This is a genomic window from Geothrix terrae (assembly GCF_022808775.1).
Lineage (GTDB): Bacteria > Acidobacteriota > Holophagae > Holophagales > Holophagaceae > Geothrix > Geothrix terrae.
On sequence record NZ_JAKZLA010000004.1, the window covers coordinates 277,385 to 376,014 of the forward strand.

Genomic DNA, 98,630 nt, shown 5'->3' on the forward strand with positions numbered 1-98,630 from the left:
GAGATCTACGCCGACGACGTCAAGTGCAGCCACGGCGCCGCCGTGGGCCAGCTCGATCCCGAGGAGCTGTTCTACCTCCAGAGCCGCGGCATGAACGCCGACGACGCCCGCAACCTCCTCACCTACGGCTTCGCGGCGGACGTGCTCACCCATGTCCCCGTGGCCAGCCTGCGCCGGAGCCTCCGCCAGCTTGTCATGGCCCGCACCCAGGCTGGTTCGCTGGGAGACCTGGCATGAGCACCCCCTCGAACACCGCCCTCCAGCCCCTCGATGTCCTCGCCATCCGCAAGGACTTCCCCCTGCTCTCCCGCGTGCTGCACGGCAAGCCTGTGATCTACCTGGACAGCGCCGTGAGCGGCCAGATGCCCGTCCCGGTCATCGAGCGCATGGCGAAGTACGAGCGCCAGGAGCACACCAACGTCCACCGCGGCGTCAGCACCCTCAGCCAGGAAGCCACCGACTTCTACGAGGCCGCCCGCGAGAAGGTGCGGAAGTTCATCGGAGCCGCCTCTGCCCGGGAGATCGTCTGGACGCGCGGGGCCACCGAGGGCATCAACCTCGTGGCCCAGACCTTCGGCCGGATGGCTGTGAAGGAGGGCGACGAGATCCTCCTGTCGGCCATGGAGCACCACGCCAACATCGTGCCCTGGCAGATGCTGGCCCAGGAGAAGGGCGCCACGATCAAGGTCATCCCCATGACCGACGCCGGCGAGCTCATCCTGGAGTCCCTTGACGAGCTCCTCACGGAGCGGACGAAGCTGGTGGGCGTGGTGCACGTCAGCAACGTGCTGGGCACCGTGAACCCCGTGAAGGAGATCATCGCCCGGGCCCACGCCAAGGGCATCCCCGTGCTCGTGGACGGCGCCCAGGCCGTGCCCCACCTGAAGGTGGACGTGCAGGACCTCGACGCCGACTTCTACGTGTTCAGCGGCCACAAGCTCTCCGGTCCCACCGGCATCGGCGTCCTCTACGGCAAGCTGGCCCACCTGGAGGCCATGCCCCCCTGGCACGGCGGCGGCAACATGATCCGCTCCGTCAGCTGGGAGAAGACCACGTACATGGCCGCCCCCGGCAAGTTCGAGGCGGGCACGCCCCCCATCGCCGCAGCCATCGGCCTCGGCGCGGCCATCGACTACGTGACGACCCTGGGCCTGGACCGCATCGCCGCCCACGAGCATGAGCTCCTGGCCTACGCCACGGAGCGGCTCTCCGCCATCCCCGGTCTCCGCATTCTGGGGACCGCCAGGAACAAGGCCAGCGTCCTCTCCTTCGTGGTGGACGGCATCCATCCCCACGACGTGGGCAGCCTGCTGGACGGCGAAGGCGTCGTGGTCCGGGCCGGCCACCACTGCGCCCAGCCCATCATGACCCGCTTCAACGTCCCCGCCACCACCCGCGCCTCCTTCGCCTACTTCAACACCCGCGAGGACGTGGACGTGCTCGTATCGGCCGTCCAGAAAGCCATCGAGCTGTTCAAATGACCGACCCGCGCGAGCTCTACCAGCAGGTGATCCTGGAGCACAACAAGAAGCCCCGGAACTTCGGGAAGCTGGCGCCCTGCACGCACCACGCGGAAGGCCACAACCCCCTCTGCGGGGACCAGCTGGACCTGACGCTGGTGGTCGAGGACGGCGTGGTGAGGGACGTGAAGTTCGAGGGCAGCGGCTGCGCCATCGACGTGGCCAGCGCCAGCCTCATGACCGGTGCCATCAAAGGCCGGCCCGTGGCCGAGGCCGAGGCCATGATCGAGCAGTTCCGCGGCATGGTTCGTGGCGAGCTGGATCCCGCCACCCAGACGCCCCTGCTGGGCAAGCTCACCCTCTTCAGCGGCGTCAGGGACCTGCCCAGCCGCGTGAAGTGCGCCATCCTTCCCTGGGCCACCCTCCACGCCGCGCTGAAAGGCGAGGAAGAAGCGAGCACCGAATGAAATTAACCACGAAGACCACCAAGACCACGAAGGGGAGCTTCAGCGCATCCCCTTTTGACTCGGGTATTTCTTCGTGGTCTTCCTGTCTTCGTGGTGAGAGTCTCTGATGCCAAAAATCGCCGAAATCGAATACACCCCCAACCCCAATGCCGTGAAGTTCGTGCTGAAGGAGCCCGTGGCCCTGGGCTTCCCCAAGTCCTTCCCCAACGCGGAGACGGCCGAGCAGGACGAGCTGGCCAAGAACCTCTTCGCCGTGGGGAACGTCACCTCGGTGTTCATGCAGGACAAGTTCCTCACCGTCACCAAGACCGACGACAAGGGCTGGCCCGAGATGTTGCCCCTGCTGGCCGCGCCCATCCGGGCGGCGGCCAGTGCGGGCGGCGGCCAGGCTCCGCCTCCGGGAGGCCCCAGGGTCTTCAGCAAGGTGGATGACGAGAACGACCCCATGCTGAAGGACATCCGCCTGGTGCTGGAGAGCGCCATCCTGCCCGCCCTGGCGGCGGACGGCGGCGGCCTGGAGCTCATCGGCCGGCATGAAAAGCAGGTGATGATCCGGTACATGGGCGCCTGCGGCTCCTGCCCCGCCAGCCTCACGGGCACCCTGGTGGCCATCGAGGGCATGCTCCAGAAGGAAGTGGATCCGGAGATCGTGGTCATCAGCGTCTGAGGGCTGCCCAGCCCTTTTTCCTGGCCCGTCAAGGCATTCCCCGGTAACCTGGGCGTTCTGCCGGACTTCGTGTGCCGGGATTCCAGCGCACCGCCAGAGAGCGGGCGCAACCAAACGAGGTGGACTTCATGTCCAAGCTAGAAGCAATCATCAAGGGCCAGGCCCGCAAGCAGGTGGGCCGCATCAGCGTGCTCGACGCGGCGTTCGAAGAGGACAGCCCTGAGAACCAGGAGTTCCTGGCCGCGCTGCAGGGTGAGACCCGGGGCCTCCGCGAGGAGGAGGTCGTCCGTGGCGTCGTCGTGGAGATCCGCGGCAAGGACGTCATCGTCGACATCGGCTACAAGGGGTCGGGCACCGTCAATCTCGACGAGTTCAACAACCCCGACGGCACCCAGGGCGTCCAGGTGGGCGACGTGGTCGAAGTGCTGCTCGAGATGCTCGAGGACGCCCACGGCAACGTGCGCCTCAGCCGCGAGCGCGCCGAGAAGATGAAGATCTGGGACGAGGTCGAGAAGGCCTTCCGTTCCAACATGACCGTGCACGGCACCGTGCTCGAGAAGGTCAAGGGCGGCCTGGCCGTGGACATCGGCATCCGCGCCTTCCTGCCCGGCAGCCAGGTGGACATGAAGCCCGTCCGCAACCTGGACCCCTACCTCGGCAAGTCCTTCGACATGAAGGTCATCAAGGTCAACCGCCGCCGGGGCAACATCGTCCTGTCCCGCAAGCTGTTCCTCGAGACCATCAACGCGAGCCTGAAGGAAGAGACCCTGGCGGGCCTCGAGGAAGGCAAGCTGGTCGAGGGCACCATCAAGAACATCACCGAGTACGGCGCCTTCGTCGACCTCGGCGGCGTGGACGGCCTGCTGCACATCACCGACATGTCCTGGGGCCGGCTCAACCACCCCAGCGAGATGTTCCAGGTGGGCGACAAGGTCGAAGTGGCCGTGCTCAAGTACGACAAGGACACCGAGCGCGTCAGCCTCGGCTACAAGCAGAAGTTCCCGGATCCCTGGCTCTCCGTCGAGGAGCGCTATCCCATCCAGGCCACCGTCAAGGGCAAGGTCGTCTCCATCACCGACTACGGCGCATTCGTGGAGCTGGAGCCCGGCATCGAGGGCCTGGTCCATGTCTCCGAGATGAGCTGGACCAAGAAGGTCAAGTCCGCCAAGGGCATGGTCAACCTGGGCGACCAGGTCGAAGCCCTGATCCTGCAGGTGGACAGCGAGAACCGCCGCATCAGCCTCGGCATGAAGCAGATCACCCCGAACCCCTGGATGGCCATCGCCGAGAAGTACCAGCCCGGCATGATCGTCACGGGCACCGTGCGCAACATCACGGAGTTCGGCGCCTTCGTGGAGCTGGAAGAGGGCATCGACGGCCTCATCCACGTCTCCGACTTCAGCTGGACCAAGAAGATCAAGCACCCCGGCGAGATCGTGAAGAAGGGCGACAGCGTCACCGCCAAGGTCCTCAACCTGGACCCCCTGGCCCAGCGCATGAGCCTCGGCGTGAAGCAGATGGAGCCCAACGTCTGGGAGATCTTCTTCGAAGGCCACCACGTGGGTGACGTCCTCACCGGCAAGATCGCCCGCCTGACCGACTTCGGCGCCTTCGTCGACCTCGGCGACGGCATCGAGGGCCTGGTCCACGTCTCCGAGCTCTCCCGCAAGCGGGTGGAGGACATCCAGAAGGAGTTCGCCGCCGGCCAGGATCTCACCATGAAGATCGTGAAGCTCGATCCCACCGAGCGCCGCATCGGCCTCTCCGTCAAGCAGCTGGAGCAGGATCAGGAGCGCGGTGACATGGAAGCCGCCAAGGCCCGCCAGCCCGAATTCAAAAAGGCGACGCTGGCCGACGCCTTCAACAAGGCCGAGCGCGAGTAGCGTTCCTTCGACTCACCACGACGAGGCCCCCGCAAGGGGGCTTCGTCGTGATGGGATGCGATACTCGGAGCCACGCCTTCCTCCGGACCCCCATGCGCTTCCTCCACACCTCCGACTGGCACCTCGGCAAGACCCTCTGCAACGCGAACCTCCTGGAGGACCAGGCCCACGCCCTGGACCAGGTGGCGGCCATGGCGAAGGAGACCCGCGCCGAGGCCCTGGTGGTGGCCGGGGACCTCTACGACCGCGCGGTGCCCCCCAAGGAGGCTGTGGCCCTGCTGGACGACGCCCTCGACCGCCTCGTGCGGGGCCTGGGCGTGCCCGTGCTCATCATCGCGGGGAACCACGACAGCCCGGAGCGCCTGGGCTTCGCCTCCGGCTTCCTGGGGGCCCAGGGCCTCCACATGGCCGGGCCCCTGGGGGCGGCGCAGCCTGTCCTCATCGGCCACGCCGCCTTCCACCTCCTGCCCTACACGGACCCCGTCATGGCCCGCCATGCCTTCCAGGACGAGGGCATCCGCACCCACCAGGACGCCCTGGCGGCCCAGCTGGCCCGGGCCCGCGCCGCCCACCCGGCGGGCCGCCGCTTCGTCGCCGTGGCCCATGCCTTCGTGGCCGGGGGTGAAGGCTCGGACTCGGAGCTGGGCCTGGCCGTGGGCGGCACCGGCGAGGTGGACGCGGCGCTCTTCGGGGATTGCGATTACGCGGCCCTGGGGCACCTCCACCGCCCCCAGGTGGCCGGCTTCCCCCACGTGCGCTACGCCGGCAGCCTGCTCAAATACAGCGCCTCCGAGGCCACCCACACCAAGGCCGTGACCCTGGTGGAGCTGCCGGAGCGCGGCCCCGCCCACACGGAGTCCCTGCCCCTCACGCCCCGCCGCGACCTGCGGCGCCTGCGCGGGCACTTCGACGACTTGATGCGCGGCCCCCAGGGGAATCCCGACGACTACCTGTTCCTGGACCTGCTGGACGAGGGTCCGGTGCTGGACGCCATGGCCCGCCTGCGCCAGGTCTATCCGAACATCCTCGGCATCCAGCCCGCTCCGCCGGCGGCAGCCCCCCGGGAGGCCGTGCGCGCTGCGGACCGCGACCTGGATCCCGCCCTCCTCTTCGAGGCCTTCTTCCAGGACACCACCGGCCGCGGGATGGATGACGAGGAACGGGCCCTCTTCCAGGACGTGGCCGGAAGGCTGCTCGCCGGGGAGGCCGAATGAAGCCCCTGCGCCTCACCCTGGAAGCCTTCGGCCCCTACGCCGGACGGCAGGAGCTCGACTTCGCGGACCTGGGGGACCAGTCCTTCTTCCTCATCCACGGCCCCACGGGCGCCGGCAAGACCAGCATCCTGGACGGCATCAGCTACGCCCTCTACGGCCAGACCAGCGGCGGCCAGCGGGAGACCCGCGACCTGCGCAGCCACTTCGCCGCCGCGGACACCCCCACCCGCGTGACCTTCGACTTCGCCCTGAGCGGGAAGGCCTACCGGGTGGAGCGCACGCCGGAGCAGCAGGTGCCGAAGCAGCGCGGCGGCGGCACCAAGAAGCAGCTCTACGCGGCGCACCTGTGGGAGCTGGTGGACGGCGCCGAAGTGCCCCTGGCCACGGAGAAGCCCACGGTGGTGGATGCGGCAGTGGCGGACCTGCTGGGCTTCAGGGCCAGCCAGTTCCGGCAGGTGGTCCTGCTGCCCCAGGGCCGATTCCAGGAGTTCATGCTGGCGGGCTCCGCCGAGCGCCAGGCCATCCTCCAGACCCTCTTCCAGACCACCCGCTACGCCGCCCTCGCCGAGGCCCTGGCGGAGCGCGAGAAGGCCCTGCGGGAGGCTCTGCTCTCGGCCCAGGCCGAGGAACGCCAGCTCCTCGCCCAGGCCGGCGTGGCCACCGCCCAGGAGCTGCCCAACCTCCTGGAGGCCACGGCCCTGCGCGTGAGGGAAAAAAGCCGCGAGCAGACGGAAGCCCGGGTCGCCTTCGATCAGGCGGAGACGGTCCTTCGCGAGGGGAAACATCTGGATGAGGCCCTCGCCCGGATCCACACGCTGAAACAGGAGGCCATCCGGCTGGCGGAGGCCACTGAATCGCGGGCCCTGGCCCTCACCAAGGCCGAAGGTGCCCTGGCCGAGGCGGAACGCGAGGAGCCCCGCCGCGAGGAGCTGCGCCGCGCCATCGACCGGCTGAAGGACCTTGAACCCAAGCTGGCAGCCCTCGAGCAGGCCAGGAAGGAAGCTGCGGAGGCCGCCCAGCAGGGGAAGCACCTCAAGAAACTGGCCGAGGAGCAGTCCCAGCGCCACAATGCCGCCGGCCTGGAGGCCACGCGCCAGAAAGCCCTCCTGCAGGAGCTGCGGACCGAAGCCTCCCAGTTGAAAGGCCGTGAGGGCCTGCTCCGCCTGGCCCGCCAGAAGCGGACCCAGCGCGAGCAGTTCGACCAGGCGGAGCAGCTGGTCGAGCACGCTTCGGCCGACCATGACTCTGCCCAGGCCCGGTTGAAGGCCGCCGAACAATCGGTCCAGGCGGCCCGCGGCCATCTCCGGAACCTCCAAGGACGGCTCCTCGCCGCCCAGGCGGCCCATCTGGCCCAGAACCTGAACCCCGGCGAGCCGTGTCCCGTCTGCGGCAGCGAGGCCCATCCCCGGCTGGCGGCGCCTTCTGCGGACCATCCGGATGAGCAGGCCCTCCAGCGGGCCCAGGCCCAGCAGGACGAGGCCGAGGCGGCCCTGGGCCAGGCCCAGAAGACCGCCGCCGCGCGCTTCTCGGATCTGGAGACGGCCCGGGCCCGCCGCGAGGATCTCGCCCACCACCTGGGCGAGGACGCGCACGCAGATCCCGCCACCCTGGCAGCCGAGGAGACGCGGCACCTGGAGGCCCTGGAACGCAGCCGCCAGGCCGAGGGCAGCCTGACCCGGGCCGAGCGGATCCTGGCCGAGGCGGAAGAGGCCCAGCGGCAGGCGGAGGCCCAGCTCGCCGCCACCGCCCAGCGCCAATCGGAGGTGGCGCTCCTGGAGGCCGGCGCCCAGGCGGGGGTGAAGATCCACGAGGAGGCCCTGGCGGAGGACCTGCGGGTTCCCGGGGCACTCACGGCCCAGCGGCGGAAGGCAGAGGAGGAGCTGGCCCGATCTGAAGCCGGGCTGAAGGCGGCCCGCGCAACCCGGGGCACGGCTCAGACGGCAGCCATCGAGGCGGAGGCTGCCCTCCAATCACACGGAAACCGCCTGGAGGCCGCCCAAATGGAGGTTCAGAAAACCGGAGCCGAGTTCGCGGCGGCCCTGGCGGCGGCCGGTGGCGAGCCTCCGCCCGAAGACACGCCCCTCCCGGATCTGCCTGCCCTGCAAAGCTCCCGGGACAGCGCCCAGACCCGGTTCTCCCAGGCCGGCGAGGCCCTGGGCCGCGCCCGATCCGAACAGGCCGCCCTCCAGCGCCTGGAGGCGTCCCTGGCGGAGCTGGAGGCCCGGCAGGGCGCGGAGGAGCGCCGCCACCGCGCCGCGTCCAGCCTGGCCCGCGTGGCCCGGGGCGAGGACGGCGCCCGGATCTCCTTCGAGCGCTATGTGCAGGGCGCCCTCCTGGACGAGGTGCTGGTCTCCGCCTCGGAGCGCCTGCGCCGCATGAGCAAGCAGCGCTACGCCCTGCGGCGGGCCACCACCGGCGGCGATCTGCGCCGGGCCGGCGGTCTGGAGCTGGAGATCACGGACGCGCACACGGGCCGCGCCCGGGCCGTGAGCTCGCTCTCGGGCGGCGAGGGGTTCCAGGCCAGCCTGGCCCTGGCCCTGGGCCTCTCGGACGTGGTGCAGCGCCATGCCGGCGGAATCCGCCTGGACACCGTTTTCATCGACGAAGGCTTCGGCAGCCTCGACTCCGAGGCCCTGGACCTGGCCCTCCGCACCCTGGAGGAGCTGAACCAGGGCGGCCGCCTCGTGGGCCTCATCAGCCACCTGGACGACGTGAAGGCCCGCATCCCGGCCCGCCTGGAGGTGACGCCCGGGCCCGGCGGCAGCCACGCCCGGTTCCGGGTCGATTGAGGGTTTACCTCGCAAGAAGTGGTATGCTCCTGGACATCCTCCCGGAGTTCCCATGCGGCGCGCCTTCGCTCCCTTCCTGTGCCTGGCGCTCGCCGCCCAGCCCACGTCCTACCAGAAGGCGCCCAAGGCCATCGAGCGGGTGCTGGATGCGCCGGGCACGCCCTCCCTGCTGGCCAGCCCCACGGGCGACCGCTTCCTGCTGGCGGAGTTCGAGCGCCACCCGCCAATCAAGGCCCTGGCCCAGCCCATGGCGCGGCTGGCGGGCCTGCGGCTGAATCCCCGCACCCGCGGCCCCCACAACCCGCCACGGCTGAAGGCCCTGGCCCTCCAGGACGTGAAGGGCGGCCCCGCCCGGCCCCTCGCGTTGCCGGCGGACGCAGCCCTGGGCCAGCCCCGCTGGTCCCCGGACGGCGCGCGGTTCGCGCTGACGGGAACCACCGCCGGGGCCACGGAGCTGTGGATCGGGGAGGCCGCCACCGGGAAGCTCCGCCGCGTGCCGGGCCTGAAGCTCAACGCCGTGCTGGGGGATCCCTTCGACTGGCTGCCGGACGGCAGCCTGATCGCCAAGGCCGTGACCGCGAACCAGGGGCCGGAACCCAAAGCACCGGAGGTGCCCATCGGCCCCCGCATCCAGGAGACCGAAGGCAAGGCCGCCCCCGCACCCACCTACCAGGACCTGCTCAAGGACGCCTTCGACGAGCGCCTGTTCGAGTTCCTGGGCCAGGCCCAGGTGGTGCGCGTGGACCTCGCCGCTGGGGCATTGAGGCCCATCGGCAGGCCCGGCCTCTACGCCGACCTCCAGCCCTCGCCCGACGGGAAGCTGCTCCTGGTGGCCCGCCTCCAGCGCCCCTTCTCCTACCTGGTGCCGGCCTTCCAGTTCCCCGTCCGCGAGGAGGTCTGGGATCGCGCCGGCAAGCTCGTCCACACGGCGGCGGACCTGCCCCTGGCCGAAGGCATCCCCATCGAGGGCGTGCGCACGGGCCCGCGCCGCCTGCACTGGCGGCCCACGGAGCCGGCGACCCTGGCCTGGGCCGAGGCCCTGGACGGCGGCGACCCCAGGCAGAAGGCCGATTTCCGCGACCGTGTGCTGACCCAGGCCGCACCCTTCAAGGCCGCGCCTGTTGAGCTGATCCGCCTCAGGGCCCGCCTCATGGGCCTGGAGTGGGGCGAGCGCGGCGACCTGGCCGTGGTGCGCGAGTACGAGCGCGACCGCCGCTGGACCCGCACCTGGCTGGTGGACCCCGCGAAGCCCGCGGACGCCCGCATGGCCTTCGACCTCAGCGCCAACGACCGCTACAAAGCCCCGGGCACCTTCCTGACCGGCCTGCTGCCCAACGGCCACACGGCTCTGCGCGAGGAGGACGGGAGGCTCTTCCTCACCGGGTCCGGCGCCACGCCCGCCGGCGACCGCCCCTTCCTGGCCCGCTTCGATCCCGCCACCCTCGAGACCGTGCGCCTCTTCCGCTGCGGCGAGGGCGTCTACGAGGCTCCCGTGGCGCTGCTGCGGGACGGCACCTTCATCACGCGGCGCGAGAGCCCCACCGAGGCGCCCAACTACATCCTGCATGCCTCGGCCCCAAAAGCTCTCACCGCGTTCACCGACCCCCTGCCCGAGCTGCGGAAGATCCAGAAGAAGCTCGTAACCTACACGCGGCCCGACGGCGTGGCCCTCAGCTTCACCCTCTACCTGCCGCCGGACTACCAGCCCGGCGAGCGGCGCCCCGCCGTGGTGTGGGCCTACCCGCTGGAGTTCACCGATGCCGGCACCGCCGGCCAGGTGAGCGGCTCCACGAACCGCTTCACCACCATCAACGGCATGTCCCACCTGTTCTTCCTGCTGTCGGGCTACGTGGTGCTGGACAACGCCACCATGCCCGTGGTGGGCGATCCCAAGACCGTGAACGACACCTACCTGGAGCAGGTCGTGGCCAGCGCCAAGGCCGCCATCGACAAGGCCGACGAGCTGGGCGTCATCGATCCGAAACGCGTGGGCGTGGGCGGCCACAGCTACGGCGCCTTCATGACCGCCAACCTGCTGGCCCACTCCGACCTCTTCAAGGCCGGCATCGCCCGCAGCGGCGCCTACAACCGAACGCTGACGCCCTTCGGCTTCCAGAGCGAGCGGCGCACGCTGTGGGAGGCGCCGGACATGTACCTGAAGGTGTCGCCCTTCATGTCCGCCAATAAGTTCAACGCGCCGATCCTGCTCATCCACGGCGAGGCGGACAACAACCAGGGCACCTTCCCCATCCAGAGCGAGCGCCTCTACGCCGCCCTCAAGGGCAACGGCCAGACCGCCCGCTACGTCACCCTGCCCCTGGAGAGCCACGGCTACATCGCCCGCGAGTCCGTCGAGCACACCCTCTGGGAGATGCTCCACTGGTTCGACAAACACCTGAAGTAGGGCCCGGGAATCCCATCGGTTGATTCACCTCGGAATGACCTATTCCCCCACCGCGCCGCTATCGGACCAGCGCAGGGTGTCGGCGGCGCCTTCGGCCTGGCCGTGGCGCACCAGGATCACCTGGGCGCAGCCCTGCTTCGGGACGTCCTTGAGGGCATGGCCCATCTTCTTCAGGGCCTCCTGGGTGGCTGCGGGGAGGGTGGCCTCGACCTGGATGCGGTCCGGCAACCACTGGTGGTGGATGCGCGGGGCGTCCACGGCGGCTCGGGCATCCATGCCGAAGTCCACCACGTTGAGCACGGTGGCCAGGACGGTGGCGGGGATGGTGCGGCCGCCGGGGCTGCCGCTCACCATGAGCACGGAACCGTCCTTCACGAGGATCACGGGGCACATGCTGGAGAGTGGCCGCTGGCCGGGCCGGGCCAGGTTTGGCGGCGTGCCGATGCGGCCCGTGGCGTCTGTGAGGCCGGGCACGGCGTTGAAGTCGCCGAGCTCGTTGTTCAGCAGGAAGCCCGCGCCGGGGACGATGCGCTTGAGGCCGTAGCTCTCCTCCAGCGTGTAGGTGAGGCTCACGGCGCTGCCCTCACGGTCGAGGACGGACAGGTGGGTGGTGTGCGGGCGATCCAGCTCCCAGGAGAACCGGGCCGGATCCGAGACCGAGGCCCGGTCGGGCTGGATGGTGGCGCGCAGCTCGGCGGCATGGGCCTTGGACAGCAGGCGGTCGAGGGGGATGCCGGGGTTGAAGGCGGGATCGCCCAGGAACTGCGCCCGGTCCGCGAAGGCGCGGCGCAGGGCTTCCGCCGCCAGGTGGACCGCCGCGGGCGAACCGGGCCCCGCCGCCTTCAAATCGAAACCTTCAAGGAGGTTCAGGGACTCGATCAGCACCTGGCCACCGGAGCTGGGGGGCGGCGCGGCCAGCAGCTCGAAGCCGCGGTAGGTCCCGCCCAGGGGTTCCCGCCGCACGGGCCGATAGCCGCGCAGGTCTGCCGCCGTGATCGGGCCGCCGTTCGCCGCCATGTCTCGGGCAATCAGGGCCGCGGTCCGGCCGCGGTAGAAGTCGGTCCAGTCCTTCGCCAGCCGCCGCAGGGTGCGGGCCAGGTCCCGCTGCACCAGGCGGTCCCCGGCGCGGAGGGGCGAGCCCTTCCGGCTGAACTGGGCCAGGGTCGGCGCGTGGCGGGCGAAGGCGGGCAGCTGTTCCGCGAGGCTCGCGGCCTGGTTCTCCGAGAGCACGAAGCCCTCGCGCGCGAGCCGGATGGCGGGCTCCACCAGACGGGCCCAGGGCAGGCGCCCTTCGCGCCTCCAGGCCTCGCGCAATCCTGCGACGGTGCCCGGCACGCCCACGCTGGCCAGGCTGTCGTGATGCTTCGCCTCGTCGTAGGTGCCATCCGCCTTGAGCCACATGCGGGGGTGGGCGGAGGCCGGCGCGACCTCGCGGAAGTCGATGAACGAGGCCTGACCCCGGGTAGGCCGTGACAGCAGGAAGCCGCCCCCGCCCAGGTTGCCGGCGGCGGGATGGACGACCGCCAGGGCGAAGGCCGTGGCCACGGCGGCATCCACGGCGCTGCCGCCCTCGCGCAGCACCTCGGCGCCGGCCTCGGAGGCCAGGCGCTCCTGGCTCACCACCATGCCGCGGGGAGGCTGGGCGCCCAATGTCAGCGCGAGGGTCAGGGCGAGGACGAGGGCGAGAAAAGGGCGGAAGGACACGGGAGCTCCGGGCGGGGGATGCCTCGAGTCTGTCATCCTTGGGGCATGTCCCAAAGCGCCGTCATTCCCGGCTCGACGCCGCAGACTCCCCACGAGGAACTGGCCAACAGCCTCACTCACGGGCTGGGCGCGGCCCTCGCCATCGCAGGCCTCGTGCTCATGGTGGTGGAGGCGGCCCTCCACGGCACGGCCCGGGACGTGGTGGGCGCGGCCATCTTCGGCTCGGCCCTCATCCTGCTCTACGTCATGTCCACCCTCTACCACGCCTTCCGCGGCCCCCGGGTGAAGCTGGTCTTCAAGGTCTTCGACCACTCGGCCATTTTCGTGCTCATCGCCGGCACCTACACGCCCTTCTGCCTGTCGGCCCTGGGCCGCGTCAGCCCGGGCTGGGGCTGGACCGTCTTCGGCCTGGTGTGGGGCCTCGCCGTGGCGGGCATCACCTTCAAGGGCATCTTCTACGGCCGCATCGCCAAGGCCGCCCTACGTCCACCGCCGGTGGACCACCTGCACACCCCGCTGGTCACGCCCGTGGATCCCGCCTTCGTGAAACGCATGGGCTGGATCTCCACGGGCATCTACCTGCTCATGGGCTGGATCATCCTCATCGCCGCGGCGCCCCTGGGCCGCTCGCTCTCCGCCCACGGCCTCTACTGGCTCTTCGGCGGCGGTGTCTTCTACAGCGTGGGCGCGGCCATCTACAGCCTGAAGAAGCTGCCCTACCACCACGCGCTCTGGCATCTGTTCGTGGTGGCGGGGAGCGCCTGCCACGTCTTCGCCGTGCTCTTCCACGTGATCCCGGGCTAGGACCGGCGCGCCACCACCACCAGGTCCGCCGACGTGGGGCTCCAGGCCTCGCCGGTCATGGTGCCGAGGGCCTCGCGCACCTCGAAGCCCGCGGCAGCGAGCAGGGCCTCCACCTCGGCGCGCCGCCAGGCGCGCAGCTGGACCTCCTCGGCGGACACCACCTCCACGGGCGGCTCGGCGCCCGGGCACCAGCGCAGGCGCACGGGCGTGAAGGTCAGGCGGCCGCCGGGCCGGGCGGTCATCAGGCGCAGGAAGACCGTCTCCGCGCCGTCCTCCCCGGGCAGGACCACCGCGGGCAGGGCGCGCTCGCCGCGGTCCAGGATCCGATCGTAGTTCAAGGTCTGGAGCAGGAAGAGCCCGCCCGGCAGGAGCCGCGACGCCAGCCCCTCGAAGCAGCGGCGCAGGTCCGTGTCCTCCGTGAGGTGGGGCAGCGTGTTGCCCACGCAGAGGGCCCCGCCCTGGCCCGGATCCACCAGGCCCGCCAGATCCGTCAGGCTGCCCTGCACGTAGCGGCCGGCCGGATCGGCCTCGCGGGCCGCCGCGAGCTGGGCGGGCGAGGCGTCCACGCCCGTGGGCTCGAAGCCCAGCGAGGCCAGCAGACGGGCGTGCTCGCCCGTGCCGCAGCCCAGGTCCAGCACCCGTTGCGAGGGCGCCCCGGCCAGCACGCGCTGGAGGAGGGGCGCCTCGCGCTTCAGGCGCTGGGGCCAGTCGATGAGGCTCCGGTAGTCGATGCGGCCGTAGCGGTCGGGCTTGGGCTCCACGGCGTCAGATCCTCGGCCAGAGCCATCCGAAGACGCCGGCGCTCAGCAGGCCGTAGATGAGGCCGTCGAGCAGGTCCTTGAGCACGCTGCCGCAGGGCTTGCCCATCCAGATCCCCGCCTGGACGCTGCCGCCCGCATAGGTGAGGAAGGACACCGTGCCCACGACGCGGAACACCTGGAGGTAGTGGGTGCCGGCGCCCAGGGTGTGGCCCGCCACGTAGGCCGCCATGAAGGCCACGGCCGCGGCGAAGAGGAACCACTGGATCATGGCTTTGCCCATCCTGGGCACGCCGTTGGGAACCAGCACCAGGAAGCCCACGGGGCCTTCCTTGTATTTCTGCTGGACCTCGGGCTTGCCCATGTCCTTCATGTCTCCGCAGCGCGGGATCACGTACTGGCCGGGGGTGGGCGAGTCCTTGCGGATGGCGGCGCGGACCTCATCCTCGTTGGGCAGGGCGCGGTAGTCCGAGTTGTGCCACTTGAGGACCATGTGGATGAGGCTGCTGGCCACGAAGACGACGACCGCGGACAGCACGATGGGCAGCCAGAGATGGGAGAGCGGGACCATGGGGTGGGCTCCTGTGAGAGGTTGGGGTGCCCGTAGGGTGGCCCTGCGCGCCCGGGCGCGTCAAGCCTTCGGCCGTCGCGGCTTCCGGGGCCCCGGCGCGGAGCGGTGCCCCGAATCCGCGTCCACGGCGTCGATCCACCCGGCGCGGGCTTTCGGAAAGGCGTCGGCATAGGGCACGTAGGGCTTCAGGTCCAGCACCGGCGTGCCGTCCAGCAGGTCCACGCCCCGCAGGCGCAGGGTGCGGCCCTCCACGGCCACCAGCTCCACGCAGGACAGGCCGATGGGGTTGGGCCGGTGGGGCGAGCGCGTGGCCAGCACGCCGCGCTTGGCCCGGGGTCCCCGAGGCGGCTGCACCAGCGGTGCCCAGCCTTCGCTCAGGTGGAAGGCGAAGAGGATCCACACGCGCTCGAAGCCCTCCAGGTCGCGCAATACCGTTTCCGGCAGCGAGGGATCCAGCTCCAGCGTGGCCTCGGCGGGCGCGCCCGTCTCCGTGCCCTCGACCACCGTGGGCTGGTGGGGTGCGTCGATGCGCGTCATGTAGGGCGAGCGCAGGATTCCGATGGGATGGAAGGTGAAGGATGCCATGCCCGAAGGGTAGCGTCCCGGCGGCTATCCTGGGGCCATGGACGCCCTGAACTCCGCGCGCCGACCTGAGCCCATCGTGCGCCGACCTGAGCCCATGACGGGGGCCCTGACGCACCTCACGGTCGCCGGCCTGCGCCTCGAAATCCGCGACTTCCCCGCCGCCGCCGAAGGGCGGCCCACCCTCCTGCTGCTGCACGAAGGCCTCGGCTGCGCGGCCCTGTGGCGGGACTTCCCGCGGAAGCTGGCGGAGGCCACGGGATGCCGGGTGGTGGCGGGATCCCGCGCGGGCTACGGCAGCTCCGACCCCTACCCGGAGCCGCGCACGCCCCGGTACCTGCACCGCGAGGCGGAGGAGGCCCTGCCCGCCTTCCTCGCGGCCCTGGACATCGAACACCCGGTGCTCATCGGCCACAGCGACGGCGGCAGCATCGCCCTGATCTTCGCCAGCGCCTTTCCGGACGCGCCTCTGGGTGTGGCCGTCCTGGCCCCCCACGAATTCGTCGAGGAGGAGACCCTGGCGGGCCTGCGGGCGGCCCGGAAGGCCTGGGCCACCACGCACTGGCCCCGGAGGCTGACCCACTACCATGCCGACGCGCCCCGGGTCTTCCGCGAGTGGAACGACACCTGGCTGTCGCCGGCCTTCCGCGACTGGAGCATCGAGGCCTGCCTGCGCGACATCCGCTGCCCGGTCCTGGCCATCCAGGGCGAGGACGACGAGTACGCCACCCTGCGGCAGATCGACGTCATCGCCGAGCAGGTGAAGGGGACGCGGCTGCTCAAGCTGCCCCGGTGCGGGCATGCCCCCCACCAGGACCAGGAAGCCCAGGTGCTCGCGGCGCTGGCGGACTTCGTCGGCCAGCTGCCCCGGCGCTGAGGGCGGCTCACAGCCGGGACGTGGCGCCGCCGCTGGCGGCCAGCGCCTTCAGGATCTCCACCACCTCGGCGGCCGACTGGGGCCGGTCCTCCGGGCGCTTGGCCATGAGCCGGGCCACCAGGAGGCCCAGGTCCGGAGGAAGGTCCGGCACGGCCTCGGCCAGGGCCGGCGGCGCCGCGTCCAGGTGCAGGGCCAGCAGATCTTCGATGCGGGGGCTCTCGAAGGGCGGGCTTCCCGAACACAGCTCGAAGAGCATGATCCCCAGCGCGTAGAGATCGGCCCGGGCATCCACCCGTTCGCCGCGGATCTGTTCGGGGGACATGTACCGCGGCGAGCCGATGAGGTTCTCGGCGTCTCCCGGCGTGGCGCCGGCGGCCGGCGCGGCGAGGCCGAAATCCATGATCTTGGCGTCGCCCCGGGTGTCGAACAGCACGTTCGCCGGCTTGATGTCCCGGTGGACCACGCCCACGAGGTGGGCCGCCTCCAGGCCCTCCGAGACCTGGCGGGCGATGCGCAACACGAGCGGCAGCGGGAGGCGCCCCCGCCCTTCCAGCAGCTCCCGGAGGGTGGTGCCACGCAGGTATTCCATCGTCACGAAGGGGATGCCATCGCTCTCGCCGAAGTCATGGATGCGGAGCACGTAGCGGTGGGTGATCCGCCGGGCCAGCCGGATCTCCTGCTTGAGCCGGTCGAGGAAGGCCGGGACCGAGGCCAGGGCGGGCCGGACCACCTTCAGGGCCACCTCCTCGTCGAGCTGCAGGTCGCGCACCTGGAGGACCACGCCCATCCCGCCCCGGCCCAGCAGCCGTTCCACCCGGTAGCGGCCGGCGAAGGTCGCCCCGATCCGGAGCGGGCCGGGCAGCGGCTCGTCCGCCGGCATGGCCGCGGGCGGCGCCAGGCGCAGGGTGGCCTCATCGTCGCGGACCGGAGGAGAAGACGCGGAAGGCCGCCGGGTCGCGGCCAGCAAGGCCAGGAGTTCATCCTTGGCCTTCAGCTCCGCCACCATCGACTTGAAGGTCCGGGTCAGCACGCCCACCTCGTCCTGGCTGGGCGTCAGGGCCAGGGGCCCGGGATGCTCCCCGGCCGCCAGGGCCTCCGTGGCCGTGGCGAGTTCCTTCAGCGGGGCCGTCACCTTCCGGGCCGAGCGCAGGCTGAGGCCCAGCGTCACGAGAAGCCCCGCGGCCCCGGCGGCGAGGATGGCCCGCTGGAGGTTGCGGAACGGCGCCAGCAGGGGATCCACGGGCATCAGCAGGACATCGGCCATCTCCAGGTCGAGGGCGTTCACGCCCCGGATGGGGGAGACCAGCCCCAGGTAGCTCAGCCCGCCCACCCGGAAGCGCAGCACGCCGGAGCCCTGGCCATCGAGGACCCGGCCCCGCACCGCCAGGAGGGACGGCTCCCGGGCGAGGAGACGGTCGAGCTCGCCGGAGCCCGGGAGGGTCGCGCCCAGGGTCTGGAAGCGGCTGAGCAGGACCAGGTGGGGCGCGGGGTCGCCCCGCTGCGGCCCGGCCACGGCCATGCGGCGCAGGTCCAGGGCGATCCGGTCATCCACCCGCACGCCCACCAGCATGGCCCCGAGCGCGCGGCCCCCGGGGGACCGCAGCGGCCGCGCCACCGCGTGGTAGACCCCGGGGCGGTTCCCCCAGTCCACGCGCAGGAAGCCCCGGTAGGAGGGTCCGGGATGACCGGCCGCCTCGGCCTCCTCGGGGGCCAGGGCCATCTGCAGGATCCCCGCCTCCGGGAAGTCCGTGCGCCCGCCGGGGCCGGTGGTGGCCAGCAGGGTGCCGTCGGGCTTCACCACCAGGGCGAGGTCGGCCCCGAGGCGCGGCAGGTTGTCCGCCAGCGTATCCGCCAGGCTCGCGGAGGCGCCCGATTCCAGCGCCTGCTCCACCAGGGCGACGTTGCCCGAGTACTCGGTGAAGACCTCCAGGCCCGCGTCCAGCGACCGCCCCTGCTGTTCGAAGGCGCGCTCCACGACGTACCGCCCGGCGGAGAGGCTCGCGGCCGCCGTGGCCCGCGCCCCGCGCTCCGCCTCACTGTAGGCCACCCAGAGGATGAGCGCGATGAGGGCGGCGATGGCCGCCGCCTGCCGGAGGAAGAAGGTCCACGCCAGCGTTCGGTACCAGCTCATGGGCTGCGGCATCGGCCTTCCTCGGTCGGTGGCTATACTGGCTCGAATCTACCCCGGATGCCCAGCATGATTCGAGTCCCCGTGAACGGCCTGCCGACCTTGGCCTTGGCCTTGGCCCTGGCCGTCCCCCTGCCGGCGGGCGGACTGGAGGGCCCCGTGCGGCTGCACGAGAAGGACGGCCGGATCCGCGCCTCCCTGAAGGACTGCGTGGCCATCCTGGAGCCCATCGACGCGCCGGTGCCGCCGCCCGGGCCCTCGCGGCCCGTGACCATCCGCACCCTGGGCAAGCAGTTCCACCCGCGGGTCTCCCTGGCCACGCCCGGAACCGAGGTGGCCTTCCCCAACCTCGATCACATCCTCCACAACGTGTTCAGCGTCACCCAGGGCAACCGCTTCGACACGGGCCAGTACCGGCCCGGGGACGCGCCGAAGGTGACGGTGGCCCGGCCGGGCCTGGTGAAGCTCTACTGCAATGTCCACCACCAGATGAACGCCTTCCTCTGGGTGGTGACGACGCCCTACGCCCAGGTGCTGGACGGCCGTGCCGGGGTGGCCTTCGACCGGGTCCCGCCGGGGACCTACCGGCTGCGCCTCTGGCATCCCGAATCCGGCGAGAAGGCCTGGACCGTGCGGATCGGCGCCGAGGTGGCCCATGGCAGCTGGGACCTGGACCTGTCCCTGCCCGCCCTGGAGCCCCACAAGAACAAGTTCGGGCAGGACTACCCGCCCCTGGCGGACGACCGGGCCTACTGATCAGAACCGCTTCTGCACCACCAGCATCGTCCGGGTGACGGACTCATCCGTGCCGTCCGTCCGCTGCCGGAGGACCACGAGCGAGGCGATCCAGCGGTGGGGCAGCGGCAGGGACAGGTCGGCCCGGGGCCCGCGCACCCGGCGGTAGTACCACCACTCGTCGCCGTTCACGGGATAGAGGGTGCCCGTGGAGGACAGCCGCTGCCAGGTGAGGGTGAGCTGGGGCCAGTAGACCCGCTCGCGGCTGCCCAGGGCGACCTGGGCCTCCTCCGACGTCTCGCCGGTCTCGCGGTTCCGGGCCCCGGACCACCCGGCTTCCAGGGGCAGGATCGCGTGCCAGGTGCCCGAGGCCCCGGCCGCGTCCACCACCAGGCGCTGGCGGGCCGCGGGATCATGGCCCGGCAACCGGCGGAGCCGCTCGTCGCCGGGATCCCAGGCCAGGTCCCAGCGCCCGGCATGGGCCGTCCAGGACCAGGGCCCGGTGTCGACCCGGAGGACCAGCTGTCCGGCGGCGAGGTCCACGCGTCCGCCCAGGAGGTCGCGGACCCGGCCCGCCGCCACGCGGAGGCCCGCCTCCTCGAGCGTGCCCCCGGCGCCGCGCAGCCCGAACCGCCCGCCGGCGCCCAGGAAGCGGAGGTCCGGATCCCACAGGGCCTGGGGAGCCAGGAGGCCGCTGCCCTGGAGCCCCAGGCTCAGGGAACCGAAGGCCCGCTCGGACACCCACGACGCGATCCCCCGCGCCACGTCCATCTGCGTCCCGTTGGAAGGCTGCTGGTCCCAGCGGGCCGCATTGAAGCGGTTGCCGTCGGAGCCCACCGCGGAGCGCGTGCCGGCCTCGACGCGCAGCGGGCCGGACTCCCAGGCCCAGCGGAGGCGCAGCTGTGCGTCCACGCGGCTGAAGGCCTCCTCCGGCGAGTCCGGAGCCGAGAGCCGGTCCCCCCGGAGGGTCAGCTCCCAGGCGGGCACCCAGGGGTCGGCAGCCTCCGGAGCGAAGGGACTGGACTCCTGGGCCCCGAGGACCAGGGCCACCAGGGGGAGGATCCAGCAGAGCGGTCTCATCAGCCTCCGAAGGAAGCGGTCCTGGCGATGGTAGCCCACCCTGATCGCCCCCGAGGCACCGGAGGGTCTCCCATCTCCAGACCGGATCTGGAGGGAATCCGCCCCCGCCCCACGCTGGACCCATTCGACCCCGGGCCCCGACTCAGGGACCCGCCCGCGAACGGGAGGCACCCATGCCCATGCACCCAGCCAATCCCACCTTGCGTTCCCTCTCGACCGGCCTCCTCGGCGCGGCCCTGCTTGGCTTGGCGGCCTGCGGCGGAGGAGGCGGCGGCGGCACCAGCGCCCCGCCCCCACCTCCGCCCACCTACCAGGTCACCAGCCTCGTGACGGACCAGGCCACGACCGGCGCCACCACCGACACCCACCTGGTGAACCCCTGGGGGCTGGCTTACGGCCCCACCACGCGGTTCTGGGTGGCCGACCAGGGCACCGCCACCGCCACGGTGTATGACGGGCTCGGCCAGATGCTGGCGACCCCCCTCGTGGTCTCCGATCCTCCCGCGGCGGGCCGCGCCGTGGGCGGCCCCACAGGCATGGTGTTCAACGCCAGCACCGGCTTCCAGGGGGACATCTTCATCATGGCCTCCCTGGACGGATGCATCTCCGGCTGGAGCGCGGGCACCGCGGTCACGCGCCGGGTGGACCACTCCGCCTCGGGCGCCATCTACACCGGGCTGGCCCAGGGCATCTCGGCCAGCGCGACCTACCTGTACGCCGCCAACCTGGCCGGGGGGACCATCGACGTCTTCGACGCCGCCTATGCCCCCGTGACCCTGGCGGCGGGCGCCCTCGTGGATCCGGCCCTCCCGGCCGGCTACTCGCCGTACAACGTCCAGGTGCTGGCCGGAAAGCTCTACGTGACCTACGCCCAGTACACCGCCGGGAACCCTCGGGAGACCACCGGTGCGGGGCTCGGCATCGTGAGCGTCTTCAACCTCGACGGCACCTTCGTCCAGCGCCTCGCCACGGGCGGCTCGCTCAACGCGCCCTGGGGCCTGGCCCTGGCGCCCGCGAGCTTCGGCCCCTTCGGTGGCGCGCTGCTGGTGGGCAACTTCGGGGACGGGCGCATCACCGCCTACAACGCCGCCACCGGGGCCCTGATGGGACAGCTCATGGGACCGGCGGGCACGCCCATCTCCGTCAGCGGCCTCTGGGGCCTGGCCTTCGGGAACGACGCCTCGGCCGGAAAGTCCACCCAGCTCTACCTCGCGGCGGGCCCGCAGGGCCAGACCCACGGCCTCTTCGCCACCATCAGCTACGGCGCCACCGGAACGGGCGGTGGCACGGGCGGCGGCCCATACGGCTACTGACCTTGACGGGGATAACTCCGAACCGGATGCTGGTCGTGACAGGGAGCCGGATGGGCAGCTGGGACCTCGCCATCGCGCTGGACCGATCCAATGCCGAACCTCTGTACCTCCAGCTGGTGAAGGCCATCGAGGAGGGCATCCGCCACGGGCGCTTCAAGCCCGGGGATGCCCTCCCGGGGACCCGGGCCATGGCCGAGCTCCTCGGCGTGAACCGCAACACCACCCTGGCCGCCTATCGCGAGCTCGAGGCCGAGGGCTGGATCGAGGCCTCCCCCGATCGCGGCACCTTCATCGCCCGGAACCAGCCCGTGGTCCTCGACGCCCCCGCGGGCATCGCCGCCCAGGACTCGGCCTCCTGGAAGCGGACCACGCCCCGGGAGGGTCCCTTCTTCCAGCCCGGGATGCCCGCGCCCGAGTCTTTCCAGCTCCTCCCGGACACCACGGATCTGCGGCTCACGCCCACGGAGGCCATCCACCGCGCCTACGGCCGGGTGCTGCGCCTGCATCCGGAGCGCCTGCTCCAGCCGGGCTGGGATCCCCGGGGCCTGCTGGACCTGCGGAACTCGCTCTGCAAGATGCTGCGCGACCTGCGCGGCCTCTCGGTGGAAGCGGGCAACCTCCTGCTCACCCGCGGCCTGATGAGCACCCTCAACCTGGTGTCGCGGGTGCTCTTCGCGCCCGGGGACGCGGTGGCGGTGGAGAACCCCGGGCAGTTCCGCGTGGCCGAGGCCTTCCGGGCCGCCGGCGCCCGGCTCTTCGCCGTCCCCGTGGACGCCCACGGCCTGGATGTGGAGGCCCTCGAGCACCTCCTGCGCCGGGAGCCCATCCGCCTCCTCTACCTCACCACGGCGCCCCAGCAGCCTACCCAGGTGAGCCTGGATCCGGCCCGGCGCCAGCGGCTGCTCCAGCTCTCGGAGGCCCACGGCTTCCGCATCCTGGAAGGCGACCCGGCCCTGGGCTTCCACCGGGAGCGCAACCCGCGCCTCCCCCTCGCCAGCGAAGATCCCAAGGGCCGCGTGCTCTACTTCAGCAGCTTCGAGCAGATCCTCGCGCCGGGCATGCAGGTGGGCTTCCTGGCGGGCGAGGCGAGCCTCATCAAAGCGCTGGCCCAACAGCGCCAGCTGGTGGACTGGCCCGGCAACCTCGTGCAGGAGGCCACCATCGAGGAGACCCTGCGCGACGGCGAGATCGTCCGGCACCTGCGCCGCGTGCGGAAGCTCACGGACGAGCGGCGGGAGACCATGGTGGACCGCCTGCTGCTGCACCTCCATCCGGCCATCTCCGTGAAGAACCCCCGGGAAGGCCTCTCGCTGTGGGTCCGCGTGGCCGAAGGCGTGCCCCTCGAGGCCTGGACCGAGCGCTGCCTCGCCCACGGCGTAGTGGTCTACCCGGGGAGCCTGTACGACCTCCACCACCAGCCCGTGCCCTACCTGAGCCTGGGCTTCGCCGCCCACGACCTGGATGAGCAGAACGAGGCCTGCCGCCGCATGGCCCTGGCCCTGACCGAGGCCAGAGCCAGCTGACGGCTACCATGGCTTCATGAACGATCAGGATCCGCGGCCCCCGCGCCGACCCCGCTACAAGGGCACCCACCCCCGGCGCTTCGATGAGAAGTACAAGGAGCTGGCGCCGGAGCGCTACGCCGAAGAGCAGGCCAAGGTGGCGGCCCGGGGGCACACGCCCGCCGGCACCCACCGGTCGATCATGGTGGACGAGATCCTCCGGGTGCTCGATCCCAAGCCGGGTGACGTGGCCCTGGACGCCACCCTGGGCTACGGCGGCCACGCCCGGGAGCTCCTGACGCGACTTCAGCCCGGCGGGCGGCTCGTGGGCCTGGACGTGGATCCCCTCGAGCTGCCCCGCACCGAGGCGCGGCTGCGGGCGCTGGGCTTCGACGAGGCCGCGCTGATCGTGCGCCGCACCAACTTCGCCAGCCTCGCCAAGGTGGCGGCGGAGCTCGGTCCCTTCGACCTGGTGCTGGCCGACCTGGGCGTGTCCTCCATGCAGATCGACAACCCGGCCCGGGGCTTCACCTGGAAGGCCGACGGCCCGCTGGACCTGCGCCTCAACCCCCAGAAGGGCCGTTCCGCCGCGGACCTGCTGGCCACGCTGGACGCGCCCGCCCTGGCGGAACTGCTGGTGGAGAACGCCGATGAGCCCCACGCGGAGGTCCTCGCACCGGCGATCGCGGGCCTGCGGATCCGCACCACGCGGGAGCTGGCGGACCGCGTGCGTGCGGCCCTGCCCGGCCTGGAGGTCGACGAGCTCAAGAAGGTCCTCCAGCGCACCTTCCAGGCCCTGCGCATCGCCGTGAACGACGAGTTCGGCGCCCTGGACCGCTTCCTGGCCCAACTGCCCGGCGCCCTGCGCCCGGCCGGCCGCGTGGCCATCCTCACCTTCCATTCCGGCGAGGACCGCCGCGTGAAGAAGGCCTTCCAGCAGGGGCTCCGGGAAGGCCTCTACGCGGAGGTCGCGCCCGAGCCCATCCGCGCCTCGCCCGAGGAGCGCCGCGCCAATCCCCGCTCCACCAGCGCCAAGCTCCGCTGGGCGGTGCGGGGTCTCTGACATGAAGGGGGGACCGCCCGCTCGCCGAAGCTCGCTCTGCGTCCCCCCTTTGACCCCCACGCGATGTCCGGGCCGAGCCCGGCCACCGCGTTTGATCCCTCAGCGCTCGGTCCCAGCCAGCCGGCCCAGCTCCAGCGCGAAGCGCACCTGCTGCATCAGGCCCGCCAGGTTCCAGGCGGGGTCATAGCGGTCCGAAGGGCGGTGGTAGTGGTTCAGGAAGTCCGAGGCCTTCGCCTGGGCCGCGGCCTTATCGCCCAGGTAGTCCCAGCCGCCGTCCAGCGAGAAGCCCGGCGACAGGGCGGGCACGCCCGCCTTCATGAAGGGGAAGTGGTCCGAGCGGAAGCAGAGGCCCGCGGGGTCCGCCTTCGGCGGCGTGATCACCAGGCCCGACGCGGCTGCCGCCCGGGCGCAGAGGGCGCGGGTGGCCGGATCATCCGACCCCAGCAGACCGATGTCGCGGGTGGGCCCCACCACGTTCAGGCTTTCGAGGTTGATGACAAGCCGGGTCTTCGCCAGCGGCCGCAGGGGCGAGGCCACGTAAGCCGAGGAGCCCAGCAGTCCCTGCTCCTCCCCGCACGGGAAGAGGAACAGCACGCTCCGCGGGAGGGGCTGGGTCGCCAGTGCCTTCGCCAGGGCCAGCACTGCGGCGCAGCCCGTGGCGTTGTCCACGGCGCCGCTGTAGATGGCCCCGTCCGGCGCCTTGCCGAAGTGGTCCCAGTGGGCCGAGTAGATCACGCACTCGTCGCGGAGGGCGGGGTCTGTGCCCGGCAGGAGGCCAGCCACATTCCACTGGTCCAAGGACCGGACAACGGAGCGCAGCGTCCCCTCGGCGCGAAGGGTCAGCGGCACGGGACGGAAGCCCTGGGCATCGGCGCTGGCGGCCAGGGCCCGGAAATCCTGGCCTGCCGCGGCGAAGAGACGGGTGGCGAAGGCTTCGGTGATCCACCCTTGCAGGGCGCCGGACTGGCCTGAACCCTGCTGCTGGAAGCGCTCGCCGGCCCAACCGTTCCGGACCACGGTCCAGCCATAGCCGGCGGAGGCGTCCGTGTGCACCAGCAGCGCGCCTGCGGCGCCTCGGCGGCGGGCCTCCTCGAACTTGTAGGTCCACCGGCCCTCGTAGTTCTCGGGCTGGCAGCAGAGGGGCCTGGGCTGGCCCCCCTTGCGGTCGCCCACGAGCATGACCAGGATCTTGCCGCGCACATCCGTTCCCTTGTAGTCATCCCGGCGACCATCGGGGGCGGCGATGCCATGGCCCACGAAGACCAGGGAGGCGTCCACAGCGAGGCTGGGCTCGGCCCCGGCCGCGCCCACCACGAGATCAGCCCCTAGTACGGCCGCTGTGCCACCCTTCGGCGTCTCGAAGCTGAGACTGCTGGCAGCCGCGTCCAGGCGGACGCCCGCTAGCCGTACGGTCTGGCGGTAGCTGGTGCCATTGGCAGGCTGGAGACCCATCACCTGCAGCTGGGTTTCCAGATACCGCACGGCCAATTCCCCGCCGCGCTGGCCGGTGCCGCGGCCCTCCAGCACATCATCCGCCAGGAAGGCCAGGTGGGCGCGCAGGGCGCCTTCCTCCACCGGGGAGCGCTGGGCCAGCAGGCTCGAGCAGGCGAGGGCGAGGCAGAGGATGGTTCGCATGGCGGACTCCGGGACCACCTTAGCGCGTCCAACGAGCCGGTGTTGTCCAAGGCAACCGTCCATCCACCCTCAACCTTCCGGCCTCCTCCTGCGTATGCTGCCTGGACCCCTCAGGAACCCGGAGAGACGTATGCGCCTGTTGCCCTTCTTCGCCACCGCCCTCGTCGTGGCGGCTTCCGTCAGCGCCTCGGCGCAGATCGACGCCCGCCTGATGCGCTATCCCGACGTGTCGGCGACGCAGATCGTCTTCACCTACGCCAACGACCTGTGGATCGTTCCCAAGGCCGGCGGCACGGCCCAGCGGCTGTCCACCCCCAAGGGCGAGGAGTCCTTCGCCCGCTTCTCACCGGACGGCCGGGAGGTGGCATTCAGCGGCAACTACGACGGGAACCTGGATGTCTACACGCTGCCCGTGGCTGGCGGCATCCCTGCACGGGTCACCCACCACCCCATGGCCGATCGCATGGTGGACTGGACCCCCGATGGCAAGTCCCTGCTCTTCGCCTCGGGCATGGAGTCCGGCAAGGACCGCTTCAACAAGCTCTTCACGGTGGCGAAGGAGGGTGGCCTGCCGAAGGCCCTGCCCCTGCCCTACGCGGAATTCGGCGCCCTGTCCCCGGACGGCAAGGTCCTGGCCTACCAGCCCATCAGCACGGACTTCCGCACCTGGAAGCGCTACCGCGGCGGCATGGCTTCGGAGATATGGTTCTACGACCTGGAGAAGAAGACCGCCAGCCGCCTGCCCAGCGAGGGCGGTTCCAACGACTCCCAGCCCATGTGGTACGGCGGGAAGCTCTACTTCCTGTCGGATCGCGATGCCGTGAAGCGGGCCAACATCTGGTCCTACGATCTGGCCACGAAGGCCTTCAAGCAGATCACCTTCTTCAAGGACTACGACGCCCACTTCCCCGCCATCGGCCCCTCGGACATCGTGCTCGAGGCCGGCGGACTGCTCTACCGGATCGAGCTGCCTTCCGAGCACCTCGTGGAGGTGAAGGTCGAGGTAGTGACGGACCAGGCCACCCTGAAGCCCCGGGAAGAGAACGCCAGCAAGCTCCTGAAGAATCCCACGCTGTCTCCCCAGGGCAAGCGCGCGGTCTTCGAGGCCCGCGGCGAGGCTTTCTCCGTGCCTGCGGACAAGGGCTACGTGATCAACCTCACGCGCACGCCCGGCGCCGCGGAACGCTACCCCGCGCTGTCCCCGGATGGGAAGCAGGTGGCCTATTTCAGTGACCGCAGCGGCGAGTACGAGCTGTGCGTACGGCCCGCGGATGGATCCGGCCAGGAACGCCAGGTCACGCACCTGGGCCCCGGCTTCCGCTACCGCATCTCCTGGTCCCCGGATGGCAAGCACGTCGCCTTCGCGGACCAGGCCATGCACATCAACCTCTGCGACCTGGCCACTGGCAAGGTGCAGACGATGGACAAGGGCCTCTTCCTGTCCGATGGCCCCCTGGAGGCCTTCCGCGCCAGCTGGTCCCCGGACAGCCGCTGGGTCGCCTTCCCCCTCGACACCCCCAACCGCAACAGCGTGATCGCTATCTACGACACGAAGACTGGACAGCGGCACCAGGTGACGGCGCCCTTCTACAACGCCGGCGACCCCGCCTTCGATCCCGAAGGCAAGTACCTCTTCCTCAGTACCGGCCAGCAGTTCGCGCCCACCTACAGCGACCTGGACGGCACCTGGGTTTATGCCGCCACCACCCGCCTGGCGGCCCTGCCCCTGCGCAAGGACGTACCCTCACCCCTGGCCCCCCGCAACGACGCGGACGCGACAAAGGATGAGAAGGCGAAAGACGAAAAGAAGGAAGCCGGCAATGGAGACGCCAAGAAGGACGCCGACAAGCCCGAAGCTCCCAAGGCCGTGGAGATCGACTTTGACGGCCTGGAGTCCCGCATGGTGCTGCTGCCTCCTGTGGCCGGCTACTACACGGACCTGGCCGCCACCAAGGGCAAGCTGGTCTACCGTCGCGCCGCGCAGCTCAACCCCATGGCCGAGACCTTCACGGGCACGCTCTACACCTACAACCTGGAGGAGCGCGAGGAGAAGGCAGTGCTGGCGGACGTGGACGGCGCCCTTCTCAGCGGGGACGGCAAGAAGGTCCTGGTGAATCGGAAGCAGGAGTACGCCCTCCTGGATCTGAAGCCCGACCAGAAGTTCGAGAAGAAGCTGCCCACGGGCGAGCTGATGATGACCGTGGAGCCCCGCGCCGAATGGCAGCAGATCTTCAACGACGCCTGGCGCCTCGAGCGCGACATGTTCTACGACCCCGGCATGCACGGCGTGGACTGGAAGGCCCAGAAGGCGCGCTACGGCAAGCTGCTGCAGGACTGCGTCACCCGCGAGGACGTGAACTTCGTCATCGGCGAGCTCATCTCCGAGCTGAACGCCTCCCACGCCTACCGGGGCGGCGGTGATCAGGAGATGCCGGCCCGGCTCGGTGTCGGCCTCCTGGGCGCGGACTTCGCTCTGGAGCACGGCGCCTACCGCATCAAGACCATCCTGCGCGGCGCGGACTGGGACGCCGGCGTCCGCGGTCCCCTGGCCCAGCCTGGCCTCCAGGTGAAGGAGGGCGACTACCTCCTGGCCGTGAACCGCATTCCCCTCGATCCCCGCGTGGACCCCTGGGCGGCCTTCCAGGGCCTGGCCGGCAAGACCGTGCTCCTCACTGTCAATGACAAGCCCACCCTGGACGGCGCCCGCGACGTGGCGGTGGCGACCGTGGCCAACGACTACCCTCAGCGCTACTGGGCCTGGATCGAGGCCAACCGGCGGTACGTGGAGAAGGCCTCCGGCGGCCGCATCGGCTACGTCTACGTGCCCGACACGGGCCTTGGCGGCCAGACGGACCTGGTGCGCCAATTCCGCGGCCAGTGGGATAAAGAGGGCCTGATCATCGACGAGCGCTTCAACAGCGGCGGCCAGATCCCCGACCGCTTCATCGAGATGCTGGGGCGGAAGACACTCAACTACTGGGGCGTGCGCGACGGCAAGGACTGGCAGTGGCCCCAGATCGCCCACAACGGCCCCATGGCCATGCTCATCAACGGCTGGAGCGGCTCCGGCGGCGACCTCTTCCCCCACTACTTCCGCCAGGCTGGCCTCGGCCCCCTCATCGGCCGGCGCACCTGGGGCGGCCTCATCGGCATCAGCGGCGCCCCCGCTCTCATCGACGGTGGCAGCGTGACCGTGCCCACCTTCGGCATCTACTCCAAGGAGGGCCAGTGGATCGTCGAGGGCCACGGCGTGGACCCCGACATCGAGGTGATGGACGATCCCGCGCTGCTGGCCCAGGGCAAGGATCCCCAGCTCGACCGGGCCATCCAGGAGGTGGAAGCGGCAATCAAGAAACAGCCTGCCGCCACCCGCAAGCCGGCCTATCCTGACCGCTCCGGAAGGTGACATGCGCCCGATCCGTTCTGCCCTCCTGCTCCTGGCGACCCTGGCCGCCAGCCTGCTCCCGGCCCAGGCACCCACAGAGGGCGACGCCCAGCTCCGCGACTTCCGGTTCCAGTCCGGCGAGACGCTGTCCGAGCTGCGTATCCACTACCGCACCTACGGCACGCCGCGGAAGGACGCCTCGGGCGTGGTCCGCAACGCCGTGCTCATCCTGCACGGCACCACCGGAAGCGGGGCCCAGTTCATGGGCCCCGCCTTCGCGGGCCAGCTCTTCGGCCCCGGGCAACCCCTGGATGCCGCGACGTATTTCATCGTGCTGCCCGACGGCATCGGCCACGGGAAATCCAGCAAGCCCAGCGACGGGCTCCACGCCCGCTTCCCCCGCTACGGCTACCTGGACATGGTGGAGGCCCAGCGGCGCCTGCTGGCCGAGGCCCTGGGCGTGACGCACCTGCGGCTCGTCATGGGCACCTCCATGGGCGGCATGCACACCTGGCTGTGGGGCCAGCTCCACCCGGACGGCATGGATGCCCTCATGCCCCTGGCCAGCCTGCCCACGCAGATCGCGGGCCGCAACCGCGCCTGGCGGCGCACGGCCATCGACGCCATCCGTCAGGATCCGCAGTGGCTGGGCGGCGACTATAAGACCCAGCCGGGCTCCCTGCGCCTCGCGGCCCAGATGCTGTGGTTCATGAGCAGCAACTCCGTGCTGCGGCAGGCGGAGACGCCAACCCTGGTCCAGACCGACGCGGCCCTGGACGCCTTCGTGGCGCGCTACACGAAGACCGCCGACGCCAACGATGTGCTCTACGCCCTGGAGGCCTCGAAGGACTACGACCCGGGACCGGGCCTGGAAAAGATCAAGGCGCCGCTCCTGGCCGTGAACTCCGCCGACGACCTCATCAACCCGCCGGAGCTGGGCATCCTGGAGCGCGAGGTCAGGCGAGTGCCCAAAGGCCGCGCCGTGGTGCTGCCGCTGAGCCCTGAAACGCGGGGCCACGGCAGCCACACGGTGGCGGCGCTGTGGAAGGACCTGCTGGTGGACCTGCTGAAGCGGTCGGAACGCCCGTAGGGCGCCATCCCGCTCAGGGCACCTTGAAGGTGAACCGCGTGTGGCAGGGCAGGCAGAGGTTCTCGCTGGCCTTGTGCTCGTGATGGCAGCGGGTGCAGTCCGTCTGGGTGCCGTAGTGCCGGTTCAGGTGGGGGTTCGTGGGCTTCGCCTGAGCTGTGCGGGCGGCCAGGTCCGCCGGGTCGTGGCAGCCCTGGCACTGGCGGAAGGGCACGGCCGTGGGCTTGCCGCTCTTGCCGTGGCACTGGACGCAGGTGACGCCGCGCGCCGCGTGCTTCGAGGTCCACGCCGCGGGAGCGGCGCCCAGGGAGGCTGCCAGCAGGCCGGCGAGGCCGAATCCCAGGATCCGGGAGGGAGTGAGGATGGTCATGTCGTCTCCGTTCGGGCGTCGTCCAGGGGTCAAAGGCGCGCGACGTGGCGGCCCGTCAGGTAGCCGAAGGTGTAGCAGCGCCCCAGGGAGAGGCCGAACACCGTGAGCGGGTAGTCCACGCCGCCGTAGAAGCCGCCGCCGAGGTTGCCGACGAGGAAGAGGCCCTTGATGGGCTTGCCGTCCGCGTTCAGGGCCTGGTGGTGCTCGTCCACCAGCATGCCGGAGCAGATGGCGGACACGCGCACGCGGCGATGGATGCCGTAGAAGGGGGCCTTCAGGATGGGCGCGAGGAAGCTCGCGGGCTTGCCGAAGTCGCTGTCCTTGCCGGAGGCCACCACCTCGTTGTACCGCCTCACCGTGGCCACCAAGGTGGCGGGATCCACCTCGAGCTTGCGGGCCAGCTCCTCCAGGGTGCCGGCCTTGTGGGTGTTGACCTGGGACTCGAACACCCCCTTCTTGGGGCCGGGCTCGTCGGGCATGTAGTTCTTCAGCCCCTCGGGTGGCACCAGCTTGCCCGGCCAGGTGGCCGCCTGGGTCATGTAGTCGGCGTCGAAGACCTGCGAATAGTGCCCGGCGTTCTCCGCGTCTTTCAGGTAGTTGTTCAGCAAGGACATCTCCACCGTCTCGTTGACGAAGCGGCGGCCCTTGCGGTCCACGGCCAGGAAGGGCATGTCGCACATGGAGGCCGGCCCCGCGTCGAAGTCGTGGAGCATCTTGGTGTGCCCGATGGGCTCGAAGACGCCGCCCGCCCAGTAGGCCAGCGCGAAGCCGTCCCCGGTCCTGTCCATCTGCTTGCGCTCCAGGTACTTCACGTCGGGGATGAAGTAGTCCGACATGGCCCTGTTGTTCTGGTAGTCGCCGGTGGCGAGGATGACGCCCTTCTTCGCCAGGAACTTGCGGTACTTGCCGTCGTGGCCCCGGGCGATGACGCCCTGCACCTCGCCCGAGCGGCCCTGCACCAGCTGCACGGCGGGCATCTGGAAGAAGAACTTCACGCCCGCCTTCTCGGCCGTCTTGGCCAGGGCCCGCATGCCGTCGCCGGTGGTGTAGGGCTTCGGGCCGAAGAAGGAGGTGACGTAGCCCATGCTGTAGCCGTTCACCTTGAGAATGGCGCGCTGGGCCGGGCTGCCCTGGTCCACCACCGTCGCGCCGCCCTGCTTCGCGCGGTCGATGACCCAGCGCACGGCCTCGCCGGAGTGGTAGGCCCACTGGCGGATCAGCTTGGGGTCGCAGCGGTGGTTGCTGTCGGCGATGAGGCGCGCCACCAGGGCTTCCACGCCGGCCTTCTCGCTGGCGGCCAGGTCGATGCCGGAACCCGTGTTGCCCTGGGACAGGGCGAAGGGCGCCTTCTGCACCACGGCCACCTTGGCGCCGTGCTCCGCGGCGGACAGGGCCGCGGGCACGCCCGAGGCGCCGGCACCCACCACCACCACGTCGAAGGTCAGGGTTTCTGAGATCTCGCGGTCGCGGATGGGCTTCGGCTTGGGCAGGAAGGTCAGCGTGGCGCCGCCGTCCGTGCTGGTGGCGAAGCCCTCCGCCTTGGGTTCCTTGACGGCCGCGGCCAGGGCCGGGGAAGCCCCCATGCCGAAGAGCCCCACGGCGGCGGCGCCTCCCGCCGCCCGGCCCAAGAAGCTCCGGCGTGACAGGCCCTGCTCCAGCACCCGGCGCGTGTAGGCGTCCGGCCCCTGCCCTTCCTCTCTCGGTTCATCGCTCATGTGTCGTCTCCTTGTCACTCGGATGCGGGGATCGCCGCGCCCTCAGCTCACTCGGCGCGGTCCGTGGCCTCGGCGGTCAGCGCCCGCCCGGCCTTCTTGAATTCGTGGATGCTCTGGCCCAGCGACTTGCCCAGGCTGGGCAGGCGCGACGGCCCGAAGAAGATCAGCAGCGCGCAGCCGATCGTCAGGATCTCGGTCATGCCCAGGTTGCCCATGGCTTGCTCCTCGGATGGAAGCGGCCCCGCGGGAATGCCGGGCGGGAGGGGCCGGGCCGCTTCCAGGGGCCCATCCCGCCCGTTCCCCCCAGGGTCAGAAGGTGTAGAGGATGCCCAGGCCGAAGCCCGTGGTGGAGGCGCCCGGAGCCACGGTGCCCACGGGCGGGAACAGCGCGTAGCTCGCGGACCGCTCGTTGGTCATGCCATAGACCGAGGCGTAGAGGTCCGCGGACTTGGCGAGGCTGTAGCTGTAGCCCGCGCTCCACTGCGCGCCGCCCAGCCCGTTGGTGGTGGCGGGGCCACCGCCCACCACGGTGACGCTGCCGGCGGCCGCCTTGCCGTAGGCGCCGAAGAGCTGGTGCTTCGCCCAGCGCTGCTGGACCAGGACGTACCAGGCGCCGCGCTCGTAGTGGTTGACCTTCCCGTCAACGGTGTCATCCGTGTCGTAGGCCAGGCGCTCCACGATGGCGGAGATCTTGGTACCCGTGGGGAAGGCGTAGCTGCCCACCAGCTCGTGGGCCACGTCCCTGGACGAGGCGTTCGTGGGCGTCGCGCCCGCGGAGCCGCCGAGCTGGGCCAGGCCGAAGTAGTCCTTGTGCTGTTCGTAGCCGTAGCTGAGGGTGAAGGCGCCGCGCTTGTAGGACAGCAGGGCGGAATACAGCTCGGGGCTGATGGAGGGCACGGTGGCGGAGGCGGTGGTCTTGCCCTCGTTCACCGAGTAGGCCACGCGGCCCGAGAAGCCGTTCACCTCGGGGCTCCAGTACTGGATGCTGTTGCCCTGCCGCCGGTTGAAGGCGGCGTCGGCCTTGCCGCTGACGCGGCCGTTCTGGGTGGTGGTACCGGGCACGTTGAAGCCGGGGTTCGCGGTGAGCGCGTTGTCGAAGGGGTTCAGGCCGCGCAGGGCGCCCACGAAGAGGATCGGGTACTTGTAGGGCGTGTCCCAGTTGCCGTAGAACACGCGGCCCCAGGGACCTTCCAGGCCCAGGCAGCTGTTGCGGCTGGTGAGGGAGTTGGGCGCGTCGCCGTCGGGACTCACGGCGCTCTCGATCTGCCAGATGATCTTCAGGTCGTCGCTGACCTTGAAGCTCCCGCGGAAGCCCAGGTTCGACGTGCCCGAGGTCATGCGGTTCCGGGCGGCCAGGTTGCCCGCGTCGCCGGTATAGGCGGAGGCGACCACCTGCGTGGCCCCGCCCGTGGCGGGGGACAGGCCCGGCGCCGTGGCACCGCTGGTCCTGATGTGGTCCACGAAGGGCAGGAAGGTGCCGTAGATCTGCGCCTCGCTCGCCTGGGCGGCGAGGAGCGCGGGCCAGGCACAGGCCAGGGCGGCGGTGAGGGTTCGGAGCTTCAAGACAGACCTCCTCTGTGTTGCCTAGTCGCAACATTTCAACGGTTGAATCCATATATTGACCTCTAGGTTTTCAATTCCCGAGGCAAGGCAAGCTTAGACCTCCCGCGTCCGTCCGGCCTGGTACGGAACGGACAATTTCTGGTGAATCCCGTCCTGGACTCGCCTTCAGGTCGCGCTCTCCAGCTGCCGGGTGCGTCGGAAGGCCGAAGGCGTCTCGCCCGTGGCCTTGCGGAAGGCCTTGGTGAAGTTCGAGTGCTCTTCGCAGCCCAGCAGGGACGCGATCTGCTGCACGCTCATGTCGGTATGCAGGAGCAGCCGCTTGGCCTCCAGCATCACGCGCTCGATGATCAGGGTCTGCGGCGTCTTGCCCAGTACGGCCTTGCAGGCGGTGCCCAGGCGGCGAGGGGTGCAGCGGAGCTTCCGTGCGTAGAACTCCACCTCCTTCTCCTCCTGGAAGCTCTTGTCCAGCTGGTGGAGGAAGGCCTGGAAGAGCTTGAAGTCAGCACCGCTCTGGGTCTGGGCCCGGGCCGCCTGTTCCCGGATGCGGGCCTGGAAGAGGTGCAGGAAGGCCGCCAGCAAGTGCCGGATGGCCGGCCGCGTCTCCTCCCGCGCCACCTGGCCCAGGTCCCAGAGGAGCCGGGCCAGGGCCGACGCCTGGCGCACCAGCGCGTCATCGTGCAGGGGCAGGTTCGGCGCCGCCAGGAAGTCCGAGAAGACCCAGGAGGCGTCGTCGTCCAGGAAGTCCTCGCCGAAGTCGAACATCCAGCCCTCCGCGGGCACGTCCGGCAGGAAGAGGTGTTTCTTCCCCTTGGCGATGAGCATGACCCAGGGCGCCTCCAAGCGCGTCTCGATGCCGTCCACCCAGTGGCTGCCCGTGCCCTTCGTCAGGAAGAACACCTGGTGGAAGGGATGGCTGTGCGGCACCGGCTGGCCCATGAGCCAGTTGAGGTTGCTCCGCTCGTCGAGGGGCCAGACCGTGAACAGCGACTTCATGGGACAACCCTGTGGCTCGAAAGGTCCCGAGGCGGACCATTGTTGACCACAGGGTTATCTTGAGCAAGGTCCCAGGAGCTACTTGCCGAAGATTTCCTTGAAGAAATCCTTCATGTGCTGCCAGCTCCGGCGGTGGGCGGCCTCGTTGTAGGCAGCGCCCTTCGAGTTATCGCTGCCCGCCTCCTTCTGCGTGAAGGCGTGGACGGCACCCGCGTAGGCCACGAACACGTAGTCGGCTTTCGAGGCCCGCATCTCGTCCTGGAAGGCGGCCACGTCCTTGGCGGGCACGAAGGGATCGTCCGCGCCGTGGCACACCAGCACCTTGGCCGTGATGGGGCCGGGCTTGAAGTCCGCGGGCACGTCCAGACCGCCGTGGAAGGACACGACGCCCTTCACGGGAAGGCCGGCGCGCGCCGCTTCCAGGGCCCCCGTGCCGCCGAAGCAGAAGCCGATGACGGCGACGCGGGTCCCGTCCACGCCCTTCTGGGCCTTCAGGGCCTCGAGGGCCGCGGCGATGCGGCGCCGGTAGAGGGCCCGGTCGCCCTTGTACTGGCCCGCCAGCTTGCCGGCCTCGGCGTTGTTCGCCGGGCGCACGCCCTCGCCGTAGATGTCCGCGGCCAATGCCACGTAGCCCAGCTTCGCCAGGTCGTCCGAGACCTTGCGCTCATGGTCCGTGAGGCCCATCCACTGATGGATGATCACCACGCCGGGCACCTTTCCCTTGGCGGGAGTGGGCTTCGCCAGGTAGCCCGAGAGCTTCGTGGCGCCGTCGGCGTAGGTCAGCGGCTGGCCGGCGAGCAGCGGGAGGGTGGCGAGGGAGAGGGCGAGGGCGGCAGATCGCATGGAGCCTCCGGGGTGGAGGGTGATCCTATAGCTGTTCAAACCAGAATTCCAGGGCGGGGGATCCGGACCCGATAAGGGAGGATGAGCCGCTGCGGTCCCGATCCCCGAGCCGGCCCCTCAGGAACCTGGTCATGTCGATCCACCTCCATCCGGACGTCGAGGCTGAAGCCCAGCGTCGGATGACCGCCCAGATGTTCAAGAACGCGCCCTTCACCTGGGGTGCGCACCTGGCCAGCGCCGCCCTGCTGGCCTGGGTGAATGTGACCCAGACCGCCCCAGCGAGGATGGCCTTGGCCTGGTGGGGACTCGTCGCGGCGGCGGCGACGGTCCGCTACGCGCTGGCTCGCGGGTTCGCCGCGGTGGATCCGGATGCCGGTCAGGCCATGATCTGGCGGCGCCGGTACGTGCTGGCCACGGCCTTGGTCTCCGCGGCCTGGGGCCTCGGCGCCGTACCCTTCGTGTGGTACGGCAGCGAGGAGGCGCGGATGTTCACCGGGCTCGTGCTGGCCGGAATCGTGGCTGGCGCCGTGCCCATCCTGGTGGCCGTCCCGGCCGCCCTCCGCGTCTTCGTGGCGCTGGCGGGCGTGCCCATGGCGGTGGCGATCCTGCTCCGGGCCCATTCCGGCCTCCAGTGGGCCTTCGGGTTCATGTGCCTCCTCCTCCTGGGCTACATCCTCGCGGGAACCAAACACCTGCACGAGATGCTCGGCGTCTCGATCCGGCTGGGCCTGCAGCAGGGTCGACTCGCCGAGACCCTCGAACGGGCCCATGCCGCGACGGAGCAGGCCCTCGCCCAGCGGAAGGAGCTGGAGGAGGCGATGCGCCGGGAGCGCGACTTCGCGGAAGGGCTGATCGACACGGCCCAGGCCATCGTCATCGTCCTCGACCCGGAGGGGCGGATCCTCCGCTTCAACCGCTTCATGGAGGAGCTCTCGGGCTACGCCCAGTCGGAGCTCCAGAATGCCGACTGGTTCGCCATCTTCCCGCCGGAGGCGGAGCGGAACGAGGCGCGGGAGCGCTTCCTGAAGGCGGTGGCCGGAGGCCGGGGCACCGCGAACACCAGCGAGATCATCGCCCGGGACGGTCGCCGGATCCTGGTGGAGTGGCACGACAAGCCCCTGAGGGGTGCCGATGGCACCATCATCGGCCTGCTGGCCCTCGGCCAGGATGTCACCGAGCGGGAGAGGCTGGCCGAGTCCCAGCGCCTCCTTTCCGCCGCGGTCGAACAGAGCATCGCCTCCATCGTCATCACCGACGCCCACGCGGACATCCAGTTCGTCAACGCGGGCTTCACCCGGTCCACGGGCTACACGCTGGCGGAAGCGATCGGCCAGAACCCCCGCATCCTCAAGTCCGGCCACACCCCCCGGAAGACCTTCGAGGACATGTGGGCCGCCCTCGAGCGGGGACTCCCGTGGGAGGGGGAGCTGGTCAACCGGAAGAAGAACGGCGAGGAGTACTGGGAGCTGGCCCGCATCTCCCCCGTCGTGGATGCCAGCGGCCGGACGACGCACTACCTCGCCGTCAAGGAGGACATCACCCAGCGCAAGGCCATGGAGGCGGAGCTGCAGCGCCTGGCCACCACGGATCCCCTCACGGGCGTGGCCAACCGCCGCCGCTTCCTCCAGGAGATGGACCTGGAGCTGGCCCGCCACAAGCGCTTCCACAAGCCCGCGGCCTTCCTGCTGCTGGATCTCGACCACTTCAAGCAGGTGAACGACACCTACGGCCACGCCGCCGGGGACCTCGCGCTCAAGCACCTCGCAGAGCTGGCCCGGATGCGGCTGCGGCGGCTGGATCTCTTCGGCCGCCTGGGAGGGGAGGAGTTCGGCATCCTGCTCCCGGGCACAGACCAGGCGGGCGCCATGGCCTTGGCGGAGCACTTCCGGAACCAGGTGGCGCAGGCGCCGGTGCAGTCCAGCGCGGGTCCCATCGCGCTGACGGTAAGCATCGGCCTGACCACCTTCGATCCAGGCGATGCCGCTCCAGACGCCATCCTGGCCAGGGCCGACGCCGCCCTCTATGACGCCAAGGAGGGCGGGCGGAACCGGGTGGTGTCGAATCCGGCTGTTCAGCGCCCCGTGCTGCCGTAGCCGCCGTCGCCGCGCCCGGTGTTGCCCAGGGCCTCGACGCTGGGCTCGGGGAGCCAGGTCCAGCTCTCCACCGGGGCCACCAGGAGCTGGGCGACGCGCTCGCCACGGCGCAGCTCGAAGGGGGCGTCTCCATGGTTGATGAGCAGCACCTGCACCTCGCCCCGGTAGTCGGCGTCGATGGTGCCGGGCGCGTTCAGCACCGTGAGGCCGTGGCGCAGGGCCAACCCCGAGCGGGGCCGCACCTGGCCCTCGAAGCCCTGGGGGATGGCCAACACCAGGCCCGTGGGCACCAGCCGCCGATGGCCTGGCGCGATCGTCCACGCCTCGCCCTCGGGGATCGCCGCCCGCAGGTCCATGCCCGCGGCGTGCGCCGTGGCGGCGGCGGGCAGGTCGAGGCCGTGGCCATGGGGGAGCTGGTGGACCGGGATGCGCATGGAACCAGGGTCCCAGGGGGAAAGGCCGGGACGCAATCCCGGGTTGCGCCTCCAGGCAGCGGTTCCCTTCCTTGGCCCGGGCCCGCGGCTTGATAGACTTGACCTTTGGCCCGGATATCCCGCGCCGTCCTTTTCGGGAGGGTCATGGCCCACAGTGGCCGCCGATGGATCGCGCCGATCCTCGCGGGGCTCGCGCTGGCCGCCCTCGTGGCCTGCCAGCGCGAGGATCCGCAGATCCGTGCGCTGACCGAGCAGGCGGCCCAGGCGGATGAGGCCGCCCAGCAGCTCCGGCAGGCCTGGAGCGCGCAGTTCCGGAGGCTGGCCCTGGTCGGGGTCCGGGATCTCCGCCTGGACGCCAGCCCCATGCTGCTGACGCCGGAGCAGAAACGGGCCCTGGAGGCGCGGATCCGGGTCGAGCGGGACAGCTCCCGGCGCGGCCTCCTCCAGGAGATCCTGGACAAGGAAGCGGGGCTCCGGGCGCTGAGCGATCGGGTCATGGACCTCAAGGCGGCGCTGCCCCCGCCGGAGATCGCGCAGGCGAACGACAGCCACTACGGCCTGGCCCTGCGCTTCCTCAAGGGCCGGGGCCTCTCGGAGGAGGCGGCCCGGAAGACGCTCAGCCACGTGCCCCTGTCCGCGCGCATGGCCCCGGGCTTCGAGGTCTACCACTTCTACGTCCGCGGCGAGTACGGCACCTGGGTGTCCCAGGGCGGGGCCGCGGTATCGCCCCGGGAACTGGACCGCCGGGAGCCCGATCCCCTGCCCGGCCAGCGCGATGCGGCGGTGGCCGCCAGCCGGCGGCTGCAGAAGCAGCTCGGAGTCCTGGAGAACCAGAAACGCGAGATCGAGCGCGAGATCTCCACCCTCCAGGCGGAGCAGCTCAGCTTCCTCGAAGGCCAGGCCCGGCTCCAGTGGGAGAACGCCGACCAGCTGGCCCGGCTGAATTCACTGCACTACCTGGTCGGCGTCCGGGCGGCGCTGGAGAAGGAAGGGATCATCCAGGTCCCCCTGTTCGGCCTGGACCACTCGGGCCCGACCTGGCGGGATGCGGCCTTCACCCGCCACCTGGACCTCCGCACCGGCACCACCCTCGTCATCCGGGCCCAGGAGCTGGGCCTGACGCGCATCGGCAGGGTGATCGTCGTCCCCGGCTCCTACACCGCCGGTGAGCACTACCGCCTGTCCCTCAGCACCGACCGGCAGGCGGCCACGGTGGAACTCCTCGCCCTGCCCCGCTTCAAGAACGACAAGGTGGTGTTCGCCGTCGAGGAGTGACCGCTGCTGGCTGGGCCGGGAGGAACCGGATACCCTGGAGATCCGCGCTTCCTGCCGCGGACAGGCACCCGAAGCGGGTCCGGCCAGGCGCCTTCCGAACGGACTCCAGCCCGCTCCCCACCTCCCGGATCCCCCCATGTCCTCCGTCTTCGGCCACGCCTTGGCCGGTCTCACGATCAGCGCCGCCCTCCACCAGGGCCGGCCCCCGCGCCGGGTCCTGGCCTTCGCGACCGCCTGCGCCGTGGCCCCGGATGTGGACTGGTTCACGACTTTCCTCGGGCTGGACGGCACGAGCCTCGCCCACCGCGGCATGAGCCACTCCCTCCTCGCCCTGCTGCTCCTGGCCGCCACGGCCATGCTGCTCGGGTTCCGCCATCAGCTCCGGAGCCTGCGCCTCTGGGCCTGCCTGCTCTCGGCCGCCCTCTCCCACAGCCTGCTGGACGCCTGCACCTTCGGGGGGACCGGCGTGGCCTTCCTGCTGCCCTTTTCCGAGGCGCGGTTCGTCTGCCTCTGGCAGCCCATCTTCGTGTCGCCGATCCCCCTCTCGGGGAAGCTGCTCGACTGGCTGCTGTTCTCCCTGGGCACCGAGGTCGTGTGGATCGGCATCCCCGCCCTGCTGGTGCTCAGCGTGCCCCGGGCCTTCCAGTGGCTCCGGCTGCGCAGGCGATCCGAGGAGACTCCCTGACCCGGCGGATCAGCGGCCCTTCACCAGCTGCCCGCAGGCGCCCTGCACGTCCCGGCCCCGGCTGCGGCGGACGGTGACGAAGCAGCCCCGGGCCTTCAGCCACTCGGCGAACTGCTGAACGCGGTCCTCGCCGGGCTCGCGGAAGGCGCTGGCGGCGTGTTCGTTCATGGGGATGAGGTTCAGGTTGTGGCCGCTCCGCAGGTCGCCCAGCCAGTCCGCCAGACGCTGGGCGTCGGCCTCGGTGTCGTTCTCGCCGGCGATGAGCACGTACTCGAAGCAGAACTTCTCGCCGCGCTTGGGGCCCCAGTCGTCCAGGGCCTTCCGCAGCCGCGCCAGGTTCCACACGCGGTTCACGGGCATGGTGCGGCTGCGCGCCTCGTCCGTGGTGGCGTTGAGGCTCAGCGCCAGCAGCGGCCGGGGCTCCAGCTTGGCCAGCTTCTCGATGCCGCTCACCAGGCCCGAGGTGCTCACGGTGATGCGGTTCTTCCCCAGGCCCAGGCCCGCGGGGTGGCACATGAGCCGGATGGCGCGGTGCAGGTGGTCCAGGTTGTGCAGGGGTTCGCCCATGCCCATGAACACCAGCGTCAGCTCGTGGCCGCGGTCCGGTCCCAGCTCCGCCATGAGCGCCAGCACCTGGCCCAGGATCTCGCCGGGCTGGAGGTTGCGCAGGATGCCCATGCTGCCCGTGGCGCAGAAGGTGCACCCCATGGCGCAGCCCACTTGACTGGAGATGCAGTAGGTCACCCGCGGATTCCGCACCTTGCGCGGCATGTGGACGGATTCGATGCGCTTGCCGTCTGCCAGCTCCAGGGCCAGCTTGGTGGAGCCGTCACCGGAGGCCTGGCGATCGACGATGGACGGCAGGCGCAGGTCCGCCACGCCCTCCAGCCAGCGGCGGATGCCCGAGCCCAGGTCCGGCGCGCCGTCCTTCCAGGTCCAGGGCCGGTGCAGGCGCTTGAACGTCTCCAGGGCGCTGCCGGGGCAGCCGAGCGCCGCCAGGTCCTCCGGGAACAGCGACCAGGCCGACGGCAGGCCCGCCCGCTCGGGGGCGGGGCGATCCCAGGGCATCAAGGAGACATCGGACACCCGGCCATTGTACCGGCCAGGTCGGAAATCGTTTTTCAGAGGGGACCGATGGAATAAGATGATGGCTTCCTCTCTAATCCAGCTGCCCTCCGGAGCGATCCCATGTCCGCCTTGTCCGTTTTGCGGCGCCTCCTGCCGGTTCTCCTTCTGGGGACCTTCACACCCCTCTGTTCCGCCGACACCCAGGCGGCCCCTTCGAACCTCAGCCGCCAAGTCGAGGCCTACACCGCCCAGCCCACGCTGGGGCCCGCGGTGTCGGTCAAGAACTGGACCCTGCCGGTGGGCCGCATGACCTTCCTCATGGCCTCCGGAACCGTGGCTCCCATGACCTCGGGGGGGCGCACCCTCGGATTCTTCTTCAAGGGCAAGGGGGCCTTCCAATACCGGTCCGAAGATCCCCTGGAGCGTGCGTCGCTCGAATCGAACTACAAGAAGAACCTCCTGGTGCCCAACACCAAGGCCATCCTGTCTGAGGCCAAGGACCAGCGGATCCTGACCGAGGACATTCGGAGCCTCACCCTGTGGACCGCGGGGATGGAGCTTTCGATTCCCCTCGGCACCGTCGCCGAGTCCCCTGAGGCCTCCTTCCAGACCGACTGGAAATTCTTCCAGCGTGACGGGCTCGGCGACCGCGGCCAGGCCTTCGCCCGGCACCTCGCCAATACGCCCACGAAAACCCTGATCCGCGCGGAGATCCGGGGTGAGGACCGGCCGTTCATCTACGGACTCGATCAGGGCGGAGGCCTCAGGGAATCCCTCGGATCCATTGCAGATCCCGCCCAACCTGCGACCTATGACGGATTGCGCCTGGTGCCCCTCTCCGAGCAGCCCATCGGATGGGACTGGAAGGCTCCCCTCTCCCCGCTGCTCAGCCTGACGGCCGTGGACATCGACTTCCACGGGAACAAGGGATACGCCCAGTTGAAGGTCAAGGAGACCCTGGTGGCCGGAGACGAGGGGCTCCGGGTGCTCGAGCTCAACCTCTACAACGTGGAGGACCGGGTCTACAACCTGGGGATCTACAAGGTCTCCAGAGTCCTGGACGCAGAAGGGAAGGCCCTTCCGTTCCACCACCGCAACGACAAGCTCCTGGTGGAACTGGACCAGCCCATGCCTCCCGGGCAGCCCTTCACCCTGACTTTCGAATACGGCGGGCCGATCCTGCTGCGTCCGGGAGGGGATAACTACTGGGAGCTCGGGGTGGCCCCGTGGTTCCCCCAGCCGGACATGGACGGGCAGGCCTACACAGTGCATGCCGTGATCCGGACGCCCAAGGACGATGTGCCCGTCGCCCCGGGCCGGACCATCCGACGTGTCCAGAGCGGTGCCGAGAACCTCCTGGAAGTCAGCATCGACAAACCTGTGCAGTTCTTCTCCATGTTCGCGGGCGCCTACAGCTTCACCGAGGAGACCAAGGATGGCCTGACCATCCGTGTGGCGGCCTATGCGAACCGGGGCGGCAGCATGCAGAAGCGGCTCATCGACATCGCCAGGCAGACCATCGGCTTCTATGAAGGCCTGTTCGAGGCCTTCCCCTTCAGTGAATTCAACATCATCCAGGTGAATGCCTATGGCTTCGGCCAGGCCCCTCCCGGGATGATGATCATCACCAACGAAGCCTTCGACGGGAAGATGGACGAGATCAGTCAATTCTTCACGAAGGGGATCAACCAGCGGTTCGCCCACGAGATCGCACATCAGTACTGGGGCCACCTGGTGAAGATGTCTTCACCGGAAGAGCAGTGGGTCACCGAGTCCTTCGCCAACTACGCCTCCGCCCTGGCCATGCGCGGCATGAAGAATCAAGGCACGAGCGCCTATGAGGGCATGCTCAACCGCTGGCGCAACCATGCGTCTGCCTATGCGAGCTCGGGCACCATCCCCTTCGCCAATCGCCTTCGCTGGATCAACGATCCGCGTGCCACGTTCCTCGCGCGGACCTCGCTCCTGTACGAAAAGGGAGCCCTGATCCTGGCCTCTCTCCACAAGGAGATGGGCGACAAGGCCTTCGCCATCTTCATGAAGTCCCTCATCGCCAACTTCCGATGGAAGGCCGTTCCCACCACCTCCATCGAGCAGATCGCCAGCATGGCCGGCCACAAGGATTTCGGCCCCCTGTTCCGCACCTGCTACTGGGGAACCCAGATGCCGCCGAACTAGCCTCATCAAGGGGTCGCCGGCCTGAGACTCAGGCCGGTGACCCCTTGGGCTGTGGCGGCCGGGGCAACACCAGGGCATTGCCCGCCAGGCAGAGGGCCGCGCCCAGGGCCAGGCCCCAGTGCCACCGCAGGCCCTCCACGGCCGTGGAGAGGGCCAGGGCCACCACGGGGATGGCGACCATGGCGTAGCCCGCCCGGCCCGCGCCGATGCGGCCCACGAGCGTCAGGTAGGCGCCGAAGGCCAGGATCGACCCGAACACGGACAGGAAGGCCAGGGAGCCCAGGTAGTGGAGGGATGCGTCGAAGGTGAAGGGCCGGCCCGCCAGCACGCAGAAGAGGGCCACGAAAGCCGCACCATAGGCCATGCTCACCGCGTTGCCCTGCATGACCGGGATGCCATGCCGCTGGTTGCGCTGGGAGACCAGGTTGCTGAGGCTGGCGGCCACGGTGCCGACCAGGGCCAGGCCCAGCCCCGCCTGGAGGGACCCGGCGCCGAAGCCCGCGCCCGGCAGGCACACCAATCCCACCCCGACGATGCCCAGCGCGACCCCCGCGAGGGCCTTCCGCGCCACCGGCGTCCCGAAGAAGACCCGCGCGCCGAGGAGGTTGAGGATGGCCAGCAGGGAGAAGATCACCGCCATGAGGCCCGAGGGGATCCGCTGCTCCGCGAGGTAGACGCAGACGTAGTTGATCCCGAACATGAGGGCGCCCTGGAGGGCCAGCCAGCCGTGCTCCCGCCGCGTGAACCGGAGCTTCAGCCCCCGCAGGAGGCACCAGACGGCGAGCAGCGCCGCGGCCAGGGCGAAGCGGTAGGCCACCGAGACCTCGGGCGCCACCCGCCCGTACTGGTAGGTGATGGCGATCCAGGTGGAGCCCCAGATCAGGATGGAAGCAAGGTAGAGGGTGAGATTGCTCACGGAACCTCAGCTGTCGGAGGCGGGGTGCAGCGCCACCAGCAGCGCCGCCGCCGAGGCGGAGAAGACAGAGTAGTCGAGGGGTTCCTTGGGGCCGAAGGAGATCCCCATGGCGAGGGCGAAGACGGCCAGGAGGGCCGCGCTGGCCAAGGCCACGATCCGGGCGGCCCGGCCCCGCAGCGGCAGGAGCAGCGCCAGGCCCAGGCTGAATTCCGCGACCGTGGCCGCCCAGGCCAGGAAGGGGATCGTGGCCGCGGGCATGAAGCTGTTCACCTGGGCCGTGTACTTCATGAAGTTGGCGAAGGTGCCGTAGCCCCGGCCCGGGCCCCACCATCCGAACCGGGAGGCGATGCCCGAGAGGAAGGCCGCGCCCAGGGTCCACCGCGCGTAGCGGAGGGCCCAGCGGTCGAAGGTGCTGGAGGCTGGACCGGTCATCACGCCCTCGCCGCCAGGTCCGCGTGCTCGGCCTGGTAGGTCTCGTAGGAGGTGGGAGTCCAGCCTGCGCGGTTCATCTTCCAGCCGTTCTCGATCTTCTCCCAGCCCACGTGGGCGTAGTAGTCCCGGGCCAGGGGCGCGGCCTGGAGCACCCACTGGATGCCATCGTCCAGGCCCAGGGCCAGGTCCAGCAGCTGGCGCCCGACGCCGGCCTTCTGGAAGGCCGGGTGCACGGCGAGGTCGCAGACATAGCCATCCCAGACGAAGTCTGTCCAGCCGCGCAGCAGGCCCACCAGGCGGTCACCGTCGTAGGCGGTGATCACCACGTTGGAGCCCTCGAACATGCGGCGGATGCGCTCGGGATCGTGGATGGGCCGCCGCAGGGGCGCGGCGGCGTAGAGGGCGCGGATGGCCTCCACCTCCGGCACGCGATCGAGGCGATAGGTCAGGCCGGCGCTCATGCGGGCACCTCTGTCTTGTCGGGGGGCAGGTCCGGCTGGAGGCCCACGCCGAGGCGGTTCCAGGCGTTGATGAGGGCGATGGCGTAGGTCAGGTCCACCACCTCCTGCTCGCTGAAGTGGGCGCGGGTGGCGGCGTAGAGGGCATCGTCCACCCCGTGGCGGCCCAGCTCCGTGAGCGCCTCGGTCCAGGCCAGGGCGGCCCGCTCCCGGGGGGTGAACAGGGGCACCTCGCGCCAGGCGGCCACGAGGGTCAGGCGCCGCTGGGACTCGCCGGCTTCGAGGGCGGCGGTGGCGTGCATGTCCATGCAGAAGGCGCAGCCGTTGAGCTGGGAGGCCCGCACCTCGATGAGGTGGAGGAGCCCGTGGTCCAGGCCGCTCCCCTGAAGGTGCCGGACGACCTGCAGGAAGCCCTGGTAGCCCTTGGGGGCGAGCTCGGGATGGGGTTTCGACGTGCGCATGGCAGCTCCAGGACCAGGTGGTCATTCCCAGGATCGGACCATGTGGCCCATTGAAAAGATCCATTTATGTCATTACAACTAGACCATGCGCCCCTGGGTCTTCCCCATCGCCCTCCAGCCCGGAACCTCCCGCGAGCCGGTCTTCCAGCAGATCGCCCAGGCCATCCGGGGCGACATCCGGCGCGGCCGCCTCCGGCCCGGCGACGCCCTGCCCGGCTCCCGGAGCCTGGCCCGGACTCTGGCCGTGCACCGGAACACCGTGCTGGCGGCCTACCGGGAGCTGGAGGCCGAGGGCTGGACGGTGGCGGAGGCGCGCACCACCCACGTGGCCCGGGACCTGCCCCAGGACCTTTCCCGGGCCTCCGCGACCCAGCGGGCGGAAGCCACGGGCCGACCGGGCTACGACCTGGCCCCGCCGGGCCCCGGAAGGAGCCTCCGCGAGCCCGGCATCCTGGCCTTCGGCGGCGGCCTGCCGGACCTCCGCCTGGTGCCCACGGACCTCCTGGCCCGGGCCTACCGGCGGGCCCTCGGCAGCCGCGACCTGCTGGGCTACGGCGACGCCCGCGGCGAGGCCCGGCTCCGGGCCGCCCTGGCCCGGCTTCTCTCGGAGATGCGCGGCCTGGCGGTCACGGAGGGCCAGCTGATGATCGCCGGCGGCAGCCAGGGGGCTCTGGACCTCGTGGCCCGCACCCTGATCCGGCCTGGGGACCGGGTGGCGGTGGAGGATCCGGGCTATCCCGCCGCCTGGCGCACGCTGCGGGCCGCCGGGGCGGAGCTGGTGCCCGTGCCCGTGGACGAGGCGGGTCTGCGGGTGGAGGCCCTGGCCGCCCAGCTGGCCGATGGACCGCTCCGCGCCATCTACCTCACGCCGCACCACCAGTTCCCCACCACGGTGACCATGAGCGCCGCGCGCCGGCTGAAGCTGCTTGAGCTGGCGGCCCGCCATCGCATCGCCCTCCTGGAGGACGACTACGACAACGAGTTCCACTTCGAGGGCCGCCCGGTGCTGCCCCTCGCTGGGACCGATCCCCACGGCGTGGTGGTCTACCTGGGAACCCTGTCGAAAATCCTCGCGCCCGGCCTCCGCCTGGGCTTCGTGGCGGGCCCCGGGGCCCTGGTGGAGGCCCTGGCCTCCCACCGGAGCGCCACGGACGGCCAGGGGGACCAGGTGCTCCAGCGGGCGGCCGCCGAGCTCCTGGAGGACGGCCTCCTCCAGCGCCACGCCCGCAAGATGCGGCGGATCTACCAGGCCCGCCTGGAGACCCTGGTGGCAGCTCTGCGCCGGCGTCTGGGCCACGCCGTGGCCTTCGAGCCGCCCGCGGGCGGCATGAGCCTGTGGGCCCGCGTGGACCCCGCGATCGACGTGGAGGCCTGGGCGGCCTCCGCGCGGAAGGCGGGCGTGGGCCTCAGCACGGGCCGGCTCTTCGACTTCCACGGGCGGTCGCTGCCCAACCTCCGCCTGGGCTTCTCCACCCTGGACGAGCGGGAGCTCGAGGAGGCCGTGCGCTTGATGGCGCGGGTGCTTCAGAGCGCCTGACCAGACCGCGGCTCAGGCCACCAGGTCCTGGGGCCGGATGTCGCAGCCGCGGCGCGTGCCGAGGGTGCTGACGCCGACGCGGGCGGGGTCGAGCAGGGCCTGCGCCATGCGCTGCAGGTCCTCCCGCGTGACGGCGTCGATCTCCGCGATCTGCTGGTCGAGGCTGCGGAGGCCGCGCTGGTGGATGGCCTGGTGGGCCAGGCTGAACATGCGGCTGCTGCTGCTCTCCTGGCTGAACACGAGGCTGGTGCGGGCCTGGAGCTTGGCGCGCTCCAGCTCGTCGGCCGCCACTCCGGTCTCGCGGATGCGCGCGCATTCGGCCATGGTGCGCTGCACCAACTCCCGGAGCTGGGCCGGGGCGCAGCTGGCGCTGATCTGCAGGGCGCCCGTGTCGGCGTAGGGGCTGAGGTAGCTGCCCACCTGGTAGCAGAGGCCCCGGCGCTCGCGCAGCTCCAGGAAGAGGCGCGAGGCCATGCCGCCCCCGAGCACCTGGCTCAGGAGGTTGGCGGCGGAGCGGTCCGGCGAGCGGTGGTCCGGCGCGGGGAAGCCCATCACCAGGTTGGCCTGCTGGAGATCCTTCCGGGGCACGTTGAGCAGGAAGGGCCGCGTGCGGGCCGGCCGGTCCGGAGCATGGTCCGTGCCCTTCGGCAGGCGGTCCAGGATGGGCGCCAGCAGCGCCTGGAGGGCGCCGGGCTCGAGGGCCCCGGCCGCGGCCACCACGAGGTTGGGCGCCCGGTAGGTGTGGTCGAAGAAGGCCCGGGCTTCCAAGGGGCCGTAGGCCGACACCTGGTCCCGCGTGCCCAGGATCGGATGCGCCAGCGGCGTGCCTTCCCAGAAGCCCCCGTAGAACAGCTCGCTCACCCAGTCGTCCGGCTGGTCCTCGCTCTGGGCGATCTCCTCCAGGATGACGCTCCGCTCGCGCACCAGCTCCTCTGCGTCGAAGCGAGGGGAGGTCACCAGCTCGCCCAGCAGGCCCACCAGGTCCGGCAGCTGCTCGGACAGCACCTTCCCGTAGAAGCAGGCCACCTCCTTGCCCGTGAAGGCGTCCACGTGCCCGCCCAGGCGGTCCGTGGCCGCGGCCATCTCATCCGGCGTGGCGTAGGAGGCCGTGCCCTTGAAGACCGTGTGTTCGAGGAAGTGGGCCAGGCCCTCCTCCGCGGGCCCTTCGTGCCGGGAGCCGCGCCGCACCCAGAACCCCACCGAGCAGCTCCGCACGTGCGGGATGGGTTCGACGAGGATCTCGGTGCCCGCGGGCGTGACGGTGCGGAAGGGTTCGGCCATCCCTCCAGTCTATCGCCCCGGCGGCCCGGAGCCTCGTCTCAACAGGGGCCGGAGGCCTTGAGGACCGCCTTCAGCAGGCCCGGGAAGCGGGCGTCCAGATCCTGCTTCCGCAGGCTGTTGTAGCGATGGACACCCTCCACCCGCGTCTGGATGAGCCCGGCCTCCCGCAGGACCTTGAAGTGGTGGCTCAGCGTGGCCTTGGTGGCAGGCAGGCCGAAGGTCCCGCAGGCCCGTTCCCCGTCTCCGGCCAGCCTGCGCACGATCTCGAGGCGCGTGGGATCACTCAGCGCGTAGAGCACCGCCGGAAGATCGAGCTGTTCGCGCCCGGGATGATGGAGATTCCGCATGGATCCAGGATGCCCGGGTTCAGGTTCGGACAGTCAAATATTTTGATTGTTCTTAAACTATTTCTATTGACCGGGAACACCTGGTGGCTATATCAATCTATTGTTTGATGACAATCGAACAATAGGAGCTCCCATGACCCATCGCATCCAGTTCACCGCGCCCGGCGGGCCCGAGGTCCTCCAGTGGGTGGAGGCGGACCTCCCCGATCCGGGACCTGGCGAAGCCCGCCTTCGCCACACGGCGATCGGCGTGAACTACATCGACGTCTACCACCGCAGCGGCGCCTATCCGGTGCCCCTGCCCGCGGTGCCGGGCTTCGAAGCCGCCGGAGTCGTGGAAGCCCTGGGGCCCGGCGTGACGGGACTGGCGGTGGGCCAGCGGGTCGCCTATGTGGACGGGCCCACGGGCGCCTACTCGGAGGCGCGGAACCACCCCGCCGACCGGCTGGTGCCGCTGCCCGCGAGCCTGTCTGACGAGGTGGCTGCGGCCCTTCTCTTCAAGGGCCTGACGGCGCACATGCTGGTCCGGCGGGTGTGGCGCGCCGGAGCGGAACCCTGGGTCCTGGTCCACGCCGCGGCGGGTGGCGTGGGGCTCATCCTGACCCGGTGGCTGGCCCACGAAGGGGGCCGGGTCATCGGTGTGGTGGGCAGCGAGGAGAAGGCCACGGCGGTCCGGGCGGAAGGCGCCGAAGCCGTCGTCGTGGTGCCCCGGGGCGCCGCCTACGACCAGCTGGCCGCCGAGGTCCGCCGGATCACGGGCGGCCGCGGCGTGGGCACCGTGTTCGATTCGGTCGGGCGGGACACCTTCGAAGCCTCCCTGGACAGCCTGGCCCCCTTCGGGCTCCTGGCCTCCTTCGGCCGGAGCAGCGGCCCCGTGCCCCCGGTGAACTCCGAGGAACTGGGGCGCCGCGGCTCCCTGGCCTTCCAGCGCCCCAGCATCATCGGCCACATCGCCAAGGCTGATCCCGCCATCCTGCGCGCCGATATCGCGGAGGTGTTCGCCGCGCAGACGCAGGGGATCATCCGGGCCCACATCCACGGCACGCTTCCCCTGCGCGAGGCCGCCCAGGCCCATGCCCTGCTCGAGTCCCGGGCGACCCGGGGCGCCCTGGTGCTCCTCCCCTGAGGGTGGATGCCGTCCGGCGGGAAGCGGAGCGGATCAGCCCTCCGCTTCGCTGCCCGCCAGCCCCACGGGGGTGCGGTGGAGCTTCCAGCCGGCGAGGGCCCAGCAGAGGGCGCCGAAGGCCAGGAGGGCCAGGAGGGCCAGGACGGGATGGGTCGTCACCTGTTCCTGGGCCAGGAGCTGGGGCGCCCCCACCTGGGCGGCGCGGCTGCCCGCCAGGCTCTCGATGTGGTGGGTGAAGGTCAGGCGCTGGAGGAAGGGCGGGAAGATCCGCACCAGCGGCTCCCAGAGGAAGAAGTAGAGGGCGCCCCAGAGGGTGCCGCGCTTGAAGACCAGACCCACCAGGGTCATGAGGGCCAGCTCGCCCCACCAGGCGCCCACCAGGGCCAGGATGCGGCCCGGCAGCAGCGCGGGGTCGCCTCCGACCAGCTGGAGGCCGAGGGCCCCGAGGATGAGCCAGGCGGCACCCCAGGCGAACCAGGGCAGGCCCTTGCCCAGAGGCAGGGTCCAGGCGGGGGCGGGGCGCACCAGCAGCAGGGGCAGGGTGCGCTGTTCCAGGTCCTCGCGGATGCCCGCCGGGGCCGCCACCAGGGCCATGATGGGCAGCATCATCTTCACCAGGCCCTCGTGGAAGATGCGGAGGGCCTCACTGGGATCGGCGTCCAGGCCCCGGAGCCGGCTGATGGTGAAGATGAGGAGGCTGAGGCCCACGGGTGCCATGACCAGGGCCGCCAGGACCCAGCCCCGGCCCTGGAGCACGCGCGGCGCGTAGCCGCGGGCCGTGGCGCGGATCGTCATCAGCGGAGAGGGAGCTGTCGTGGTCATGGATTCCCCCAGATGGTTGGCGGAGCAAGCCCGGGACAGGCTTCGTCTGGCGCGGGCGCGGGGGCCCGGGGGGAGGCTCCATGTCCACAAGCCAAAGGCGCGTGGGACCAACGCAAAGCGTTGGGATACATGGAGTCGCGCAGCGAGGAACCCCCGGACAGCATTAGGCGTGGTCCTTGGTGAGGTACTGGAAGACCGCATCCAGGTTGAGATCCAGCGGATCCAGCGCCCGCAGCGGGATGCCCCCCTCCGCCGCGGCCTTCTGGAGGCGGGGCAGGATGTCCCGGGGCGAGCGCACCGAGATCACCACGGCGCCCTCCTCCATGCGCAGGGCCGCCAGCTCCGGCTGCTCCACCGCCCAGCGGGCCAGCACCTGGGCCTCGCCCGTGAGGCGCAGTTCCACGGGATGCCGGTCCAGCAGCTGGCGGATCTCCGTGACGGTGCCCTCCGCCAGCAGGCGGCCCCGGAACAGCAGCAGGATGCGGTCCGTGAGCTGGGCGATCTCGCCCAGGATGTGGCTCGACACCAGGATGCGTGTGCCCGTCGCCGCGAGGTCCCGCAGCAGGGCCATGAGCGTGAGGCGGGCCTCGGGATCCAGGCCGTTGAACGGCTCGTCCAGGATGAGCAGTTCCGGCTCGTGCAGCAGGGCCTGGGCCAGGCGGATGCGCTGGCGCATGCCCTTGGACATGCGGGCGAAGGTGAGGTGGGCGCGGTCGGCCATGCCCACCGTGGTGAGCACGCGCGCCACGGCCGCCTTCAGGGGCTGGCCGGACAGCCCGGACAGTTCGCCCATCATGCGCAGCCAGCGGTCGGCTCGGAGGCCCGTCGGCAGGCGGTCCCCCTCGGGCACCAGGCCCAGGCGCGCCAGCACGGCGGGGTTGCGGAAGGGGGCTGCCCCGAAAACCTTCACGTCGCCGCCGGAGGGCGGCAGCAGGCCCGAGAGCAGCTGCAGCAGGGAGGACTTGCCGGCGCCGTTGGGGCCCAGCAGGCCCGTGATGCCGCCGCCGTCCGGCAGCTCGAAGGTGGTGGGGCTGAGGCCCAGGATGGGCCCGTAGCGGAGGGAGGCGCGATCGAGGGAAATCATCAGATGACCGCCTCCGACGGCATGGTCCGCTTCGCGGCCACGAAGGTCCACAGGCCCAGGTGGAAGGCCGTGCCGAGCAGCGCGGGGCCCCAGCCCATCAGGGGGTGGGCCACGCCCACGAAGAGCTGGGGCCAGGTCTCCGCCAGCAGGATCGGGTTGATGGCCTGCACCGCCGAGAACCCTGTCAGTCCCTGGATCATGGAGGCCAGGGTGGCCGAGCCCAGCACCAGGCCCAGCACCCAGCCGATGCCCGCCCGGGGGGTGGCGGCCATGCTGGAGGCGCCCGCGGCCAGGGTGCCCATGAGGACCGAGCTGACGGCCATGGCCGGCAGCAGCCTCAGGGGCGCCGTCACCCACACGGGGCCGCTGGCGCCGGCGAGGATCAGGGACATGAGCCAGGGCAGGAGGGCGAAAGGCAGGAGGATGGCGAAGGGCAGCGCCGAGGCGAAGCCCAGCTTGGCGAGCAGGTAGTCCCGGGGCGCCACGGGGTGGGCATACATGAGGGGCCGCACGCGGTAGAGCGTGTCCCGCGCCACCAGGCCCCCACCCACCAGGGCCACCAGGAACCAGAGCAGGTAGCTGGCGGGGTTCAGCAGATCCGCCTGGAAGTCCGCCCCCTGGGTGAGAATGGTCTTCGCGAAATCCTGCATGGGCTTGAAGGTCTGGTTGGTCTGGAGCAGGTGGTCCACGTAGATGCGGGCCACCTTCCACAGCAGCAGGAAGAGGAAGGTGAAGCCGAAGAAGCGGCCGATCTTCTGACGCCAGAGCCGGGTCATGTCGAAGCGCGCGAGCACCAGGGCCGGCGGCTGTCCGTGGCTCAGGTCCGGCGCGGGCGGAAGGGTGGGGGCGTAGATCGGCATGGCCTAGGCTCCCATCTGAGGATGCAGCGCCCGGAGGAGCACTTCATCAAGGCGGTCGTGGCGGGGCGTGAGCTGGATCAGCGTGGCGCCCTGCCCTTGGGCCCAGCGGAAGGCGGCCGTGGGATCGGCCTCAGCCAGCTCCAGGTCGTAGAGGCCGTTGCGGGCCTCCAGCACCGCGCCCAGCTCCGCCAGGGCGGCCTCCTGGGCGGCATCGAGCGGGTCGAGGAAGCGCAGCTCCACGCGCCGGGCCAGGGCCCTGCGCAGGCCCGCCATGGAGCCCGCGGCCTTGATCTGGCCCTGGTCGAGGATCACCAGCTGGTCCGCCACGCGCTCCACGTCGCCCAGCAGGTGGGAGGCCAGGATGACGCCGGTGCCCAGCTCCGCGTGGACGCGCAGCACCAGGTCCAGCATGCGGCGGCGGCCGTCGGGATCGAGGCCGTTGGTGGGCTCGTCCAGGAACACCAGCTCGGGGCTGTGCACCAGGGCCTGGGCCAGCTTCACCCGCTGGCGCATGCCCGTGGAGTAGCCGCTGACGGGCCGGTAGCGGGCCTCGTCCAGACCCACGAAGTAGAGCACCTCGTGGGCCCGGTCCCGGGCCGACTCCGGCGCCAGGCCGCTCAGCTCGCCCCAGAAGGCCACCTGCTCATAGGCCGAGGCGTCCTCGATGAGGGCGTCGTACTCGGGCATGTAGCCGATGCGCGCCCGGAGCTTGGCGGCCTCGGGGGCCCCGAGGGCCACGCCCAGCACCGTCCCGCCGCCGGCGGAGGGGCGCAGGAGGCCGAGAAGGGCCTTCAGCAGGGTGGACTTGCCGGCGCCGTTGGGGCCCAGCAGGCCCACGATGCCCTGGTCGAGGGCGAGGGTCAGCCCCTTCAGGGCGGGCGCCGCCGCGGCGGCGTAGCGCACTTCCAGGTTCTCGAAGGCGATCAACGGGGCCTCCAGGGGATGGTCACGGCTTCTCCAGGATGTGGCGGCTACGCGAGGCGGAGGGGAATGGATTAGGCCGGAGCGGGCGGACGCGGAATGGATTGTTCAATGAAAGCGACTTAGGCTGGACGGAATCATCCTCCCACCGCCCGAGGGCTTTCGCATGCAACTCCTGGACTGGCCATTCCTCGACGCCCTGCAGGCGGGGGCGCTGGCGACCCTCTTCGTGGGTTTCGGCCTGGATGCCCTGGCCCGGCGGGATCGGATGATGGGCTGGATGGCCCTGACCTGCCTGCTGGTGGGCGTCCGGCACGGGGTGCTGGCCCTCGGCACCTTGCCGGCCTGGAATCCGGACCTGGTGGACCGCATCCAGAGCCTGCTGGTGGCCGTCGGATTCATCACCCTCTGCGCGGCCCTGGTGAACCTGTTCCCGCGGCACTTCTCGCGGCGATTCCCCGGATGGATCGCCCTGGGCATGATCCCCAACTACATCCGCAACCTCCTCCTGACCCACCCGAGCCAGGCGGAGGTGTGGGCCCACGGCCTCTACGACCTCACCTACCTCCTGGGCTGCGGGTTCATCGTCTACTGGTCCCTGCGGGCCCGGCAGGAAGGCGACCCCATGGGGCGGCGGCTGTTCTTCGCCTTCTTCGCCCTGACCGTCCCGGTGGTGGTGGAAATCGCCGCCCAGAGCCTCTTCGGGATCAAGATCCGGCTGTCCGGCTTCAGCCTCGTGATCCTGGCCATGGCCATCGGCACCTCCTGGCAGTGGTTCGTGGTGCGGGACATGGAATCCCGCGTCCAGCGCGCCGAGACGGAGGTCGAGATCTGGCGCAGCCTCGTGCCGGGCAATGCCTTCCGGACTGACCGACCCTCCGCGCTGATGGAAGGGCTCTTCGGAAGCAGGTGGGCGGACCGCGTGCGCGAGAACCCCGAGGCGCCCCTGGTGGCCCTGGACGGCGCTTCCTACCACCTGCGGACCCGCCTCCTACGCCACCCCGAGCGGCTGGGCTGGTACGAGCGCGAGGGCGACACCCAGCCGGGCACCAGGGGCTTCCTGGCCGGATGGACGGTGGCCCTGGGCATGGACGACCCCGAAGCCAGCGCCCGGATCCAGGAATGGCTCCACAGCTGGGGCGCCGATGTGCATCTGTGGGGCACCGTGCCCCCCCGGGAGGGTCCCTACCCCAGCGTCCTCATCTGGGCCCGGGAACCCAGCATCCTGGCCGTCTGGCGAGAAGACGACCTGCTGCGCCGGCGTCCCCGGTGGATCCAGCTGGGCGGCCCCATCACCGCGGGCCCCCATGTCCGGCTGGACCTGGGCCTGGATGCCGCCAGCCTCCGGGAGACGCTCCGGGAGTTGCTCTCCCGGCACTGATCCCGCAGGGATCGAGTGCTGATCCCGCAGGGATCGAGTGCTGATCCCGCAGGGATCGGGTGCTGATCCCGCAGGGATCGAGTGCTGATCCCGCAGGGATCGGGTGCTGATCCTCGGGCACTTGCCCGGCAGCGGCCGATCCGGCGGAGAATGGGGGCATGAGCTTCGCCCATCTCCACCTGCACTCCGAGTATTCGCTGCTCGACGGCCTGACCCGCATCCCCGATTTGGTGAAGAAGTGCCGCGCCTCGGGCATGCCCGCCGTGGCCGTCACCGACCACGGAAACATGTTCGGCATGATGAAGCTCTTCGACGCCTGCGAGAAGACGAAGGACGCCGAGGGGAACTGGGCCGTGAAGCCCATCCTGGGCTGCGAAGTCTACGTGGCCCCCAAGACCCGCTTCGACCGGAAGCTGGAGGCCAAGAACCTCACGGGCGAGGAGGGCCTCGAGGACTGCGTGGACCCCAGCGGATCGCGCGACGCCGGCTACCACCTGGTGCTGCTGGCCAAGAACCCGAAGGGGTTCGCCAACCTCTCCAAGCTGGTATCGGCGGGTTTCACCGAGGGCTTCTATTACAAGCCGCGCATCGACAAGGACATCCTCCGTGAGCACAGCGAGGGCCTCATCGCCCTGTCGGCCTGCCTGGGCGGCGAGGTGCAGGCCCGCATCCTCCAGAACCGGCTGGACCAGGCCGAGCGCGTGGCCCGCGACTTCCGCGACCTCTTCGGCGAGGACTTCTACCTGGAGATCCAGGACCAGGGCTTCGACAAGGAGAAGGAGATCATCCCCTTCCAGCAGGAGCTGGCGGCCCGCCTGGGCATCCCCCTGGTGGCCACCAACGACGCCCACTACCTCAACCACGAGGATTCCGACCTCCACGACACGCTGCTGTGCATCGGCACGAAGACCACCAAGGCCAAGGAGAAGCGCATGCGCTTCTCCACGGACCAGTTCTTCGTGAAGACGCCGGAGGAGATGCGGTCGGTCTTCCCCGACCACCCGGATTACCTGGAGCGCACGCTGGAGATCGCCGCCAAGGTGGACCTGTTCCCCATCACGCGGAAGCCCGTCACGCCCCAGTTCCCGGTGCCCGACGGCTACGACCTGGAGTCCTACTTCGTCCACATCGCCAAGGAGACCTTCGAGCAGCGCATCGCCGAGTGCCGTCCGCGCTGGCAGGCCGGCACGCTGAAGCACCCCGAGGCGAAGTACCGGGAGCGCCTGGCCTTCGAGCTGGACATGATCCTCAAGATGGGCTTCCCGGGCTACTTCCTGCTGGTCTGGGATTTCATCCGCAAGGCCCGGGAGATGGGCGTGCCCGTGGGCCCGGGCCGCGGCTCCGCGGCGGGCAGCATCGTGGCCTGGTCCATGAAGATCACGGACATCGATCCGATGCAGTACGACCTGCTCTTCGAGCGCTTCCTCAATCCTGAGCGCGTCTCCATGCCCGACGTGGACATCGACTTCTGCCGCGACGGGCGCCAGCGGGTCATCGACTATGTGACCGAGAAATACGGCCAGGACAAGGTCAGCAACATCGTCACCATCAACCAGCTCAAGACCAAGGCCGTCATCAAGGACGTGGCGCGTGTCTTCGAGAAGGATTTCGCCTTCGCCAACAACCTCACGAAGCTGGTGCCCCAGGAGCCCGGCAAGCCCATCACCGTGGGCGAAGCGCTCGAAAAGAGCGACAAGCTCCGCGAGCTGTACGAGAGCGATCCCGAGGTGAAGAACATCCTCGACATCTCGGCGCGGCTGGAGGGCCTGGCCCGCAACACCGGGGTCCACGCGGCGGGCGTCATCATCGCGCCCGACGAGCTGACGCAGTTCGCGCCGCTCAGCATGGACAAGGACAAGAAGGTGATGGTGCAGTACACCATGACCGAGGCCGAGCGCGCCGGCCTGCTGAAGATGGACTTCCTGGGCCTGGAGACGCTCACCCAGATCGCCAAGACCCAGGAGGTCATCGCCCGGCGCCACGGCGCGCCCAAGGACATGACCAGCATCCGCACCTTCGACGACAAGAAGACCTTCGAGCTCTTCGCCGCCGGCGACACCGATGGCGTCTTCCAGTTCGAGTCCGGGGGCATGAAGCAGCTGCTCCGCCAGCTCGGCCCCGACCGCTTCGACGACCTCATCGCGCTCAACGCCCTCTTCCGTCCGGGTCCGCTGGGCGCGGGCATGGGCACCACGTACGTGGAGCGGCGCCATGGCCGCGAGCCCGTGACCTACATGTTCCCCGACCTGGAGCCCATCCTCTCCCCCACCTACGGCGTGATCCTCTACCAGGAACAGGTCATGCAGATCGCCAGCCTCGTGGCCGGGTATTCGCTCGGCGAGGCGGACATGCTGCGCCGCGCCATGGGCAAGAAGGACAAGGAGAAGATGGCGAAGGAGAAGTCCAAGTTCATCGAGCGGGGCGCCTCCAGGGGCTACGACAAGGGCAAGGTCGCCGAGATGTTCGACCTCATCGAGTACTTCGCGGGCTACGGCTTCAACAAGAGCCACAGCGCGGCCTACGCCATGGTGGCCTACGAGACCGCCTACCTGAAGGCCAACTACCCCGTGGAGTTCATGGCGGGCCTGCTGTCCACCAAGTCCGGCCGCACGGACGACGTGGCCAAGTACGTGCAGAACTGCCGGGAGCGGGGCATCGAGGTGCTGGGGCCGGACATCAACGAGTCGGCCCTGGACTTCACGGCCACCTCGGATCGGCAGATCCGGTTCGGATTTGCCGCGGTGAAGGGACTTGGAGAAGCCGCGCTGCAGGCCATTCTCGAGGCGCGTGAAGCAGAAGGCGGCTTCAAGGATCTGTTCCACGCACTGAAGAGCACGGATCTCCAGAAGGCCAACCGCAAGGTGTGGGAGTCCCTCATCAAGGCCGGGGCCTTCGACAGCCTGGAGCCCAACCGGGCGGCGCTGGTCCAGGGCCTGCCGGACGCCATCTCCGCGGCCTCCCGCGGCAGCGGCGACACGGGCATGACCAGCCTCTTCGATGACGCCGAGATGGCCACCCTCAGCGAGGACTGGCGCGTGCCCGAGGGCATCGAGCCCTGGGACCGCCGCACGCGGCTGGCCGCCGAGCGCGAGGTGCTGGGCCTCTTCGTCAGCGGGCACCCCCTCGAGGAGTTCGCCGACGCCATCCAGGTGCACACGCATGGCACCCTCGCCAAGATCCTGGAGGACGTGGCCGCCGGGCGGCTGCGGGACCGCAGCGAGGTGACGCTGGGCGCCATGGTCAGCACCGTGGCCTTCAAGACCAACCAGAAGGGCGAGCCCTGGGCCATCCTCCAGGTGGAGGACCTGGCCGGGAAGATGGAAGTGCTGCTCATGGCCAGCAAGTGGGATCCCCTCACCAAGAAGGCCACGCTGCGCCCCTTCGAGCGCTACCGGCACCTGGCGGTGCCCGAGGCCATGCTGCGCGTCACCGGCGAGCTGCGGGTGGAGACCCTCCAGGCCAACGGCAGCGGCAACGGAAATGGGGAGGCCGAGGAGGAAGAGGAGCAGACCGTGGTGAAGGTCTTCGCCACCGTGCTGGAGCCGCTGGAGTCCTTCCAGGGCCAGGGCTTCACGGGGGCCCTGGTGCGGCTGCCGGTGGGCGAGTGCCCGCCACGCCTGGAATCGATCCTCAAGGACCACCGGGGCGACCTGCCGGTGACCTTCGAATACCGATCGAAGGAGGGCCTGGTGGCCCGCGTCAGGGCCGGCCGGGACCTGCGCCTCAAGCACGACCCCGACTTGGCGGAACGGCTCGCCAAGGACACGGGCTGCACCCTCACCTGGACCTACTGATGTCCGGAACCCCGGACACGGAGTCCCCGTGATCCCCCTCTTCCTCCTGCCCGGATTCGGCCGCTGGGGCATCCACCTGGACGTGCTCCTGGCTCGGCCCGAGGGACTGTGGATCCACGGTCCGGCAGGATCCGGGGTCTCGACAATCGCGGCAGAATTTGCCCTTCGTCGCAAGGGCCCCTGGTTCGAAGCAGGCTCGGTGGAGGAAGGCGCCACCTGGGCCGCCCTCCATCCTGGAGGCGTAGTGGCCGCCCGGGGAGCGATGCCCGCCGGCCTGGCCTGCCTGGAGTTGCGCCTTCCCGCCCTGGACGAGGATCCCGACTGCCTTCCCGGATTGCTGGGGGCCCTGGCGGAGGAGGAGGGCGTCCCCGCGCCCTGGCCCCCGGCCCTGGGGACCCTGCCCTGCCCCGGCAACCTCCGGGAGCTGCGCAACCGGATGCTTCGCTGGAAGCTCCTGGGCCAGCTGCCGGAGCCCGAGCCGGCCGGTCCGCCCCGCTTCGATGCCGAGGACCTGGCCACGAACCTGCACGACCTGGAACGCTTCCTCCTCCACCGGGCCCTGCGCCGGGCCTACGGCAACCGCGTGGAGGCCGCCCTCCGCCTGGGCGTGAGCCGCCGCCAGCTCTACCTCCTCATCCGCCGCCACGGGGATCCCGTCCGGGGCGAGGCGGCCTCCGGGGACCTGCCCCAACGGATGAAGCGGCGCAGACCGGCACAAAACTCCAGTCCGGAGTCCGGCACCCGATAACAGGGAGGTGCGGCCGGTCGGCTGCGGCTTGGATGTATCGGATCATGGCGACTCCCCTTCGGGTACTGGTGGTGAATGACGATTCCGGAATGCGGGATGGCGTGGCCTCGAGCCTGAAACGCTCGGGCCTCGCGGTGGACCAGGCCCGGGAGGGCGCCGAGGCCCTCCGGCTGGCCCACCAGGGCGGCTACGACGCCGTGGTGGCCGACCTCCACCCGACCGGCATGGATGGCCTCGAGCTGTCGGCCCGCCTCAAGGCGGTCGATCCGGTCCTGCCCGTCCTGCTGATCGGGGCCGCGGACGAGCCCGAGACCGCGCGCCTAGCCGCCTTCGAGGTCCTCTACCGGCCCTTCAGCGCCGACGAGCTCAGCGCCGCGGTGCAGAAGGCCGTGGCGTCCGAAGGGCACCTCAAGGCCGCCGAGCCCTCCGAGGCGCCCCTCACCCTCACGCAGGATCCCGCCCTCGGAGAGACCCTGGCCATGGCCCGCCGCGCGGCGGACAGTCGCGCCACCATCCTCATCCAGGCGGAAAACGGCACGGGGAAGGAGCTCCTGGCCCAGCTCATCCACGGCTCGAGCTCCCGGCACGGCGGCCCCCTGGTGACCCTCAGCTGCGCGGCCCTTCCCGAGGAGGTGCTGGAAGCCGAGCTGTTCGGCGGCGAGAAAGGCGCCCGTCCCGGGCCGGCCCCGAAACCCGGCGCCCTGGAGCGGGCGGAGGGCGGCACCCTGGTGCTCGATGCGGTGGAAGCCCTGCCTCCCGGCCTCCAGGGCCGGCTGTTGCGGATCCTCCAGGAGCGCGCGGGCAGCGGACGTCCCGCGCCCATGGACGTGCGCCTGATCTCCCTCACCAGCCAGGACCTCCTGGCCGAGGTGAAGGCGGGCCGCTTCTCCGAGGACCTCTACTACCGCCTGAACGTGATCCCCCTGAACCTGCCCCCGCTGCGGGAACGGCCGGGGGATCTGAACCTGCTGGCCGAGCACTTCGCCGAGCGCTACGCGCGGGAAAACGGCCGGGAGGTGCCCGAGCTGACGCCCAGCTTCTTCGCGGCGCTGGCCCGCCACCCCTGGACGGGCAACCTGCGCGAGCTCGAGAACGTCATCCAGCGCTGCGTGGTGCTGAACCAGGGCCACCGCCTCACCCAGCAGGACCTCCACTGGCTCATGCCCACCGAGGCTTTCGAGGGCCTGCCCCAGGATCCGCCCGCAGCGCCACCCCTGGCCGCCGGGGCGAACCAGGCCCCCAGCGTCTCCCCGCATTCGGACAGGAGCCCGGTCCCCGGCGCCGTGCTGGCCGATCCCCGCAAACCCTTGGTGGGCCTGCCCCTCGGCACCCCCGTGACCCTGCCCCTGGGCCTGAGCCTGCCGGAGCTGGAGCGCTTCTGGCTGCTCTCCACCCTCAGCGCCCTCAGGGGTAACCGGACCCACTGCGCGACCCAGCTGGACATCGCCCTGCGCACCGTGCGGAACAAGATCAACGAGTACAAGGCCGACGGCTTCGCCATCCCGCCCAGCCAGCGGGGCGGGGACTAGGCCCGCCCCGCCACTCCGATATCTGCATGCGTCCGCCGCCCCGGCGGATGCCGACCTGCCCTCAATGCGCCCCGGCCTCCGCCTGGGCCCGCAGGGCTGCGTAGGCCTCCGCCAGGGCCGCCAGCGTCCCGGTTTGGGCGTCGAGGTCCTCCGTTCCGCGGAAGGCGCTTGAGGCGTGGGGCTCCAGGGCCCGGACCGCCTTCTCCCAGGCGGGCCAGGCCGGCAGGCTCCGGACGCGCCCGCCCTCCATGGCGCCGAAGGCCTGGAGGAGGTAGGCCTCGCTGCGGGGCTCCGGCGGCCAGCCAGGCTGGACGGCCTCCACGAAGACCGGGGCGATCATGTCGGCCACGGCGGCGGGCCGGGCCCCGAAGCCCAGCCGGGCCGCGGCCCAGGCCTCGCCTCCCACCACACCCAGCGAGGAGTCCGCCGGGAACCAGGCTCCGCTGGCGGGATCGCGGACTTCCAGCCAGCGGTGGTCGTTGTGCTGGTACCCGAAGACGCTGAAGCTGGGCCCGCGCGCGGCCACCTTGGCCCGGGCCGAGGCCTGGCGGCGCTCGGAGGGGGCCTGGAGGTTGATCTCCTGCACCCAGCGGGCCTCGAAGCCCCCGGCCTTCAGCAGATCCTGGAGCACCTTCGCGTGGTCCGCGCAGTTGCCGCTGCCCCGGGCCAGGATCTCGTCCACGCTCCGGGTGCGGTAGTCCGTGGCCACCCAGGGCATGCGCCGGTGGAGGTGGTCCACCAGGGCCCGCACCCGGGCCTCCGCCGTCCCCGGGCGGGCCAGGACCGCCAGGGCCTCCGCCCGCGACAGGGACGGCGTCTCCTGGGCGGTTAGGAGCGCGGGCAAGAGCAACAGAAGGCCGGAGCGCGTCATGGCCGGACCCAGAAGGCGGCGGGATCGTGGATGATGAGGCCCCCAGCGGCATCGCGGGCGGGCCGCGGGGGGAAGGCCGCGGCATCCAGGGTCACGTAGCGGCGGTCCGGCCGGGACTCGTAGCCGAAGGCGCTCTCCACGGGGCAGGTGATCCGCACCAGGTTCTTGGCCATGTAGGCCTTGTACGTGGCCGGGTTCTCGGGACGCCCGTTCCAGTTGGCGCCCTTGGCCAGTTCCAGCGGCCCGCCGGAGATGAGGCGCTCGCGTACCTCGGCGATGGAGAGGGGGCGGCCCTGGCCGTCCGTGAAATACGCCTCCATGGTGGGATCCATGTAGAGCCACTGGCCCAGGTCGTTGGACCACACGGTGGTGATCACGTGGCAGTCCGGGTCCTTCTCGTCCAGGGGCTGGCAGGTGACCTGGCGGGACTTGAAGCCCATGGCGAGGTAGGCCTCGTTGAGGATGGTGGCCATCATGCGGCAGTTGATCCCGCGCTTCTCCGTGCGGCACACCTCCAGCAGGTGGAGGGCGTTCATGGGCTCGGGGTTCTTGGAGTTGCCGTCGTGGCGGACCTGGGCGTGGACCCAGCGCATGAGGTTCACGATCCGTTCGAACTCGGGGCCGCTCCCGGCCACCTCGTCGAGGCGGCAGACCTTCCGCAGGGCCGCCAGCTCGGGCGCGTCCGGGGCCTGGTAGGCGAAGGCCGGGGCCGTGCGACCAGCTGGGGCGGGCCCGTAGTCCTGGAAGCGCCGGAGGATCCCCACGAAGTCCCCCCGCTCGCGGACGATGCCCTCCAGCCAGAGGAAGCCCGGCTCCTTCCGCAGGGGGTCCAGATCCGTGTCCACGCTGAAGGTGGTCCAATCCTTGAGACCTTCGCCCACCGCCAGGCCCAGGAAGGCCAGAGCCTCGCCGCGGCGGCCCAGGAGCGAGGCCGCGCAGGCCATGTTGTAGTGCACGCCGGCCCGCATCTCGGCGCCGAGCTGCGTGAAGCCGGGAGATTGGGCCCGCACGGCCAGGATCGTCAGGGCCTCCTGGAATCTCTTCCCCTTCCAGAGCTCCTGGATGCGGGCGTTCTCCGCCTGGAGCTCCTGCGGCGGCGGAGGCGCCTGGGCCCGGAGCACGGTGGTGAAGGGCAAGGCGAGAGCCAGGCCCAGCAGGGCCAGCCGGAATCGGCGCATGGAATCCTCCCGATCATGGGATCCGATGGTGCGGTTACGGGGTTGCGGAACCCCGGATTAGAGGGGGGGGGGGTTGACGACCGGCCCGGCGGCACCTTTCATGGGAGCACCCGCCAGGAGGCCTCCATGATCGTCCGCCTGTGGCATGGCCGCGTCCCCTCCGCCCGGAAGGAGGCCTACCGGGATTTCCTCCGGGCCCGGGCCATCCCCGACTACCAGTCCACCCCCGGGAACCGCGCCGTGTTCATCCTGGAGCGCGAGGAGGGGGGGATCGCGCACTTCCAGACACTCACCTTCTGGGAGGATCTCGACGCCATCCGCCGCTTCGCGGGCGACCCCGTGGAGACGGCGAAGTACTACCCCGAAGACCGGGACTTCCTCCTGGAGTTCGAGCCCACGGTGGCCCACTGGGACGTGGCCGGCCAGTCCGTGCCGGGCCTGGTCCCCTAGGGCCGCCCGGCCGGCTCCCCCTTCGCCCGCAGCCACGGCGGCACGGGGGTGGCGCCGGTCTCGTGGCGGTAGAAGGCGGCGGTGATCTCAGCGCCCAGCAGCAGAATGGCGCAGCTGTAGTAGAGGAAGGTCAGGCCGGCCACGATGCCCAGCAGCGAGCCGTACATGATGCCCCAGGTCATGGTGTGCCGCAGGTAGACGCCGAAGCCCCACTTCGCCAGCCACCACAGGGCCGTGGAAATGCCCGCGCCCAGGAGGGCGTGGCGGAACTTCACGTGCAGGCGCGGAAGGTGCTGGAGCACCATGGTCACCACCACCAGGCCCAGCAGGGGCGCCAGGTACGGCAGGAAGTCCGTCTGCCTGGCGGGGAGGAACTTCCGCAGGGCGCCGCCCACCAGGAGGGCGAGGAAGATCACCAGGGTGAGCAGACCCACCACCAGGAACGTCACCTGGCGCAGCAGGTGGTTCTTGCGGGTCTGCCGGTGCTTCTTGATCCGCAGGCCGAAGACGTGCGCCAGGCTGGTGTCCAGCTGGCTGATGCCCCAGTAGCTGCCGAAGAGCAGCACGACCCAGGACAGGCCCATGCCGCCGATCTTCTGGCTGTTGGCCACGGCGTCCACGACGAACTCGCGCGGCAGGTAGGGCACGATCTCCTGCAGCGTCTTCAGCGTGCCGGGGCCGTAGGCGCGGCTGCCCAGGATGGCGCCCAGCAGCTTGAAGAGCAGGGTGGACAGGGGCACCAGGCTGACGATCAACCAGAAGCTGAGCCCCGCGGCGTAGCTCAGGCAGTCGTCCTTGTGGTACTTGCCCAGCACCTCCATGGTGAAGGCCCCGGCCCGGCCCAGGGGCGGCACCGCCCGGGCGATCTCAAGCCAGATCCGCTCCAGGGTGGCGACCAGGTTCGCCCAATGGCCCAGGACCTTCTCGACCACGGCGGCTCCTAGAAGCGGACGGGATGCCGGGGCAGCAGGTACATCAGCCAGGCCAGCGCCAGGCCGATGCCGATGAGACCCGCCGCGTGCTTGAGGATCGAGGCCCGCGTCCGCTCCGGCCGCGTCGTCGGATGGAGGAGCCCCAGCACCAGGGAGATGCCGAGCCCCATGACGACGAAGTGGATGACGTGGCTGGAGAGGAAGCGCATGGAATCAGGCTATCAGCTATCAGCTGTCAGCTGTCAGCCAGGACGAGGCTGCCGCTGAGAGATGAGAGCTGACAGCCGATGGCTCTATTGCGCCGTCGCCGGATTCTCGCGGCCGGGACCGGCGGATTCGGACCCCAGGGGCTGGGGCATGCGGGTGAGGGCCAGCTGGATGACCTCGTCCATGTGACTGACGAGGTGGATGCTGAGCTGCTCGCGCACCTCGGCGGGGATCTCCTCCAGGTGGCGGGCGTTCTCGCTGGGGATGAGCACGGCCTTCCGGCCCTGCCGGTGGGCGGCCAGGAGCTTCTCTTTGAGGCCGCCGATGGGAAGCACGCGGCCCCGCAGGGTCAGCTCGCCGGTCATGGCCAGGTCTCCCCGGGCGGGAATGCCCGTCAGCACGGAGATGAGGGCGGTGGCCAGGGTGATGCCGGCGCTGGGGCCGTCCTTGGGGATGGCGCCCTCGGGCACGTGGACGTGGAGGTCCACCGAATCCAGGAAGTCGCGCTTCAGGCCCAAGCGCTCGGCCCGGGCGCGGACATAGCTGAGGGCCAGGTTGGCGCTCTCCTGCATGACCTCGCCCAGCTTGCCCGTGAGCTTGAGGATGCCCTTGCCGGGCAGCACGGCCGCCTCGATGGTCAGCAGGTCGCCGCCCGTGGGGGTCCAGGCCAGGCCGTTCACCAGGCCTGGCGGGGCCGTGTCCTCGGCGCGGGTCTCCAGGAACTTCTCGGGGCCCAGCAGCTTCGGCACGCGCTCGGCGGTGATCAGGGGATCGAAGGCCTCCCCCGCGGAATCCGACAGGTGGGGCTGGAGCGTGTGCCGCGCCAGCTTGCGGAGGATGTTGGCGATCTCGCGCTCGAGCTGGCGGACACCTGCCTCGCGGGTGTAGTCCTGCACGAGCTTCTCCAGGGCCGCGGGCTCGAAATGCACACCCAGGTCCTTCATGCCGTGGCCTTCCAGGGCCCGGGGCAGCAGGTGCTGCTCGGCGATGGCCAGCTTCTCCTTGGTGGTGTAGCCCGAGAGCTCCAGCACCTCCAGGCGGTCCTCCAGGGGCTCGGGAATCTGGTGGCGGATGTTGGCCGTGGCCAGGAAGAGCACCTGGCTGAGGTCGAAGCCCACGTCCAGGTAGTGGTCCTGGAAGTTGGCGTTCTGCTCGGGATCCAGCACCTCCAGCAGGGCGGAGCTGGGATCGCCGCGGAAGTCCGAGGCCATCTTGTCGATCTCGTCCAGCAGCATGAGCGGGTTGCGGACCTTGGCCTTCTTCATCAGCGAGATGATGCGGCCCGGCATGGAGCCGATGTAGGTGCGCCGGTGGCCGCGGATCTCGGCCTCGTCGCGCACGCCGCCCAGGGAGAGCCGCACGAAGGGCCGGTTCAGGGCCCGGGCGATGCTGCGGGCCAGCGACGTCTTGCCGACGCCGGGCGGGCCCACCAGGCAGAGGATGGGTCCGCGCAGTGCTGTCCGGGTGGGACCGCCCGGCTCTTCGAGCTTCTGCGCCTCCCCCGGATCATGTTGACCCTGCAACCGCGCCATGACGGCCAGGTGCTCCAGGATGCGGGCCTTGATCTTGTCGAGGCCGGAGTGGTCCTCATCCAGCACCCGCTCGGCCTCCATGAGGTCCAGGCGCTCGTCGGCCATGGTTGTCCAGGGCAGCGCCAGCAGCCAATCCAGGTAGGTGCGGCTGACGGTGGCCTCGGCGCTCTGGGGCGGCATGGCCTCCAGGCGCTCCAGCTCCTCCAGGGCCTTGGCCTTGGCCTCGGCGCTCATGCCGGCCGCCTCGATCTGGTCCTTCAGCCGGGCGAACTCGTCCTTCTCCTCCTTCTTGCCCAGCTCCTGCTGGATGACGCGCATCTTCTCGTTCAGGACGTACTGCTTGTGATCCTGGTCCAGGCGCTGCCGGGTCTTCTCGTCCAGGGTGCGGTCCACCTCGGAGCGGGCGGCATCCAGCTCCAGCAGGCGCATCATGGCCTCGAGCCGGGGCCCGATCTCGAGCTGATCGAGGATCTCCTGCTTCTGCTTCACCTCGGCAGGCAGGAGGCCGGCCACGGTATCGATGGCCTTGCCCAGGGGCAGCTCGCGGATCTGGTCCATGCTGAGCAGCCGCGAGGCGTCGGAATTGCGGCCCAGGAAGGCCTCCACCGCCTGGTGGAAGGGCTGGAGGGACTCGGTGGGGGGCTGGGTGGGCTCCGCCAGCAGGTAGGCCTCGGCCTGGATGATCTCGCCGCTGTCGTCGTAGCGGCGCAGGCTCACCCGGGCGATGCCCTTCACGCCCACCTTGTAGTAGTCCTTGGGCAGGGCGAGGACCGATTCGACCAGGGCCAGGGTGCCGATGGGGTAGAGGTCGTCCTGGCCCGGCGCCTCCACCTTGGCGTCCTTCTGCGTGAGCATGAGCAGGTGGTCGCCGGCCTTGATGGCCAGCTCCAGCGTGCGCACCGAAGCCGAGCGGCCCACCACGAAGGGCACCCGCGCGCCCGGGAAGAGCACCATGTCCCGGATGGGGATGGCCGGCAGGGTCAGCGTTTTGGGAACAGCCAAGGGGGCGCCTCAATTCATCCGGGATTTCGTCCGGGCATCAACAAGGGGTGAAAGGCAACAACGCGCGCGGAGGGTCGCGGAGGAGGCGGAGGGCGCGGAGAGAGGCTTCCAGGCTCGGCTGCCATTCTCTGCATTCTCGGCCATCTCCGCGTCCCTCCGCGTGAGGAGTATTAAAGCGTTCAGCCCGCGGCGGAGATGGGCTGGGAGGGCAGACCCAGCACTTCTTCCACCTTCTGCCGGGTGATGCGCAGGGACTCGCGCGAGGTGCGCTTGTCCGAAGGCAGCTCGTACATGGGCTCCAGCAGGATCTGCTCCACCAGGCTGCGGAGGCCCCGGGCGCCCAGCTTGCGGGTCAGGGCCTGCTCGGCGATGGCGTCGATGGCGCCATCCTCGAAGCTCAGGTCCACATCGTCCATGTCGAAGAGCTTCACGAACTGCTTGGTGATGGCGTTCTTGGGCTGGGTGAGGATGGCCACCAGGGCCTCCCGGTCCAGGGGCGTGAGGCCCGCCACCACCGGCAGGCGGCCCACCAGCTCGGGGATGAGGCCGAACTTGATGATGTCCTCGGGCTCCACCAGGCGCAGCAGGTTCTCCTTGTCCTCCTTGGAGGAGGGCGTGGAGCCGAAGCCCACGGCCTTGGCGCGGATGCGCTGCTTGATGATGTCCTCGATGCCCACGAAGGCGCCGCCGCAGATGAACAGGATGTTGCTGGTGTCCAGCTGGATGAACTCCTGGTGCGGGTGCTTGCGTCCCCCCTGAGGGGGCACGTTGGCGACCGTGCCCTCCACCAGCTTGAGGAGGGCCTGCTGCACACCCTCGCCGCTGACGTCGCGGGTGATGCTGGGGTTCTCGCTCTTGCGGCCCACCTTGTCGATCTCGTCGATGAAGACGATGCCCCGCTGGGCCCGCTCCACGTCGTAGTTGGCGGCCTGGAGCAGCTTGGTGAGGATGTTCTCCACGTCCTCGCCCACGTAGCCGGCCTCGGTCAGCGTGGTGGCGTCGGCCATGGCCAGGGGCACGTCCAGGAAGCGGGCCAGGGTCTGGGCCAGCAGGGTCTTGCCCGTGCCCGTGGGGCCCAGCAGCAGGATGTTGCTCTTGGACAGCTCGACTTCGGGGCCGCCCAGGGCCTTCCGGGGAGTGACGATGCGCTTGTAGTGGTTGTAGACCGCCACGGAGAGGCGCTTCTTGGCAGACTCCTGGCCGATGACGTAGTCATCCAGGAAGGCCTTGATCTCCTTCGGGCGGCTGAGCCTGGCGTCGGGCTTGCCCAGGGGCTTGCCCTGGCGGCTCATCCGCAGCTGGAGCTGGCCCGCCTCCAGGCACTCGTTGCAGATGAACGCCTCTGGCCCCGCGAGGAGCTGCTCCACCTCGTGGGGCTCCTTGCCGCAGAAGGAGCATTTCTGCTCGCGCTTGTACTTGTTCATGGCGGGACCTCGCCGGACCTAGGCTACATCGTGAATGGTCTTCAGTTCCAGGATCTCGAAGCGCCGGATGCCCGCCGGGATCTGGACCCGCACCTCGTTGCCCTCCTCCTGGCCCACCAGCGCCATGCCGATGGGGGAGCTGATGCTGAGATGCTGGGGATGGCCGTCGAGTTCCTCAGGGAGCACCAGCTTGAAGGTGAACTCCTCCTCGGAATCCAGGTCCAGGATCGTGACTTTGGACCCGTAGGCGGCCCGGGTCTTGGGCAGGCGGCTGATGTCCAGGCTGGCCACCTCGGAGATGCGCTTCTCCAGCGTCACCAGCTTGTTCTGGAACATGTCCCGCTTGGCGAGGGCCTGTTCGTATTCGGCGTTCTCGGACAGGTCGCCCTGACCGGCGGCCCGGGCGATCTCCTGGGGGATGTCTACCAGGAGGGCCTGCTTGACGGTCTTGAGTTCCTGTTCGAGCTTCGCAAGCACGTGCTTGGGCATGGGGGGTGTCCTGGTAAAGGGGGTCAAAAAAAATGGCGGGCCGAAGGGGCCCGGTCAGGCAAGGGGTGGTTGGATCGATTCTACCCACTCCCGGGGCGGAAGCGGAGCCGGGAGGGGGTGGCCCTCCTCCGGTCGGGTCTTGAAGCGGCGGTGCATCCAGAACCACCAGCGGGGGTCCTTGCGGATCTGGGCCTCGATGCGGGCGGTCATGAGCTGGGTGGCCACCCAGGCATCCCTTGCCGCGTCTCCGGTGGCGGGCACGTGGAAGGCGGGCTCGAAGCGCACGGTGGTGGTGCCGTCGGGGTTGGGCCAGCTGAAGACCGGCAGCACCGGCAGGTCGTAGCGGGCGGCCAGGCTGCCCGCCGTGGAGAAGGTGGAGGCCCACTGGCCCAGGAACCGGACGAACACCCCGCTGGTGAGGGCGTCCTGGTCCAGCAGGAACCCCACGCCCCGCCCCGACTTGAGGGCCTTCAGCGTGTCGCGCATGGCGCCGTCCTTGAGGATCACCCGGTTGCCGAACCGGGTGCGGAAGGCCAGGGAGATGGGTTCCAGCAGGGGGTTGTCCAGCTCCCGCCCGATGGCGTCAATGGTACGACCGAGGCGGCTCTGGGCCAGGGCGACGGCCTCCCAGTTGCCGTAGTGGCCGGTCAGCTGGATGAAGCCTTTGCCCGCAGCCTGGACGGCATCGAAATGCTCCAATCCCTCGACCTTGATCCAGCGGTCCAATTCCTCGGGCGTGGCGTGGCGCAGGCGCAGGAGGCTCACGAACAGGCCGCCGAAGTGGCGGAAGCAGGCCAGGGAAAGGGCCCGGGTCTCGGCCTCGGACAGGTCGAGGTCCGCGAACCGCAGGTTCTCCCGGACGATGCGGCGGTGCCGGGGGTCCACCAGATAGAACAGCGTGCCCGCCCCCTCGCCCAGAGTCTGGACGGTGGTCATGGGCAGGCGGCCGAGGATCCCGTCCAGCAGGCGGAACAGCCCGTACTCCAGGCGGTGCCGGAGCTTGGGTCGGGGGGTCTGCGGGGGGGTGGGGGTCAAGTCGGCCCTAAAAAAAGGGGCGCCTCGGGTGACGAGGCGCGGAAATTCAGTCTAGCAGGAACCTCGCTCAGGATTCCTTCATTAGCATTTCCAGCACTTCCATCACCCTCGCCGGAGAGATCCGGTGGGCGCTGGAGCCGTGGGTGGGGAAGCCGCCCGGGGCCGCCGGATCGCAGTCCACATCCGGCCCCCGCAGGGGCAGGGCCCGGGGCCCGATGGGGTTCACCCAGACCTCGGGGCTGGGCCCGAAGAGGGTGACCGTGGGCCTTCCCGTGGCGGCGGCCGTGTGGGCCAGGCCCGTGTCGATGGCCACGTTGCCCAGGGCCGCGGCCTGGATGGCGCAGGCTTCGGGGAGGGTGGTCTTCCCGGCCAGGTTCAGGGCCCCGGGGACGGCGCCCGCCAGGGCCTCGCCCAGGGGCACCTCGTCGGGTCCGCCCAGCAGCACCGGACGGAAGCCCTGCCCCTGGAGCAGGCGCATCAGCTCGGGCCAGGTGTGATCCTCGGGGAACCAGCGCTTGCCGAAGCCGCGGGTGCCGAAGGCCAGGGTGACGTAGGGCTCCCCGCCCCAGCCCTCGGCCTGCAGCTTGTCCGGCCCCTTGTGGCCGCCCAGCAGGGCCGGGGTCAGGGGCAGCCAGAGGGCCCGGCCGTCGCCCGTGAGGGCCTCCAGCAGAGGCTGGATGCGGGTGGCGATGTGGAGGGGCAGGTTCCGGTAGCGGATGCTGTGGTGGTACAGCAGGCGCAGGTGGTTGTCGGCGATGCCGGCCCGGAGGGGCACCCGGCTCAGCCAGGCGGCAAAGGGCAGGCGGGCGCTCTGGGAGAGGTTCAGGAAGGCCGCGGGCGGACGCTTGCGCCAGCCCCGCACCAGGGCCCAGGGGTCGGGCTTGGCCGCCCCGCCGCCCTCGATGTGGGCCTCGGCGATGAAGGTGGGATCGGCCTCGGAGAGCAGGGCGGCTCCGATGTGGTGGCCCACCGCGATCCAGCGGAGCTGCACGCCCCGCTCCGCCGCCACGGCATTCCAATGGTGCTGGAGGGTGCCCAGGAAGGGCAGCGTCATCACCACGTCGCCCAGCTGGCGCGGGAAGCGGATCCACACCTCCGGGGCCGCGCCTCCGGCCAGGGCCCGGTCGAAGTGGGTCAGGGCCGGGTGGCGGCCGGCGCTCAGGTCGCCTCCGCGACCGGCGCTCACGCGCCCTCCCGAGAGAGTGGCATGGTCATGCAGCGCGGCCCGCCCCGGGCGCGGCTCAGCTCGCTGGCCTCGATCTGCACCAGGTACTTCCCTCCGTCCAGCAGGTCCAGGGCGGGATCCGCCAGGACCTCCTTGGCGTTCAGCACCTTGTAGCCGGCCCGGTCGAGCGCCTCGGCGGTGGCCAGGTTGCGGCCGTAGCTGGTGATGACGCCCGGCGCCAGGCAGAAGGCGTTGGCGCCGTCGGTCCACTGCTCCCGCTGCTGGAGGATGAAGTCGTTCCCGCCGCAGAAGATGGGCCTCAGGTCGATGCCCACGCCCCTCAGCGCCTTCAGCAGGCTCGGGTGGGTGCTCATGCGCAGCTCGGGGTGCCGCAGGTCGATGCTGGTGACGTTCAGCAGCTCCCGGCTGCCCTCCACGAAATAGGGCGGGTAGAGCAGGCACTCACCCTCGCTGGTGCGGGTGAAGATGGTGTCCAGGTGCATGGCGCTGCGCTTCTTGGGCATGAGCACCATGAGCAGGTGGTCGAAGCTGCTGTCGTCCTCGGCGCGATGGTCGCGGAGGCTCTCGGCCAGGAGCTGGATGGCGTCCGCCTGGGTGCGCTCGGAGCAGCCCACCACCAGGACCTTGCGGCTGAGCACGAGGATGTCGCCGCCCTCCAGGCTCACGGGAGCCTTGATCTCGCCGCGGATGAGGGGCGTCACCTGGTCGAACCACTTGTCGTGCTCCGTGTGGTGCCGGAGCCGCGGGTGGTGCCGGAAGACGTAGCTGAGAATGAGAGGCTCGCGTTCCCGGGCCCAGGTGGCCATGGAGTTCACGCTGTAGCCGTCGCCGATGACCGAGGCCGGGTCGCGCATGAACAGCAGGTTCGGGATGGGCCGCACCCGGTAGTCGAACTCCTCTTCCCAGTGGGTGTGGGCGGGCATGTCGTCCCAGGGCAGGCCGCCGATGACACTGCGGGCCACGTCCGCCGGGGTCATGTCCCGCAGCAGGTTGCAGGTGTCGTCCGGCAGACCCACCAGGCGCCGCAGATCCTCGACGAAGGCCAGCTTCACCCCTTCGTCCTGGAGGGCCTCGATGAAGAGGTCCTGGATGTCCAGCACCTCGTCGGCCACCCGGGCCAGCACTCGGCGGAACTGGGCATGCTCCTGCCGGGCGAGGTCACCGTAGAGGATGTCGTCGAAGAGGAGCTTCTCCATCATCCCGGGCACCATCAGGTCCACTTCCGGGCCGGGGTTGTGGACCACCACCTGCCGGAGGCGGGCGGTCTCGGAGAACACGGAAAGCTGGATCGGCTGAATGGGCTGCATGGGGGTCCTTGGGGGGGCCGGAACCCCGCAGCGTAGCATGGAAGCCTTGTGACTTCTGCATCTGCGTTCTTCAGTTGACCCACGGGTTTGGTATACTTTACTGATTTAGTCAGATATTTTCCTTGAACCCCGGGGAGGCTGGTCCTAGCCTGATTATTCCCAACGAAACCCGGGGCAAGACCCCTTCTGGAGGCTTCATGGCCGCGTTCGTCACCCAGCCCGCACCCGATTTCAAGGCCGATGCCCTGGTCAACGGCGAGTTCAAGCAGATCTCGCTGTCCGACTACAAGGGCAAGAAGGTCGTCCTCTTCTTCTACCCCCTCGACTTCACCTTCGTCTGCCCCACGGAGATCCTGGCCTTCGCCGACGCCCTCAAGGAGTTCGAGGCCCGCAACACCCAGGTCATCGGCGTGAGCGTGGACTCCAAGTTCAGCCACCACGCCTGGGTCAACACCCCCCGCAAGGAGGGCGGCATCCAGGGCGTGACCTTCCCCCTGGTGTCCGACCTGAACAAGACCATCGCCCAGGACTACAACGTGCTGCTGCCCGCCGGCATCGCCCTGCGCGGCCTGTTCATCGTGAACAAGGAGGGCATCCTCAAGCACATCACCGTGAACCACAACGACCTGGGCCGCAGCGTGGAGGAGGTCCTCCGTCTCCTCGACGCCATCGACTTCACCGAAGAGCACGGCGAAGTCTGCCCCGCCAACTGGCACAAGGGCGAGAAGGCCATGAAACCGACCTTCGATGGGCTCAAGGCCTACGCTGCCACTAAGTAGACAGGCAGAGCACGCACGAAGCGGGCGCCGAAAGGCGCCCGCGGCGCGTACGCAGAGGCGGAATGGCCGAAGGCCATGACCATCCGACCGTAGCGAAGCGGAGGGAGGATAGGGCCGCATCGGCGCAGCCGATGGCGGGGGCGGAGCCCCGAGGACCGGAGGCCCGAGCCAAGCCGACCTTCGACGGGCTGAAGGCCTACGCCTCCGCCAAGTAGGACGGCAGAGCATGCACGAAGGGGGCGCCTTGCGGCGCCCCCTTCGTGTACCCCGTGCCAGGATGGCCCCCGACGTCTGGCCGCTGACCTGCACTTAAACCTGAGGTTCAAGGGTGAATCGGTCTGTGGCCCTCGGCTCCCTGGAACGGGGCGGGTCCCGCCGACAGATTCAATCGCGTGGCCGTTCCCTGGGGATCTTCCCGCCTGGCTTTCGCCCGCCGGGAGACGGCCTGCACGACAAAGTCCGTGCCGACGAAGGCGAGGATCAGGAACAGGACGAGCAGCATGGTCATGGCTGGCCTCCGGATCTAGTGTTTGCGGTGTGATTCCCTGCGCTGAAGGACGAACTCACGGATCGCCTCGCCGCAGATCCAGGCGATCAGCACGAAGGCTGCGATTCCGAGCGCGCTGTTCGTGATGTTCAACATGAGCGTTTCTGGGTTCTTCCAATTGGCCAAATCGAACATGTAGACCTCCTGTAGGACATTCACTGAGGGGAACTCCACTCACCGGGACTCCAGGTCCCCGCCTTCACGGGAGATGAAGATGGGTTCCGGCCGCCCGGTCACGACCTCCTTTCGAGGGCGTGGGCCGGCCACCATGGGCTCGAAGATCGGCAGGTGCTTGACGATGAAGGAGAAGGCACTGAACCCGATCGCCGTGATGCCGAGCGTGATGAACACCTCGATCAGGGACGGGAAGTAGGTCTGCGCGGGGTAGTGCTCCAGCCCGGTGATCGCGGTATTCATCCGGTTGAAGGCGAACCCGACCACCACCAGCAGGGTCGCGGCATACAGCCCCCGCCGCGAGGTCCGGACCCTTTCCATCAGCAGCATCGCGAACGGGATGACGAAGCCGATCAGCAGCTCCGCGTAGAACGCGAGGCTGTAATAGGTGAGGGCCGTCAACTCGCGCAACGCCCCCCTGGTCAGAAGATCCTGGACCCGGACGACGACGTACACGGCCAGCGCGACGGCGATGATCTTGGCCAAGTTGGCGCGGAGCGGCGTGGGAAGGAGGTCGCGCCCTCCGCGGGCGAAGATCAGGGATTCGAGGATGACCATCGAGATCCCCGACGCGATGCAGGAGATGAAGAAGAGGACTGGCAGCAGCGGCGTGTACCAGAGCGCGTGCAAGCGGTTCGGGACGATCAGGTACAGCGAGCCGAACGAGGACTGGTGCAGGGTGGACAGCAGCACTCCGAAGATCATGAGCGGCAGCGAGATGGCGTGAATCCACTTGATCGGCGAAACGATATTCAATTTTTCGAGGACGATCGGAGCGAACTCCAGGGAGAGGACCGTGGTGTACAACATGAGACACCAGCTGATCTCGCACATCACCGAGTGCGGATTCCACATGACCAGGGGATGCCAGAAATGGTCCGGGCGGCCGAGGTCGATGATGAGAACCAGCACCACCAGCAGGTACCCGATGAAGGCCGTCAGGATCGCGGGTCGCACGATGGGCTCGTACTCCTTGGCGTGGAACAGGTTGACAGCAGCCACGATGGTGAAGCCCGAGGCGGCGAGTCCGATCCCGAGGAAGTCGAAGCCGATCCAGAGCCCCCACGGGAACTCATCGCTTAGGTTCGTGGTGGCGCCGAGTCCGTAGTTGAACCGGGCGAAGGCCGCCATGGCCCCGGCCAGGATCAGGGTGGTGGCGATGGGGTGCCATCCGGTGATACGTGGCAGACCTGGGATCTTCATGGCTTATCCTCGGGCGGGCGGGTCGGGTCCTTCTTCTGGGAGGCCTCGAAGGCCTGGACTTTGGCGCGTCGGTTGGTGATCCACCAGACACCGCCGAGCAGGACCCCTCCCACGGAAAGCACATTGGGAACCTTGGAAAGGGCGCTCATGGTCAACATGGGCATGGGCGTCTTCCCCATCCGGGAATCGAAGCCCAGTTGCTCGAACGGAACCGGGCTTAGGTAGAACATGGATGTGCCGCCAACATCATCCTTCCCGTAGATCCTGTGAACGAACTTGGCCGGCTCGGCGTTGATCCGGCGGGCCGCCTCGACCAGCAGTTCCTCGCGGTCGCCGAACTGGGTCGCCCCGGTGGGGCAGGCTTCGGCGCAGGCGGGCTGAAGCCCCCTGGCCAGCCTGGACGCGCAGAACTTGCACTTCTGAATGCGAGGCTTGGTGCTGCTCCATTCGTATTTCGGGACGTGGAAGGGGCAGGCCTGCAGGCAATAACGGCAACCGATGCATTTCTCGGCATCGTAAGCCACGGGGCCGGCTTCCGTCTTGCTGAGAGCGCCCACGGGGCAGACGGACACGCACGTGGGCACATCGCAGTGCTGGCACATGCGGCGCACGTACAGGTCGTTGTACTTGTCCAGAGCCGTGTAGGCGGTCAAGGACAGGTACTTTTCTTCGCCAGGGGGAAGCCGGTTCTCTTCCTTGCAGGCGCCCTGGCAGGCGTTGCACCCGACACATAGGGTCAGGTCAATTAGCATGGCTTTCTTCTGACTCATGGTCTCAGCCCATCCATCAGGATGAAAAATTTTTTATTTCTTGATTCCATAGGATATTGGCCACATTCCCACTGGCTATAGTCAAGTCCCATGCCAGAGCGGAGGAACGATCGCGCATTATTCATCTGTTTTAATGATTAACCTTAAATTACGGATGTCATCCAACTCAGACCCAGGCCGTGCCCCACCCGCCACGCCAGGACGCGGAACCGTCAAATGCGACGGATGCAGGCTTGGATTGGGACTTGATGGGTCCTTGAACAGTTCGTAAAGACTCGATGTGGAATTTCGGGATTCGCGGGATTGCGAAGGGAAAAGTCCTACATTGATTGATGACCGGTTGGTATTTAACAAATTGTCGGGGGCTGTAATGTCTATGCACCACGGACCTTACGCATTCCATTCCCGCCAGACCTCCGGAGTCCGTTTTCGTTTCGACCCAGTTCAAGGCCGGAGGCACCGGTCCCTCGCGGCCCTCGTGTCCGAACTGCTCCTGAAGCGGACTGAAATGAATGCCATTCTCGACACGACTCCAAACGCCGTCTGCATCCTGTCCAAGGACGGGGTCACCCGGTGCAATCCCGCTGCCCTCCGGATGTTTGGTGCCACCTCCCTCGATGAGCTTCGGGAAACCTTCGGAAGGAATGTGGAGGGGTTCACCCTTCGATGGCCAGGCAGCCAGTTCCCCCTCCGCGAGGAGGAGCGCCCGCTCACACGCGCCCTCTCGGGGGAACGGTTGACCGAAATTGTTCTGGCCACCCACGCTGGGACCGGCGATGAAATCATCCTCCGGATCACGGCCGCGCCCATTCTGAACATGGGCCGCATCATCGGTGCCGTGGGCGTCCACTCGGATATCACCTGGGGAAGGCGGGTGGGAGTTCCCCCTGCCCCATCTGGCCAGGAGCCGCTGATGGGGAGCGGGCGGCCAGGCCAACCCACGCACCCGCTCTCGAAGGAACAGGCACTCCGGGAACAGGCGGAAGCAGAACTCCACAGGGCTCACACGGAGATCCAGGAGCTGAAGAAGCATCTTCAGGCGGGGCACGCGTACCTGTTCCAGGAGACCAACCGCACCTACAACTTCGGTGAGGTGATCGGACAAAGCCGCTGCCTGGAGGACGTTTTCTACCGGGTCGAAGCCGTGGCACCGCAGGATTCGACGGTGCTGCTGTTGGGCGAGACGGGAACGGGCAAAGGACTGGTGGCCCGCGCCATCCACAGCAGGAGCCTGCGCAAGCACCGCCCCCTCATCACCGTCAACTGCACAGCCCTGCCCGGCAACCTGATTGAAAGCGAGCTCTTCGGGCGCGAGAAGGGCGCCTTCACGGGGGCCAGTTCCCAGCAGCTGGGCCGATTCGAACTGGCCGACAAGGGCACCATCCTCCTGGACGAGATTGGCGATCTGCCTTTCGAGCTGCAGGCCAAACTGCTGCACGTCATCCAGGAAGGTGAGTTCAGCCGCCTGGGCAGCGCAAAGACGGTGAAGGTCGATGTCCGCATCATCGCGGCCACGAACCGGGACCTCTACGAGGAGATCCGGCTGGGCCGCTTCCGGGAGGATCTGTTCTACCGGCTCAACATCTTTCCCATCACCGTGCCCCCCCTGCGGGAGCGCAAAGAGGACATCCCCCTGCTCGTCGAGTATTTTCTTGATAAATTCAACCGCAAGCTTGGGAAAAACATCCGAATGGTCACCAACGGCACCATGGATGATCTCATGGCCCACTCCTGGCCCGGCAATGTGCGGGAGCTGGAGAGCGTCATCGAGAGGGCCGTGATCATCTCCAAGGGCACGACCTTGCAGGTGCTGGATCATTTCGAGGCCCCCTCCCTGGCCGGGCCGCAGGATGAAGGGAAGCCGCTGGTCGATCTGGAGCGCGACTACATCGATCAGGTGCTGCGGAAGACCAACTGGAGGATCGAGGGCAGCAACGGGGCGGCCCGCATCCTCGGCCTGAATCCGAGCACCCTCCGCGGCCGGATGCGGAAGGAGGGCATCCACCGCCCCTGACCAGGCGGAGGCCCGTCGCATTTGGCGAATCCGCACCATGGCGCGGTGGGTCACGCCAGGATTTCGGCTGTGCCAGCAGGCATGGGTCGATCAAGCTGTACATCTATAACAATTAAGATTAATTTTTTATCTTTACATTGTCTGGCATGTGATTTGACACCTCCAGGTCCAGGTCGTCAAAGGGCAGGTGCTGGGCCCTGGACCGACATTCCAACCCTTCTGGACTGGATGGAACGATGCGCGTCAACGAAGGCGTCCCTCTGCCTCCCCCCTCCTCTTTCTCAAGGCGAAAGGCCGACACCGAGCGGCTGGAGGCCCAGCTCGCGGAATGGACCGCGACCATCGCGCAGGCCCGCGCCAGGGCGAAGCGGTGCAGGTCAGACACCGGGCTCGAATTCGACCGGATCGCGGATGAGCTGCAACTCCTGCGGAATGAGGCTGGCGCCCAGGTCATGCGCCTGAAAGGTTCGACCGGCCTCGACGGGGAGGGCCTGCTGACGGAACTGGACAACCGATGGGAGCTCCTTCGCACCCGCCTTCGGCGGGCCGAAGCTGAGATCTGAGCGGATGTCGAAGGTGATCCATGGGGGTGAGGAATCTGAATGGCGATGGGACGGCAGGCGGTGCCCTTCTGTCATTGGAAAAGGAGGGCGGTTACCCTGTGAGGCCCCATCTCACAGCAGACCCAGTCCCAGCTCTCCCGAGGCATCGCTTGCACCAGCCCACACCCTACCCAGTCCCCATTGAAGCCCTCCGCCAACCCCGGGGCTGGCTGTGGCGGGCCCTTGGGCGGGCCTACCTGCGCCTGGGCGGCTGGCGCATCGAGGGGGCCTTCCCGGAGGATCCCAAGTTCACCACCATCGTGGCCCCCCACACCTCGAACTGGGATTTCGTGGTGGGCGTGGCGGTGGTCTTCGCCCTGGAGCTGCGCGTGTCCTGGCTGGGCAAGCACTCCCTCTTCCAGACCCCCCTCAGGCGCTTCTTCCTCTGGCTGGGCGGCATTCCCGTGAACCGGCAGGTGCGCCACGGGGTGGTGGATGCCTGCGTGAAGGCCTTCGAGGGCGTCCCCGCCCTCCTGCTGGCCCTGGCGCCCGAGGGCACCCGCAAGGGCGCGAGCCAGTGGCGATCCGGCTTCTACTGGATCGCGACGGCGGCCGACGTGCCCATCTGGCCTGTGGGCTTCGACTTCCGCGACCACGTGATCCGGCTGATGCCCGTGTTCCACCCCACCGGGAACCTGGAGACGGACCTTCCGCTCATCCAGGCCCTGTTCGACCGCGTGCATGGCCTGCGGGAGCGCCCCTTGGAAGCCCCCGGAAGCTGAGGCCGCCCCTATCGGAGAGCGGCGCTATTTCAGCGTGAACGCCACCGCGGCACCCTTGGCCTGGCCGGTGCGGACCTGGAAGACCCGCGTCGGATCGGCCTTGGCGGTGTCGAGCAGCCAGCCGAGCACCCCCTTGGCGCGGGCGTCCGCCAGCTGGGCCAGGTCCGTGGGATCCACCTTCTGGACGCCCAGCAGGCGCTGCTCCATCTCCGCAGGGGGCGGGGGCGGCGCGGGTTTCTCGCCCTTGGCGGGCTTGGGCGCGGGGAAGGCGGCGTCATAGGCGGCCTTGAGCCAGCGCTCCCGCTCGCCGGGCGGCACGGGGGCGTCCTCCGCCTTGAGCCCCTGGGCCCGGGTGCGGCGCAGCAGCGCTTCGAGCGACGCCTTGCGCAGGGCCCCGCCGTCCTGGCCTTCGTCCACGGCGCCCTCGGCTTCAAGGCGCAGCTCCGGCCGCTCGTGGAGAGCCTTCGCCAGGGCCTGGAGCTTGGCGGTGCCCGCGGTGTCCAGGGTGCTGGAGCCCGGCGCGAAGGCCAGGCTGCTGAGGTCGCCGGAGTCGCCGCCGAAGAGTTTGCCGATCAGCGTGAAGGGTGAGGTGGCGATCTTCCCCAGTAGGTTGAAGATGGCCTTCCACACGAGCTTTCCGTACTTCACGTCGGGATCGTCGAGGTTGCCCTCGATGGGCAGGTCGAAGGCGATGACGCCCCGCCGGTCGCGCAGGATCGCCAGGCCCAGCTTCACGGGCAGGCCCGTGGCGTCGGGGCTCTGCACCTTCTCCCCCAGGTAGAACTGGTCGAGCTTCACGGCGTTCTCGGACTTCAGGTTCCGATGGTCAATGCGCAGGCGGGCGTCCACGTCCAGCTTGCCCTTCTGCACGGTGTAGCCCAGGTACTTGCCCGTGTAGGGGGTGAAGTCCGTGAGGTCGGCACCCAGGATCTTCAGCGCCACGTCCGTGTCCAGGTCGTGACGCAGGGGCATGGCGTGGCCCGTGATGGTGATGGGCGCCAGGCCCCCGGCCCGGCCCTTGAAATCCACCTTGGACACCGCGTCGGGATGGCCGGAGAGGCCCAGGTAGCTGCCCTCCAGGTCGCTGAGCACCAGGGCCGCATTGGGCTGCACGGAGCGGTCGATGAAGCTGAGGCGCCCGCCGGCGATGGCGAGCTTGGCGATGGCCAGGTCCGGCGCGGCGGCGGGGGTGGCGGGAACCACGGCGGCGGTGACGGCCGGGGGTTTGCCCTCGGGAGCCAGGCGCAGGGCCCGGGCCACGTTGGTGCTGCCGTCCGGCTGCATCACCAGCCGGCCCTCAGGCTCGGTCCAGTCCACGGCCTGGATGGCCACGGACATGGGCGCCGTGCGGATGTCCGCGCCGGTCAGGCGCAGCGCCTTCCAGCGCACGAAGGGCTCGTTCAGGCCCGCATCCCGGGCCTCCAGGGACTGCACGGAGGCCGCGCCCTGATAGGAGATCCCGTCGGTCTTGCGGCCCTCGAAGGCGAAGCGCACGCGGCCGTCGGCCCCCAGCTTCCCGGAGGCGATGCGCAGGTCCAGGGCCGTGTCCAGGTAGGGATCCCAGGGTGCCAACTCCAACCCCTCGGCCTTCAGCTGGAGGTCGCCCGTGGCCTTCAAGGGCGCCAGGCGGCCCTCCACCTTGAGGGAGCCGGTACCCAGCTTCAGGTCCAGCGAAGCTTGGCTGCTGGCCTTGGGATCCAGGCTCAGATCCTGCCAGCGAAGGTTCACGTCCGTGGCCTCCACCTTCACGGGGCGCACCGGGCCCAGGTCCTCCCACCCGAGCCGGAAGCCCTTCAGGGCCAGGTCGCGGATCAGGAGCTGGAGCGGTTTCTCGTCCTTCTTCTTCTCCTTGGGCGTGGGCGGCGCGAGGAGGCGCACCACGTTCAGGGCGCCATCCTTGGCGGCTTGGACCCGGAGGATGCCCTGCTCGGCGGTGATGGAGCCCAGTACCACCGAGGGCACCAGCAGGTCGGCCTTGCCATCCTTGACCTCGAGCGAGGGCAGCTCGATGGCGGGCTCGGCGACACCGCGCTCGGCGATCTTCAGGTCCTTCACGCTGAGATCCAGCCCCGACAGTTCCGCGACGTGGCGGCCCTTGGACCACTCGAAGCGGTACTGGGCCCGCACGGTGCCCGTGCCGCTGCGGATCTCGCTGGAGACCTGCTCCTGCTCATAGGGGCGGTACTTGGGCAGCGACAGGTTCTCCAGCAGCAGGGTGCCCTTGGAGGCGAAGGGCTGGAAGCCCAGGTCCCCCTTCCAGGCCACGTGCTCCTTGGCCTCCGTCCAGGCCTCCAGGGAGACGCCGCTGCGATGGCCCACCTCGGTGCGCAGGTTGTCCAGGCGGAAGGCGATGGGCCCCAGCTCCGAATGGAAGGGGGCCGAGGCGGACCGGTCCGTGAACTCCACCCGCCCGTCCTGGAGCTGGAAGCGGCGGACATCCAGGATCCAGGCCGAAGGTGGCGCCTCCTGGGCGGGAGTGCCCGGCTTCTGCTCCTCTTCGAGCAGATCCTGGAAGTTGAGGCGTCCCTCGGGGTCCAGGGCCGTCCGGACGGTGAGGCCATCGACCTCGATGATCGCGAACCCCACCGTGTGGCGCAGGAGCCGCCAGACGTAGGGATTCACATAGGCGCGCCGGAGGGTGATCCAGTCGCCGCCGCCCCGCTCGGCCACCCGCAGGCCTTCGACGGTGACCCCGAAGGTGAAGGGGTTGAACCGCAGCCGGGCCAGGGTGGTAGGGCGTTTCAGAGCCCGGGTGGCCGCCCGCTCGATCCGGGGTTTCGCCAGGGCCGGAATCAGGAAGAAGCCCGCCAGGACCCACAGCGCGTAGATTCCCGCCAGCACGAGGATCAACCGGCGCCACCGGCGGAGGAAGGCCGAGAGGGAGGCTGGAATGGGCATGGAAGAAGCATAGACCTTCCCGTGCGGTGTGATTCAAGCCACTTCCTGTTCTCAACCACCTCCCGGGACGGCTATCCTCCTTCCGTCGCGGTGCCGCCAGGACTGCCACCCCCGAGCGTGTCGGCGCACCGCTGGACCGAGAGGCTTGTGTCATGTCGGCACGACGCGTGGTGATCCTGGGAGCCGCCGGACGCGACTTCCATAACTTCAACACCGTGTACCGGGACAACCCCGCGTACCAGGTGGTGGCCTTCACCGCCACCCAGATCCCGGGCATTGAGGGCCGCCGCTACCCGGCCGTGCTCGCCGGGAAGCTCTACCCGGAAGGCATCCCCATCCTGGACGAATCGGAGCTGGTGGACCTCATCCACCGCGAGAAGGTGGATGTGGCCGTCTTCTCCTATTCGGATGTCACCCACGCCACGGTGATGCACCTGGCCAGCCTCTGCATCGCGCACGGCTGCGACTTCGAGCTGCTGGGCGCGGACAAGACCATGATCAAGTCCACCAAGCCCGTCATCGGCATCACCGCCGTGCGCACGGGCGCCGGCAAGAGCCAGACCACCCGCTACATCAGCAACATCCTGAAGAAGCTCGGCAAGAAGGTCGTGGCCATCCGCCACCCCATGCCCTACGGCGACCTGGCCAAGCAGGCCTGCCAGCGCTTCGCGGACTACGGCGACTTGGACAAGCACGAATGCACCATCGAGGAGCGCGAGGAGTACGAGCCCCACATCGACAACGGCTTCGTGGTCTACGCCGGCGTGGACTACGAGCAGATCATCCGCAGCGCGGAGAAGGAGGCCGACGTCATCCTCTGGGACGGCGGCAACAACGACCTGCCCTTCTACAAGAGCGACCTGCACCTCTGCGTCGCGGATCCCCTGCGTTCCGGCCATGAGATGGCCTACCACCCGGGCGAGGCCAACTTCCGCATGGCCGACATCATCCTCATCAACAAGTGCGACAGCGCCAAGGAGGCCGACATCAAGGCCATCGAGGACAACGCCGCCCGGGTGAACCCGAAGGCCCGCGTCATCCGCGCCCACAGCCCCGTCACCTGCGACCGCCCGGAGCTCGTGAAGGGCAAGCGCGCCCTCGTCATCGAGGACGGGCCTACCCTCACCCACGGCTCCATGACCTATGGCGCCGGCGTGGTGGCCGCCAAGGCCGTGGGCGCCCACGAGATCGTGGATCCCACCCCGTACGCCGTGGCCTCCATCGCCGCCACCTACCGCAAGTATCCCAACGCCCAGGGCATCCTGCCCGCCATGGGCTACGGCGACCAGCAGGTGAAGGATCTGGAGGCCACCATCGAGGCCACCCCCTGCGACGTGGTGCTCAGCGGCACCCCCATCGACCTTACCCGCGTCCTCAAGGTCACCAAGCCCATGACCCGCGTCCGCTACGACCTGGCGGAGATCCGGGAGGGGGTGCTGGAGGCCGAGGTGCGCAAGGCCCTTCGGATGTAGGTTTCGCACGGCGGGAGGGGTCATCAAACCCCTCCCGCCTCAGGTAGGCTCGAAGGTCCCGGAGGTCCCATGACCCGCCTCTTCCAACCCCTCACGCTCCGCGGTATCACGCTGCCCAACCGCATCGCGGTCTCCCCCATGTGCCAGTACCAGGCCACGGACGGCCTGGCCAACGACTGGCACCTGGTGCACCTGGGCGGCCTGGCCCAGGGGGGCGCGGGACTGGTGATCACGGAGGCCACGGCGGTGGTGCCCGAGGGCCGCATCAGCCCGGACGATCTGGGCCTCTGGAACAAGGACCAGGCCGAGGCCCTCGCCCGCATCGCACGCTTCATCACTTCGCAGGGCGCGGTGCCGGGCATCCAGCTGGCCCACGCGGGACGCAAGGCCTCGAACCCGGCCCCCTGGAAGGGCAGCGGGAGCCTTACCGCCTCGGCGGGTGGCTGGACGCCCGTGGCCCCCAGTGCCCTGCCCTTCGACGAGGGCTGGACCATGCCCACGGCGCTCGATGAACCCGGAATCCTGGCCGTGATCGAAGCCTTCATGGACGCGGCCCGCCGCGCGGTGGCCGCGGGCTTCCAGGTCATCGAGGTCCACGCCGCCCACGGGTACCTGCTGCACCAGTTCCTGTCACCCCTGTCGAACCACCGCACCGATGCCTACGGCGGCTCCTTCGAGAACCGCACGCGCCTCGTCCGCGAGGTGGTGGGCGCCCTGCGCAACATCCTGCCCGAGGAGCTGCCCCTCTTCGCGCGGATCTCGGCCACCGATTGGGTGGAGGGCGGCTGGACCCTCGACCAGTCCGTGGCCCTGGCCAAGGAGCTGAAGGACCTCGGCGTGGATCTGGTGGACTGCTCCTCCGGCGGCCTGGTGCCCCGCGCCGAGATCCCGCTGGGCCCCGGCTACCAGGTGCCCTTCGCCGCCCGCATCCGCGCCGAGACGGGCCTCCCCACGGGCGCCGTGGGCCTCATCACCGGCGCCGAGCAGGCGGAGCAGATCCTGGCCCAGGAATCCGCCGACCTGGTGCTGCTGGGCCGCGAGCTCCTGCGCGACCCCCGTTGGCCCCTGCACGCCGCCCAGGCCCTGGGTGCGGAAACCCCCTGGCCCGCCTCCTACCTCCGCGCCGCCCGGAGCACCACGCCCATGCGGCACCCCCTGGCCAGCCACTGACATCTGATAGCTGATAGCTGATAGCTGAAAACTACATCGCCCGGAACAGTGTCAGCACCCGCACCTCGTCCGCCCCGCCGTCCTTGAGGGCCTGGGCACAGCGGAGGAGCGTGGTGCCGGTGGTCCACACGTCGTCCACCAGCAGCACGATCCCCCGCGGGGCGGCGCCCTGCCGCAACGTGACGGCCTTCCGGGGCAGGCGGCGCCGGGCGCTCTCCGTGCGCGTGGCCTGGCGCCCGCGCCACCAGCCCTTGGCCAACAGGGTCTCGTAGGGGCGACCGGTGCGATCCGCCACCACCCGCCCGGCCTCGGCGGCCAGGTCGAACCCCCGCCACAGGCGGCGTGGCAGGGCGCTGGGGGCCGAGGTCACCTGGTCCACCTCCTGCACCCAATCCGGCAGGGCCGCCAGGCCGAGGCGCCGGAGGAGGGCCCTCCGCCATCCCATCTCGCCCCGCTTGATGTCCGGCAGCACGAGCGCCCCGAAGGGCGGACGCCCGCCGTGGTAGTCCCACAGGGCATCACCCAGCTCCCAGGCCACCGGCTCCGGGCAGGGACCTTCCGCGTGGGGCAGGGCACACCGGAGGCAGCGTCCTTCGGGAAGGGGCTGCAGACCCTGCCAGCAGCGGGCGCAGAGGCCAGCCTCGGCTTCCGGGCCCACGGGCCCCAGGCAGCCCCGGCACAGGAGCAGGGACATCCGCGCCTGCGCGAGGCGGGATCGGAGGGTGGCCGGGAGCATGGGAGGCATCTTAACGGAATGTATTTCGGTGCTAGGATCGCCGGAAGCCCTTGGCCCATCATCCCTGGAATCCCCTTCCGGGCCCCCGTCCCGGATCGCATGGAGTGTTGTTCATGTCGACCGAATCCCCCTCCACCTCCCAGGCCTTCGCCCGCAAGCCCCTGGCCCTGCTCCTGGAAGAGGCCAAGGGCGAGAACCGCCTCCGCCGCGTCCTCGGCCCCATCCAGCTCACGGCCCTCGGTGTGGGCGCCATCATCGGCGCGGGCATCTTCGTGGCCACCGGGGCCGCGGCCCACAACATCGCGGGCCCCTCGCTGATGCTCTCCTACGTCATCGCCGGCATCACCTGCATCTTCGCGGCGCTGTGCTATGCCGAGTTCGCCGCCATGGTGCCCGTGGCCGGCTCGGCCTACACCTACGCCTATGCGACGCTCGGCGAGCTGTTCGCCTGGATCATCGGCTGGGACCTCATCCTCGAGTACGGCGTCTCCAGCGCGGCGGTGGCCACGGGCTGGTCCGCCTACTTCCAGAGCGCCGTCAGCAAGATCGGCATCCACGTGCCCAAGCTGCTGAGCGAATCCCCCTGGAAGTACGATCCCGCCACGGGGCACTTCGCCTCCACGGGCGCCGCCATGAACCTGCCGGCCCTCCTCATCGTGGCCCTGGTGACGGCGGTGCTGGTGAAGGGCATCCACGAGAGCGCCACCTTCAACGCCGCCATGGTGGCCATCAAGGTGGCGGCCGTGCTCTTCGTCATCGGCGTGGGCGCCTTCTTCATCAACACCACCAACTGGCACCCCTTCGCCCCCTTCGGCTGGACCGGCATCAGCTTCTTCGGCCACCACGTGGCGGGCCAGGTGGACGGCGGCGGCGCGCCCATCGGCACCATGGCCGGCGCGGCCATCATCTTCTTCGCCTACATCGGCTTCGATTCCGTCTCCACCCACACGGAGGAGGCCAAAAACCCCCAGCGCGACGTGCCCATCGGCATCATCGTCTCCCTGGTGGTCTGCACCGTGCTCTACATCGCCGTGGTGGCCGTGCTCACCGGCATGGTCAAGTTCGACCAGCTCGACATCAACGCGCCGGTCTCCATCGCCTTCAAGCAGAAGGGGCTGGGCTGGGCCGAGGGCCTCATCGCCACCGCCGGCGTCGCCGGCATCACCTCGGTGCTGCTGGTCATGATGCTCAGCGGCCCCCGCGTGTTCCTGGCCATGGCCCGGGACGGCCTGCTCCCCAAGGCCACCTTCGGCGACGTCCACCCGAAGTTCCGCACGCCCTGGAAGTCCACCATCCTCATCGGCCTCTTCGTGGGGACGCTGGCCGGCTTCCTGCCCATCGACGCCCTGCTGCACCTGGCGAACATCGGCACCCTGCTGGCCTTCGTCATCGTCTGCGCCGCCGTGCTCATCATGCGGAAGAAGCACCCCGAGGCCGAGCGGCCCTTCCGCTGCCCCTGGGTCCCCTTCGTGCCGGTCATGGGCGTGCTCAGCTGCCTCATGCTGATGTTCTCCCTGCCTGTGGCGAACTGGTGGCGGCTCATCACATGGCTACTGCTCGGCTTCGTCATCTACTTCCTGTACGGGAAGAAGCACAGCGTCATGAGGCAGCAAGCCAGCTAGGAATCGTCCATGTCCATCTGGGATGACCTGACTCCGTCCAAGCGCTGCGACTGGATCGACCAGCTGCGCGGCTGGGCCGTGATCGTGATGATCGAGGTGCACGCGGTCAATGTCTGGCTGCACGCTGGTCTGCGGCCGGACTGGCTGAACTACCTGAACGGCCTGGTGGCGCCCAGCTTCACCCTGGCCGCCGGCTACAGCCTGGTGATCTCCACCTTCCGCACGGACGGCACCCTGCGCCCCTTCTGGCCGGACACGGCCCGGCGCCTGGGATTCATCCTGCTCTGCGCCTATGCCCTCCACGCCCCGGGCATCACGGCCGCCGACTGGAGCGTGCTCAACACCGCCCAGAAGGCCCGGGAGCTGTTCAAGATCGACGTGCTCCAGTGCATCGTGTTCTCGCTGCTCATCCTCCAGGGCCTCGCGCGGCTGGTGCGGAACCCGCGCGTCTTCACGGCCCTGGCCCTGGCGCTCGCCGTCTTCGTACCCCTGGTCTCGCCCTCCCTATGGGCCACCGGCGTGGCCGACGGCCTGTGGCTGCCCATCCGCGGCCTCTTCAACGGCAACCCCGACCGCGGCGTCCAGGCCCTGTTCCCCCTCTTCCCCTGGTTCGCCTTCCCCGCCTTCGGGGCCTTCCTGGGGGGCCTCTACCGGCACTTCCGGGTGATGCAGGTGGACGGAAAGGCGCGCTGGAGCGAGGCCCGCTCCCTGGCCGGACTGGCCATTCTCGGCGCCCTCCTCCTGGCCTGGGGATCCGCAGTCCAGCACGCCTGGCTCTGGGGGGGCACCTGGCTCCAGCAGAACGGCGTGTGGATGCTGCACAGCAAGTCCGGGGCCTTCACCTACGCGGAGCTGGGGGCCATTTCCAATGCCACCCTGCCCAGCGTGGCCGCCCGCCTGGGCTGGATCCTGCTGGGCGGCTCGCTCATGGGCGCCGTGGACCTCGTCCGCCCCCGCTGGAAGGGTCCCAACCCCATCGACGCCGCCAGCCGCGAATCACTGCTGCTCTACATGCTGCACCTCAACCTGATCTTCAGCGTCCTGCTGGCGCCCGCGGTGGTGGCCCTCACGGGCTGGGGCTGGGGGGACCTGGGCTGGACGGGCACCCTATCCATGACGGCCCTCATCATCGCCCTGAACCTCGCCGTCGGCGTCTGGTGGCAGAAGGTGCGGAAGACGCCGGACCTCATGCGCCGCCTCCAGCACCGCGCCGTGGCTGTGCTGGGCGTCTGGTTCGTGCTGGGCGGCTGGTGGACCTTCCGCCACTTCCTCCAGAGCCCCGAGCTGGCCAAGGAGCCCTACGGCTTCCTGAACGCCGCCCGGGCCCGCAAGGGCCTGCCGCCCACACCGGATGGCCTCTGCCGGGATCCGGAGGAATACTTCCGCGAGGCCGAGCGCCGGAAGCTCCACCTCAGCGATGAAGCCAAGGCCGACCTGGCCCGCCTGATCCTGGCCCGCGGCGGGAGCCGCTAGGGATCGGCGGCGAGTGCCGCTGGCGGACGGCGAAACCCGTTAGAATCAATCCAATCATGGCTGAATCCGGCGGCAGCGCCCTCCCATCCTGGCTCCTTCTGGCCGCCCTGGCGGTGCTCCTCTACCGGGGAACCACCATGGCGCTGCAGTCGGCCTTCCACGCCCTGCCCTCCCTCCAGCGCCGCCGGCTCCTGGAGGAGGACACCATCCGCGATCCGCACCTGGCGGCGCTCCTGGAGCGGCCCCGGACCCTGGGCCTGGGCCTGGAGTTCTGGAACAAGGCCCTCTTCCTGATCCTGCTGGGCCTCCTCTGGCCCTTCCGGTCCATCCTCCCCGGCGGCGGCTGGACCCTGGGCCTCCTGGTGCTGGCGGGGCTCTGGGGCATGGACCTGGCCCTGCCCGCCCTCCTCACCTCCGCCGATCCGGGCCGGTGGCTGATCCGCCTCTTCCCCTTCTACGCGCCCATCCAGCCCCTCCTGGCCCCCCTGGTGGACCCCGTGGCCCGGCTCATCGAGCGGCGCTCCGAGGAGCGCGCGAAGGAGGCCGATCCCGAGGACGCCACGGAGGAGGCCGTCACCGCGCTCCTCGAGGAGGGCGAGGCCGAAGGCATCCTGGAAGCCGGGGACCGGGAGCTCATCCGCAACGTCGTGACCTTCGGCGACACCCTCGTGCGGGAAGTGATGACGCCGCGCACCCGCATCGCCGCCGTTCCCCTGGAGGCCAGCATCCAGGAGGCCTGGCAGACCTTCACGCGGACCCGCCACTCACGGCTGCCCGTCTATGAAGGCAGCATCGACCACATCCGCGGCGTGCTCCTGCTCAAGGACCTCATCCAGCTTCCGGATGGCGACCAGCCCCCCCTGGCCACGCTCATCAAGCCCCCCCGCTTCGTGCCGGAAAGCAAGCCCGTGATGGACCTCCTGCGCGAGATGCAGCGCACCCGCACCCAGCTGGCCATCGTGGTGGACGAGTTCGGCGGGCTCTCCGGCCTGGCCACCATGGAGGACCTGCTGGAGGAGGTCTTCGGGGAGATCCAAGATGAGCACGAGGCCCCCGCCGGCCTGATGGTGCAGGCCCCCGGCGTCTACGTCGTCTCGGGCCAGGCCCATGTGGAGGATGTGGCCCAGCGCCTGGGCCTCACCTGGGAACGGGACGGCTTCGACACCCTGGCCGGCCTCGTCCTGGCCCGCCTGGGCCGCGTGCCCCACCCCCAGGAAGCCGTGGACGTCGAAGGCGCCCGTCTCACGGTGCTGCGGATGGAGGGGACGCGGATCGTGCAGGTGCGGGTGGAACGGACCTAGCTCTGGAGTCTGGGGCCCAGACTTCAACTCCAGTCTCATCTCCCCAACCTGTAACCTGGATCCTGGAGCCGCTCCGCATGATCCGTCGCATCCTCATCTTCCTGGCCATCCTCGGCCTGCCGGTCACCCTGCTGTTCGTCCGCCGCATGCAGCGGCGGGCCCTGGTGCCCCAGCCCCGGGGCATGGTGCTGGGGCTCTACGCCGGCGTGCCGGACTACGACTACCACGAGGAGCTGGACCGCATCGCGGCCACGGGGGCCACCTGCGTGAGCCTCCAGGCCATCTACCGCATGGACACGGGCCACAGCAACGAGATCCGGAGGCATCCCACCTCCAGCCCCACGGAAGAGAGCCTGCGGCGCACCTTCCATGAGGCGAAAGTCCGGGGCCTGCGCATGATGTTCTTCCCCACCATCAACCTGCGGGACGAGGCGGACAACGCCGACTGGTGGCGCGGCAACATCGAGCCCTCCGACTGGGACCTGTGGTGGAAGAACTACACGGACTTCAACGTGCGCCTGGCGGCCCTGGCCCAGGAGGGCGGCGTGGAATGGTACAGCCTCGGCACCGAGATGGCCTCCACCCACGCCTTCCCGGACCGCTGGCGGGCGCTGGCCGCCGAGGTGCGCAAGGTCTTCCACGGCAAGCTGGTCTACAGCGTGAACTTCGACAGCCACGACAGCTTCACCTTCGGCGACTGCCTGGACGTCATCGGCATCAACACCTACGACCCCATCGCCAAGTACGACGAGTACCCCACGCCGGAGCAGATCCGCGACGCCTGGTGGTGGATCGTCTACAAGGCCCGCACGCTCTCGGCCCGCTTCGCCGACGCGAAGGGCCCCAAGCCGGTGATGATCACCGAGGTGGGCTACCCCAGCGTGGCCCATGCCCACGTGGGCCCCTGGGACTTCCGCACGGACAAGCCCGTGGACCTGGCCCTCCAGAACGAGCTGCTCAAGGGCGCCTTCGGGGTGCTCCGGCACTGGAGCGACGGCGACGCGGTGTTCTACTACCTCTACGGGGAGAACCTCAACCAGAAACCCATCGGTGGCCCGCTCGACCGCACCTATGCCGTGTGGGGCAAGCCCGTCGAAGCCACCCTGCGGACGTACTTCCACGAGCCCATCTGGGAGGGCCACATCCCGCCCAAGGCCGAGAACCTCCATGAAGCCATGGTGCAGGCTCTCGTGAGCTGGCACCGCAAGGTGCGGGACTACGAGGATGCTGAGCTGCCCCCCTGGGTGCTGGACTGGGAGGCCCGGCATCCCGTGGACGCCGCCGAAGCCCTGGCCATCCTGGCCAAGGAGCCCACACCTGCACGTAAAATTCCCAAGGGGGAGGCCCGGTGACGGTATCCTGGGGGCAGGTGCCATGAACCCAGCCGCCCAATCCCGCCCCCGTCCCGACCTCGACGCCCCTGGGCGCACCCTGCTCGTCGTGGAAGACGACCGGGCCACCCTCAGCCTCTACCGGGCCGGCCTGAAGGGCCTCCAGGGCTTCCGGATCCTCGCGGCCTCGAACGGCCAGGAGGCCCTGGAAGTGCTCCGCCAGGAGGCGGTCCACGTGCTGGTCACCGACCTCGACATGCCCGTCATGGATGGCTTCAACCTCATCACCAAGGTGGGCCGGCTCTACCCCCAGATCCCCGTCATCGTCATGACCGGGCTGGACGAGGGCCAGCACCTGAACACCCCCCTGGACCTGGGGGCCGTCCGCATCCTCTCCAAGCCGCTCCGCCTGGGGCACCTCATGGAGGTGATCCGCACCGCGGTCCAGGCCGAGCCCGTGGGGGTGATCCGGGGCCTCACCCTTTGCAGCATCCTCCAGCTCCTGGCCTGGGAGCAGAAGTCCTGCACCCTCACGGTCCGGTCCCAGGCCGGCATGGGGCTCCTCTACCTGAAGCGCGGCGAGGTGATCCACGCCGCCTACCGCGACCAGAGCGGCTTCCCCGCGGTCTACGAGATCCTCACCTGGGACCGCCCGGACATCGAGTTCGTGGAGACCTGCCGGGTGGAGCGGACCATCGACACCCCCCTCACCGAGCTCCTCCTGAACGTGGCCCTGATCAGCGATTCCCTGGGGCCCGAGGGCGATCCGGACCCGTCTGCGGGCCGGCCCGGAATTTGACAGTTCGCGCCTCCCGGGGCGCAGGTATGGGACTTTCGTCAAAACCCGCGATGGGGGGTCTTCAAAGGGCACCCGCCGGGGAATAATGGCGCGTGTGCGGCCCCGAGGGGCCCCCTTCCCAGGCAGGTGTCCATGTCCCAGCTGAAGCCCTTCCGCGCCTACCGCCCCCGGCCCGAGCTCGCCGCCCAGGTCGCCGCCGTGCCCTACGACGTGGTGAACACCCAGGAGGCCGCCGAGCTGGCGAAGGGCAATCCCCACTCCTTCCTCCACGTGGGCCGGCCCGAGATCGACCTGCCCGCGGGCACGGACGTCCACGCGGACGAGGTCTACGCCAAGGGCGTGGCCAACCTCATGGCGATGATCGAGAAGGGCACCCTCATGCACGAGGGCCTGCCCAGCCTCTACGTCTACCAGCAGCGCATGGGCGACCATGTGCAGGCGGGCCTGGTGGGCCTCTGCTCCGTGCAGGAGTACGAGAACGGCACCATCAAGCGCCACGAGTTCACCCGCAAGGACAAGGAGGACGACCGCACCCGGCACGTCACCGAGCAGAACGCCAATGCCGAGCCCGTCTTCCTCACCTACAAGGCCGTCCCCTACATCGATCACATCGTCAATGACATCCGGAAGCTGCCGCCGGTCTACGACGTGGTCACACCGGACGGCATCGGCCACACCGTGTGGGTCGTCACCGGCGAGCCCGTGATCTGCGAGCTGGTGAACCTGTTCAACGGCGTGCCCGCCCTCTACATCGCCGACGGCCACCACCGCACCGCCGCCGCCATCCGCTACGGCCAGGCCCGCCGTGCCGCCGCCGGCGCCTCCGCCACGGGTGACGAGCCCTTCGAGAGCTTCATGGCCGTGGTCTTCCCCCACGACCAGCTGAAGATCATGGACTACAACCGCGTGGTGAAGGACCTGAACGGTCTCTCCCAAGACGCATTCCTGGCCAAGGTCCGCGAGAAGTTCGACGTCGCCCCCGCCGCCCACCGCAGCCCCAAGGCCCCCACGACCTTCGGGATGTATCTCGGCGGCGCCTGGTACGAGCTGAAGGCCAAGCCCGGCACCTACCCCGCCGAGGACCCCGTGCGCGGCCTGGACGTGAGCATCCTCCAGGAGAACCTGCTGGGCCCCATCCTTGCCATCGACGATCCCCGCACCAACACCCGCATCGACTTCGTGGGCGGCATCCGCGGCATGGACGAGCTGGAGCGCCGCGTGAAGGAAGGCTATGCCGTGGCCTTCTCCCTGTATCCCACCTCCCTCACCCAGCTCATGTCCGTGGCCGACGCCGGCGAGGTCATGCCCCCCAAGTCCACCTGGTTCGAACCCAAGCTGCGCTCCGGCCTGCTGGTCCGGATGTACGAAGGCTGAACGGAGATCCGCATGCACACCCTCATCGCCGACGCCTTTGACGCCAAGCTGCCGGAGCGCCTCGCCGCCTTCGGCACCGTCAGCTCCGACATGGCCACCCTCGGGCAGGCCAACGTCCTCCTCGTCCGCTCCAAGACCAAGGTGGACGCCGACCTCCTGGCCCAGGCCCCCGCGCTCAAGCTCGTCATCCGCGGCGGCGTGGGCATGGACAACGTGGACAAGAAGCTTTGCGCCGAGAAGGGCGTCAAGGCCATGAACACGCCCAGGGCCAGCAGCGTGGCCGTGGCCGAGATGGCCATGGCCTTCATGGTGGCCATCCCCGCGCGCCTCATCGAGGCCCACACCTCCATGAAGGAGGGCAAGTTCCTCAAGAGCGAGCTGAAGCGCACCGAACTCTTCAGGAAGACCCTGGGCCTCATCGGCGCCGGCAACATCGCCACGGAAGTGGCCAAGCGCGCCCAGGCCTTCGGCATGGAGGTGATCGCCTACGATCCCTACCTCAAGGAGCACCCCATCGCGAAGCTGGTCAGCCTGGACGAGCTGGCCGCCAAGGCCGATGTCATCAGCCTGCACCTGCCCCTCACCGACGAGACCCGGGGGATGGTGGATGCCGCCTTCCTGGCCAAGGTGAAGGATGGCGTCATCCTCATCAACACCGGCCGCGGCAAGTGCATCGTGGATGCCGACCTCGCCGCCGCCCTGCACAGCGGCAAGGTGCGCGCCTACGGCACGGACGTGTGGCCCAGCGACCCGCCCCCGGCGGACTGCCCCCTGCTCCACGCCCCCAACGTCTTCATGGCGCCCCACCTCGGCGCCAGCTCCAAGGAGAACCTCGGCCGCATCGGCGACGAAGTCGTGGCGATCTTGTCTGACTTCAAAGCGTAAAATCTTGACCACGAAGACAGGAAGACCACGAAAACAAATCCTACCGTTTTGCTTTTCTTCGTGGTCTTCCCGTCTTCGTGGTGAATCAGTTTCTTTGTGAGGGAGATTTCGATGACCCATCGTGTGATCAACTTCTACGCCGGCCCCGCGGGGCTGCCCCTGCCCGCGCTGGAGCGCGCCCAGGACGAGCTGCTGGACTTCGCCGGCACCGGCATGTCCGTCATGGAGGTCAGCCACCGGTCGAAGGAGTACGACGCGGTGCACGAGGAGGCCATCGCCCTCACCAAGGAGCTGCTGGGCCTGCCCAGCAACTACACGGTGCTGCTGCTCCAGGGCGGCGCGCACCTCAGCTTCGGCATGATCCCCCTGAACCTGCTCCGCAACGACAAGAAGGCCGACTACATCGTCACCGGCAACTGGGCGGAGAAGGCCACCAAGGAGGCCAAGCTCGTGGCCGGCGACCGCGTGCGCGTGGCCGCCAGCACCAAGGAGCAGAAGTTCAGCCGCCTGCCCCACGCTGACGAGATCAAGGTCGGCCCCGACAGCGCCTTCGTGCACTTCACCTCCAACAACACCGTGGAGGGCACCCAGTGGCACGAGTTCCCGAAGGTCGGGAACGTCCCCTACATCTGCGACATGAGCTCGGACTTCATGTGGCGCCCGTTCGATGTGAGCCCCTTCGGCCTCATCTACGGCGGCGCCCAGAAGAACCTCGGCCCCAGCGGCGTCACGCTCACCATCATCCGCGAGGACTTCCTCGAGATGTGCGAGGCCCAGGACCTGCCCAGCTACCTGCGCTACAAGATCCACGCCGAGAAGAACTCGCTGTACAACACCCCGCCCACGTTCGGCATCTACATCCTGCGCAACGTGCTGGCCTACAACAAGAGCATCGGCGGCCTGAAGGCCATCGAGCAGAACAACCTGAAGAAGGCCGAGCTGCTCTACGGCTGCGTGGACAAGCACAGCGGCTTCTACCGCGGCTTCGTCACCGAGAAGGCCCACCGCAGCGTCATGAACGTGGACTTCTTCCTGCCCACCCCCGAGCTGGACGACCAGTTCGTGAAGGAGGCCAAGAAGGCCGGCATGGTGGGCCTCAAGGGCTACCGCGACGTGGGCGGCATCCGCGTCAGCACCTACAACGCCGTCACGGTCGACAACGTGAAGACCCTCGTGGACTTCATGGAGCAGTTCGTGAAGGTGAACGGGTAGCCAGCCGTTCTCATGGCACAAAAGGGGCGCCGTTTCAGGCGCCCCTTTTGTGCCCCTGGGAAGGCGTGGTCAGGACCTCAGTCCTTCCACGGCGCCCGCCCGTAAACCCAGCACGATCTCCTCGATCTTGTGGTCCTTCTCCGTCCAGATCTCGTGCAGCCAGGCCTGCATGCGGGCGCGGAAGGCGGGGTCGCCCTCGTAGTCGCCGCCCAGCAGGTCCTTGGGGATCTCCAGCTCCCGCACGCGCACCACCACCTGCCTCACCTTGCCGGAGAGGAAATCCCAGAAGCTGGGCACGCCCTCGGGGTAGACGATGGTGACGTCCAGCAGGGCGTCGAAGCGCTCGCCCATGGCGCTCAGCGCCGTGGCCAGGCCGCCCGTCTTGGGCTTCAGCAAGTGCCGGTAGGGCGACTGCTGGGCCGCCTTTTTCGTGGGGCTGAACCGCGTGCCCTCCAGGAAGTTCATCACCGAGGTGGGGATCTGGCGGAACTTCTCACAGGCCCGGCGCGCCGTGGCCAGGTCCTTCGACCGGCTGCCGCTGCGACGGCGCATGAAGGGGAAATCCAGGGCCCACCAGGCCAGGCCCATCACCGGCACGTAGAGCAGCTGGCGCTTGAGGAAGAACTTCAGGAAGGGCACCTTGCGGTGGAAGACCTTCTGCAGCACCAGGATGTCCACCCAGCTCTGGTGGTTGCTGCTCACCAGGTACCAGCCCTTGCGCCGCAGCCCCTCGTGGCCCGTCACATCCCAGCGGATGCGGTGCACCAGGGCCATCCACCAGCCGTTCACGGCGATCCAGCCCTCGGCCATGCCGTTCAGCAGACGGTCCGTGCCCCGGCGGACCGCCCCGAAGGGCAGGGCCAGCTTCACCAGGGCTACGGGGATCATGCCCGAGAAGATGGCCAAGACGTTGGCCACCAGCATGGAACCGGCAACGCTGCCCTTGAAGGTGGACCACAGGCGCTTGACCATCCGAACTCCAACCCGCCGGGCGCCGGGCGCCCGAAAGACCAGTTTATCGCGAGGCCCCCTGAGCCCGCGGAAGGCAAAAGCGGCCTAGGGCCAGCCTAGCCCCAGCCCAGCTCCTCCAGCCGCTCCTCGCCGATGCCGAAGTGGTGCGCGATCTCATGGATGACCGTGGTGGCGATCTCCAGCCTCAGGTCGTCCTCGTCCCGGCAGTCCTCCAGAAGGGGCCCCCGATAGATCGTGATGCGCGGCGGCAGGTCACCGGATTGCTCCGGTCCCTCCGTCAGGGCCCGGCCCGAGTAGAGGCCGTAGAGCGTCTCGTCCTCGGGCACACCGAGGTCATCCAGCAGCGCATCCGGCGCCCAGTCCTCGATGGTCACCGCCACCCCCGCCAGGTAGGGCCGGAACTCCTCCGGGACGAGCGCCATCGCCTCGTCCACCAGCTGCCGGAACCTCAGATGGGACACATGCATGGGATGATCCTACTGCCCTGGGACGATGGGACTGGTCGCGGAAGACGGGGATCGCGCGGAAGACGCGGATGGGAAACCGTTCGTACCATTTCCCGTGCCTTCCGCGGCCGGGCTTCACAGCCCGTCGAGCGGGCTCGCCACGCCGCGGCCGCCGCGGTTCAGCACATGGGTGTAGATCATGGTGGTGGCCACATCCTTGTGCCCCAGCAGCTCCTGCACGGTGCGGATGTCGTGGCCCGCCGCCAGCAGGTGGGTCGCGAAGCTGTGGCGCAGCACGTGCGGCGTGACGGGCTTGACCAGCTCGGCGGCCCGGGCCGCCAGCCGCACGGCCTTCTGCACGCTCTCCGGGTGGAGGTGGTGGCGCCGGATGACGCCCGAGCGGGGATCCGCCGAGCGTTGAACCGACGGAAAGACCCACTGCCAGCCCCAGGCCCGCGCCGCATGCGGGCCCTTGACCCCCAGGGCGTCCGGCAGGGGGGCCTCCCCGAAGCCCTCTTCCAGGTCCCGGGCATGCAGCGCGCGCACGCGCTCCAGGTGCGCCTGGAGAGGCTCCGCCAGGCGGTCCGGAAGCATGGTCACCCGATCCTTGCCCCCCTTTCCGTCCCGCACCACGATCTCCCGCCGCTCGAACTCCACATCCTTCACCCGGAGGCGCAGCCCCTCCATCAGCCGCAGGCCCGTGCCGTACAGCACCTGCGCCACCAGGGCCATCCCGCCCTCCATCTGGTCGAACAGCGCGCGCACCTCCCCGGGCGTGAGTACCACGGGGAGCCGCGGCTGGCGCCTGGCCTGCACCACTTCGGACAGCCAGGGGAGATCCACCGCCAGCAGATCCCGGTAGAGGAAGAGCAGGGCCGCCTTCGCCTGGTTCTGCGTCGAAGGTGACACGCGCCGGTCCACCGCCAGGTGGCTCAGGAAGGCCTGGACCTCCAGTGCCCCCATGTCCCTCGGGTGCCGCTTGCCATGGAAGAGGATGAACCGCCGCGCCCAGTCCACATAGGCATCCTCGGTCCGGAGGCTGTAGTGCCGGACCCTCAGGCGCTCCCGCAGCTGGTCCATGAGCCTCGGAGGCTGCCCCGCCACCCCCTCGATCCGCCCCTCACCCGTCTGCCTATTTCCCCCCAGCATGGCTCCCACCCCGATCGCCCCAGTCCGCCTATTGCGCTAACCTTGCCCAGTCTCCATCCCCAGAATTCCAAGCGACACCCGAATCTATCGCCTTTTTTTCGCCACGCAACCCCCTCCTCCCAGTTCGCCCAATCCCCCAAGCACGACCCCTCCCCGCCCAGCCCACCCCAGGACTAGACGAACCCCCAACCACCCTCCCCCCATCGTCCAATTCAAAGTTAGGGCTCTGAAACATCTTTAGCGACTCCAGGAATCCATGTACCTATCCACCGCCATCATTTTCCTTGTCTGTCTCGGTATTCGTGTCGGCCTACATTTTTTTGACAAGAATTCCATTCAGGAAG

At 69.6% G+C, this 98,630-nt stretch carries 85 protein-coding genes (1 of these 85 cut by a window edge); 41 read left to right on the forward strand and 44 right to left on the reverse strand.

What is annotated here, in order from left to right:
• The 8 genes from sufD to MLE42_RS10085 all read left to right on the forward strand — a co-directional run.
• On the forward strand, positions 1-237 hold the final stretch of the coding sequence (gene sufD, locus MLE42_RS10045; RefSeq protein ID WP_243287748.1) for a Fe-S cluster assembly protein SufD. 1,044 nt of this gene lie to the left of the window's left edge; 237 of the gene's 1,281 nt are visible here — the last part of the coding sequence; the start codon falls outside the window, past its left edge; it ends in the stop codon at positions 235-237.
• Entirely contained in the window at positions 234-1,481 is a 1,248-nt protein-coding gene (locus tag MLE42_RS10050) for a cysteine desulfurase (protein WP_243287749.1), read from the forward strand. Before sufD ends, MLE42_RS10050 begins: the two co-directional genes overlap by 4 nt.
• Entirely contained in the window at positions 1,478-1,927 is a 450-nt protein-coding gene (gene sufU / locus MLE42_RS10055; protein ID WP_243287750.1) for a Fe-S cluster assembly sulfur transfer protein SufU, read from the forward strand. The genes MLE42_RS10050 and sufU overlap by 4 nt, the downstream gene beginning before the upstream one ends.
• Positions 1,928-2,033: 106 nt before the next feature.
• The gene (locus MLE42_RS10060) at positions 2,034-2,594 is read left to right on the forward strand and encodes a NifU family protein (RefSeq protein ID WP_243287751.1); all 561 of its coding nucleotides are present in this window, start codon (positions 2,034-2,036) and stop codon (positions 2,592-2,594) included.
• Positions 2,595-2,722: 128 nt separating this feature from the next.
• Entirely contained in the window at positions 2,723-4,477 is a 1,755-nt protein-coding gene (locus tag MLE42_RS10065) for a 30S ribosomal protein S1 (RefSeq protein ID WP_243287752.1), read from the forward strand.
• A 92-nt stretch (positions 4,478-4,569) separates the two neighbouring features.
• On the forward strand, positions 4,570-5,691 hold the full coding sequence (locus tag MLE42_RS10070) for an exonuclease SbcCD subunit D (RefSeq protein ID WP_243287753.1): 1,122 nt from the start codon (positions 4,570-4,572) through the stop codon (positions 5,689-5,691).
• The gene (locus MLE42_RS16155; RefSeq protein ID WP_275975838.1) at positions 5,688-8,480 is read left to right on the forward strand and encodes an AAA family ATPase; all 2,793 of its coding nucleotides are present in this window, start codon (positions 5,688-5,690) and stop codon (positions 8,478-8,480) included. The genes MLE42_RS10070 and MLE42_RS16155 overlap by 4 nt, the downstream gene beginning before the upstream one ends.
• Before the next feature lie 52 nt (positions 8,481-8,532).
• Complete coding sequence (locus tag MLE42_RS10085; RefSeq protein WP_243287754.1) at positions 8,533-10,884, forward strand: prolyl oligopeptidase family serine peptidase; 2,352 nt, start codon at positions 8,533-8,535, stop codon at positions 10,882-10,884.
• A gap of 39 nt (positions 10,885-10,923) precedes the next feature.
• Here MLE42_RS10085 and ggt read toward each other — a convergent pair whose 3' ends face one another.
• The gene (gene ggt, locus MLE42_RS10090) at positions 10,924-12,588 is read right to left on the reverse strand and encodes a gamma-glutamyltransferase (protein ID WP_243287755.1); all 1,665 of its coding nucleotides are present in this window, start codon (positions 12,586-12,588) and stop codon (positions 10,924-10,926) included.
• A gap of 45 nt (positions 12,589-12,633) precedes the next feature.
• Here ggt and trhA point away from each other — a divergent pair, with 45 nt between their 5' ends.
• On the forward strand, positions 12,634-13,392 hold the full coding sequence (gene trhA, locus MLE42_RS10095; protein WP_243287756.1) for a PAQR family membrane homeostasis protein TrhA: 759 nt from the start codon (positions 12,634-12,636) through the stop codon (positions 13,390-13,392).
• Here trhA and MLE42_RS10100 read toward each other — a convergent pair.
• The 3 genes from MLE42_RS10100 to tsaA are packed head-to-tail and all read right to left on the reverse strand — an operon-like array spanning position 13,389 to position 15,306.
• Positions 13,389-14,153, reverse strand: coding sequence for a class I SAM-dependent methyltransferase (locus MLE42_RS10100; RefSeq protein WP_243287757.1), 765 nt, complete (start codon positions 14,151-14,153; stop codon positions 13,389-13,391). The genes trhA and MLE42_RS10100 overlap by 4 nt on opposite strands.
• 4 nt (positions 14,154-14,157) lie before the next feature.
• Positions 14,158-14,721, reverse strand: a complete 564-nt coding sequence (locus MLE42_RS10105; protein WP_243287758.1) for a hypothetical protein — start codon at positions 14,719-14,721, stop codon at positions 14,158-14,160.
• A 60-nt stretch (positions 14,722-14,781) separates the two neighbouring features.
• Positions 14,782-15,306, reverse strand: coding sequence for a tRNA (N6-threonylcarbamoyladenosine(37)-N6)-methyltransferase TrmO (gene tsaA, locus MLE42_RS10110; RefSeq protein WP_243287759.1), 525 nt, complete (start codon positions 15,304-15,306; stop codon positions 14,782-14,784).
• Between the two features lie 76 nt (positions 15,307-15,382).
• On the opposite strand from tsaA, the gene MLE42_RS10115 reads away from it, so the two are divergent.
• On the forward strand, positions 15,383-16,180 hold the full coding sequence (locus MLE42_RS10115; RefSeq protein ID WP_243287760.1) for an alpha/beta fold hydrolase: 798 nt from the start codon (positions 15,383-15,385) through the stop codon (positions 16,178-16,180).
• Between the two features lie 7 nt (positions 16,181-16,187).
• Here the strand turns inward: MLE42_RS10115 and MLE42_RS10120 are convergent, their stop codons facing one another.
• On the reverse strand, positions 16,188-18,323 hold the full coding sequence (locus tag MLE42_RS10120; RefSeq protein ID WP_243287761.1) for a serine/threonine-protein kinase: 2,136 nt from the start codon (positions 18,321-18,323) through the stop codon (positions 16,188-16,190).
• Between the two features lie 54 nt (positions 18,324-18,377).
• Here MLE42_RS10120 and MLE42_RS10125 point away from each other — a divergent pair, with 54 nt between their 5' ends.
• A complete protein-coding gene (locus MLE42_RS10125; RefSeq protein ID WP_243287762.1) occupies positions 18,378-19,064 on the forward strand; it encodes a cupredoxin domain-containing protein in 687 nt (228 codons plus the stop codon).
• Here the strand turns inward: MLE42_RS10125 and MLE42_RS10130 are convergent, their stop codons facing one another.
• Positions 19,065-20,123, reverse strand: a complete 1,059-nt coding sequence (locus MLE42_RS10130; RefSeq protein ID WP_243287763.1) for a hypothetical protein — start codon at positions 20,121-20,123, stop codon at positions 19,065-19,067.
• A 173-nt stretch (positions 20,124-20,296) separates the two neighbouring features.
• Here MLE42_RS10130 and MLE42_RS10135 point away from each other — a divergent pair, with 173 nt between their 5' ends.
• The 3 genes from MLE42_RS10135 to rsmH are packed head-to-tail and all read left to right on the forward strand — an operon-like array spanning position 20,297 to position 24,001.
• The gene (locus tag MLE42_RS10135) at positions 20,297-21,436 is read left to right on the forward strand and encodes a TIGR03118 family protein (protein ID WP_243287764.1); all 1,140 of its coding nucleotides are present in this window, start codon (positions 20,297-20,299) and stop codon (positions 21,434-21,436) included.
• 50 nt (positions 21,437-21,486) lie between these two features.
• Positions 21,487-22,959 (forward strand): aminotransferase-like domain-containing protein, encoded by a 1,473-nt coding sequence (locus MLE42_RS16160; RefSeq protein WP_275975839.1) that lies wholly within the window; start codon positions 21,487-21,489, stop codon positions 22,957-22,959.
• Between the two features lie 16 nt (positions 22,960-22,975).
• The gene (gene rsmH, locus MLE42_RS10150) at positions 22,976-24,001 is read left to right on the forward strand and encodes a 16S rRNA (cytosine(1402)-N(4))-methyltransferase RsmH (protein ID WP_243287765.1); all 1,026 of its coding nucleotides are present in this window, start codon (positions 22,976-22,978) and stop codon (positions 23,999-24,001) included.
• Positions 24,002-24,100: 99 nt separating this feature from the next.
• On the opposite strand, the gene MLE42_RS10155 is transcribed toward rsmH, so the two are convergent.
• Complete coding sequence (locus MLE42_RS10155; RefSeq protein ID WP_243287766.1) at positions 24,101-25,636, reverse strand: M28 family peptidase; 1,536 nt, start codon at positions 25,634-25,636, stop codon at positions 24,101-24,103.
• A gap of 130 nt (positions 25,637-25,766) precedes the next feature.
• Here MLE42_RS10155 and MLE42_RS10160 point away from each other — a divergent pair, with 130 nt between their 5' ends.
• Together MLE42_RS10160 and MLE42_RS10165 are read left to right on the forward strand one after the other, a co-directional pair.
• Positions 25,767-29,042, forward strand: coding sequence for a S41 family peptidase (locus MLE42_RS10160; RefSeq protein WP_243287767.1), 3,276 nt, complete (start codon positions 25,767-25,769; stop codon positions 29,040-29,042).
• Between the two features lies 1 nt (position 29,043).
• On the forward strand, positions 29,044-30,111 hold the full coding sequence (locus MLE42_RS10165) for an alpha/beta fold hydrolase (protein WP_243287768.1): 1,068 nt from the start codon (positions 29,044-29,046) through the stop codon (positions 30,109-30,111).
• Between the two features lie 13 nt (positions 30,112-30,124).
• On the opposite strand, the gene MLE42_RS10170 is transcribed toward MLE42_RS10165, so the two are convergent.
• The 6 genes from MLE42_RS10170 to MLE42_RS10195 form a co-directional block, all read right to left on the reverse strand.
• On the reverse strand, positions 30,125-30,478 hold the full coding sequence (locus MLE42_RS10170; protein ID WP_243287769.1) for a cytochrome c3 family protein: 354 nt from the start codon (positions 30,476-30,478) through the stop codon (positions 30,125-30,127).
• Between the two features lie 29 nt (positions 30,479-30,507).
• On the reverse strand, positions 30,508-32,193 hold the full coding sequence (locus tag MLE42_RS10175) for an FAD-dependent oxidoreductase (RefSeq protein ID WP_243287770.1): 1,686 nt from the start codon (positions 32,191-32,193) through the stop codon (positions 30,508-30,510).
• A gap of 47 nt (positions 32,194-32,240) precedes the next feature.
• Entirely contained in the window at positions 32,241-32,408 is a 168-nt protein-coding gene (locus MLE42_RS10180; RefSeq protein ID WP_243287771.1) for a Sec-independent protein translocase subunit TatA/TatB, read from the reverse strand.
• A 94-nt stretch (positions 32,409-32,502) separates the two neighbouring features.
• Positions 32,503-33,756, reverse strand: coding sequence for a porin (locus MLE42_RS10185; RefSeq protein WP_243287772.1), 1,254 nt, complete (start codon positions 33,754-33,756; stop codon positions 32,503-32,505).
• A gap of 165 nt (positions 33,757-33,921) precedes the next feature.
• Positions 33,922-34,749, reverse strand: coding sequence for a helix-turn-helix domain-containing protein (locus MLE42_RS10190; RefSeq protein ID WP_243287773.1), 828 nt, complete (start codon positions 34,747-34,749; stop codon positions 33,922-33,924).
• Positions 34,750-34,827: 78 nt separating this feature from the next.
• A complete protein-coding gene (locus MLE42_RS10195; RefSeq protein ID WP_243287774.1) occupies positions 34,828-35,592 on the reverse strand; it encodes a dienelactone hydrolase family protein in 765 nt (254 codons plus the stop codon).
• Between the two features lie 131 nt (positions 35,593-35,723).
• Between MLE42_RS10195 and MLE42_RS10200 the strand changes: the two genes are divergently transcribed.
• Entirely contained in the window at positions 35,724-37,685 is a 1,962-nt protein-coding gene (locus tag MLE42_RS10200; RefSeq protein WP_243287775.1) for a sensor domain-containing diguanylate cyclase, read from the forward strand.
• Here MLE42_RS10200 and dut read toward each other — a convergent pair.
• A complete protein-coding gene (gene dut, locus MLE42_RS10205; protein ID WP_243287776.1) occupies positions 37,664-38,119 on the reverse strand; it encodes a dUTP diphosphatase in 456 nt (151 codons plus the stop codon). The two genes, MLE42_RS10200 and dut, sit on opposite strands and share 22 nt — an antisense overlap.
• Positions 38,120-38,263: 144 nt before the next feature.
• On the opposite strand from dut, the gene MLE42_RS10210 reads away from it, so the two are divergent.
• Both MLE42_RS10210 and MLE42_RS10215 read left to right on the forward strand, forming a co-directional pair.
• A complete protein-coding gene (locus tag MLE42_RS10210) occupies positions 38,264-39,394 on the forward strand; it encodes a hypothetical protein (protein ID WP_243287777.1) in 1,131 nt (376 codons plus the stop codon).
• 136 nt (positions 39,395-39,530) lie between these two features.
• Complete coding sequence (locus MLE42_RS10215) at positions 39,531-40,079, forward strand: metal-dependent hydrolase (RefSeq protein WP_243287778.1); 549 nt, start codon at positions 39,531-39,533, stop codon at positions 40,077-40,079.
• Positions 40,080-40,088: 9 nt separating this feature from the next.
• Here MLE42_RS10215 and rlmN read toward each other — a convergent pair whose 3' ends face one another.
• Positions 40,089-41,147 carry a 23S rRNA (adenine(2503)-C(2))-methyltransferase RlmN gene (rlmN, locus tag MLE42_RS10220; RefSeq protein WP_243287779.1) on the reverse strand — a complete coding sequence of 353 codons (1,059 nt, stop codon included), beginning with the start codon at positions 41,145-41,147 and terminating at the stop codon, positions 40,089-40,091.
• 120 nt (positions 41,148-41,267) lie between these two features.
• On the opposite strand from rlmN, the gene MLE42_RS10225 reads away from it, so the two are divergent.
• On the forward strand, positions 41,268-43,325 hold the full coding sequence (locus MLE42_RS10225; protein WP_243287780.1) for a M1 family metallopeptidase: 2,058 nt from the start codon (positions 41,268-41,270) through the stop codon (positions 43,323-43,325).
• 28 nt (positions 43,326-43,353) lie between these two features.
• Here MLE42_RS10225 and MLE42_RS16295 read toward each other — a convergent pair whose 3' ends face one another.
• From MLE42_RS16295 to MLE42_RS10245, 4 genes are read right to left on the reverse strand one after another with little or no spacing between them, the layout of a single operon-like run.
• On the reverse strand, positions 43,354-44,241 hold the full coding sequence (locus MLE42_RS16295; protein ID WP_243287781.1) for a DMT family transporter: 888 nt from the start codon (positions 44,239-44,241) through the stop codon (positions 43,354-43,356).
• Between the two features lie 6 nt (positions 44,242-44,247).
• Positions 44,248-44,673, reverse strand: coding sequence for a hypothetical protein (locus MLE42_RS10235; RefSeq protein WP_243287782.1), 426 nt, complete (start codon positions 44,671-44,673; stop codon positions 44,248-44,250).
• Positions 44,673-45,134: a GNAT family N-acetyltransferase gene (locus MLE42_RS10240; protein ID WP_243287783.1), complete on the reverse strand. Its 462-nt coding sequence runs from the start codon at positions 45,132-45,134 to the stop codon at positions 44,673-44,675. The genes MLE42_RS10235 and MLE42_RS10240 overlap by 1 nt, the downstream gene beginning before the upstream one ends.
• A complete protein-coding gene (locus MLE42_RS10245; RefSeq protein WP_243287784.1) occupies positions 45,131-45,592 on the reverse strand; it encodes a carboxymuconolactone decarboxylase family protein in 462 nt (153 codons plus the stop codon). The genes MLE42_RS10240 and MLE42_RS10245 overlap by 4 nt, the downstream gene beginning before the upstream one ends.
• A gap of 85 nt (positions 45,593-45,677) precedes the next feature.
• Here MLE42_RS10245 and pdxR point away from each other — a divergent pair, with 85 nt between their 5' ends.
• Positions 45,678-47,129, forward strand: a complete 1,452-nt coding sequence (gene pdxR, locus MLE42_RS10255; protein ID WP_275975840.1) for a MocR-like pyridoxine biosynthesis transcription factor PdxR — start codon at positions 45,678-45,680, stop codon at positions 47,127-47,129.
• 12 nt (positions 47,130-47,141) lie between these two features.
• On the opposite strand, the gene MLE42_RS10260 is transcribed toward pdxR, so the two are convergent.
• Both MLE42_RS10260 and MLE42_RS10265 read right to left on the reverse strand, forming a co-directional pair.
• The gene (locus tag MLE42_RS10260) at positions 47,142-48,410 is read right to left on the reverse strand and encodes a M16 family metallopeptidase (protein WP_243287785.1); all 1,269 of its coding nucleotides are present in this window, start codon (positions 48,408-48,410) and stop codon (positions 47,142-47,144) included.
• Between the two features lie 38 nt (positions 48,411-48,448).
• A complete protein-coding gene (locus tag MLE42_RS10265; RefSeq protein WP_243287786.1) occupies positions 48,449-48,757 on the reverse strand; it encodes an ArsR/SmtB family transcription factor in 309 nt (102 codons plus the stop codon).
• Positions 48,758-48,890: 133 nt separating this feature from the next.
• On the opposite strand from MLE42_RS10265, the gene MLE42_RS10270 reads away from it, so the two are divergent.
• The gene (locus MLE42_RS10270; RefSeq protein WP_243287787.1) at positions 48,891-49,883 is read left to right on the forward strand and encodes a quinone oxidoreductase family protein; all 993 of its coding nucleotides are present in this window, start codon (positions 48,891-48,893) and stop codon (positions 49,881-49,883) included.
• Positions 49,884-49,916: 33 nt separating this feature from the next.
• Here MLE42_RS10270 and MLE42_RS10275 read toward each other — a convergent pair whose 3' ends face one another.
• The 4 genes from MLE42_RS10275 to MLE42_RS10290 form a co-directional block, all read right to left on the reverse strand.
• Positions 49,917-50,705 carry an ABC transporter permease gene (locus MLE42_RS10275; RefSeq protein WP_243287788.1) on the reverse strand — a complete coding sequence of 263 codons (789 nt, stop codon included), beginning with the start codon at positions 50,703-50,705 and terminating at the stop codon, positions 49,917-49,919.
• 163 nt (positions 50,706-50,868) lie between these two features.
• Positions 50,869-51,789, reverse strand: coding sequence for an ABC transporter ATP-binding protein (locus MLE42_RS10280; protein ID WP_243287789.1), 921 nt, complete (start codon positions 51,787-51,789; stop codon positions 50,869-50,871).
• On the reverse strand, positions 51,789-52,649 hold the full coding sequence (locus MLE42_RS10285; protein WP_243287790.1) for a hypothetical protein: 861 nt from the start codon (positions 52,647-52,649) through the stop codon (positions 51,789-51,791). The genes MLE42_RS10280 and MLE42_RS10285 overlap by 1 nt, the downstream gene beginning before the upstream one ends.
• Before the next feature lie 3 nt (positions 52,650-52,652).
• Positions 52,653-53,576, reverse strand: a complete 924-nt coding sequence (locus MLE42_RS10290; protein ID WP_243287791.1) for an ABC transporter ATP-binding protein — start codon at positions 53,574-53,576, stop codon at positions 52,653-52,655.
• A gap of 160 nt (positions 53,577-53,736) precedes the next feature.
• On the opposite strand from MLE42_RS10290, the gene MLE42_RS10295 reads away from it, so the two are divergent.
• The 4 genes from MLE42_RS10295 to MLE42_RS10310 all read left to right on the forward strand — a co-directional run bounded on the left by MLE42_RS10295 (position 53,737) and on the right by MLE42_RS10310 (position 61,022).
• The gene (locus tag MLE42_RS10295; RefSeq protein ID WP_243287792.1) at positions 53,737-54,951 is read left to right on the forward strand and encodes a hypothetical protein; all 1,215 of its coding nucleotides are present in this window, start codon (positions 53,737-53,739) and stop codon (positions 54,949-54,951) included.
• Between the two features lie 158 nt (positions 54,952-55,109).
• Entirely contained in the window at positions 55,110-58,745 is a 3,636-nt protein-coding gene (dnaE, locus tag MLE42_RS10300) for a DNA polymerase III subunit alpha (protein WP_243287793.1), read from the forward strand.
• 28 nt (positions 58,746-58,773) lie between these two features.
• The gene (locus MLE42_RS16300; RefSeq protein ID WP_243287794.1) at positions 58,774-59,493 is read left to right on the forward strand and encodes a helix-turn-helix domain-containing protein; all 720 of its coding nucleotides are present in this window, start codon (positions 58,774-58,776) and stop codon (positions 59,491-59,493) included.
• Between the two features lie 44 nt (positions 59,494-59,537).
• The gene (locus MLE42_RS10310) at positions 59,538-61,022 is read left to right on the forward strand and encodes a sigma-54-dependent transcriptional regulator (protein ID WP_243287795.1); all 1,485 of its coding nucleotides are present in this window, start codon (positions 59,538-59,540) and stop codon (positions 61,020-61,022) included.
• Between the two features lie 61 nt (positions 61,023-61,083).
• Here MLE42_RS10310 and MLE42_RS10315 read toward each other — a convergent pair whose 3' ends face one another.
• Together MLE42_RS10315 and MLE42_RS16180 are read right to left on the reverse strand one after the other, a co-directional pair.
• Entirely contained in the window at positions 61,084-61,893 is an 810-nt protein-coding gene (locus tag MLE42_RS10315) for a transglutaminase-like domain-containing protein (RefSeq protein ID WP_243287796.1), read from the reverse strand.
• Complete coding sequence (locus MLE42_RS16180; RefSeq protein WP_275975841.1) at positions 61,890-63,071, reverse strand: transglutaminase-like domain-containing protein; 1,182 nt, start codon at positions 63,069-63,071, stop codon at positions 61,890-61,892. The genes MLE42_RS10315 and MLE42_RS16180 overlap by 4 nt, the downstream gene beginning before the upstream one ends.
• A 126-nt stretch (positions 63,072-63,197) precedes the next feature.
• Between MLE42_RS16180 and MLE42_RS10325 the strand changes: the two genes are divergently transcribed.
• Positions 63,198-63,521: a hypothetical protein gene (locus tag MLE42_RS10325; protein WP_243287797.1), complete on the forward strand. Its 324-nt coding sequence runs from the start codon at positions 63,198-63,200 to the stop codon at positions 63,519-63,521.
• On the opposite strand, the gene MLE42_RS10330 is transcribed toward MLE42_RS10325, so the two are convergent.
• The 8 genes from MLE42_RS10330 to MLE42_RS10365 form a co-directional block, all read right to left on the reverse strand.
• On the reverse strand, positions 63,518-64,453 hold the full coding sequence (locus tag MLE42_RS10330) for a YihY/virulence factor BrkB family protein (RefSeq protein WP_243287798.1): 936 nt from the start codon (positions 64,451-64,453) through the stop codon (positions 63,518-63,520). The two genes, MLE42_RS10325 and MLE42_RS10330, sit on opposite strands and share 4 nt — an antisense overlap.
• A gap of 8 nt (positions 64,454-64,461) precedes the next feature.
• Positions 64,462-64,662 (reverse strand): hypothetical protein, encoded by a 201-nt coding sequence (locus MLE42_RS10335; protein ID WP_243287799.1) that lies wholly within the window; start codon positions 64,660-64,662, stop codon positions 64,462-64,464.
• Between the two features lie 84 nt (positions 64,663-64,746).
• Positions 64,747-67,194, reverse strand: a complete 2,448-nt coding sequence (gene lon, locus MLE42_RS10340) for an endopeptidase La (RefSeq protein WP_243287800.1) — start codon at positions 67,192-67,194, stop codon at positions 64,747-64,749.
• A gap of 179 nt (positions 67,195-67,373) precedes the next feature.
• The gene (gene clpX, locus MLE42_RS10345; RefSeq protein WP_243287801.1) at positions 67,374-68,618 is read right to left on the reverse strand and encodes an ATP-dependent Clp protease ATP-binding subunit ClpX; all 1,245 of its coding nucleotides are present in this window, start codon (positions 68,616-68,618) and stop codon (positions 67,374-67,376) included.
• 18 nt (positions 68,619-68,636) lie between these two features.
• Positions 68,637-69,107, reverse strand: a complete 471-nt coding sequence (locus MLE42_RS10350; protein WP_243287802.1) for a GreA/GreB family elongation factor — start codon at positions 69,105-69,107, stop codon at positions 68,637-68,639.
• A gap of 54 nt (positions 69,108-69,161) precedes the next feature.
• Positions 69,162-70,142: a lysophospholipid acyltransferase family protein gene (locus MLE42_RS10355; protein ID WP_243287803.1), complete on the reverse strand. Its 981-nt coding sequence runs from the start codon at positions 70,140-70,142 to the stop codon at positions 69,162-69,164.
• A gap of 67 nt (positions 70,143-70,209) precedes the next feature.
• Positions 70,210-71,328 carry a glycosyltransferase family 9 protein gene (locus MLE42_RS10360; RefSeq protein ID WP_338029967.1) on the reverse strand — a complete coding sequence of 373 codons (1,119 nt, stop codon included), beginning with the start codon at positions 71,326-71,328 and terminating at the stop codon, positions 70,210-70,212.
• On the reverse strand, positions 71,325-72,635 hold the full coding sequence (locus MLE42_RS10365; RefSeq protein ID WP_243287804.1) for an arginine deiminase: 1,311 nt from the start codon (positions 72,633-72,635) through the stop codon (positions 71,325-71,327). The genes MLE42_RS10360 and MLE42_RS10365 overlap by 4 nt, the downstream gene beginning before the upstream one ends.
• 197 nt (positions 72,636-72,832) lie before the next feature.
• Between MLE42_RS10365 and MLE42_RS10370 the strand changes: the two genes are divergently transcribed.
• Positions 72,833-73,414, forward strand: coding sequence for a peroxiredoxin (locus tag MLE42_RS10370; protein WP_243287805.1), 582 nt, complete (start codon positions 72,833-72,835; stop codon positions 73,412-73,414).
• A gap of 322 nt (positions 73,415-73,736) precedes the next feature.
• Here the strand turns inward: MLE42_RS10370 and MLE42_RS10375 are convergent, their stop codons facing one another.
• The 4 genes from MLE42_RS10375 to MLE42_RS10390 form a co-directional block, all read right to left on the reverse strand.
• Complete coding sequence (locus MLE42_RS10375; RefSeq protein ID WP_243287806.1) at positions 73,737-73,922, reverse strand: hypothetical protein; 186 nt, start codon at positions 73,920-73,922, stop codon at positions 73,737-73,739.
• A 15-nt stretch (positions 73,923-73,937) separates the two neighbouring features.
• Complete coding sequence (locus MLE42_RS10380) at positions 73,938-74,096, reverse strand: hypothetical protein (protein ID WP_243287807.1); 159 nt, start codon at positions 74,094-74,096, stop codon at positions 73,938-73,940.
• 39 nt (positions 74,097-74,135) lie between these two features.
• A complete protein-coding gene (gene nrfD, locus MLE42_RS10385) occupies positions 74,136-75,266 on the reverse strand; it encodes an NrfD/PsrC family molybdoenzyme membrane anchor subunit (protein ID WP_243287808.1) in 1,131 nt (376 codons plus the stop codon).
• A gap of 68 nt (positions 75,267-75,334) precedes the next feature.
• A complete protein-coding gene (locus MLE42_RS10390; RefSeq protein WP_243287809.1) occupies positions 75,335-76,090 on the reverse strand; it encodes a 4Fe-4S dicluster domain-containing protein in 756 nt (251 codons plus the stop codon).
• Between the two features lie 526 nt (positions 76,091-76,616).
• Here MLE42_RS10390 and MLE42_RS10395 point away from each other — a divergent pair.
• From MLE42_RS10395 to MLE42_RS10405, 3 genes are all read left to right on the forward strand, one after another.
• Positions 76,617-78,122, forward strand: coding sequence for a sigma-54 interaction domain-containing protein (locus tag MLE42_RS10395; protein WP_243287810.1), 1,506 nt, complete (start codon positions 76,617-76,619; stop codon positions 78,120-78,122).
• Between the two features lie 236 nt (positions 78,123-78,358).
• Positions 78,359-78,685, forward strand: a complete 327-nt coding sequence (locus MLE42_RS10400) for a sll1863 family stress response protein (protein ID WP_243287811.1) — start codon at positions 78,359-78,361, stop codon at positions 78,683-78,685.
• 149 nt (positions 78,686-78,834) lie between these two features.
• Entirely contained in the window at positions 78,835-79,446 is a 612-nt protein-coding gene (locus MLE42_RS10405; RefSeq protein ID WP_243287812.1) for a 1-acyl-sn-glycerol-3-phosphate acyltransferase, read from the forward strand.
• A 24-nt stretch (positions 79,447-79,470) separates the two neighbouring features.
• Here MLE42_RS10405 and MLE42_RS10410 read toward each other — a convergent pair whose 3' ends face one another.
• Positions 79,471-82,344, reverse strand: a complete 2,874-nt coding sequence (locus tag MLE42_RS10410; RefSeq protein WP_243287813.1) for a DUF748 domain-containing protein — start codon at positions 82,342-82,344, stop codon at positions 79,471-79,473.
• A 152-nt stretch (positions 82,345-82,496) separates the two neighbouring features.
• On the opposite strand from MLE42_RS10410, the gene MLE42_RS10415 reads away from it, so the two are divergent.
• Positions 82,497-83,816 (forward strand): cyclic 2,3-diphosphoglycerate synthase, encoded by a 1,320-nt coding sequence (locus MLE42_RS10415; RefSeq protein ID WP_243287814.1) that lies wholly within the window; start codon positions 82,497-82,499, stop codon positions 83,814-83,816.
• Between the two features lie 69 nt (positions 83,817-83,885).
• On the forward strand, positions 83,886-84,986 hold the full coding sequence (locus tag MLE42_RS10420) for an NADH:flavin oxidoreductase/NADH oxidase (protein ID WP_243287815.1): 1,101 nt from the start codon (positions 83,886-83,888) through the stop codon (positions 84,984-84,986).
• Positions 84,987-85,017: 31 nt separating this feature from the next.
• Here the strand turns inward: MLE42_RS10420 and MLE42_RS10425 are convergent, their stop codons facing one another.
• Positions 85,018-85,722, reverse strand: a complete 705-nt coding sequence (locus MLE42_RS10425) for a ComF family protein (protein ID WP_243287816.1) — start codon at positions 85,720-85,722, stop codon at positions 85,018-85,020.
• Positions 85,723-85,835: 113 nt separating this feature from the next.
• On the opposite strand from MLE42_RS10425, the gene MLE42_RS10430 reads away from it, so the two are divergent.
• The 8 genes from MLE42_RS10430 (at position 85,836) to serC (ending at position 95,719) form a co-directional block, all read left to right on the forward strand.
• Positions 85,836-87,344, forward strand: coding sequence for an amino acid permease (locus tag MLE42_RS10430; RefSeq protein ID WP_243287817.1), 1,509 nt, complete (start codon positions 85,836-85,838; stop codon positions 87,342-87,344).
• Positions 87,345-87,353: 9 nt separating this feature from the next.
• A complete protein-coding gene (locus tag MLE42_RS10435; protein WP_243287818.1) occupies positions 87,354-88,817 on the forward strand; it encodes a heparan-alpha-glucosaminide N-acetyltransferase domain-containing protein in 1,464 nt (487 codons plus the stop codon).
• A 56-nt stretch (positions 88,818-88,873) separates the two neighbouring features.
• Positions 88,874-90,118 (forward strand): hemolysin family protein, encoded by a 1,245-nt coding sequence (locus tag MLE42_RS10440; protein ID WP_243287819.1) that lies wholly within the window; start codon positions 88,874-88,876, stop codon positions 90,116-90,118.
• A 77-nt stretch (positions 90,119-90,195) separates the two neighbouring features.
• Positions 90,196-91,470: a glycoside hydrolase family 113 gene (locus MLE42_RS10445; protein WP_243287820.1), complete on the forward strand. Its 1,275-nt coding sequence runs from the start codon at positions 90,196-90,198 to the stop codon at positions 91,468-91,470.
• 22 nt (positions 91,471-91,492) lie between these two features.
• Positions 91,493-92,248: a response regulator gene (locus MLE42_RS10450; RefSeq protein WP_243287821.1), complete on the forward strand. Its 756-nt coding sequence runs from the start codon at positions 91,493-91,495 to the stop codon at positions 92,246-92,248.
• Between the two features lie 132 nt (positions 92,249-92,380).
• A complete protein-coding gene (locus tag MLE42_RS10455) occupies positions 92,381-93,622 on the forward strand; it encodes a DUF1015 domain-containing protein (protein ID WP_243287822.1) in 1,242 nt (413 codons plus the stop codon).
• Positions 93,623-93,634: 12 nt separating this feature from the next.
• Entirely contained in the window at positions 93,635-94,507 is an 873-nt protein-coding gene (locus tag MLE42_RS10460) for an NAD(P)-dependent oxidoreductase (protein ID WP_243287823.1), read from the forward strand.
• 111 nt (positions 94,508-94,618) lie between these two features.
• A complete protein-coding gene (gene serC / locus MLE42_RS10465; protein ID WP_243287824.1) occupies positions 94,619-95,719 on the forward strand; it encodes a 3-phosphoserine/phosphohydroxythreonine transaminase in 1,101 nt (366 codons plus the stop codon).
• A gap of 69 nt (positions 95,720-95,788) precedes the next feature.
• Here serC and MLE42_RS10470 read toward each other — a convergent pair whose 3' ends face one another.
• From MLE42_RS10470 to MLE42_RS10480, 3 genes are all read right to left on the reverse strand, one after another.
• Positions 95,789-96,691: an acyltransferase gene (locus tag MLE42_RS10470; protein WP_243287825.1), complete on the reverse strand. Its 903-nt coding sequence runs from the start codon at positions 96,689-96,691 to the stop codon at positions 95,789-95,791.
• A 95-nt stretch (positions 96,692-96,786) separates the two neighbouring features.
• Positions 96,787-97,158, reverse strand: a complete 372-nt coding sequence (locus tag MLE42_RS10475) for a metallopeptidase family protein (RefSeq protein ID WP_243287826.1) — start codon at positions 97,156-97,158, stop codon at positions 96,787-96,789.
• Positions 97,159-97,272: 114 nt separating this feature from the next.
• Positions 97,273-98,217 (reverse strand): integron integrase, encoded by a 945-nt coding sequence (locus MLE42_RS10480; RefSeq protein WP_243287827.1) that lies wholly within the window; start codon positions 98,215-98,217, stop codon positions 97,273-97,275.
• Positions 98,218-98,630 lie beyond the last annotated feature (413 nt).

Coding starts and splice junctions, on each gene's coding strand:
- MLE42_RS16180 (WP_275975841.1), bottom strand. CDS start 63,071: ATGCGCCGATTCCGGCTGGCCCTGCTGGGCCTGGCTCTCGCCTTGCCC.
- MLE42_RS10200 (WP_243287775.1), top strand. CDS start 35,724: ATGTCGATCCACCTCCATCCGGACGTCGAGGCTGAAGCCCAGCGTCGG.
- MLE42_RS10050 (WP_243287749.1), top strand. CDS start 234: ATGAGCACCCCCTCGAACACCGCCCTCCAGCCCCTCGATGTCCTCGCC.
- MLE42_RS10400 (WP_243287811.1), top strand. CDS start 78,359: ATGCGCGTCAACGAAGGCGTCCCTCTGCCTCCCCCCTCCTCTTTCTCA.
- MLE42_RS10480 (WP_243287827.1), bottom strand. CDS start 98,217: ATGGACCAGCTGCGGGAGCGCCTGAGGGTCCGGCACTACAGCCTCCGG.
- MLE42_RS10065 (WP_243287752.1), top strand. CDS start 2,723: ATGTCCAAGCTAGAAGCAATCATCAAGGGCCAGGCCCGCAAGCAGGTG.
- MLE42_RS10155 (WP_243287766.1), bottom strand. CDS start 25,636: ATGCGAACCATCCTCTGCCTCGCCCTCGCCTGCTCGAGCCTGCTGGCC.
- MLE42_RS10475 (WP_243287826.1), bottom strand. CDS start 97,158: ATGCATGTGTCCCATCTGAGGTTCCGGCAGCTGGTGGACGAGGCGATG.
- MLE42_RS10415 (WP_243287814.1), top strand. CDS start 82,497: ATGTCGGCACGACGCGTGGTGATCCTGGGAGCCGCCGGACGCGACTTC.
- MLE42_RS10380 (WP_243287807.1), bottom strand. CDS start 74,096: ATGTTCGATTTGGCCAATTGGAAGAACCCAGAAACGCTCATGTTGAAC.
- MLE42_RS10120 (WP_243287761.1), bottom strand. CDS start 18,323: ATGCCGCAGCCCATGAGCTGGTACCGAACGCTGGCGTGGACCTTCTTC.
- MLE42_RS10450 (WP_243287821.1), top strand. CDS start 91,493: ATGAACCCAGCCGCCCAATCCCGCCCCCGTCCCGACCTCGACGCCCCT.
- MLE42_RS10430 (WP_243287817.1), top strand. CDS start 85,836: ATGTCGACCGAATCCCCCTCCACCTCCCAGGCCTTCGCCCGCAAGCCC.
- MLE42_RS10160 (WP_243287767.1), top strand. CDS start 25,767: ATGCGCCTGTTGCCCTTCTTCGCCACCGCCCTCGTCGTGGCGGCTTCC.
- serC (WP_243287824.1), top strand. CDS start 94,619: ATGACCCATCGTGTGATCAACTTCTACGCCGGCCCCGCGGGGCTGCCC.
- MLE42_RS10170 (WP_243287769.1), bottom strand. CDS start 30,478: ATGACCATCCTCACTCCCTCCCGGATCCTGGGATTCGGCCTCGCCGGC.
- MLE42_RS10070 (WP_243287753.1), top strand. CDS start 4,570: ATGCGCTTCCTCCACACCTCCGACTGGCACCTCGGCAAGACCCTCTGC.
- MLE42_RS10275 (WP_243287788.1), bottom strand. CDS start 50,705: ATGACCACGACAGCTCCCTCTCCGCTGATGACGATCCGCGCCACGGCC.
- MLE42_RS10240 (WP_243287783.1), bottom strand. CDS start 45,134: ATGAGCGCCGGCCTGACCTATCGCCTCGATCGCGTGCCGGAGGTGGAG.
- MLE42_RS10335 (WP_243287799.1), bottom strand. CDS start 64,662: ATGCGCTTCCTCTCCAGCCACGTCATCCACTTCGTCGTCATGGGGCTC.
- dut (WP_243287776.1), bottom strand. CDS start 38,119: ATGCGCATCCCGGTCCACCAGCTCCCCCATGGCCACGGCCTCGACCTG.
- MLE42_RS10195 (WP_243287774.1), bottom strand. CDS start 35,592: ATGCGATCTGCCGCCCTCGCCCTCTCCCTCGCCACCCTCCCGCTGCTC.
- MLE42_RS10470 (WP_243287825.1), bottom strand. CDS start 96,691: ATGGTCAAGCGCCTGTGGTCCACCTTCAAGGGCAGCGTTGCCGGTTCC.
- rlmN (WP_243287779.1), bottom strand. CDS start 41,147: ATGCCCTGGGATCGCCCCGCCCCCGAGCGGGCGGGCCTGCCGTCGGCC.
- MLE42_RS10105 (WP_243287758.1), bottom strand. CDS start 14,721: ATGGTCCCGCTCTCCCATCTCTGGCTGCCCATCGTGCTGTCCGCGGTC.
- MLE42_RS16155 (WP_275975838.1), top strand. CDS start 5,688: ATGAAGCCCCTGCGCCTCACCCTGGAAGCCTTCGGCCCCTACGCCGGA.
- MLE42_RS10235 (WP_243287782.1), bottom strand. CDS start 44,673: ATGACCGGTCCAGCCTCCAGCACCTTCGACCGCTGGGCCCTCCGCTAC.
- MLE42_RS10425 (WP_243287816.1), bottom strand. CDS start 85,722: ATGCTCCCGGCCACCCTCCGATCCCGCCTCGCGCAGGCGCGGATGTCC.
- MLE42_RS10265 (WP_243287786.1), bottom strand. CDS start 48,757: ATGCGGAATCTCCATCATCCCGGGCGCGAACAGCTCGATCTTCCGGCG.
- pdxR (WP_275975840.1), top strand. CDS start 45,678: ATGCGCCCCTGGGTCTTCCCCATCGCCCTCCAGCCCGGAACCTCCCGC.
- MLE42_RS10440 (WP_243287819.1), top strand. CDS start 88,874: ATGGCTGAATCCGGCGGCAGCGCCCTCCCATCCTGGCTCCTTCTGGCC.
- MLE42_RS10455 (WP_243287822.1), top strand. CDS start 92,381: ATGTCCCAGCTGAAGCCCTTCCGCGCCTACCGCCCCCGGCCCGAGCTC.
- MLE42_RS10395 (WP_243287810.1), top strand. CDS start 76,617: ATGAATGCCATTCTCGACACGACTCCAAACGCCGTCTGCATCCTGTCC.
- MLE42_RS10410 (WP_243287813.1), bottom strand. CDS start 82,344: ATGCCCATTCCAGCCTCCCTCTCGGCCTTCCTCCGCCGGTGGCGCCGG.
- clpX (WP_243287801.1), bottom strand. CDS start 68,618: ATGAACAAGTACAAGCGCGAGCAGAAATGCTCCTTCTGCGGCAAGGAG.
- MLE42_RS10125 (WP_243287762.1), top strand. CDS start 18,378: ATGATTCGAGTCCCCGTGAACGGCCTGCCGACCTTGGCCTTGGCCTTG.
- MLE42_RS10245 (WP_243287784.1), bottom strand. CDS start 45,592: ATGCGCACGTCGAAACCCCATCCCGAGCTCGCCCCCAAGGGCTACCAG.
- MLE42_RS10135 (WP_243287764.1), top strand. CDS start 20,297: ATGCCCATGCACCCAGCCAATCCCACCTTGCGTTCCCTCTCGACCGGC.
- MLE42_RS10295 (WP_243287792.1), top strand. CDS start 53,737: ATGCAACTCCTGGACTGGCCATTCCTCGACGCCCTGCAGGCGGGGGCG.
- MLE42_RS10130 (WP_243287763.1), bottom strand. CDS start 20,123: ATGAGACCGCTCTGCTGGATCCTCCCCCTGGTGGCCCTGGTCCTCGGG.
- MLE42_RS10280 (WP_243287789.1), bottom strand. CDS start 51,789: ATGATTTCCCTCGATCGCGCCTCCCTCCGCTACGGGCCCATCCTGGGC.
- MLE42_RS10315 (WP_243287796.1), bottom strand. CDS start 61,893: ATGACGCGCTCCGGCCTTCTGTTGCTCTTGCCCGCGCTCCTAACCGCC.
- rsmH (WP_243287765.1), top strand. CDS start 22,976: ATGAACGATCAGGATCCGCGGCCCCCGCGCCGACCCCGCTACAAGGGC.
- MLE42_RS10190 (WP_243287773.1), bottom strand. CDS start 34,749: ATGAAGTCGCTGTTCACGGTCTGGCCCCTCGACGAGCGGAGCAACCTC.
- MLE42_RS10060 (WP_243287751.1), top strand. CDS start 2,034: ATGCCAAAAATCGCCGAAATCGAATACACCCCCAACCCCAATGCCGTG.
- MLE42_RS10445 (WP_243287820.1), top strand. CDS start 90,196: ATGATCCGTCGCATCCTCATCTTCCTGGCCATCCTCGGCCTGCCGGTC.
- MLE42_RS10435 (WP_243287818.1), top strand. CDS start 87,354: ATGTCCATCTGGGATGACCTGACTCCGTCCAAGCGCTGCGACTGGATC.
- MLE42_RS10460 (WP_243287823.1), top strand. CDS start 93,635: ATGCACACCCTCATCGCCGACGCCTTTGACGCCAAGCTGCCGGAGCGC.
- MLE42_RS10370 (WP_243287805.1), top strand. CDS start 72,833: ATGGCCGCGTTCGTCACCCAGCCCGCACCCGATTTCAAGGCCGATGCC.
- MLE42_RS10325 (WP_243287797.1), top strand. CDS start 63,198: ATGATCGTCCGCCTGTGGCATGGCCGCGTCCCCTCCGCCCGGAAGGAG.
- nrfD (WP_243287808.1), bottom strand. CDS start 75,266: ATGGCGGCCTTCGCCCGGTTCAACTACGGACTCGGCGCCACCACGAAC.
- MLE42_RS10285 (WP_243287790.1), bottom strand. CDS start 52,649: ATGCCGATCTACGCCCCCACCCTTCCGCCCGCGCCGGACCTGAGCCAC.
- MLE42_RS10165 (WP_243287768.1), top strand. CDS start 29,044: ATGCGCCCGATCCGTTCTGCCCTCCTGCTCCTGGCGACCCTGGCCGCC.
- MLE42_RS10225 (WP_243287780.1), top strand. CDS start 41,268: ATGTCCGCCTTGTCCGTTTTGCGGCGCCTCCTGCCGGTTCTCCTTCTG.
- MLE42_RS10215 (WP_243287778.1), top strand. CDS start 39,531: ATGTCCTCCGTCTTCGGCCACGCCTTGGCCGGTCTCACGATCAGCGCC.
- MLE42_RS10175 (WP_243287770.1), bottom strand. CDS start 32,193: ATGAGCGATGAACCGAGAGAGGAAGGGCAGGGGCCGGACGCCTACACG.
- MLE42_RS10085 (WP_243287754.1), top strand. CDS start 8,533: ATGCGGCGCGCCTTCGCTCCCTTCCTGTGCCTGGCGCTCGCCGCCCAG.
- MLE42_RS10350 (WP_243287802.1), bottom strand. CDS start 69,107: ATGCCCAAGCACGTGCTTGCGAAGCTCGAACAGGAACTCAAGACCGTC.
- MLE42_RS10180 (WP_243287771.1), bottom strand. CDS start 32,408: ATGGGCAACCTGGGCATGACCGAGATCCTGACGATCGGCTGCGCGCTG.
- MLE42_RS10210 (WP_243287777.1), top strand. CDS start 38,264: ATGGCCCACAGTGGCCGCCGATGGATCGCGCCGATCCTCGCGGGGCTC.
- MLE42_RS10390 (WP_243287809.1), bottom strand. CDS start 76,090: ATGCTAATTGACCTGACCCTATGTGTCGGGTGCAACGCCTGCCAGGGC.
- MLE42_RS10375 (WP_243287806.1), bottom strand. CDS start 73,922: ATGACCATGCTGCTCGTCCTGTTCCTGATCCTCGCCTTCGTCGGCACG.
- MLE42_RS10365 (WP_243287804.1), bottom strand. CDS start 72,635: ATGCAGCCCATTCAGCCGATCCAGCTTTCCGTGTTCTCCGAGACCGCC.
- MLE42_RS10310 (WP_243287795.1), top strand. CDS start 59,538: ATGGCGACTCCCCTTCGGGTACTGGTGGTGAATGACGATTCCGGAATG.
- MLE42_RS10420 (WP_243287815.1), top strand. CDS start 83,886: ATGACCCGCCTCTTCCAACCCCTCACGCTCCGCGGTATCACGCTGCCC.
- tsaA (WP_243287759.1), bottom strand. CDS start 15,306: ATGGCATCCTTCACCTTCCATCCCATCGGAATCCTGCGCTCGCCCTAC.
- MLE42_RS10270 (WP_243287787.1), top strand. CDS start 48,891: ATGACCCATCGCATCCAGTTCACCGCGCCCGGCGGGCCCGAGGTCCTC.
- sufU (WP_243287750.1), top strand. CDS start 1,478: ATGACCGACCCGCGCGAGCTCTACCAGCAGGTGATCCTGGAGCACAAC.
- trhA (WP_243287756.1), top strand. CDS start 12,634: ATGTCCCAAAGCGCCGTCATTCCCGGCTCGACGCCGCAGACTCCCCAC.
- dnaE (WP_243287793.1), top strand. CDS start 55,110: ATGAGCTTCGCCCATCTCCACCTGCACTCCGAGTATTCGCTGCTCGAC.
- MLE42_RS16160 (WP_275975839.1), top strand. CDS start 21,487: ATGGGCAGCTGGGACCTCGCCATCGCGCTGGACCGATCCAATGCCGAA.
- MLE42_RS10260 (WP_243287785.1), bottom strand. CDS start 48,410: ATGGCCGAACCCTTCCGCACCGTCACGCCCGCGGGCACCGAGATCCTC.